The sequence below is a fragment of the Pseudomonas sp. TE3-3-F2023 genome (assembly GCF_036784815.1).
GTDB lineage: Bacteria > Pseudomonadota > Gammaproteobacteria > Pseudomonadales > Pseudomonadaceae > Aquipseudomonas > Aquipseudomonas pudica.
Genome location: NZ_CP145113.1, coordinates 3935903 through 4047932 on the forward strand (window position 1 = coordinate 3935903; position 112030 = coordinate 4047932).

The 112030-nt window shown below is 61.8% G+C and carries 109 protein-coding genes and 3 pseudogenes (2 of these 112 cut by a window edge); 57 read left to right on the plus strand and 55 right to left on the minus strand.

Going from position 1 to position 112030, the window contains the following annotated elements; genetic code table 11:
• Window positions 1-25 (minus strand): annotated as a pseudogene (locus tag V3314_RS17765) (AraC family transcriptional regulator) (its annotated part extends 206 nt beyond the left edge of the window); the annotation flags it as partial.
• Between the two features lie 121 nt (window positions 26-146).
• On the opposite strand from V3314_RS17765, the gene V3314_RS17770 reads away from it, so the two are divergent.
• The 3 genes and pseudogenes from V3314_RS17770 to V3314_RS17780 form a co-directional block, all read left to right on the plus strand.
• Window positions 147-884 (plus strand): SDR family oxidoreductase, encoded by a 738-nt coding sequence (locus V3314_RS17770; RefSeq protein ID WP_135001202.1) that lies wholly within the window; start codon window positions 147-149, stop codon window positions 882-884.
• Window positions 885-1238: 354 nt separating this feature from the next.
• Window positions 1239-1658: an organic hydroperoxide resistance protein gene (locus V3314_RS17775; protein WP_046613821.1), complete on the plus strand. Its 420-nt coding sequence runs from the start codon at window positions 1239-1241 to the stop codon at window positions 1656-1658.
• Between the two features lie 243 nt (window positions 1659-1901).
• A pseudogene (locus V3314_RS17780) lies at window positions 1902-2294 on the plus strand (redoxin domain-containing protein); the annotation flags it as partial.
• Between the two features lie 65 nt (window positions 2295-2359).
• Here the strand turns inward: V3314_RS17780 and V3314_RS17785 are convergent.
• From V3314_RS17785 to V3314_RS17795, 3 genes are all read right to left on the minus strand, one after another.
• Window positions 2360-2785: a cupin domain-containing protein gene (locus tag V3314_RS17785; protein ID WP_046613822.1), complete on the minus strand. Its 426-nt coding sequence runs from the start codon at window positions 2783-2785 to the stop codon at window positions 2360-2362.
• 212 nt (window positions 2786-2997) lie between these two features.
• Entirely contained in the window at window positions 2998-4197 is a 1200-nt protein-coding gene (locus tag V3314_RS17790) for an MFS transporter (protein WP_135001201.1), read from the minus strand.
• Window positions 4194-4331 carry a hypothetical protein gene (locus tag V3314_RS17795; protein ID WP_161797616.1) on the minus strand — a complete coding sequence of 46 codons (138 nt, stop codon included), beginning with the start codon at window positions 4329-4331 and terminating at the stop codon, window positions 4194-4196. Before V3314_RS17795 ends, V3314_RS17790 begins: the two co-directional genes overlap by 4 nt.
• 144 nt (window positions 4332-4475) lie before the next feature.
• Between V3314_RS17795 and V3314_RS17800 the strand changes: the two genes are divergently transcribed.
• Together V3314_RS17800 and V3314_RS17805 are read left to right on the plus strand one after the other, a co-directional pair.
• Window positions 4476-5567, plus strand: coding sequence for an efflux RND transporter periplasmic adaptor subunit (locus V3314_RS17800; protein ID WP_284384826.1), 1092 nt, complete (start codon window positions 4476-4478; stop codon window positions 5565-5567).
• 1 nt (window position 5568) lies between these two features.
• Window positions 5569-8694 (plus strand): efflux RND transporter permease subunit, encoded by a 3126-nt coding sequence (locus tag V3314_RS17805; protein ID WP_338459400.1) that lies wholly within the window; start codon window positions 5569-5571, stop codon window positions 8692-8694.
• 690 nt (window positions 8695-9384) lie between these two features.
• Here V3314_RS17805 and V3314_RS17810 read toward each other — a convergent pair.
• Complete coding sequence (locus V3314_RS17810) at window positions 9385-11028, minus strand: acetolactate synthase large subunit (RefSeq protein ID WP_338459401.1); 1644 nt, start codon at window positions 11026-11028, stop codon at window positions 9385-9387.
• A 194-nt stretch (window positions 11029-11222) separates the two neighbouring features.
• Between V3314_RS17810 and V3314_RS17815 the strand changes: the two genes are divergently transcribed.
• From V3314_RS17815 to V3314_RS17845, 7 genes are all read left to right on the plus strand, one after another.
• Window positions 11223-12842: a methyl-accepting chemotaxis protein gene (locus V3314_RS17815; protein ID WP_338459403.1), complete on the plus strand. Its 1620-nt coding sequence runs from the start codon at window positions 11223-11225 to the stop codon at window positions 12840-12842.
• A 171-nt stretch (window positions 12843-13013) separates the two neighbouring features.
• On the plus strand, window positions 13014-13751 hold the full coding sequence (locus V3314_RS17820; RefSeq protein ID WP_338459404.1) for a gluconate 2-dehydrogenase subunit 3 family protein: 738 nt from the start codon (window positions 13014-13016) through the stop codon (window positions 13749-13751).
• Between the two features lie 4 nt (window positions 13752-13755).
• Window positions 13756-15534, plus strand: a complete 1779-nt coding sequence (locus tag V3314_RS17825) for a GMC family oxidoreductase (protein ID WP_338459405.1) — start codon at window positions 13756-13758, stop codon at window positions 15532-15534.
• Window positions 15535-15537: 3 nt separating this feature from the next.
• On the plus strand, window positions 15538-16812 hold the full coding sequence (locus V3314_RS17830) for a cytochrome c (RefSeq protein ID WP_338459406.1): 1275 nt from the start codon (window positions 15538-15540) through the stop codon (window positions 16810-16812).
• Between the two features lie 413 nt (window positions 16813-17225).
• Window positions 17226-18539: an MFS transporter gene (locus V3314_RS17835; protein WP_338459407.1), complete on the plus strand. Its 1314-nt coding sequence runs from the start codon at window positions 17226-17228 to the stop codon at window positions 18537-18539.
• A 9-nt stretch (window positions 18540-18548) separates the two neighbouring features.
• Window positions 18549-19544, plus strand: coding sequence for an amidohydrolase family protein (locus V3314_RS17840; RefSeq protein ID WP_338459408.1), 996 nt, complete (start codon window positions 18549-18551; stop codon window positions 19542-19544).
• A gap of 55 nt (window positions 19545-19599) precedes the next feature.
• Window positions 19600-20361 carry an IclR family transcriptional regulator gene (locus V3314_RS17845; RefSeq protein WP_338459409.1) on the plus strand — a complete coding sequence of 254 codons (762 nt, stop codon included), beginning with the start codon at window positions 19600-19602 and terminating at the stop codon, window positions 20359-20361.
• Window positions 20362-20675: 314 nt separating this feature from the next.
• On the opposite strand, the gene V3314_RS17850 is transcribed toward V3314_RS17845, so the two are convergent.
• From V3314_RS17850 to V3314_RS17860, 3 genes are all read right to left on the minus strand, one after another.
• Window positions 20676-21551, minus strand: a complete 876-nt coding sequence (locus V3314_RS17850; RefSeq protein WP_338459410.1) for an isocitrate lyase/phosphoenolpyruvate mutase family protein — start codon at window positions 21549-21551, stop codon at window positions 20676-20678.
• A gap of 117 nt (window positions 21552-21668) precedes the next feature.
• Window positions 21669-22976, minus strand: a complete 1308-nt coding sequence (gene dctA / locus V3314_RS17855) for a C4-dicarboxylate transporter DctA (RefSeq protein ID WP_135002343.1) — start codon at window positions 22974-22976, stop codon at window positions 21669-21671.
• Between the two features lie 102 nt (window positions 22977-23078).
• Entirely contained in the window at window positions 23079-24248 is a 1170-nt protein-coding gene (locus V3314_RS17860) for a mandelate racemase/muconate lactonizing enzyme family protein (RefSeq protein WP_338459412.1), read from the minus strand.
• Between the two features lie 99 nt (window positions 24249-24347).
• Here V3314_RS17860 and V3314_RS17865 point away from each other — a divergent pair, with 99 nt between their 5' ends.
• The 4 genes from V3314_RS17865 (at window position 24348) to V3314_RS17880 (ending at window position 27340) form a co-directional block, all read left to right on the plus strand.
• On the plus strand, window positions 24348-25241 hold the full coding sequence (locus V3314_RS17865) for a LysR substrate-binding domain-containing protein (RefSeq protein WP_135002345.1): 894 nt from the start codon (window positions 24348-24350) through the stop codon (window positions 25239-25241).
• Window positions 25242-25465: 224 nt separating this feature from the next.
• Window positions 25466-25993: a DUF3455 domain-containing protein gene (locus tag V3314_RS17870; protein ID WP_338459413.1), complete on the plus strand. Its 528-nt coding sequence runs from the start codon at window positions 25466-25468 to the stop codon at window positions 25991-25993.
• A gap of 103 nt (window positions 25994-26096) precedes the next feature.
• Complete coding sequence (locus V3314_RS17875; protein ID WP_046613832.1) at window positions 26097-26645, plus strand: sigma-70 family RNA polymerase sigma factor; 549 nt, start codon at window positions 26097-26099, stop codon at window positions 26643-26645.
• Window positions 26642-27340, plus strand: a complete 699-nt coding sequence (locus V3314_RS17880; protein ID WP_338459414.1) for an anti-sigma factor — start codon at window positions 26642-26644, stop codon at window positions 27338-27340. Before V3314_RS17875 ends, V3314_RS17880 begins: the two co-directional genes overlap by 4 nt.
• Before the next feature lie 96 nt (window positions 27341-27436).
• On the opposite strand, the gene V3314_RS17885 is transcribed toward V3314_RS17880, so the two are convergent.
• A complete protein-coding gene (locus V3314_RS17885; protein WP_046613834.1) occupies window positions 27437-27739 on the minus strand; it encodes a hypothetical protein in 303 nt (100 codons plus the stop codon).
• Window positions 27740-28235: 496 nt separating this feature from the next.
• On the opposite strand from V3314_RS17885, the gene V3314_RS17890 reads away from it, so the two are divergent.
• The gene (locus V3314_RS17890) at window positions 28236-29336 is read left to right on the plus strand and encodes a low temperature requirement protein A (protein ID WP_338459417.1); all 1101 of its coding nucleotides are present in this window, start codon (window positions 28236-28238) and stop codon (window positions 29334-29336) included.
• Between the two features lie 207 nt (window positions 29337-29543).
• Window positions 29544-30338, plus strand: a complete 795-nt coding sequence (locus tag V3314_RS17895; RefSeq protein WP_046613836.1) for a substrate-binding domain-containing protein — start codon at window positions 29544-29546, stop codon at window positions 30336-30338.
• A gap of 397 nt (window positions 30339-30735) precedes the next feature.
• Here V3314_RS17895 and V3314_RS17900 read toward each other — a convergent pair whose 3' ends face one another.
• Complete coding sequence (locus tag V3314_RS17900; protein ID WP_046613837.1) at window positions 30736-31062, minus strand: nuclear transport factor 2 family protein; 327 nt, start codon at window positions 31060-31062, stop codon at window positions 30736-30738.
• Window positions 31063-31164: 102 nt separating this feature from the next.
• Between V3314_RS17900 and V3314_RS17905 the strand changes: the two genes are divergently transcribed.
• Window positions 31165-32124, plus strand: coding sequence for a LysR family transcriptional regulator (locus V3314_RS17905; protein ID WP_338459418.1), 960 nt, complete (start codon window positions 31165-31167; stop codon window positions 32122-32124).
• Between the two features lie 131 nt (window positions 32125-32255).
• Here V3314_RS17905 and V3314_RS17910 read toward each other — a convergent pair whose 3' ends face one another.
• The gene (locus V3314_RS17910; protein ID WP_046613839.1) at window positions 32256-33023 is read right to left on the minus strand and encodes an IclR family transcriptional regulator; all 768 of its coding nucleotides are present in this window, start codon (window positions 33021-33023) and stop codon (window positions 32256-32258) included.
• Between the two features lie 88 nt (window positions 33024-33111).
• On the opposite strand from V3314_RS17910, the gene V3314_RS17915 reads away from it, so the two are divergent.
• The gene (locus V3314_RS17915; RefSeq protein WP_046614085.1) at window positions 33112-34257 is read left to right on the plus strand and encodes an MFS transporter; all 1146 of its coding nucleotides are present in this window, start codon (window positions 33112-33114) and stop codon (window positions 34255-34257) included.
• A gap of 210 nt (window positions 34258-34467) precedes the next feature.
• Here V3314_RS17915 and V3314_RS17920 read toward each other — a convergent pair whose 3' ends face one another.
• The gene (locus V3314_RS17920; RefSeq protein ID WP_046613840.1) at window positions 34468-34986 is read right to left on the minus strand and encodes a peroxidase-related enzyme; all 519 of its coding nucleotides are present in this window, start codon (window positions 34984-34986) and stop codon (window positions 34468-34470) included.
• 129 nt (window positions 34987-35115) lie between these two features.
• On the opposite strand from V3314_RS17920, the gene V3314_RS17925 reads away from it, so the two are divergent.
• Window positions 35116-35946: an AraC family transcriptional regulator gene (locus tag V3314_RS17925; RefSeq protein ID WP_046613841.1), complete on the plus strand. Its 831-nt coding sequence runs from the start codon at window positions 35116-35118 to the stop codon at window positions 35944-35946.
• Between the two features lie 220 nt (window positions 35947-36166).
• The gene (locus V3314_RS17930) at window positions 36167-37387 is read left to right on the plus strand and encodes a zinc-dependent alcohol dehydrogenase (protein WP_046613842.1); all 1221 of its coding nucleotides are present in this window, start codon (window positions 36167-36169) and stop codon (window positions 37385-37387) included.
• Window positions 37388-37584: 197 nt separating this feature from the next.
• Here the strand turns inward: V3314_RS17930 and V3314_RS17935 are convergent, their stop codons facing one another.
• Together V3314_RS17935 and V3314_RS17940 are read right to left on the minus strand one after the other, a co-directional pair.
• Window positions 37585-37734 carry a hypothetical protein gene (locus V3314_RS17935; protein WP_173015104.1) on the minus strand — a complete coding sequence of 50 codons (150 nt, stop codon included), beginning with the start codon at window positions 37732-37734 and terminating at the stop codon, window positions 37585-37587.
• Window positions 37735-37743: 9 nt separating this feature from the next.
• Window positions 37744-37977 (minus strand): PLDc N-terminal domain-containing protein, encoded by a 234-nt coding sequence (locus V3314_RS17940; RefSeq protein WP_004376302.1) that lies wholly within the window; start codon window positions 37975-37977, stop codon window positions 37744-37746.
• A gap of 185 nt (window positions 37978-38162) precedes the next feature.
• Here V3314_RS17940 and V3314_RS17945 point away from each other — a divergent pair, with 185 nt between their 5' ends.
• From V3314_RS17945 to V3314_RS17980, 8 genes are all read left to right on the plus strand, one after another.
• Window positions 38163-38666 (plus strand): CinA family protein, encoded by a 504-nt coding sequence (locus V3314_RS17945; protein WP_046613843.1) that lies wholly within the window; start codon window positions 38163-38165, stop codon window positions 38664-38666.
• A gap of 25 nt (window positions 38667-38691) precedes the next feature.
• The gene (locus tag V3314_RS17950; RefSeq protein WP_046613844.1) at window positions 38692-39198 is read left to right on the plus strand and encodes a hypothetical protein; all 507 of its coding nucleotides are present in this window, start codon (window positions 38692-38694) and stop codon (window positions 39196-39198) included.
• A gap of 9 nt (window positions 39199-39207) precedes the next feature.
• Window positions 39208-39651, plus strand: coding sequence for a YetF domain-containing protein (locus V3314_RS17955; RefSeq protein ID WP_046613845.1), 444 nt, complete (start codon window positions 39208-39210; stop codon window positions 39649-39651).
• A 147-nt stretch (window positions 39652-39798) separates the two neighbouring features.
• Window positions 39799-40263 carry a hemerythrin domain-containing protein gene (locus V3314_RS17960; RefSeq protein ID WP_046613846.1) on the plus strand — a complete coding sequence of 155 codons (465 nt, stop codon included), beginning with the start codon at window positions 39799-39801 and terminating at the stop codon, window positions 40261-40263.
• On the plus strand, window positions 40263-40508 hold the full coding sequence (locus tag V3314_RS17965; protein WP_046613847.1) for a hypothetical protein: 246 nt from the start codon (window positions 40263-40265) through the stop codon (window positions 40506-40508). The genes V3314_RS17960 and V3314_RS17965 overlap by 1 nt, the downstream gene beginning before the upstream one ends.
• A gap of 45 nt (window positions 40509-40553) precedes the next feature.
• The gene (locus V3314_RS17970; RefSeq protein ID WP_153671047.1) at window positions 40554-40697 is read left to right on the plus strand and encodes a hypothetical protein; all 144 of its coding nucleotides are present in this window, start codon (window positions 40554-40556) and stop codon (window positions 40695-40697) included.
• An 86-nt stretch (window positions 40698-40783) separates the two neighbouring features.
• Window positions 40784-41893, plus strand: coding sequence for a mechanosensitive ion channel family protein (locus tag V3314_RS17975; protein WP_046613848.1), 1110 nt, complete (start codon window positions 40784-40786; stop codon window positions 41891-41893).
• A 107-nt stretch (window positions 41894-42000) separates the two neighbouring features.
• Entirely contained in the window at window positions 42001-42336 is a 336-nt protein-coding gene (locus V3314_RS17980) for a hypothetical protein (protein ID WP_196174532.1), read from the plus strand.
• A gap of 18 nt (window positions 42337-42354) precedes the next feature.
• Here the strand turns inward: V3314_RS17980 and xth are convergent, their stop codons facing one another.
• The 6 genes from xth to V3314_RS18010 form a co-directional block, all read right to left on the minus strand.
• The gene (xth, locus tag V3314_RS17985) at window positions 42355-43149 is read right to left on the minus strand and encodes an exodeoxyribonuclease III (protein WP_196174531.1); all 795 of its coding nucleotides are present in this window, start codon (window positions 43147-43149) and stop codon (window positions 42355-42357) included.
• Complete coding sequence (locus tag V3314_RS17990) at window positions 43146-43388, minus strand: hypothetical protein (RefSeq protein ID WP_003257678.1); 243 nt, start codon at window positions 43386-43388, stop codon at window positions 43146-43148. Before V3314_RS17990 ends, xth begins: the two co-directional genes overlap by 4 nt.
• Window positions 43389-43808: 420 nt before the next feature.
• Window positions 43809-44423 carry a hypothetical protein gene (locus V3314_RS17995; protein ID WP_046613850.1) on the minus strand — a complete coding sequence of 205 codons (615 nt, stop codon included), beginning with the start codon at window positions 44421-44423 and terminating at the stop codon, window positions 43809-43811.
• Window positions 44424-44912: 489 nt separating this feature from the next.
• Window positions 44913-46262 (minus strand): MFS transporter, encoded by a 1350-nt coding sequence (locus V3314_RS18000; RefSeq protein WP_338459421.1) that lies wholly within the window; start codon window positions 46260-46262, stop codon window positions 44913-44915.
• A gap of 53 nt (window positions 46263-46315) precedes the next feature.
• Complete coding sequence (locus V3314_RS18005; protein WP_338459423.1) at window positions 46316-47386, minus strand: C45 family peptidase; 1071 nt, start codon at window positions 47384-47386, stop codon at window positions 46316-46318.
• 116 nt (window positions 47387-47502) lie between these two features.
• On the minus strand, window positions 47503-48432 hold the full coding sequence (locus tag V3314_RS18010; RefSeq protein WP_108479831.1) for a LysR family transcriptional regulator: 930 nt from the start codon (window positions 48430-48432) through the stop codon (window positions 47503-47505).
• Between the two features lie 245 nt (window positions 48433-48677).
• Here V3314_RS18010 and V3314_RS18015 point away from each other — a divergent pair, with 245 nt between their 5' ends.
• On the plus strand, window positions 48678-50399 hold the full coding sequence (locus V3314_RS18015; protein WP_338459425.1) for an amidohydrolase: 1722 nt from the start codon (window positions 48678-48680) through the stop codon (window positions 50397-50399).
• 214 nt (window positions 50400-50613) lie between these two features.
• The gene (locus V3314_RS18020) at window positions 50614-51411 is read left to right on the plus strand and encodes a formate/nitrite transporter family protein (RefSeq protein WP_338459426.1); all 798 of its coding nucleotides are present in this window, start codon (window positions 50614-50616) and stop codon (window positions 51409-51411) included.
• A 168-nt stretch (window positions 51412-51579) separates the two neighbouring features.
• Here the strand turns inward: V3314_RS18020 and V3314_RS18025 are convergent, their stop codons facing one another.
• The 10 genes from V3314_RS18025 to pedF form a co-directional block, all read right to left on the minus strand.
• Window positions 51580-53307, minus strand: a complete 1728-nt coding sequence (locus tag V3314_RS18025) for a NahK/ErcS family hybrid sensor histidine kinase/response regulator (RefSeq protein ID WP_338459427.1) — start codon at window positions 53305-53307, stop codon at window positions 51580-51582.
• A complete protein-coding gene (ercA, locus tag V3314_RS18030; RefSeq protein WP_108479827.1) occupies window positions 53291-54454 on the minus strand; it encodes an alcohol dehydrogenase-like regulatory protein ErcA in 1164 nt (387 codons plus the stop codon). The genes V3314_RS18025 and ercA overlap by 17 nt, the downstream gene beginning before the upstream one ends.
• A gap of 89 nt (window positions 54455-54543) precedes the next feature.
• The gene (gene pqqD / locus V3314_RS18035) at window positions 54544-54816 is read right to left on the minus strand and encodes a pyrroloquinoline quinone biosynthesis peptide chaperone PqqD (RefSeq protein ID WP_046613878.1); all 273 of its coding nucleotides are present in this window, start codon (window positions 54814-54816) and stop codon (window positions 54544-54546) included.
• A gap of 52 nt (window positions 54817-54868) precedes the next feature.
• Window positions 54869-54940, minus strand: coding sequence for a pyrroloquinoline quinone precursor peptide PqqA (gene pqqA, locus V3314_RS18040; protein ID WP_003253598.1), 72 nt, complete (start codon window positions 54938-54940; stop codon window positions 54869-54871).
• A 271-nt stretch (window positions 54941-55211) separates the two neighbouring features.
• Entirely contained in the window at window positions 55212-56732 is a 1521-nt protein-coding gene (locus V3314_RS18045; protein ID WP_338459428.1) for an aldehyde dehydrogenase family protein, read from the minus strand.
• Between the two features lie 162 nt (window positions 56733-56894).
• The gene (gene pedH / locus V3314_RS18050) at window positions 56895-58679 is read right to left on the minus strand and encodes a PQQ-dependent alcohol dehydrogenase PedH (RefSeq protein WP_135002359.1); all 1785 of its coding nucleotides are present in this window, start codon (window positions 58677-58679) and stop codon (window positions 56895-56897) included.
• Between the two features lie 154 nt (window positions 58680-58833).
• On the minus strand, window positions 58834-59766 hold the full coding sequence (locus tag V3314_RS18055; protein WP_338459429.1) for a quinoprotein relay system zinc metallohydrolase 1: 933 nt from the start codon (window positions 59764-59766) through the stop codon (window positions 58834-58836).
• Window positions 59767-59806: 40 nt separating this feature from the next.
• Window positions 59807-60574 (minus strand): quinoprotein dehydrogenase-associated SoxYZ-like carrier, encoded by a 768-nt coding sequence (locus V3314_RS18060; RefSeq protein ID WP_046613882.1) that lies wholly within the window; start codon window positions 60572-60574, stop codon window positions 59807-59809.
• A gap of 145 nt (window positions 60575-60719) precedes the next feature.
• A complete protein-coding gene (locus V3314_RS18065) occupies window positions 60720-61595 on the minus strand; it encodes a transporter substrate-binding domain-containing protein (RefSeq protein ID WP_338459430.1) in 876 nt (291 codons plus the stop codon).
• 5 nt (window positions 61596-61600) lie between these two features.
• The gene (pedF, locus tag V3314_RS18070) at window positions 61601-62062 is read right to left on the minus strand and encodes a cytochrome c-550 PedF (protein ID WP_153671034.1); all 462 of its coding nucleotides are present in this window, start codon (window positions 62060-62062) and stop codon (window positions 61601-61603) included.
• 254 nt (window positions 62063-62316) lie between these two features.
• Here pedF and exaA point away from each other — a divergent pair, with 254 nt between their 5' ends.
• Together exaA and V3314_RS18080 are read left to right on the plus strand one after the other, a co-directional pair.
• Window positions 62317-64212, plus strand: coding sequence for a quinoprotein ethanol dehydrogenase (exaA, locus tag V3314_RS18075; RefSeq protein WP_108481153.1), 1896 nt, complete (start codon window positions 62317-62319; stop codon window positions 64210-64212).
• Window positions 64213-64301: 89 nt separating this feature from the next.
• Window positions 64302-64961, plus strand: a complete 660-nt coding sequence (locus V3314_RS18080; protein ID WP_046613886.1) for a pentapeptide repeat-containing protein — start codon at window positions 64302-64304, stop codon at window positions 64959-64961.
• 181 nt (window positions 64962-65142) lie between these two features.
• Here V3314_RS18080 and V3314_RS18085 read toward each other — a convergent pair whose 3' ends face one another.
• Together V3314_RS18085 and V3314_RS18090 are read right to left on the minus strand one after the other, a co-directional pair.
• The gene (locus V3314_RS18085) at window positions 65143-65781 is read right to left on the minus strand and encodes a response regulator transcription factor (protein WP_046613887.1); all 639 of its coding nucleotides are present in this window, start codon (window positions 65779-65781) and stop codon (window positions 65143-65145) included.
• Complete coding sequence (locus V3314_RS18090; RefSeq protein WP_046613888.1) at window positions 65781-67055, minus strand: histidine kinase; 1275 nt, start codon at window positions 67053-67055, stop codon at window positions 65781-65783. The genes V3314_RS18085 and V3314_RS18090 overlap by 1 nt, the downstream gene beginning before the upstream one ends.
• Before the next feature lie 151 nt (window positions 67056-67206).
• Here V3314_RS18090 and V3314_RS18095 point away from each other — a divergent pair, with 151 nt between their 5' ends.
• From V3314_RS18095 to V3314_RS18120, 6 genes are all read left to right on the plus strand, one after another.
• Window positions 67207-68400 carry an ABC transporter substrate-binding protein gene (locus V3314_RS18095; protein ID WP_046613889.1) on the plus strand — a complete coding sequence of 398 codons (1194 nt, stop codon included), beginning with the start codon at window positions 67207-67209 and terminating at the stop codon, window positions 68398-68400.
• A 30-nt stretch (window positions 68401-68430) separates the two neighbouring features.
• Window positions 68431-69420 (plus strand): YVTN family beta-propeller repeat protein, encoded by a 990-nt coding sequence (locus V3314_RS18100; RefSeq protein ID WP_338459433.1) that lies wholly within the window; start codon window positions 68431-68433, stop codon window positions 69418-69420.
• Window positions 69417-70157, plus strand: a complete 741-nt coding sequence (locus tag V3314_RS18105) for an ABC transporter ATP-binding protein (RefSeq protein ID WP_338459434.1) — start codon at window positions 69417-69419, stop codon at window positions 70155-70157. Before V3314_RS18100 ends, V3314_RS18105 begins: the two co-directional genes overlap by 4 nt.
• Window positions 70154-70945: an ABC transporter permease gene (locus V3314_RS18110; protein WP_135002050.1), complete on the plus strand. Its 792-nt coding sequence runs from the start codon at window positions 70154-70156 to the stop codon at window positions 70943-70945. The genes V3314_RS18105 and V3314_RS18110 overlap by 4 nt, the downstream gene beginning before the upstream one ends.
• Before the next feature lie 304 nt (window positions 70946-71249).
• A complete protein-coding gene (locus tag V3314_RS18115; RefSeq protein WP_085598325.1) occupies window positions 71250-71810 on the plus strand; it encodes a PQQ-dependent catabolism-associated CXXCW motif protein in 561 nt (186 codons plus the stop codon).
• A gap of 57 nt (window positions 71811-71867) precedes the next feature.
• Window positions 71868-72533: a response regulator transcription factor gene (locus V3314_RS18120; protein WP_013972165.1), complete on the plus strand. Its 666-nt coding sequence runs from the start codon at window positions 71868-71870 to the stop codon at window positions 72531-72533.
• A gap of 106 nt (window positions 72534-72639) precedes the next feature.
• Here the strand turns inward: V3314_RS18120 and V3314_RS18125 are convergent, their stop codons facing one another.
• From V3314_RS18125 to V3314_RS18140, 4 genes are all read right to left on the minus strand, one after another.
• Window positions 72640-74538, minus strand: coding sequence for a NahK/ErcS family hybrid sensor histidine kinase/response regulator (locus tag V3314_RS18125; protein WP_338459435.1), 1899 nt, complete (start codon window positions 74536-74538; stop codon window positions 72640-72642).
• Window positions 74507-75670: a nitric oxide-sensing protein NosP gene (gene nosP, locus V3314_RS18130; protein WP_338459436.1), complete on the minus strand. Its 1164-nt coding sequence runs from the start codon at window positions 75668-75670 to the stop codon at window positions 74507-74509. Before nosP ends, V3314_RS18125 begins: the two co-directional genes overlap by 32 nt.
• 274 nt (window positions 75671-75944) lie before the next feature.
• Window positions 75945-77129, minus strand: a complete 1185-nt coding sequence (locus tag V3314_RS18135) for a porin (protein ID WP_046613896.1) — start codon at window positions 77127-77129, stop codon at window positions 75945-75947.
• A gap of 217 nt (window positions 77130-77346) precedes the next feature.
• On the minus strand, window positions 77347-78234 hold the full coding sequence (locus tag V3314_RS18140; RefSeq protein WP_153671032.1) for a MerR family transcriptional regulator: 888 nt from the start codon (window positions 78232-78234) through the stop codon (window positions 77347-77349).
• A gap of 153 nt (window positions 78235-78387) precedes the next feature.
• Here V3314_RS18140 and V3314_RS18145 point away from each other — a divergent pair, with 153 nt between their 5' ends.
• The 7 genes from V3314_RS18145 to V3314_RS18175 all read left to right on the plus strand — a co-directional run bounded on the left by V3314_RS18145 (window position 78388) and on the right by V3314_RS18175 (window position 83893).
• The gene (locus V3314_RS18145) at window positions 78388-78834 is read left to right on the plus strand and encodes a PAS domain S-box protein (RefSeq protein ID WP_046613898.1); all 447 of its coding nucleotides are present in this window, start codon (window positions 78388-78390) and stop codon (window positions 78832-78834) included.
• Window positions 78835-78936: 102 nt separating this feature from the next.
• Window positions 78937-79359 carry a nuclear transport factor 2 family protein gene (locus V3314_RS18150; RefSeq protein ID WP_046613899.1) on the plus strand — a complete coding sequence of 141 codons (423 nt, stop codon included), beginning with the start codon at window positions 78937-78939 and terminating at the stop codon, window positions 79357-79359.
• Entirely contained in the window at window positions 79356-80108 is a 753-nt protein-coding gene (locus tag V3314_RS18155; RefSeq protein WP_046613900.1) for an SDR family NAD(P)-dependent oxidoreductase, read from the plus strand. The genes V3314_RS18150 and V3314_RS18155 overlap by 4 nt, the downstream gene beginning before the upstream one ends.
• Window positions 80109-80114: 6 nt before the next feature.
• Entirely contained in the window at window positions 80115-81362 is a 1248-nt protein-coding gene (locus V3314_RS18160; protein WP_046613901.1) for an FAD-dependent oxidoreductase, read from the plus strand.
• Entirely contained in the window at window positions 81359-82168 is an 810-nt protein-coding gene (locus tag V3314_RS18165; protein ID WP_108480996.1) for a DUF1365 domain-containing protein, read from the plus strand. Before V3314_RS18160 ends, V3314_RS18165 begins: the two co-directional genes overlap by 4 nt.
• Window positions 82143-83405, plus strand: a complete 1263-nt coding sequence (locus tag V3314_RS18170) for a cyclopropane-fatty-acyl-phospholipid synthase family protein (RefSeq protein WP_046613903.1) — start codon at window positions 82143-82145, stop codon at window positions 83403-83405. The genes V3314_RS18165 and V3314_RS18170 overlap by 26 nt, the downstream gene beginning before the upstream one ends.
• On the plus strand, window positions 83405-83893 hold the full coding sequence (locus V3314_RS18175) for a DUF2878 domain-containing protein (RefSeq protein WP_046613904.1): 489 nt from the start codon (window positions 83405-83407) through the stop codon (window positions 83891-83893). Before V3314_RS18170 ends, V3314_RS18175 begins: the two co-directional genes overlap by 1 nt.
• Here the strand turns inward: V3314_RS18175 and V3314_RS18180 are convergent.
• Genes V3314_RS18180 through V3314_RS18190 form a run of 3 tightly spaced genes read right to left on the minus strand, consistent with a single transcriptional unit; the run spans window position 83831 to window position 86102 of the window.
• On the minus strand, window positions 83831-84013 hold the full coding sequence (locus tag V3314_RS18180; RefSeq protein WP_075045543.1) for a DUF2256 domain-containing protein: 183 nt from the start codon (window positions 84011-84013) through the stop codon (window positions 83831-83833). The two genes, V3314_RS18175 and V3314_RS18180, sit on opposite strands and share 63 nt — an antisense overlap.
• Window positions 84010-85536, minus strand: coding sequence for a cryptochrome/photolyase family protein (locus V3314_RS18185; protein ID WP_338459439.1), 1527 nt, complete (start codon window positions 85534-85536; stop codon window positions 84010-84012). Before V3314_RS18185 ends, V3314_RS18180 begins: the two co-directional genes overlap by 4 nt.
• A 44-nt stretch (window positions 85537-85580) precedes the next feature.
• Window positions 85581-86102 carry a chalcone isomerase family protein gene (locus V3314_RS18190; RefSeq protein WP_046614092.1) on the minus strand — a complete coding sequence of 174 codons (522 nt, stop codon included), beginning with the start codon at window positions 86100-86102 and terminating at the stop codon, window positions 85581-85583.
• Between the two features lie 158 nt (window positions 86103-86260).
• Between V3314_RS18190 and V3314_RS18195 the strand changes: the two genes are divergently transcribed.
• Window positions 86261-87031, plus strand: coding sequence for an SDR family NAD(P)-dependent oxidoreductase (locus V3314_RS18195; RefSeq protein WP_046613906.1), 771 nt, complete (start codon window positions 86261-86263; stop codon window positions 87029-87031).
• A 31-nt stretch (window positions 87032-87062) separates the two neighbouring features.
• Here the strand turns inward: V3314_RS18195 and V3314_RS18200 are convergent, their stop codons facing one another.
• From V3314_RS18200 to pstS, 11 genes are all read right to left on the minus strand, one after another.
• Window positions 87063-87617: an XRE family transcriptional regulator gene (locus tag V3314_RS18200; protein ID WP_046613907.1), complete on the minus strand. Its 555-nt coding sequence runs from the start codon at window positions 87615-87617 to the stop codon at window positions 87063-87065.
• A gap of 247 nt (window positions 87618-87864) precedes the next feature.
• Entirely contained in the window at window positions 87865-89223 is a 1359-nt protein-coding gene (locus tag V3314_RS18205; RefSeq protein ID WP_046613908.1) for an aspartate aminotransferase family protein, read from the minus strand.
• 68 nt (window positions 89224-89291) lie between these two features.
• Entirely contained in the window at window positions 89292-90065 is a 774-nt protein-coding gene (locus tag V3314_RS18210) for a gamma-glutamyl-gamma-aminobutyrate hydrolase family protein (protein WP_085598301.1), read from the minus strand.
• Window positions 90066-90148: 83 nt separating this feature from the next.
• Complete coding sequence (locus V3314_RS18215; protein WP_338459440.1) at window positions 90149-91495, minus strand: glutamine synthetase family protein; 1347 nt, start codon at window positions 91493-91495, stop codon at window positions 90149-90151.
• A gap of 27 nt (window positions 91496-91522) precedes the next feature.
• Window positions 91523-92077, minus strand: a complete 555-nt coding sequence (locus V3314_RS18220; protein ID WP_338459441.1) for an XRE family transcriptional regulator — start codon at window positions 92075-92077, stop codon at window positions 91523-91525.
• A 159-nt stretch (window positions 92078-92236) separates the two neighbouring features.
• The gene (locus tag V3314_RS18225) at window positions 92237-92836 is read right to left on the minus strand and encodes a hypothetical protein (protein WP_338459442.1); all 600 of its coding nucleotides are present in this window, start codon (window positions 92834-92836) and stop codon (window positions 92237-92239) included.
• Window positions 92836-93534, minus strand: coding sequence for a hypothetical protein (locus V3314_RS18230; RefSeq protein WP_046613912.1), 699 nt, complete (start codon window positions 93532-93534; stop codon window positions 92836-92838). The genes V3314_RS18225 and V3314_RS18230 overlap by 1 nt, the downstream gene beginning before the upstream one ends.
• A 93-nt stretch (window positions 93535-93627) precedes the next feature.
• Window positions 93628-94389, minus strand: coding sequence for a phosphate ABC transporter ATP-binding protein PstB (gene pstB / locus V3314_RS18235; protein WP_031324478.1), 762 nt, complete (start codon window positions 94387-94389; stop codon window positions 93628-93630).
• A gap of 75 nt (window positions 94390-94464) precedes the next feature.
• A complete protein-coding gene (gene pstA, locus V3314_RS18240; protein WP_023661149.1) occupies window positions 94465-95358 on the minus strand; it encodes a phosphate ABC transporter permease PstA in 894 nt (297 codons plus the stop codon).
• Window positions 95358-96323 (minus strand): phosphate ABC transporter permease subunit PstC, encoded by a 966-nt coding sequence (gene pstC / locus V3314_RS18245; RefSeq protein ID WP_013972145.1) that lies wholly within the window; start codon window positions 96321-96323, stop codon window positions 95358-95360. The genes pstA and pstC overlap by 1 nt, the downstream gene beginning before the upstream one ends.
• Before the next feature lie 72 nt (window positions 96324-96395).
• Window positions 96396-97427 (minus strand): phosphate ABC transporter substrate-binding protein PstS, encoded by a 1032-nt coding sequence (gene pstS / locus V3314_RS18250; RefSeq protein ID WP_046613914.1) that lies wholly within the window; start codon window positions 97425-97427, stop codon window positions 96396-96398.
• Window positions 97428-97716: 289 nt separating this feature from the next.
• Between pstS and V3314_RS18255 the strand changes: the two genes are divergently transcribed.
• Window positions 97717-98094 (plus strand): hypothetical protein, encoded by a 378-nt coding sequence (locus V3314_RS18255; RefSeq protein WP_046613915.1) that lies wholly within the window; start codon window positions 97717-97719, stop codon window positions 98092-98094.
• Window positions 98095-98305: 211 nt separating this feature from the next.
• On the opposite strand, the gene V3314_RS18260 is transcribed toward V3314_RS18255, so the two are convergent.
• The gene (locus V3314_RS18260) at window positions 98306-98743 is read right to left on the minus strand and encodes an MAPEG family protein (RefSeq protein ID WP_080958415.1); all 438 of its coding nucleotides are present in this window, start codon (window positions 98741-98743) and stop codon (window positions 98306-98308) included.
• Window positions 98744-98781: 38 nt separating this feature from the next.
• On the opposite strand from V3314_RS18260, the gene V3314_RS18265 reads away from it, so the two are divergent.
• From V3314_RS18265 to V3314_RS18285, 5 genes are all read left to right on the plus strand, one after another.
• Complete coding sequence (locus tag V3314_RS18265; RefSeq protein ID WP_046613916.1) at window positions 98782-99657, plus strand: universal stress protein; 876 nt, start codon at window positions 98782-98784, stop codon at window positions 99655-99657.
• 277 nt (window positions 99658-99934) lie between these two features.
• On the plus strand, window positions 99935-101161 hold the full coding sequence (locus V3314_RS18270; protein ID WP_338459443.1) for an MFS transporter: 1227 nt from the start codon (window positions 99935-99937) through the stop codon (window positions 101159-101161).
• A 313-nt stretch (window positions 101162-101474) separates the two neighbouring features.
• Window positions 101475-103316, plus strand: coding sequence for a potassium transporter Kup (locus V3314_RS18275; protein WP_046613918.1), 1842 nt, complete (start codon window positions 101475-101477; stop codon window positions 103314-103316).
• A 105-nt stretch (window positions 103317-103421) separates the two neighbouring features.
• A complete protein-coding gene (locus tag V3314_RS18280; RefSeq protein WP_338459444.1) occupies window positions 103422-103889 on the plus strand; it encodes a hypothetical protein in 468 nt (155 codons plus the stop codon).
• Between the two features lie 134 nt (window positions 103890-104023).
• Window positions 104024-104344: a hypothetical protein gene (locus V3314_RS18285; RefSeq protein ID WP_015270018.1), complete on the plus strand. Its 321-nt coding sequence runs from the start codon at window positions 104024-104026 to the stop codon at window positions 104342-104344.
• Window positions 104345-104452: 108 nt separating this feature from the next.
• Here V3314_RS18285 and V3314_RS18290 read toward each other — a convergent pair whose 3' ends face one another.
• Window positions 104453-106078 carry a methyl-accepting chemotaxis protein gene (locus V3314_RS18290; RefSeq protein ID WP_338459446.1) on the minus strand — a complete coding sequence of 542 codons (1626 nt, stop codon included), beginning with the start codon at window positions 106076-106078 and terminating at the stop codon, window positions 104453-104455.
• A gap of 255 nt (window positions 106079-106333) precedes the next feature.
• Here V3314_RS18290 and V3314_RS18295 point away from each other — a divergent pair, with 255 nt between their 5' ends.
• From V3314_RS18295 to V3314_RS18305, 3 genes and pseudogenes are all read left to right on the plus strand, one after another.
• The gene (locus V3314_RS18295) at window positions 106334-106732 is read left to right on the plus strand and encodes a tetratricopeptide repeat protein (RefSeq protein ID WP_046613920.1); all 399 of its coding nucleotides are present in this window, start codon (window positions 106334-106336) and stop codon (window positions 106730-106732) included.
• A gap of 189 nt (window positions 106733-106921) precedes the next feature.
• Window positions 106922-108166: a DUF1835 domain-containing protein gene (locus V3314_RS18300; protein ID WP_338459447.1), complete on the plus strand. Its 1245-nt coding sequence runs from the start codon at window positions 106922-106924 to the stop codon at window positions 108164-108166.
• 141 nt (window positions 108167-108307) lie between these two features.
• Window positions 108308-109658, plus strand: a pseudogene (locus V3314_RS18305) (IS3 family transposase).
• Between the two features lie 72 nt (window positions 109659-109730).
• Here the strand turns inward: V3314_RS18305 and V3314_RS18310 are convergent.
• The 3 genes in view from V3314_RS18310 to V3314_RS18320 are tightly spaced (each overlapping or abutting the next) and all read right to left on the minus strand, a layout consistent with a single transcriptional unit that may run on beyond the window.
• Window positions 109731-110486 (minus strand): ABC transporter permease, encoded by a 756-nt coding sequence (locus V3314_RS18310; protein ID WP_046615465.1) that lies wholly within the window; start codon window positions 110484-110486, stop codon window positions 109731-109733.
• Window positions 110486-111691 (minus strand): ABC transporter substrate-binding protein, encoded by a 1206-nt coding sequence (locus V3314_RS18315; RefSeq protein WP_338459448.1) that lies wholly within the window; start codon window positions 111689-111691, stop codon window positions 110486-110488. The genes V3314_RS18310 and V3314_RS18315 overlap by 1 nt, the downstream gene beginning before the upstream one ends.
• Window positions 111678-112030 carry the end of an ABC transporter ATP-binding protein gene (locus V3314_RS18320; protein WP_338459449.1) on the minus strand. 469 nt of this gene lie beyond the right edge of the window, so the window shows 353 of its 822 coding nt (coding positions 470-822); the start codon falls outside the window, past its right edge — the gene reads right to left on this strand; its stop codon occupies window positions 111678-111680. The genes V3314_RS18315 and V3314_RS18320 overlap by 14 nt, the downstream gene beginning before the upstream one ends.

A 112030-nucleotide genomic window follows, 5' to 3' on the forward strand; every position in this document is an offset into this window, starting at 1 on the left:
CAATCGCCGTCTGATACACGCCGAACAAGCCATGCAGGATCGTGCATGTCGCCCGCAGGAATCGCATAACCCAATCCAGCCGAGGCTTCTTACTCTTGCTTCACCACCTGCCTATCGGCGGGGCCACCAGCAACAGGAGTTCGAAAATGCACGGCATCGAACAAAAAGTCATCGTGATCACTGGCGCCAGCAGTGGAATCGGCGAAGCAACAGCCCGTCTGCTTGCCAGTAAAGGCGCTCGCGTGGTTCTGGGCGCTCGCCGCACCGATCGCCTGGAATCACTCGCCAAGGAGATTCGTTCGGCAGGCGGTATCGCGGATGTGCTTGCGCTGGATGTCACCAGCCTGGATGACATGCAGTCCTTCATCGACTTCGCTGTCCAATTGCATGGCCGCGTCGACGTTCTTGTCAACAACGCCGGCGTCATGCCGCTTTCGAAGCTGGAAGCGCTCAAGGTCGATGAGTGGAACCGGATGATTGATGTCAACATTCGCGGCGTCCTGCACGGCATTGCCGCAACGCTGCCGCTCATGCAGCAACAGCGCGCCGGCCAGATCATCAATATTGCCTCCATTGGAGCCTACGCCGTGAGCCCGACCGCTGCTGTGTACTGCGCTACGAAATATGCCGTACGGGCCATTTCAGAGGGTTTGCGTCAAGAGGTGGGTGGTGATATCCGGGTCACCGTCATTGCGCCGGGCGTTACCGAGTCCGAGCTGGCCGATAGCATTTCGGATGAAGGCGGGCGGGCGGAGATGCGCGAGTTCCGCAAGATCGCGATTCCTGCCTCGGCCATTGCCCGGGCAATTGCCTATGCAGTAGAGCAACCTGCAGATGTGGATGTCAGCGAACTGATCGTACGCCCGACCGCAAGTCCATTCTGATCGTTGTACCGAGCGTTGATGGACAGGCCGGGATGGAGACATTCCGGCTTTTTTTCGACCTTACCGTTGAAGACCTGCTCCCAAACCGGGTCCCCTCCCCCCTACCCCTCGCTGCGCCGGAATACGCTGGTTTGTTAATCACAAGGCAAAACGGGCCGGGCCCCTCAAGGGGCACGGCCACGCTTTGTAACGCTCTGTATTACAGCGCGAAATCATACACAAGCTTACACACCGGCCGTGTCAGGACACATGCGCACTACAAGGGGATGAAAGTCTGAGCCACCTCGGGCTCACGCCATCGCCCGAGATACTCAATGAAGAGAATGGCGCAGCCCCACGAACGAGGTACACCCCATGATCAACGCTATCGAGAAGGTGCTTTACACCGGCAAGACCCACACCCGCGGAGGCCGCAACGGCGAGTCGCGCAGTTCGGATGGAAGGCTGGACATCAAGCTGTCCGTCCCCGGCTCGTCCGCCCCCGGCACAAATCCCGAGCAGCTACTGGCAGCCGGCTGGTCGGCCTGCTTCATCGGCGCCATCGGCAAGGCGGCTGCCGCGCTCAAGGTTGGCCTCCCTGACGGCCTGGCGGTGGATGCCGAAGTGGACCTGGGTACCGGAGGCACTGCCTATTTCCTGCAGGCGCGGCTCAATGTCAGCCTGCCCGGGATGGATCCGGAAGTCGCTCGAGCGCTGATCGATACCGCGCACGGCACCTGCCCGTACTCCAAGGCCACTCGCGGCAACATAGACGTCGAAATCAACCTGATCTGACCCGGCATGCGCTGCTGTCCGCGCGCCGGCGGACAGCAGCGGTCGGCATTCTCCCCCCTGCAACCGTCCGCCTTGCGCGCTCTTTCCACGAGCAGGATCTCCAACATGATCAAGCCTCTTTTCAGCCTCCTTGCGGCCTGCCTGATGACTGCCGCCTGCAGCGCAGGCGCCCAGGACGACCCTCTCAATCCACGCAGTGCGTCACCTGCCCCCCTGATTCCTGAATTCAGGGGGATCACCCACTGGATCAACAGCGGGCCCCAGACCTTGGAACAGTTGCGCGGACAGGTCGTTCTCGTCGAGTTCTGGACCTATGACTGCATCAAGTGCCTGCGCACCCTGCCAAATGTGCAGCAATGGCACGAACGCTATCGCGATCAAGGGCTGGTCGTGATTGGTGTGCACACGCCCGAGCATCCACATGAACAGGTCACGGCCAATCTCGATGAGGCGGTAGATCGACTCGGCATCACGTATCCGGTCGCCCAGGACAATGGCTACAGAACTTGGAACGCCTTCTGCAACCGCGAATGGCCGGCCCTCTACCTGATCGACCAGGGCGGTCGAATCGTCTACCAGCACTTCGGCGAAGGTGCCTATGCCGAAACCGAAACCAAGATTCGGCAACTCCTTCAGGTCACACCCTGAAGGAGGAACAGGAACCGGGCGACGGGATATGCCATCCCGTCGCCGGGCAGGGATCACTGCTCCAGCACGAGCAGCGGTGTGCCTTTCCTGACGATGTAAGTCGCCAGCTCAGAGGCCTTGCCCTCACCGACATTGGTGGCGATATGCGGCGTGCCGGCAGGGATGTAGAGGGACTCGCCGGCCTTGAGAATCACCGGTGCCCGCCCCTTGAGCCGATACTCGAAGGTGCCCTCGATCACGTAGGCGACCTCCACTCCCGGATGTGAATGATTCGGCGATGCCACTCCCGGGTCGAAATCGACCCGCGCCTGAATCACTTCGTGAACCGAGTCGCCAAGATCATCGCGAGTCAGATCCGTGCGCTGGATACCTTGTTTCCAGTTGGCGCTCCTGGCGCTTTCGGCCTGATGCTGGTCGGCCTGGGCAAGCGCGGCAAATGCGGTAAGCGTCAAGGCGGCGAGCAAATGGGGATAACGCATGGTCGTCTCCTTTCAGAGCTGTCAGAGGGAGGCGCCACTCTGACCAACCTCCGTAGCGTCGATATGTCGAAAAGGTGCAGATTTGTATGCCTGCGTATGCGCAAGGTGCCGAGATACATCAGGGTACAGTCGGCAGGTTGACCGTCTACGCGCGTACTGACCACAGCGGCCTGCGCGCTCGTAACTGTACTCGCTGAGATCTGTGCGGCCATCTAACTCGCTGATGTCACATTCGCGCTACGCGGCTTGCGGGTCATCAGATGGAACAAGCAAAAGGCGCTTATAGCGAACGCACCCTGTAGCCCTATCATCGGCGAGGCAGTGCCATCCTGCAGCGCGCTCAGCAGTAAGCCACTGCAGGTAGCACCGAGCATCTGAGAAAAACCCATGAGACCAGCAGCAAGCCCAGCACGGTGAGCATTGGGCATGACAACGCCAGCAACCGACGCAGGGATCAGCATGCCCCCGCCCAAGGTTACCAGTACCTGCGGCAGGGAGACGCCCAGCACCGACAAACCTAATACGGAGTGCACCACAACAGAGAGTGCGGCGCCGGCAGCGACCAGACTGATGCCAAACCCGACAATGCGCTGCGGCCCCAACTGCATGATCTTGCGCTGCGTGAACAGGGCACCTGCGATCAGGCCAGAAATTGTTACTCCAAACACCATTCCGTACTGCGCCGAGCTCAGTCCCAGCAAATGAATGTACACCGCGGATGAGCCTGCTATAACAGCGAACATCGCTCCGTAGGTGCCCGCAAGGGTCAAGGCCAGGGCACGACTGGAACGCTGCTTGAGCAGGTCGAAGTAGTCCCGTGCCAAGGTCGCCGGATGCCCAGCTGTGGGATCAAGGCTGAGATTGGATTCACGGTAAAACGCCAGTACCAAAAGCAACGCAGTGCTACCTATAGTCATCGACGCCAGAACGGGGGCGTGCCAGCCCCCCCATTGGGTCAGCAGACCACCGACCATCGGAGCCAGGGCAATTGCACTGAGCATACCAATGACCGTCAGCGCCAAGGCCGGCGCGGCCTGAGCCTTCCAAGCATCGCGGACAATCGCTCGCGCAAGGACCAAAGCGGCGCAGGCGCCAAGACCTTGGGCCACACGCCCAAGGACAAAGCCGGTCATGCTGTCGGCCAGAAGCATCAAGCCTGTGGCGGCCAAATACAGCGTAAGGCCGCCGATCAGAACCGGTCGCCGGCCAATCCGATCGGATAGCGGTCCGAGCAGCAACTGTCCGAGACCAAATGCCGCGACAAAACCGGACAACGCCGCAACACTGGCCCCAGGCATCGCACCGAGGCCCTGTTCGATCCTGCTCAGGGCAGGAATCAACAGCTGTGTGGAGATTTCCCCCAGCGCGGTTAGTACCATCAGGATTGCAAGCAGCAGACGGGACGGGTTCATGGCCTGGTTCCTTCTGCAGCTTTCAATGCCTGGGAAATCAGCTGCCATTGCTTGGCATTCCAGTCGTCGTTGCCAAGGGCGAGCGCCAAAACGCTTTTCGCATCGCACCGCGCCGCTTGTTGTTCATTACTCATCGATCACACCTCCACTGGTCGCTCCGTCCTCGGCAGGACGGAAAATATGATGACCATCATATATACACGAAATTATATTATGAGTATCATATTTTTGACGCATGGCACTCCGCCCCATAGCCGCCCTACCCCAAGGATCGCACTATGAAACACCTAGTCCGACTTGCCCTGATTTCTGCGCCTGCGCTGGCTTCAAGCGGCTGCGACAGCCAGGCCGACGCCTTGGCCTTCGCCGCCCAACCACGAGCAGTAATCGCAACGCATGTGCAACAGGCTTCCCAGCAGGACTCGCTCTATACCGGTGTGGTGGCCGCTCGCACGACCAGCGACCTTGGCTTTCGGGTTAGTGGTAAGGTGATTGCCCGCAAGGTGGACCCGGGTACTCGTGTCAAGCGAGGCGACGTGCTGCTGGTGCTGGATAACACCGACTTCGAACTGGCCCTGCGCACAGCACGTAACCGAGTTACCGCCACCGCAGCAGAGTTGCGCCAGGCTCGTGACGATGAAGCACGCTACCGTCGCCTGACCAGAACCGGGGCGGTCTCTCGGCAAATCTATGATCAGGCCAATACGCGTCTGCGGGTGGCAGAAGCCGAGCACGCCGCCGCCACCTCGGATGCGGCCCAGGTTGAAAATCGTAGAACCTATTCCAGCCTGAATGCCGACGGAGACGGGGTGATCACCGATGTACGGGTGGACCGCGGTCAGGTTGTCGCCGAAGGCCAGATCGTCGCCAGTCTGGCCCACGACGGTGCCCGCGAGGCGGTGATAGATATTCCGGAAACCCAGCGTACGCTAGCCGATCATCCGGCACGGGCCTATCCCTACGGCGCCTCCGGCGTCGCCCTACCTGCCTCCCTGCGAGAACTTTCCGCCGCAGCGGACACCATCACCCGGACTTTCCGCGCCCGTTACACCCTAGGGGATGAAGCTGCAACCCTGGCTATCGGATCTACCATCACCTTGCGCCTCGATAGCACGAGCGAGCAGCAGTTGATGCGTGTCCCGTTAGGTGCCCTGCATGACAGGGGTCAAGGCACTGGCGTCTGGGTCATTGGTAACGACGACAAGGTCGATCTTCGCTCCGTCAAGGTGGTGCGCCTGGAACAGGAAGAAGCAGTACTGCAAGGCGGCGTGCAGCCGGGTGAACGTATAGTCGCCCTCGGTGCCAACCTGCTCAGCCCCGGCGACAGCGTGCGTGAACTGCCAGTGCCCTCCCTGGCCGTGGAGCACTGAGATGAGCCGCTTCAATCTCTCCGCTTTCGCGGTGCGCAACCAGGCAGTCACCCTGTTCCTGATCCTCGCCACGCTGGTTGCCGGGGCCATAGCCTTTGGCAAGCTGGGGCGCGCCGAAGACCCGTCCTTCACGGTCAAGACCATGACCATCACTGCTGCCTGGCCGGGCGCTACCGCGCAAGAAATGCAGGAGCAGGTGGCCGATCGCCTGGAGAAGCGTCTGCAGGAGCTGGACTTCTATGATCGGGTGGAAACCATCGCCCAACCCGGCTTCGTCTCCATGAAACTGCAGTACCAGGACTCCACCCGCCCGGGCGACATCCAGGCACTGTTCTACCAGACCCGCAAGAAGCTCTCCGACGAGGCCAAGCGCCTGCCCCGTGGCGTCATCGGTCCGTTTTTCAATGACGAATACTCCGACGTCTATTTCGCCCTTTACGCCCTGGAAGCCGGGCAAATGCCGCACCGCCAACTGGTGCAGATGGCCGAGGATCTGCGCCAAGGCATGCTGCGCCTGCCCGGCGTAAAGAAGGTCAACATTCTCGGCGAACAGGCCCAACGCATTTTCGTCGAATTCTCCTATGAGCGTCTGGCCACCCTGGGCCTCAAGCCAGAGCAGATCTTTGAAGCCCTGGGCAAGCAGAACGGTGTGGCCCCGGCCGGCTTCGTCGAGACCAGCGGGCCGCGCGCCTACATCCGTCTGGACGGTGCCTTCGACAGCCTGAAGCTGATCGAGAATGTGCCTATCAGTGCGGGCGGCAAACTGCTGCGCATAGCCGACGTTGCAACGGTTAAGCGTGGTTACGAAGATCCACCGACCTACCGCATTCGCCACCAGGGTAAGCCCGCTCTGATGCTAGGCGTGATCATGGAGCCACACTTCAACGGCCTGGAGCTGGACAAGTCACTGCAAGCTGAAGAAGACCGCATCCATGCCGAACTGCCGCTGGGTGTGATGTTTGACAAGGTTTCCGACCAGGCCGAGAAAATCCGCATCGCAGTGAACGAGTTCATGCTCAAATTCTTCGTTGCCCTCGGCGTGGTCATGCTGATCAGCCTGCTGGCCCTGGGCTTTCGCGTGGGCCTGGTGGTGGCCGCCGCCGTGCCGCTGACCCTGGCCATCGTCTTCGTCATCATGCTGATGACTGGGCGCGAGTTCGACCGCATCACCCTTGGCGCACTGATTCTGTCCCTCGGCCTGCTGGTGGACGACGCGATCATCGCCATCGAAATGATGGTGGTGAAACTGGAAGAAGGCTTCGACCGCATCCAGGCCGCTACCTTTGCCTGGACCTCCACCGCAGCCCCCATGCTCACCGGCACCCTGGTAACCGTGATCGGCTTCCTGCCGGTGGGCTTTGCCAAATCCGGAGCTGGGGAGTATGCCGGCAACATCTTCTGGATCGTCGGCTTCGCTCTGCTCGCCTCCTGGCTAGTGGCAGTATTTTTCACGCCCTACCTTGGTGTGAAGATGCTGCCGAAGATCCAGCCGGTGGCCGGCGGTCATGACGCGATCTACGCCACGGCTCTTTATCAGCGCCTGCGCGCCCTGATTACCTGGTGCGTGAACCACCCCAAGATCGTTACCGCATTGGTGGTAGTTGCCTTCCTCGTCAGCGGCCTCGGCATGGGTGCAGTGAATAAGCAGTTTTTCCCAAACTCCGACCGTTCCGAGCTGCTGGTGGAGGTATACATGCCGCCAGGCAGCGCATTCATTGCAACTGAAAGCGTGGTCGCCCAGGTGGAGAAGGCACTGCTGGAGGAGCCCCAGACGAAACTGGTAGATGCTTACGTGGGCGGCGGCGCGCCGCGCTTCTTCCTCTCTTTGAATCCCGAGCTGCCGGACCCTTCCTTCGCCAAGATCATCGTGCAGACGGCGGACTCCAAGTCCCGCGACGCCCTGCGCGAACGCATGCAGGCACGCATCGCCGCTGGCGAGTTTCCCTCCGCGCGGGTGCGAGTCACTCAACTGGTGTTCGGCCCGCCGGTGCCCTTCCCAGTGATATTCCGCGTATCCGGCCAGAACCTGGAACAGCTTCGGCACATCACCGAAGAGGTACGCCGGGTTGTCGCCGCCAACCCCAAGACCCGCGACACCTTCGTCGACTGGGGCGAGCGGGTCAGCGCCTATCGCCTGGTGCTGGACCAGGATCGCCTGCGCCTGCTCGGCTTCACACCCGATGAGGTGAAGAGCCAGCTCAATGCCCTGCTCACCGGCAACCCAGCGACCGAAGTGCGCGAAGGCACCCGCACCGTGACGGTGATGGTGCGAGCACAGAATGCCCAGCGAGAGAATCTCGGTGGTATCGAGGGGCTGACCATCACCAACGCCGCTGGCGTTTCGATTCCGCTGGAGCAGGTGGGTCGCTTCCAGCCGGTGATGGAGGAACCGATCCTCAAACGCCGCGACCGCGACCTGACCTTTGAGGTACGAGCCGACATCATCAAAGGCACGCAGCCGCCGGATGTAGGAAAGGCCGTGTACGCCGATCTGCAGCCGCTAATCGCCAAACTGCCGGCTGGCTATCGGGTGACTATTGGCGGCCCGGTGGAAGAAAGTGCCAAGGCCAACAAGGCTCTGGCAGTCCTGTTCCCGGTGATGATCATGCTGACGCTGGTAGTGATCATGTTCCAGGTGCGCTCCTTCGCCCTGATGTTCATGGTCTTCGCCACCGCACCGCTGGGCTTGATCGGCGCGGTGCCCGTGCTCCTGCTGTTCGATCAGCCCTTCGGTTTCAACGCCATCCTGGCGCTGATCGGCATCGGCGGCATCCTGATGCGCAACACCCTGATCTTCACCGACCAGATCGAGCAAGAGCAGGCCCAAGGCCGACCTCTGCGCGAGGCGATCATCGAAGCCACGGTGCGCCGCGCCCGACCGGTGCTGCTAACTGCTCTGGCCGCCGCGCTGGCCTTCATCCCACTGACATTCTCGGTGTTCTGGTCATCCCTGGCGTTTGTGCTGATCGGCGGAATCCAGGTGGGCACAGTGCTGACGCTGCTTTATCTACCGGCACTCTGCGCCCTGGTGTTGCGTGCCAATCGCAGGCCCAACGCCAGCAAAGAGCCTGAGTGGGAAAAGCTAAGCGTGCAACAGGCGCCTCTGGATACACACCAAGGTGTGTGACACCGCACGGCCCGGGCCTGGAAGTGTGGCCGTTCATTGCTGCTAGCAGCCCTTCGATAAGGGCTGCTTTGGGTCGTTAGCGGCCTGTCACGTACGGCAGCTTTCGACCCGTAGCGGACATTCGTATCTGAGGTGATCTTTGTGGGAGCGGGTTTACCCGCGAACACGGGCGAAGCCCGTGCCATCCTCCGCGTTGCCTGCTTCGCGGGTAAACCCGCCCCCACAGGGTTTGCGCCGGCCTCGAAAAATGAGCAATAGCAGTACTTGCGCAATGGCCGCTTTGGGTCGAAAGCAGCCGTTCTCGGGTGGCTGCCATCGACCCCATGCAGACATTTAGATGTTCGGGCCGATACCGACGCTAGCGCCTTTGAGGGATGAGTTTCGATAGTTGATAACAGCCCTACATTTGATAGTGAAGTTGACCGAGTTGGCAATGAAACACTCGTGGTGAGCATCGTGTTAACAGCTAACAGCTAGATGCTGCCCCCCGAAATAGACCTCAAGCCTACGGGCTACTGGTTATGCTTCGCTGCCTGCCAAATTCCCATGGATGCTACCGGTAATGTCTGGCGAGGACGACCCAATTAAACCCGATCCCGTGGCCGCCGCAGGCATACGCCCGACAGCTTGCTTACTGAGCCGCTTCGAAGAACATGGGCTTGAGGCTTTCGGCGTACTCTGATCAGCGCTTCATACAGCCAGCGCCCGCGCCCGCAGCTCAGTATTGAGGATACGGTCGTTCTCGCTGTAGTCGACCGGGCAGTCAATCACATGCACGCCCGGGTTCGAGATGCAGTGATCCAGCAGCGGCAGCAAGGCATCTGCACTTTCCACGCGATAACCGTTGGCGCCGTAGGCTTCTGCGTATTTGACGAAGTCCGGGTTGCCGTAGTCCAGGCCGAAATCGGTGAAGCCCATGTTGGCCTGCTTCCAGCGGATCATGCCGTAGCCGTCGTCACGCAGGATCACCACGGTGATGTGCATGCCCAGGCGCACAGCCGTTTCCAGCTCCTGGCTGTTCATCATGAAGCCACCGTCGCCGCAAACCGAAATAACCGGGCGGTCCGGGTGCACCAGGTGCGCCGCCATGGCCGATGGCAGGCCGGCGCCCATGGTCGCCAGGGCGTTGTCCAGCAGCACGGTGTTCGGCTTGTGCGCCTTGTAGTTGCGGGCGAACCAGATCTTGTAGATGCCGTTGTCCAGGGCAACGATGCCTTCGGACGGCAGTACGCGACGGATGTCGGCGACCATGCGCTGCGGGTAGACCGGGAAACGGTCGTCATCGGCACCTTCGGCGATCTGCGCTTCGTTGGCTTCACGGATGGCCATCAGGCGGGTGAAGTCCCAGTGCGAGGTGTCGCCCAGTCCTTCAGCGATTTGCCAGACGGCGTTGGCAATGTCGCCGATCACTTCAACTTGCGGGAAGTACACGGCATCGACTTCGGCGGAGCGGAAGCTGATGTGAATGACTTCGGTGCCGCCACGGACCATGAAGAATGGCGGCTTCTCGATCACGTCGTGGCCGATGTTGATGATCAGGTCGGCGGCTTCGATGGCGCGGTGCACGAAGTCACCGGACGACAGCGCTGCGTTACCCAGGAAACGCGGGCTGCGCTCGTCGACCACACCCTTGCCCAGCTGAGTGGTGACGAACGGGATGCCGGTCTGGTCAATCAGCTGCTTGAGGACCTTGGCGGTCATCTTGCGGTTGGCACCGGCGCCGATCACCAGGATCGGGCTGCGTGCAGTACGCAGTTTCTCGATGGCGGCTTCGATGGCCACGTGCTCGGCCAGCGGGCGGCGGTGCAGGCTTGGCGGGATAGGCAGTGCGTCGGTCTGCTCGGCGGCGATGTCTTCTGGCAGCTCCAGGTGCACGGCACCCGGCTTTTCTTCTTCGGCCAGGCGGAAGGCTTCGCGCATGCGCGACGGGATGTTGTCGGCGGAAGCGAACTGGTGGGTGTACTTGGTGATGGGGGCCATCATGCCGCACACGTCGATGATCTGGAAACGGCCCTGCTTGGACTTCTTGATAGGCTTCTGGCCGGTGATCATCATCATCGGCATGCCGCCCAGGTAGGCGTAGGCGCTGGCGGTGACCAGGTTGGTGGCGCCAGGGCCGAGGGTCGACAGGCTGACGCCGGTCTTGCCGGTCAGGCGGCCATAGGTGGCAGCCATGAAACCTGCGGACTGCTCGTGTCGGGTCAGTACCAGCTTGATCTTCGACTTGCGCAGGGACTCCAGCAGGTCCAGGTTTTCCTCACCAGGAATGCCGAACACATACTCGACACCTTCGTTTTCCAGGCATTGCACAACAACATCGGCGGCTTTGGCCATCTTTCTTATCTCACCTACGGTCATCGGGATGCGAACGCCCTGCATGGCAGGCGTTCGAGCGCTCGAAACGCGGGCCACACAGTGCACTGCAAACCAATTTATTGCAATGGCGTTCTATTTTTTCTCAAGTTTTCTCGCTGAACGGCCGAAAGCATTTCGCCATCACTTCCCATTTCGCCGCCCAGAGGAAAGACATGCGAAATCTCTCAATCGCGATGCGCTCGACGCTCGCTTTCGGCCTGATCGCCTCGATCATCATCATCGTTGGAGTGTTTGCACTCATTCAGATGTCCCGCGTCGACCAGATCAACCGCACCATCGAAACGATCAGCACGCCGACCGCTAACGCGCTTGGCAACATGCGTGAAGCCGTACTGGGTATCCGCGTCAACTCCTTGAAGCTGGCGTTCTACCCCACCGACACCATGCGCGCTGACAGCAGCCGGCGCCTGGAATTACAACTCGACAAGCTCGCCAAGGCCCAAGCGCAATACCTGGCAAAGCTGGCAGACCCTAATGAACGTGCGCTGTACAAGGAGGTCGAGCCTTACCTCAACGCCACCGCACCCGGTATTCGCGAGCTGATCGGCTTGGCCAAACAAGGCCGGGAGAGCGAAATGGTGAGCCTGCTCAACGGACCTCTACGGGAAAATTCCGAGCAATCCTTCCCCCGCCTGTACGCCCTGAGCGATCTCAACCAGCGCAACATCAACCAGGCCTTCTCCAGCGCCAGCAGCACCTACTCCAACTCCCGGGCCAGCGTGGCCGCGCTGATGGCCGTGGCTGCATTGATCACCATCGGTGTGGCCTGGCTGGTCAGCCGCAGTATCATCCTGCCGATCAACAGGGCAGCATCGAGCGCCGAAGTCATCGCCTCGGGGGACCTCACCCAACCCATGGAAAATGAAGGCCACGATGAAGTCACGCGGCTGTTCGGCGCGCTGCAGCAAATGCAGGCGAACTTGCGCGCAGCGATTGACCAGATCGTGCAATCAGCCTCAGTGATTGCAGCCTCCTCTACGCAATTGAGCGCGGTCACGGTCGAATCGAACGAGAACCTGCAGATGCAGGCCAACGAGATCGAGCAGGCAGCGTCTGCGGTGACCGAACTCTCTGCGGCAGTGGACGAAGTGGCCCGTACCGCGGTGAACACTTCGCAGGCATCGGAGCAATCGAAAGCCGCGAGCGAGGCCGGCAATGCCCGGGTGGGAGAAACCGTAGCAGCCATCGAGCAGATGAGCCTCGACATTCAGCAGAGCGCTCAGCAAGTGGACAGCCTCGCCACCAGCGTGGCGGACATCGCCAAGGTGCTGGATGTGATCCGTAGCATTGCCGAGCAGACCAACCTGCTTGCGCTCAATGCCGCCATCGAAGCCGCACGCGCAGGCGAGGCCGGGCGCGGCTTCGCCGTGGTCGCCGATGAAGTGCGCGCGCTGGCCCATCGCACCCAGCAATCCACCCTGGAAATCGAGAGCATGGTCAGCGCGATAAGTACCGAGTCCAGCCAGGCAGTAACTGCAATGAACGACAACCGCGCCCGCGCCAGGCATACCCTGCAGGCCGCACACGAGGCGGGGCAGGCCCTGGCACAGATCATGGCGCACATCACCCGCATCAACGAACAGAACCTGGTCATTGCCAGCGCCGCCGAGGAGCAAGCCCAGGTGGCCCGCGAAGTGGACCGCAACCTGATCAACATCCGCGACTTGTCTGCGGTGTCGACCAGCCAAGCGAACCAGACCGCTTCAGCGAGCCAGGCCCTGGAACAGCTGGGCACTCAGCTCAATGCTCTGGTCACGCGGTTCCGGACTTGACCCCACGTAATTGACACAGTCGAAAATCATTATTTCGCAACGCAATTCTATTTTTGCGCATTGCGAGGCATAATGCCGCGCGCCCATGGCCGGTCACTCCCCCCCGATAAAAACAGAACAATGGTGGCCAGGACCGAAACCGAGACTGTTCCTGAACCGAGCGAGCACCTGATGTCCGACACACCCAACTCACGGCGCGAATTTCTGCGTCGTAGTGCCATCCTCATTCCAGCGGTCAGCCTGGTGGGCTATGCAGCCTATGAGGCCATCGATTCGAATTCGACGCATGCCAGCACCGCTGTCGCCCCCACGCCAAGCGGGCCTGCCGAGCCCTACCATCCAACGTACTTCACCGACAGCGAGTGGTTGTTCGTGAACGCGGCCTGCGCCGTGCTCATTCCCGAGGACGACGAAGGCCCCGGCGCAGTGACCGCCGGTGTGCCTGAGTTTCTCGACCGCCAGATGGAAACGCCTTACGCGCACGGCCGCCTGTGGTACATGCAGGCGCCATTCATCACCGACCAGCCCGCCGAACTGGGTTACCAGATGAAACTGGTACCCCGCGAGCTGTACCGCCTGGGAATTGCCGACCTCGACGCCGCTTGCCTCGAGCAGTTCGGCAAGCATTTCGCGAAACTGGACGAGAGCGTGCAGACCCAGGTGTTCAAACAGCTGGAGAGCGGCAAGCTGGAACTGGCACGCGTACCGGCCGCTACCTTCTTCGCCCTGCTGCTGAAAAACGTCAAGGAAGGTTATTTCGCCGACCCGCTTTACGGCGGCAACAAGCAAATGGCGGCGTGGACAATGCTTGGCTTCCCTGGCGCTCGCGCCGACTTCATGGACTGGATTGACCGCCCGAACGAACGTTATCCACTGGGTCCAGTTTCAATCAACGGCCAGCGGGGGTAAGGGAATGGCAGTCAAAAAACCTGAAACAGACGTAGTCATTGTCGGCCTCGGCTGGGTAGGCTCGATCATGGCCGCCGAACTGACCGAGGCGGGCTTGAACGTGGTGGCGCTGGAACGTGGCCCCGACCAGGACACGCCGACCGATGCCAACTACCCGAAGGTGATCGACGAGCTGGCCTACACCATCCGCGGCAAGCTCTTCCAGGACCTGTCCAAGGAAACCGTGACCATCCGTCACAACCCAGCGGCGGTCGCCCTGCCCTACCGTCAGCAAGGCACCTTCCTCCTGGGTAATGGTGTAGGTGGCGCAGGCTTCCACTGGAACGGCCTGACCTGGCGGCCGTTGCCCAGCGATTTGAAACTACATAGCCATTACACCGAGCGCTATGGCAGCAAGTTCATCCCCGATGGCATGACCATCCAAGACCATGGCGTGACCTACGAGGAACTCGAACCCTATTTCACCCGCTTCGAAGAAGTGGCCGGGGTATCAGGCAAGGCCGGTAATATCAAAGGCCGCCTGATCGAGGGTGGTAACAAGTTTGAAGGTGCGCGCAGCAAGGAATTCCCACTGCCGCCACTCAAGAAGGTGTATGGCGAGCAGCTATTCGACAAGGCAGCCCGCAGCTTGGGCTACTCGACCTTTTCGATCCCTGCCGGCAACGCATCCGCGCCCTATACCAACCCATATGGCGTGCGCCTGGGCCCGTGCAACTTCTGCGGCTTCTGCGAAAACTACGGCTGCTACATGTACTCCAAGGCCTCGCCGCAGACCACCATCCTGCCGGTACTGCGCAAGCGCCGTAACTTCGAACTGCGCACTCTGGCCCAGGTCACCAAGGTCAACCTCGACTCATCGGGCAAACAGGCAACCGGCGTAACCTACGTCGACGCCCAAGGCAATGAGGTTGAGCAACCCGCGCGCCTGGTCATCCTGAGCGCCTTTCAGCTTCACAATGTGCGCCTGCTGCTGCTGTCGAAAATCGGCAAGCCCTATGATCCGCATACGGGCGAAGGTGTGGTCGGCCGTAACTACGCCTACCAGATGCTGGGGTCGGTAACCGTGCAACTTCCCAAGGGCACCTACCTCAACCCATTCATCGGGACAGGTGCTGGCGGCACTGCCATCGACAACTACAACGGCGACAACTTCGACCACAGCGGCCTGGGTTTCCTGGGCGGCGCCAACATCGGCCACCATCGCACAGGCGGACGCCCGATCGGCCAGACCGCCGTGGCCAAAGGCGAGCCGAACTGGGGCAAGGGCTGGAAGAGCGCAGTCACTGACAACTACCAGCGCAGCATGAATCTGTACACCCAGGGTTCGGTGATGGCGTACCGCGACTCCTATCTGGACCTAGACCCGACCTACAAGGACGCCTTCGGCCAACCCCTGCTGCGCGTGACCTTCAACTGGCACGACAACGACATCCGCATGTCGCAGTACGTGACCAACAAGGCCGCCGAGATTGCCGTGGCGATGAACCCGTCGAGCTACACCGTGAACGCCAAGAAGATCGGAACGCCCTACGACACCCGCTTCTACCAGAGTACGCACACTACCGGCGGCGCGATCATGGGCAGCGACCCGAGAACCAGCGTGGTCAACCGCTACCTGCAGTGCTGGGATGTACCGAACGTGTTCGTCATCGGCGCTTCGGCATTCCCGCAGAACATCGGCTACAACCCTACCGGCCTGGTCGGTGCGCTGGCTTATTGGTCGGCCAATGCCATCCGTGAGCGTTACCTGAAAAACCCGGGCCGCCCGCTGGTGGAGGTGTAATCCATGAAGAACCTGACCCTCCCCGTGCTGACGGCACTGGGCCTGGCCATCAGCACCGCGGCGATGGCCGCAACCAGCGACGACGCCGTGAAGCGTGGCGAGTACCTGGCACGCGCGGGTGACTGCATGGCCTGCCACACGGCTAAAGGCGGCAAACCCTATGCTGGCGGCCTTGGCCTGGAAACGCCAATCGGTGCGGTATACGCCACCAACATTACTCCCGACAGTGAACACGGCATCGGCGGCTACTCTCTGGACGATTTCGACAAGGCAGTACGCCACGGCGTTCGCAAGGACGGCAGCACGCTCTACCCGGCGATGCCCTACCCGTCCTATGCCAAGGTGACCGACCAGGACGTTGCCGACCTGTACGCCTATTTCATGAAAGGTGTGCAGCCAGTGGCCGAGCCGAATCGTGACAGCGACATCCCATGGCCGTTGAGCATGCGCTGGCCGCTGGCATTCTGGCGCTGGACGTTCGCTCCCGAGGTCGCCACTGAAGCCGGCAGCTCGTCTGACCCACAGCTGGAGCGCGGCCGTTATCTGGTCAACGGCCTTGGCCACTGTGGTAGCTGCCACACCCCGCGCGGCATTGGCATGCAGGAAAAATCGCTGAGCGACAGCGATGGCGAACACTTTCTGGCCGGCGGTGCGCCCCTGGAAGGCTGGGTGGCGAAGAACCTGCGCGGTGACGCTCATGACGGCCTGGGCAGCTGGAACACGGATGAGCTTGCACAGTTTCTCAAGACCGGCCGAACGGAACGCACAGCGGTGTTCGGCAGCATGACCGATGTGATCCAGCACAGCATGCAGCATCTGACAGATGCCGACCGTCTGGCCATCGCCAGCTACCTGAAAAGCCTGCCTGCCGCGAACCCGCAACCAGCAGTAACCAAGGCTGCCGCCAGCAACACCACCCAGCAGTTGAGCAACATGGACGTGAGCACCCCTGGCGCACGAACCTATATCGATAACTGCATGGCCTGCCACCGCAGTGACGGCCGTGGTTACGCCGAGGTATTCCCTGCCTTGGGCGGCAACCCGGTGCTCAATGGCAAGGATGCAACTTCACTGATCCACATCGTGCTGGCTGGCGGCTATCTGCCGGGCAACCAGCACGCGCCGACCGGTTACGGCATGCCTGGCTTCGCCTGGCGGCTTTCCGATCAGGAAGTGGCGGATGTGGTGTCGTTCATTCGCGCCGGCTGGGGCAACGTTGGCGAAGCGGTGAGCGTCAGCGATGTGGCCGCTCAACGCCGGGCGCTGAGTCACCACTGACTTGGCAACCCGCGAACGGTGCCACCGATACGGCCCCGTCCGCTGGACTGGCGTCAACCTACGGCACCGATAACCGGGTGTGCTCGATGGCTTGTTGTGCAGTCGCGGCGATGCACGGGGCGTAGCGGTTGTGTCGAATGCCACTACCGACGCAGAACTTGCCGAACTGCACCAGTCTGGCGTGCGCGGTTTCCGCTTCAACCTCAGCGTCTGCAGCCAGGCACTAGATGGGCTGGGCTTCTGATCACCTGCCATACCCGCCTCGATACCAACGGATCTTGGCGGGTTGCGGCAATCCCTCGCGCTGCTGTTCCTCCTACTTGCAAAAAAATAATCCTCGGTCTTAATATCTGTAACGTTATGCGTTACCGCGTAACTCTCTACGTTACAAATACAACAAGACGGAGAGTAGGATGAAAAAATTAGGATGGTATTCAGAGCTGAACGGACGCGAGCGACGGACCTATTGGGCGTGCTTCGGTGGATTGGCACTCGACTCGATGGATTCGACGATCTTTGCGCTGGTGATGCCGGTTTTGATCGTGACGTTGGGCATTACTCATGGTGAAGCGGGCATCCTCGGATCGGTTGCACTGGTTGGCAGCGCGATCGGCGGATGGGGTGCTGGAATGCTGGCTGACCGCTACGGCCGCGTGCGCCTCTTGCAAATCACGGTGGTGTGGGTCGCGCTCTCCACGCTACTGGCAGGGGCGTGCTCCGAGTTCTGGCAGTTTTTCATCGCACGAGCCCTTCAAGGTATCGGCTACGGGGGTGAAGCCGCGGTCGGGGCTGTACTGATCAGTGAAACGGTAGCGCCCAGGCTCCGGGGCCGAGTCGCAGCCTCGGTACAAAGTGGCTACGCCGTGGGGTATGGCGCATCGGTAATCGCAATGCCGCTGGTCTTCGCAATGGCGCCCGAACACTTGGCATGGCGACTGTTCTTCGCAATCGGCGTGTTGCCCGCGCTGTTCGTCTGGATCATTCGTCGCCTTGTGGTGGAGTCCGATGTCTTCCAGGAAATACGAAATACAGCCTCCCGCAAGAATGACGCACACGATTTCAGGGCTATTTTCCGTGGCCCCCTTTTACGCGTAACCCTCACCAGCACACTGCTCGCCAGCGGCGTCCTTGGCGGTGCATATGTCATGATCACTTGGCTGCCGACCTACCTTCGAATGTCACTGGGCTTACCCCTGACATCCACTGCCGGGTACCTCGCCGTAAACATTCTTGGCTCTCTTGTAGGCCCCTTCATCTATGGCTTGCTCAGCGATCGTGTGGGTCGCGGAAGATGCTTCATGCTGTTTCTGTTTCTGCAAGCGATTAATGTCTCTGTCTACATCTTCTACCCGCTCAACCCTTCAGTGACGCTGGCCCTTGGTTTCCTGCTGGGGCTGCTGCAAGCCGGTTTGGCATCGGGCTTGACACCGTCTTTTGCCGAACTCTACCCAACTGCCATAAGGGCTAGCGGAGCAGGTTTCTGCACAAGCTTCGGTCGTGGAATTGGCTCGATCGTTCCAGCCCTGGTCGGGATTCTATCCACCAGCATGCCGCTAGGCACTGCCATGGGCATTTGCGCTATCTGCGCCTATGCCGTCGGCTTTTTCGCCGCTTCGATCTTGCCGGATGCAACGGGAATCGACATGCGCAGCACTGGCGACGCCCTCAACCCCGAAGTGGACAGAAACAGCACGGCGGATTCCACCTCAGAACCAGCAGTACAATAAGGGTTCCACATGATCATCGATATCCACGCGCACTACACCCAGGCACCTTCAAAACTGGATGCTTACCGCGGCCAGCAAATCACCCGACGCAATCGGCCGACGAAGGGGCAACTGAGCCTCAGCGACGACGAGGTCACAGCGTCATTACTGCCCAACCTGCGCCAGATGCGTGAACGCGGGATCGACCACCTGATGTTTTCACCACGCGCCTCGGGCATGGGCCATGACTTTGGTGACGAACTGATCAGCCGCTACTGGACTGAAGTCAACAATGACCTGATCGCTCAAGTATGTGGTTTGTTCCCAGAACAGTTTTCCCCTGTCTGCCAGTTGCCCCAGACGCCAGGTGTCAGCCCCATCAACTGTCTTGAGGAATTAGAGCGCTGCGTTGAAGAATTGGGTTTTGTAGGCTGCAACATCAACCCAGACGTTTCCGGCAGCATCGAGCCCTTTACTCCTGGGTTGGGCAGCGAGTGGTGGTACCCGCTGTGGGAGAAGATGGTGGACCTGGATGTTCCAGGCATGATCCACGCAAGCTCAACGCTAAACCCGGCGCTGGATGTCAACGGCTGCCATTACGTGAACATGGACACTGCTGCGGTGGTCGAGCTTTGTCGGTCTCGCGTGTTCCAGGACTTCCCGACCCTGAAGCTGATCATCCCTCATGGAGGAGGCTCGGTTCCTTATCAGTTCAGCCGACATCGCGCATTGAATATCAATTGGGGAGCGCCACCATTCGAGGAACAGATACGTCACCTGTATTTCGATTTGGCCATCTATGACCAAGACTCCATGGAGATGTTGATCCGCCGCGTAGGAGCGGAACGAGTGATGTACTCGAGCGAGATGTTCGGCACTGCCAAGTGCTGTAACACCCACACTGGCAAGCCTTTCGACGACACTCTGGGGCTGGTGCGTGCCATTGACTGGCTCAGCGACAACGAACGCGAGCTGATCCTGGGTGGCAACGCCAGACGCGTATTTGGTCGCGCGCAAATGGGGTGACGCAATGAAGGAGTGGTCTCATACTACGCGGCCACTCCATTGCTGCAGACCACCCATGAGCGAAGACACGATTCGAGCTGTGGCCCGCGCCCTCTCGATACTCCAAGCATTCAAAAGTGACGATAAAGCCGTCACGCTTTCAGAAATCGCCCGCCGTGCGGAGCTGAACAAGATGACAGCCATGCGCCTGCTTGCCACGCTCGAGCAGGCGCGATTCGTTGATCGTCTCGCTTCAGGCGGCTATCGACTCGGTAGCGCAGTAGTCGGTCTAGCGCACGTATACAATTCAGCGTTGAGCCTTGAGGAGTACGTTCTGCCCAGTCTGGAGCGACTCGCACGTCAGAGTGGGGAAAGTGCCGCGTTCTACCGGCGGGAAGCTGATCATCGTGTTTGCCTTTTCCGGATAGACTCACAGCATCGCGTCCGGGCCCAAACACAAGTTGGTGACCGGGTACCTCTTCCAAGGGGTGCGTTTGGCAGGGTACTAACCCGCTTTGAAGATACCGCTGAGCCTGGCTCTGCCGGTGTCATCATCACCTTCGCTGATAATGATCCGGATCTGGCGACGGTAGCCGCTCCAGTCTTTGATCACGGACTGCGGGCCATCGGAGCGATCGGTGTATCTGTTCCTATCTATCGGACTACTGCCGACGGCATCCACGACCTCGTATCAACTGTTATCAAAGAAGCGATTCTTCTCACTGACCAACTTGGGGGGGACCCATCCATCTTTCAGAAAGCACCGCAGGATGGCTTCATCTTCATTCGCTGCGGTATCGAAGTGAAGGGTGATCTTCAATCACTAGTGGGTAACTAGAGGATTTATTCAGGGTAATGAATTACCTGGCTTTAGCAGACACGCCACAACCCCTGATGACGGTTTGCACTCCGCGCCGAAGGGCAGCTTTCGACCCTTAGCGGACCTTCATCGTCCAGAGCTAGCGGCTGGAATTGGGTCGCGGCCTGCGCAGCTTCTGTTACAACCTGTTGTAGAGAATTACACTTGTCGCTCCAGAAACGACGGCTTGCATGCCCACTTAGAGGGCTCGGCAAGCGGCAGGCAGCTATGTGGTGGTTTCATCAATGGCCGAGCTAAGCGGGCAGCGTGCCAAAGAATCTTTGTTGGGTTTCTCAACGTGGTGAGTCGTGCCCCACCTTCAGATACGTCTTTGTCCACTCTCGATATCTCTCAACGCGTGTGTATTTCGAAATCAGTTCAGGGAGGGAGAGTTCGCAACCCTGTGAACCGCTTTGCTCACGCAGTGTTTGGTAGATCGACTTGATCGCAGAAAAATAAGGGGCATGCCCATTGACCACGATGCGCACATTGGCAGCGCTAAGTTTCTTAACATCGCTGAGCGCGGGATTATCGTAGTTGATAAGCATGATCGGCGTGGTGAGGTGTTCCGTGAGTGCTGCCAGGTGATGGAAGTCTTTGACCCCAACCAAGCAGATAACATCTGCACCCGCTTTCTCGTAGGCCGCAGTACGAGAGATAGAATCTTCCAGAGTGGTTGCGGCTACGTTCGTTCTGGCGATGATGCTGAGACTATCATCCGAGCGGGAAAATCGAGCAGCGTAGATCTTGGCTGCTGCCTCGTCCTCTGCGATCAGCACCGGCGATTGTTCTTCGTATTTGGCCGGCAGATGAGTGTCCTCCAATGTTAACGCGGCAACGCCGGCTTTCTGCAACTCACTGACTGTTCGCATAACATTCAGCGCATTTCCATACCCATGGTCGGCGTCTGCGATTACAGGTATTTGGCTCGCACGTCCAACTCTGGTGACCTGCTCGACGTATTCATCAAGCGTCAGGAGTGCAATGTCCGGTGCCCCAAGCACTTGAAGCGAGGCGACAGAGCCTCCCTGTATGCCCACCTCGAAACCGAGGTCGGATGCCATACGCACAGAGATGGGATCGAATACAGAAGCAGCAAATTTACAGACATGTCCTTGAACCAGATCACCAAACGCCTTGCGCAATTCATGATGGGATCGCTCGATCATATTCGGCTCCATTAAATACATTCAGCTGATGCAGAGCACGCTTTGCGAGGCTAAAGAAACCAGATCACGACCGATCATCGCCGACCTTCAAGCGCGATGATCGGAAGTGACGGCGAGTCACTTATGCGCCAGCAAGGCCTTTCTTGCCGCCTTTTCCTGTTTCATGGCTGCGATTTCTCGTTCACAAGCATCGACATCAAACGAGTTGTCCCATTTGGCAATCGCTATGGTGCCGATGCCATTACCGATCAGGTTGGTCACCGCCCGCGCTTCATTGAGGAATCGATCGATGCCCAGAAGCAGCACAAGACCCACCAGCGGAATGGAATGGATAGTTGTAAGCGTTGCAGCCAGCGTTACGAACCCCGCACCCGCAACGCCAGCCGAGCCTTTGGAGGTCAGCAGGAATACGGCCAGCAGAATCATTTGATCCATGAATGTCAGCGGCGTATTGGTCGCTTGAGCAATGAATATAGCAGCCATTGTGAGGTAGATGCAGGTGCCGTCCGCGTTGAAGGTGTAGCCCGTAGGCAGCACCATGCCGACCACAGACTTCTTGCAGCCAAGCTTCTCCAGTTTCACCATCATTCTCGGAAGCACGGCTTCGGTTGAGCATGTGCCGAGGGTGATGAGAATTTCATCTTTGAAGTAACGGAGGAACTGCATCAGCGGCATTCCGGACCATCTGGCCACGGCACCGAGCACGACCATGATGAATATCAGAGTGGTGATATACAGTGCGACCAGCAATTGGCCGAGTGACAGCAACGTGCCGATACCGTATTTGCCAATGGTGAATGCCATGCCGGCACCGGCGCCAATCGGAGCGAGGCGCATGACCATTGCGACGATTTTGAACAGGCCTTGAAGGAACAAGTCGACGGTATTGATCAGCGGCTTGCTGGCTTCACCCATCTGCACCAGGGCGACGCCCATCAAGACAGAAAGCAGGATCACCTGCAGCATTACGCCGTTGGAGAAAGCGCCGACGAAAGTATGCGGGATGATATTGAGGAAGAATTCGATCGTGCCGCCTTGTTCGCTCGCGGCTTGGCTGTATTTGCTGATGGCACTGCCATCGAGGGCGTTGGCATTGATGTTCATACCGTCGCCGGGTTTAACGATGTTGACCACAATGAGGCCAACGACCAAGGCAATGGTCGACAGTATCTCGAAGTAGATAAGTGCCTTAACGCCAATTCGACCAACCTCTTTGATGCTGCCCATCTTTGCGATACCAACAACGACAGTACCAAAGATGATCGGTGCCAAGAGCATCTTGATCAGTTTGATGAAGCCATCGGCGAAGGGTTGGAGCTTGGCGCCGATGTCGGGTAAGAAGTAACCGATTGCCGCGCCGATCACGATGCCGATCAGCACTTGAACATACAGCTGGCTGTACCAGCGGGATTTGGAAATTTCCACGAAAGCACCTCATTTTATTCTTGTGATGGGCATGTGGTTTGGCGGCGCTGCGCGCCGCCTGGTACTGAGGGCTCTTCTTCAGAGACCGCACACCGAGGATGATCAGCCCTCGCCCAGCTCACGCATCACTGCGTACAAGGCGGATTTGGCTTCAAAGCCCACACCTGGGATGTCGGGCAGACCGACGTAGCCGTTTTCAACCTTGATGCCGTCCGCGAAGCCGCCGAACGGCTGGAACACATCCGGGTACGACTCGTTACCACCGAGGTGCAGGCCTGCGGCAATGTTGAGCGACATCTGGTGGCCACCGTGGGGTACAACGCGGCGGGAAGACCAACCCATTTCTTCCATCACCTTGAGGGTACGCATGTATTCGACAAGGCCGTAAGACAGCGCGCAGTCGAACTGCAGATAGTCACGATCTGGTCGCATGCCGCCGTGGCGCAGCAGGTTGCGGGCGTCCTGATGAGAGAACAGATTTTCGCCAGTGGCCATAGGCAGTTCATAATGATTTGCCAGCTCAGCCTGCAGCGCATAGTCGAGCGGATCACCGATCTCTTCGTACCAGAACAGGTTGTATTTCTTGATGGCTTCGGCGTAAGCGATGCCGGTCTGCAGATCGAAGCGCCCATTGGCATCGACGGCCAGGCGGCGGCCGTCGCCAACCACCTCAAGCACTGCTTCGATACGGCGGATGTCTTCGTCCAGTGGGACCGCGCCGATCTTCATTTTCACGACATCGTAGCCGCGGTTGAGATAGCTCTGCATCTCGGCTTTGAGCTTGGATTGGTCTTTGCCAGGGTAGTAGTAGCCGCCGGCTGCGTACACCCAGACTTTGTCATCGGCAACGCCGTTGCGGTAACGGTCAGCGAGCAAGCGGTACAGCGGTTTACCTTCGATTTTTGCTACGGCATCCCAGACCGCCATATCGATAGTACCCACGGCGACGGAGCGCTCACCGTGACCTCCTGGTTTCTCGTTGGTCATCAGGGTTTTCCAGATGGCGAACGGGTCCAAGTTGTTGTTTTCGTGGTCGATGAGAGTCTCTGGGTCTGCTTCAGTGATACGTGCCAAGAAACGGTCACGCATTAATGCGCCTTGGCCATAGCGACCGTTGGAGTTGAAGCCATAGCCAATGACCGGCTTACCGTCGCGAATCACATCCGTGACCACAGCGACAACCGAGCAGGTCATCTTGGAAAAATCGATATAGGCGTTGGCAATTGGAGAGGCAATGGAAACGGTTTTTTCACGGATGTCGACGATGCGCATGACGGGTTCCTCTTGTTGTATGTGACCCCACGTTATGCGTTGAGGTAGCGCTCGCCCAATGCTATTAATGCCGGACCCTATGCACAGGAGGCATGGCCCTTGGAACTTGTTTGGCTAGAAGATCTTTCAGCGCTGGCGGAGTACGGAAGCTTCGTGCGGGCTGCCGAAGCGCGACACGTAACCCAGCCGGCCTTCAGCCGCAGAGTCCGCTCTCTCGAGAATTGGATGGGAGTTGAGCTGTTCGTGCGCTCACCACATGGAGCCACGCTCACCGAGGCTGGCAGGCACATCTTGCCCAGTGCCCAGGAAGCGGCCCGATCCTTGTACCGACTACGCAGCGAAGCTCAAGAGGTCGCAGGGGTAGCGGCCAGGTCACTACAATTCGCAGCGACACACTCCCTCTCGTTTACATTCTTCCCGAAGTGGCTCCGGAGTTCCGAAAGTGGTGCGCCAATCGAAGCAGTTCAACTGCACTCAGATAGCATGGCCGCTTGTGAGCAAATGCTGATTCATGGCCAGGTTCAGTTTTTGCTATGCCACCGCCACCCCGACGTACCGCCGCTCTTGGCACCCGAACAGTTCACCAGCAAGAAGGTAGGCGAAGACACTCTTGTTCCGCTTGCCAGTGCCCGCGCTGACTTCGGTACTTCTCCTGCGGCATTACCTTACCTCGCCTACACTCATGAATCCGGACTGGGCCGTATCGTCGCGCACAGACTGCGGGGCAAAGAAGATTACCTTCAACTCAAGCCCCTGTTCACCAGCCACCTTGCAGCGGTGTTGATGTCCATGGCCTTGGAAAGCAAGGGCGTGGCGTGGTTACCCAAGAGCCTTACGGAGCAGGAGATACTGGACGGGCGTTTGATCCGGGCCCTCGATGAAAGCTGGGACATTCCCCTGGAAATTCATTTGACCCGGCCAAAAGCAACCCTCAGTGAGTCTGCAGAAACGTTCTGGGCCAGGGCGGGAATTGAATCGGCCCTAGTTTCGTAGACACATCCGAACGGCTGCTTCTGGTCGTAAGGGCCCGGACTCGACCGGCAGCTTGTGGCCGTTAGCTGTCCTCCACGAAGGGCAGCTATGGGTCGTTAGCTGCCGGTCCTTATGGGCGAAACCATTTTTTTGTCCATTCAGTGCATCCAGTCCGGCGGCTGGCGGGTATTGCTTATGGGCGGCCTGTGACTGCCCAGCCAAATGACCTGTCAGGAGCACTATCCATGAGCCTCAAACCCTCCGCTTGCCTGCTCGCCGGCTGCCTAACCTTGGCGCTGCCACCCGCTCACGCCCAATCCGCACTCCCAGATGCGGTCAAGGTCCCCGACGGCCATCGCGTCTTGCTCGAGACCGTCGGCATCGGCGAGATCACCTACGAGTGCCGCGACAAGGCCAACACACCCGGCCAGACCGAATGGACCTTCGTCGGCCCAAAGGCCGTGCTCAATGACCGTGCAGGCAAACAGGTCGGCGACTACTTCGGCCCACCCGCCACCTGGCAGGCCAAGGACGGATCGAAGATCACCGGCACCCAGCTGGCGGTGGCACCTGCAGACAAGGACGCCATACCCTATCAACTGATCAAGGCCAACCCGGCCGAAGGCAAAGGCGCGATGCAGGGAGTCAGCTATATCCAGCGCCTGGCCACCCGCGGCGGTGTGGCGCCGACAAGCGGCTGCACGGCGCAGAACAAAGGTACCAAGCAGGTCGTTCAGTACCAGGCCGACTATGTTTTCTGGACAGCCAAGTAAGGCGTACTTGAGCAGACACCTTGCAATCGTTCATCTACGCTCGTTGGCAAGCCCCCGGCTGAATAGCTGGGGTAACTTGCATGACCCAAGGAAGTTGCACACGTTGAACTCGCCTGTCGCCCCCTTCGATTTCCACCGCTGCCTGGAGGCCTGCGCACAGGGCGACCGGCGCGCTCTACAGGCGCTTTACGACCACGAAGGCGCACGCCTGCTAGGGGTTGCCAGGCGTATCACGCGTGACGACGCTAGCGCAGAAGACATCGTCCACGATGCGTTTATCCGCATCTGGACCCGCGCCGCCAGCTTCGATCCGACGCGCGGCTCGGCTCGCGGCTGGATCTACAGCATCACCCGCCACCTGGCACTGAATTCGATCCGCGATTCGCGCCGTGAAACTGTACTGGACGAAGCCGATATGGATACGACGCCCGCATTGCACGGGGGATTCGATGAAATCGCCCCCTGGTCAGGGTCGGCGAAGATCTACCGTTGCCTCGAAAAACTGCAGCCTGCACCGCAGCGTTGCATCCTGCACGCCTACGTGGACGGCTGCAGCCATGCCGAAATCGCCGGGCTGCTTGGGGCGCCATTGGGCACCGTCAAAGCCTGGATCAAGCGCAGCCTGAAGGCATTGCGGGAGTGCCTGGAATGAAGCCGGGCATTGCCGAGGAATTGGACAGCCTCGCCGGCGAGTTTGTGCTGGGAACCCTGTCTACACAGCAACACGCCACAGTGACCAAGCGCCTGGGCAGTGATCCGGCTTTGCGCGCCGCAGTGGATGCCTGGGAGGCACGTTTGCTGGAGCTGACCGCGCTGGCTGCGCCGCAGCCACCGAGTGCCCGCCTGTGGGGCCGTATCCAGCGCAGCCTGAATGAACTGGGCGCACCCACCGCACAACGGCGAGTCAAATGGTGGCGACGCCTCGGCCCGTGGCAAGGGCTGAGTGCTGCGGGGCTGGCTGCAAGCGCGGTCCTGGCGTTTACATTGCTTACTGCCCCCCCGCCCACCACCCAATTCGTTGTGGTATTGGTGGCGCCGACTAACCAGACCGCCGGCTGGGTGGTGCAGACCAGCGACAGCCGCATGATCGAGCTGATTCCGCTTGGCCAGGATACTGTTCCCGAAGGCATGGCTCTTCAGTTCTGGACCAAGGGCGAAAAGTGGCAAGCACCGGTTTCACTGGGCCTGGTCAAACCCGGAGAGCCCTATCGTGTTCCGCTACAGAGCCTGCCACCGCTCGAGGCCAACCAGTTGTTCGAGCTGACATTGGAGAAATCCGGAGGTTCGCCTACCGGCCTGCCCACGGGGCCGGTGAAGTTCATTGGCCGCGCGGTGAAGGTGATTTGACCCAAAAGAACTGCAACCACTGACCATGATGGATCGAGTGTCGTCAATGGCTACCGGCTGCTTTCGCCCCATAGCCATTGTTCGCAGAAAGAGGGGTTAGCCAGGCAGCTTGGCAGCAAGGACGTCTACCGTCTCGATTGCAGGCGGTTCGGCAAGCAGCTCGGCAGCCTTTGCCACAAGCGCCGCTGCGACCTTGCCCGAAAGATGAGCCTGCCGGCCGGCTTCATCCGGGAAGGCGTCAAAGATGCCAAAGGTGGACGGCCCCAGGCGGATAGCGAACCAAGCCGTTGTGGCTGGCTCCTCCTCAACCAAGGTAAGGCCGCCCAGGAGAAAGCTTTCTACCGCCTTCTCTTTCCCGGGTTTTGCTTCCAGACGAACGAACAACGCTACTTTGACCATGACGTGTCTCCTTTTGTAAGGACTGCATCATCATGCGCCATGCTTTCCAGCACGCCCAATACGATATTCGTCAATTTGCCACCTCGATCCAGCGTGGCGGTAATGAAGGGTAGCGCCCAATTATTTTCGCCGTCATGAGAAAACGGGGCAGCAAGATAAGCGCGCGATGCGTCGCTTGTACCGAAAATTCGTTCAGCGGCCAGGGTAAGCGCCAATATCGACTATAATCATCGGGAGTCGGAGCGAATCCAACCGTTTCCTTGCCAGCCGGGCCTCAATCCAATTCCGCGAATACACGGCGGATCTCCTTGTGTTCCCTGATGCGGAACGTGAACGTCTCACTCCCAAAACAACTCAGCCACAGCTTGAGAGAGACAGCATTGCCTTTTTTAATCCTTGATGGTGGATGGAGTATCCCCAGGCACGTCGTTTCTCCATGAGCACGCCCCAACAACCCACCTATCCCATGAAAAGGTGCACACGGAGCGAGCAGCGAATGAAACCTTTGAAGTATTATGAAAAAAACCGACACGCGACATGGCTGGAGTTGTTTTTTGACCTGATTTTTGTTGTTGCAATCGGCAAGGTTACGCATACGCTCGAACATGTTCATCAAGGCCACTTTGAACACGAGCAATTATGGACTTTCTTACTGCTTTTTGTTCCATTATGGTGGATCTGGTCCAGCCACACGATTTACTCCAACAGGTATGACACAGACAGCAATCTTCACCGCTTGGCAACACTATTCATAATGCTGCTGCTCATTGTACTTTCCGCACGAATCGGGGAAGACCTGAAAACAAACTACCCGCTTGTTATTACTTGCTATTTTGGAATGCGCGCCATCATCAGCATGATGTACATCTTGCCCATAAGCAAACTCGACTCCCGTAGCGAATCCTCCTCCAGGCTTGGCTTGGCACTATTAGTCAGCGCAACTGTTAGCCTTTCATCCATTCTTTTTGATCCCCCCATGCGTTACCTGGTCGCTTACATTGGAATTTTTCTCGACATTCTGTTCCCTGTATTTTCCTGGGGAACAATAAAGCCGTTGCCAGCACATACAGAGCACTTGACTGAACGATTAGGCTTACTCACACTCATTTTATTGGGCGAGTCCGTATTCAGCCTTTCAGGAGGATTATCCAGCATTCAATGGGATCATTACAACGTGACGACAGCAATCATCGGATTTATCATGATTTGTAGTATCTGGTGGATCTATTTTGATAGTTTTTACCTGCTGAAAGAAAATGATAGCAGCATAAGCGGGCATTCGCTGATCTACTCGCACCTTTTTCTGTTTATAGGGTTGGCACTCCTGGCAAACCTGATCAGGCATGCGATCCTGAAAGACATTGCGATAGTTGATTTCCGGATCATGTCATTCATCGGCATGGCCTTATTCTTCCTGGGCAAGCAGTATGGCTATTTCATAGCCGTATCCAAAATAAGGAAGTACATAATACAGAACACCTTGATCGTGCTATCCCTATCTGGACTGGTCATATTCCTGCCCCGAGTCGATTACATATTGTACGGCCTAACAGCAACCATGATCTGCTATGTTGTCCTCAATTTCAGATATCGCTGAATCTTTATTGTGCAGATACAGGGCAACTGACGATACGAATGGATCGGCAATTGAACGATAGCGGCGCAAGACTGCTCCCCCCACCGAGGCAACTCAGCACGTGCCACTTGCGAACCTAAATGTAAAACATTCTTAACCAATGATTAATCTCGAGCTTGCTACTCGCCCGGTAAAATCTCGCGCTTTTACAGGTGGAGAAAGCCCCCAATGCTTCGAATGCTGTTTTGCGCTGCCCTCTTGACCACTTCATTCGTCTGCTCGGCTGCTGACGTTGCACAAGGAGGCGAGCAAACCCTTACCGTTCTGAGTTCCGGCGGCATCATGGGCGCTATCCGGAACGTGGCGCCAGTTTATGAAAAGAAATATGGCGTGAAGCTGGATATCCTGGCCGCCCCGTCGATGGGGGGGACCCCTGAGGCCGTCCCGAACAGGCTCGCCCGCGGTGAGCAGGCGGATGTCGTATTGATGGTAGGTTCGGCGCTCAACAACTTGGTTGCCAGCGGTCAAGCCGACAAGACCAGCCGAACAGATCTAGGAAAATCTTTCATCGCCATGGCCGTACGCAAAGGCGAACCGAAGCCGGACATTGGCACCCTGCAAGCCTTGCGCACAGTGTTGCAAAACAGTAGCTCTGTCGCCTACTCAGACAGTGCAAGCGGCGTTTATCTCTCCAGGACTCTGTTCCCTCGCATGCAGCTCGGTGACCAATTCGACGCCAAGGCTCACATGATACCTGGCGAGCCCGTCGGCGCAGTGATCGCTCGAGGCCAAGCGCAGATCGGCTTCCAACAGCTAAGCGAGCTCAAGCCAGTGAAAGGCATCGACATAGTTGGTCTGATCCCAGCTGAAGTGCAGAAAATGACCATGTATTCAGGCGCGGTTGTCAGCAAGAGCCAGCATCATGCCGCAGCCAAGGCGCTCCTCGACTATCTCGCATCACCAGAAGCCGACGCAGCAATCAAAGAGAGTGGATTGACGCCACTACCCCATGCAGCGGGTTGACCGCGAGTGCCTGCATCGATAGTGGGGAAGCGGCAAGCCGTGAGCGCTTGCCGGCGTCCAGTTGATTGCGGCTTCGACTACAGCGTTGAGATGGTACCGCCGTCGATACGGTGCTCGGATCCTGAGATCGAGGCTGCACGGGGGGACGCGAGGAAGAGGATTAATCACGATATCGCCCCCCCAGCGATGGAGCACAGTCTGCGCGACGTGAGCCACGCCTTGCGCCGTCGTCAGATCGGCACCGATACAGGTGACGCCATCCACAGATCGAACTGACACGTTGCGCGCCGATGCTACCCGCGCGCTGGCCTCCACAGAGTCTGCACGACTGCAGCGCCAAGGCCCATCGTGCCGCCGGTGACGACTGTGCGCAGACCATCGAGGTGAAGGTCGAAGCTCATGCCGTGATCTCCAGCGATGCGATCAGGCCGCGTTCAAGACGAAAGCGGTAGGACAGAACGATCGGGCTGCCAGGGAAGTTGCCGGTAACGTTGGCGCGGACGACTTCGAATCCGTCCTCTCGCTCAATGGCAAAGGGCACACTCGTCGCGCTGTACTTGACCGATGCCTCGGCCATGAAGGCCTTGATGGCGTTGATACCCGTGTAGATGTGACCGTCGTCCCTCATGACGGCTTGCGCGGTAAAGCAATGTGGCAAGGCCTCAACGTTGTGTTCGGCAGCGAAGTACGCAGCAATTGGTTCAGGTAGGGTCAGGGTATGCATGTTGGTGGCTCCATGGGGTCAGTGACAGCCTTAGGATGCGTACCGGACAAAATTAATTGAATGCTCTAGAATCTTGATGGACTGTGTAGAAAGTAAGCCATAATGCGCGGATCCGAATTTGCTGAGCTAAAAGCCTTTGTGGCCGTCGTGGAGCGTCAGAGCTTCGCGCGGGCCGCCGATCATCTGGGCTTGTCACCGTCTGCACTCAGCCAGACCATTCGACAGCTAGAACGTCGAATTGGCGCACGGCTACTCAATCGCACGACCCGCAGCGTCGCGCCATCCACGAGTGGCGAGCGGCTCTACAGGCGTATCGCCCCCTTGTTTCGAGAGATGGCTTCTGCCGTCGCCGAAGCCAGTGATGCCACAGGGCAGATAAGCGGCACACTGCGTATCAATACGCTGGGGATCGCCGCGAGAACCCTCATTGCGCCCCGGTTGGCACGCTTCCATCAGGCATACCCGGACGTGGTGCTCGACATCGTGGTCGACGACGCATTGGCCGATATCGTTCTTGGCCGTTTTGATGCGGGCATCCGTGTGGGTGGCCGGCTTGAGAAAGACATGGTGGCCGTCCGCCTCACTCCAGACCTGAACATGGTCGCTGTGGCATCTCCAGATTATCTCGCACGTAGAGGCATCCCCCAGTCACCTGCTGAGTTGCAGGATCATGAATGCATCAACTGGCGGCTGCAGATGGACGGTCGGCCCTATCGCTGGGAATTCCAGGAACGAGGGCAACCGCTGGAAGTGGCGGTTGACGGCCCCATCGTCACCAATCACCCTGACATCGGCATTGCTGCCGCTCTAGATGGGCTCGGCATTGCCTATCATTTCGAGAAAGAAGGCGTGGGTGAACTCTTGGCCCAGGGGCGGCTGATCCCAGTCCTTGCTGACTGGTCGATTTCGCGTCCAGGGCTGTTCCTCTATTACCCGAACAGGCAACACCGGCCAGCCGCCCTGGGTGCGTTCATAGACTGCCTATTGGATCGCCCCCCGTTCGATCAGCCCATTTCGAAACCCATCGAAGATAAGCAAAGGGCAAGGGGTAGCGAGAAATAAGCTTGATTTGCCACGTCGGCCCTTGAAATGACCGACTGCTCATGCCCATGGCTGCCATTCGCGAAGGGCCGCAATAGGTCATAAGCGAGCGACCGCAGGCGGCTGCTCTCAACGGGCCCATCATGGGATGTTCACACTCCAATCACTGCTTCAACTTCTGCCTTGCATTGAAGTAACGCCGCCTTCAGCGCTTCCAGATTGTCGTGGAAGCGTAGTGCCGGGACTGCCAACGAGATCGCGTAGTGCTCCGATAACCCACTGCGGATATTCACGCCGATACCGCAAACACCTTGAGCGTGCTCTTCCTGATCAATGGCCCACCCTTGCTCTCTGACGACACTCACTTCCTCAATCAGAGTATTGAGAGAGACGATGGTCGAGCCTGTGCGACGTTCAAGGGGTGCCGTCAGCATCTGAGTCAAGAGCGCTTCCGAGAACGTGCTCAGCAACGCTTTGCCGTGCGCGGTGCAATGGATGGGAAAAGCTGTCCCCACCGGGGAAACAACGCGCAGTTCCTGATCCGAGGGATATTGATCCACCGAAATGGCATGAAGCCCTTTGTAAACGGATACATCGACAGTCTCACGGGTACGCCGCCCGAGGCTCTCGACATAAGGCCGGGCAATCGCCACCAGATCTGTGTGGGCAGACGCCGCAAGCCGAACAAGTGCGGGCCCCAGGCGAATTCCCGAGCCTCCGGTAATCACCATCTGCTGAGCCTCCAGCGCCGTCACGATGCGATGCACTGTCGTGCGCGGCAACCCGGACGCCTTGGCAACCTGGCTCAGGCTCAATCCATCGCGCTGATTTTCCAGCGTTTTCAACACCGCAGCGGCACGCGCGATGACCTGCTTTCCAGCACCCTCTGTTTCAGATGTCACTTCATCCCCCTTTGCCATTCGTCGCTCCTCTCGTTGACATCGACAGGATAACCCAACATGCTTTGTTCCGTTATTCGGATAAGTGTTCCATTAGTCGGTCAACCCTATGAATCCACCACTTTCTCGATCAGGATCTCTCGTACTACTGGCAGTTGCGTCGCTGACCATCATGGTCGGGTGCGTCATCGTACCGGGACTGCGCACCATTGCTCACAAACTGGGCGTCGGTAACGCTGCCAGTTGGCTGGTTACCGTACCGTCGCTGGGGGTCATCGTCTTTGGGCCAATGGTGGGCAAACTCATCGACCGAATCGGGCTGTACAAGAGCTTGTGCTTTGGCCTGTTCGTCTATGGGCTATTAGGCATCGTTGGTTTTCTGCTTCACGGCCCAGTGATATTTGTAGACCGACTCCTTCTGGGAGGGTCGACGGCCATGATCATGGCCGCCGGAACCGGGCTGATCTCGGAGTTCTACGAAGGTAATGCCAGGTTGAACATGATTGCCAGGCAAGGCATGTCGATCGAGCTGGGCGGCGTGATCTTTCTCTTTGCTGCCGGTCTTCTGGCAAACGTTGGATGGCAATGGCCATTCGCGCTGTACCTGTGCGCGTGGGGGCTGGTTGCGCTGGTGCTGATATGCGTACCTCAGCCTTCCGTAACCAGGCACTCGACGGAGGCAGGCGAGATCACCCGCTTTCCCTCGGCTGCTCTGAGGCTTGTGTATGCGTTAGCCACGCTGTCCATGATCGTATTCTTCACCGCCATCATCATGCTGCCACTGCGGCAGCATCACATTGGTCTCAATGAAGCCCAAGTCGGGTATTTTCTGTCTTATGTGTCACTGGTTGCGGTGGGGGCAGCGGCCATCATGCCCATTGCGGCCCGCAAGATAGGCGAACACGGAACACTGTTTTGTGGTTTTGCTTTTTACGCGCTGGCGCACCTGGCGTTTGTGACCGCAGATGGCCTGACGTTGATGATCGAGGGCGGACTTTGCCTTGGCCTAGGATTTGGGCTCACCGTGCCATTGCTCAACCACATGACCATCGAGCTGAGTCATGCTGCCCAGCGGGGACGCCATCTGGCCTGGCTTTCTGTAGCAATCTTCGGCGGGCAGTTCCTCTCTTCGTTCATGGAGTTCGTACCAGGGGGTCAATCCTATGGATTCCTGTGTGCAGCAGGCGTGGCGTTGATCGCGTGTGGAATAGTGGCAGGGAGTGCCAGCTGGCGCAGACTCAGACCCACTCCTTGACGAGCTTGTAACTCAGAGGGCTGGCCGTTTTGAATCGAACGCAGCTCCTTGGCGGCTCTTCCCAACGAGCCACTGCGGGCAATCGCCAGGAAGATCCGCATGTCAGGCTGCGCCACGGGCCGGTGAACTCTGGATGGGCAGAACATCCTTGTCCTTGAAGGGCAGTGCCGGGTGGTTCAGCTTGTCACTTGGCTCATTGCGGTTCCCCTACTAGTTTGCCGACGGCGGGAAGTCGATATCGGTAGTGGCGATATTGTTCAGGTAGTTGGTCAGGGTCAACAGCGTGACCTGTGCCACGATCTCCACGATCTTGCCATCGGTAAGACCAGCCTCGCGTGCTGCAGCGACCTGATCGTCTTTCAACTGGCCGCGGCTTTCGGTGATCTGATGCGCCAACGCTGCGACCGCGCTGAGCGTGCCACTACGCGCCTGGCTAATGTCCTCATCGCTCAAGCCGGCTTTGGCGCCAAAGAAACTGTGTGCAGCCAGGCAATAGTCGCAACCGTTGATTTCCGAGGTGGCAAGCGCAACCACTTCACGCTCTGCGGCGCTCAGTGAGCTCTTGCCCAGGGCCTGGGCGAGGCCAAGGTATCCATTGAGAGCGGCTGGGGAGTGAGCCAGGGTCTTGAAGGCGTTGGGTATGAAACCAAGGCCTTTCTGAATGCCTTCGAGAGCAGTGCGCGAGCCAGCAGGGGCCTGGTCAAGCGAGAGAGCAGCGATACGAGTCATGGCAGTTTCTCCAGTAGGGTGATTACCAGCTTGTCGATCAAGCCTGAAGTCAATACTAGGGAAGACGACTATCCTTTCGGCTTCAGATCGTCGAATCTATGCAACCGATCGTCCAAACCTGAGCGCCCCATGGACCGACTATCGACACTGCTCAAGCACTTCAACCTGCATGCGTCCACCTTCCACCAAGGTGGTTTTTGTGGAACGACCCGCTTTCATGGGCAGCAAAGTTCCGGCCACGCGCACCTGCTTCGCTCGGGTCGCCTGACCTTCAGTGACAAACGTGGCCAGCTCATGGAACTGGCGGAGCCAAGCCTGATACTGGCGGTACGTCCGCAGGAGCATCAGTTGCTGGCGATCGAAGCAGACGAAGCGGAGTTGGTGTGCGCCACCTTGCAGTTCGATGGTGGCGCCAACAATCCGCTGACCCTGGCCTTGCCGGATTTCATCATCAAGCCGTTGCGCGAATTGCAGGGCCTCGATGGCACCCTCGACTGGCTATTCGAAGAAGCCTTCGGCGACGAATGTGGCCGGGACATCATCCTGAATCGATTGTTCGAGCTGTTGGTGATTCAGCTACTTCGCCATCTCATCGCCAGCCGCAGTATCGCCTCGGGGATGATGGCCGGGTTGGCCAATGCACAGCTATCCCGTGCACTGGTGGGTATCCACAGCGAGCCACAGCGTAATTGGTCAGTGGGGGAGTTGGCTGAGCGCTCAGGCATGTCGCGCGCGAGCTTTGCTGCGCACTTTCGTCAAACCGTGGGTGTCACCCCAGCGGATTATCTGACGAACTGGCGAATCAGCCTGACACAGAAACGGTTGCGCGAAGGCCGCCCCATCGCCCTGATTGCCGATGAAGTCGGCTACGAAAGTCCGTCTGCATTGGCCCGTACCTTTCGCCGCAAGGTGGGCGCAAGCCCAAGGGAGTGGCTACAGCAGAACACGCATGATGCCTAGCCCAGATACAGCCCGGTTGCACACCCTGCCCCGTCACCAGGTCGAATGACTATGGATGGGCTGGTTTCAGCTGATGCCATGTCTGCCCAACGACTTGGTGACGTTGGCTGGGGGCAGTAACACTGAAACTTGCCACTGGACGATTCCACCTGAACTTTCCCTGTCTCCTTGGCTTCCCCTGCATAGACCATCCGGACCCGCCTCTGCAGGAGATGAACCAATGAGAGCACTGACATACCACGGCACCCAGGACGTCAGGGTCGACAATGTCCCCGACCCGCTCATCCAGGACGAAGACGACATCATCCTTCGGGTCACCGCTACCGCCATCTGCGGCTCCGACCTGCACCTCTATCATGGCAAGATTCCACAGACAGAGCCGGGCGATATCTTCGGCCACGAGTTCATGGGCATCGTCGAAGAGACCGGCCGCGGGGTGACCAACCTGCAGGTCGGTGACCGCGTGGTAATTCCCTTCGTGATCGCCTGCGGCAGCTGCTTCTTCTGCCAACTCGACCAGTTCGCCGCTTGCGAAACCACCAACACCGGCCGCGGTGCAATCATCAACAAGAAAAGCATCCCACCCGGCGCCGCACTGTTCGGCTATAGCCATCTTTATGGCGGCGTGCCCGGCGGCCAGGCGGATTTCGTGCGGGTGCCCAAGGCCAACGTCGGCCCGTTCAAGGTGCCTACCGCCCTGCCGGACGACAAGGTTCTGTTCCTCTCGGATATCCTGCCCACGGCCTGGCAGGCCGTTACCAATGCGCAGGTCGGCCCAGGCTCGACTGTGGCCATCTATGGCGCCGGGCCGGTCGGCCTGCTGAGCGCAGCCTGCGCGCGCATGCTGGGCGCCCAGACGATCTTCATGGTCGACGACAATGACTACCGCCTGGCGTTCGCTCGCGACGCCTACGGCGTGGTGCCGATCAACTTCGAGCAGGATGATGACCCGGCCGACAGCATCATCCGCCTGACCCCAGGCATGCGCGGTGTGGACGCAGTTATCGATGCGGTCGGTTTCGAGGCCAAGGGCAGTACCACCGAAACAGTATTGACCACACTGAAGATCGAGGGCAGCAGCGGCAAGGCGCTGCGCCAGAGCATCGCCGCGGTGCGCAGGGGCGGCGTGGTCAGCGTGCCTGGGGTCTATGCGGGTTTTATCCACGCCTTCATGTTTGGCGATGCCTTCGACAAGGGGCTGACGTTCAAGATGGGCCAGACCCATGTGCAGAAATTCCTTCCCGAACTGCTCGAACATATCGAGGCCGGGCGCCTGCAACCGGAACTTATCGTCACCCACCGCCTGGCCCTGGAAGAAGCGGCCCTGGGTTACAAGTTGTTCGACCAGAAGCAGGACGACTGCCGCAAGGTCATCCTCGTGCCGGGCGCTGCCGCCGGTACATTGGGGCCTGACCATACATTCGGTGGGATACAGCGATGATCGGCGCTGCACCCGGGGTTACCCGCTCTCCTGGAACGGCCCATAACTCATTGAGTTAGCAGGGACCCTGTGGGAGCGGCTTTAGCCGCGAACACCGCGCAGCCGGTGACATGCACCGCGTTGGATTGTTCGCGGCTAAAGCCGCTCCCACAGGATACGCGGACCGCTTGCGAATTCATTTCTTAAAGCCGGCCCGCTCAACGCTTGCGTTGCGTTTCATCACGAGCTGCTTTCTGTGCAGTGGAATCATGGGACGTGCCGGTTGACCCATCAGGACGCTGCGCATCATTGTCCCGTTCCTCTTCACCTTGGGTTCCGCTGCGAGGTGCATCCGATTCTTTCTTCATCTCCCCCTCCTACCCCTTGCTGTGTTCAGGCGAAGACGGCCCGGTACCGCGTTTGATTCCACGCGGCCCAAGCACGCCCCAGATAGCCAGGCCGACAATGGGCAGCGCCAACAGCAACAGTGCCCACATCGCTTTCGTCACATCGCTCTTGTCACTGCGGAAAACACTGACGATGGCCCACAGATCGAGCAACACAATGATCGCCGCCACAGCGATCCAGAAATACGTCACAGGCTCGGTCATGATCGCTTCTCCTCTGCTTGTTCCAGCAGCAGCGCGTGGTCCGCGCCACCACCTCCTACCAAGAGGAAGCCAGCAAGCGGAACAAAGTTCAGGAAGCTTTACCCGCCGTTGATGGGTGGTACACACGCAATGAACCAATCCCGCAGGAAACACGTCCACCACAAAACAACGCACGAGTGACCGCCATGGCGACCGACCCCGTACTCGAGGCCCTTGATTACCTCAAGGTCCACAAACTGGTGCTGACCACGGCAGAGTCCTGCACTGCCGGTGCCATGGTTGCGCTGCTGGCAGCAGTGCCGGGAACCGGCGAGGTACTGGAAAGCGGCTACGTGGTGTACTCGCCAAGTGCCAAAAAGCGCCTGCTCGGCGTCAGCCCACAAACTATCGAACGCTACGGCCTGACCAGTGAGGCGGTAGCCTGGGAGATGGCGCTCGGCGCATTGAAAGACAGCGATGCCACCGTTGCCATTGCAAGCACGGGTGTCGCCGGGCCGGAGCCGCAGGATGCCATCGCCCCAGGCACCGTGTGCTTTGCCTGGGCGTTCGCCGGCGAGCCCTTGGCGGTGTTCACGCGTAGCCAGCGCTTTTTCGGCGAACGCGCGGAGGTAATCCGCCAGGGCGCGCTCTACGGGTTGTCGCACCTGGCGCATTACCACCAACGCTGGCTGCGTGGTGAGCGCGCCTGAGGGGTTACCTGAGGGGGCTACGGGCATGGACGAAGAGGAGTTGGTTTCAAGGCGCCACCCCGTCGAGGAAGACATGCGGATGCAGCAGCGGGTCTGGCGTTTCGAACGGGTGGGATGGTATGCCCTGGTGCTGGTCGTGCTGCTGGCCCTGGCCGGGGTGTTCGGCAATGGTCCGCTCAGTGACGCGCAGGTCACGAGCGAGGACGGCCGGGTGCATGTGGAGTATCAGCGCCTCAGCCGCACAGGCACCACCGACAACCTGCGCATTACGGTTCGCGGTACTGCCGGGGAGCCTGTGATGCTGCTGCTCGGGGGGACCCTCCTTCGCGAAGCCAGTATCGAAACGCTGCAGCCAGAGCCGCAAGTGTCGCGTTCCCATGGCAGGTCGCTGCTGCTCCAGCTCGGCACCAGCAAAGAGGGCATCGCAACCCTCTACCTGACCCTGCGCAGCGAATACGTCGGTACTCTCGACGGTGTTGTCAGCGCGGGCCCGGACAGCACAGTGCACTTCTCGACCTTCCTCTACCCGTAGGAGCGCGCCATGGACTCCATTCTTCGTGCGACAGGCATGTACATCGCGCTGATGCTGCTGTTTCGCGTGGCTGGCAGGCGCTCGCTGGCAGACCTCACCACCTTCGACTTCGTCCTGCTGCTGATCATCGGCGAAGCAACCCAGCAGGCATTGCTCGGCGAGGACTTCTCGTTCACCAACGCCATGCTGGTGATCGCCACGCTGATCGTCCTGGATGTCGGCCTGTCGCTGGCCAAGCTCAATTCCAGGCGCCTGGCCCGGCTGGTCGATGGCCACGCGACACTGGTCGTGGATCGAGGTCGCTTTCTCCACCACCGAATGCGGCGGGCGCGGCTGACCGAGGACGACATTCTCGAATCGGCTCGGGACAGCCAGGGAATCGAAAGCGTCGAGCAGATCAAGTTCGCCATCGTCGAGCGCAACGGCAAGATCTCGATCATTGCGCAGGAATGACCCTGCCCGGCCGGTGCAACCTGCGCGGGACCTCGTGCGGCTGGCCTCCCACACACCGGTACGTTGATCATCCGCTTTGAACCTTGGCGCCCGCCCCCTACTCCATCGAAGGCAATCGTGATTTTTCCAACCCCGAAGAGGTGTTGCATGAACGCTATCGAATTGTTGATCCAGGACCATGAGCTGGTGAAGAAGCTGCTGGAGGAACTCTCCTCCACCACCGAGCGCGCGGTGAAGAAACGCGCCGAGTTGCTTGAACGCATCAAGCAGGAAGTGACAATCCACACCGCTCTGGAAGAAGAAATCCTGTATCCGGCCATCAAGCAGGCCGGCGGCAAGGAAGAAGCGAAGATGTATTACGAAGCCAAGGAAGAGCACCGCACCGTAGATTCGCTGGTGCTGCCGGACCTGCTGCAAACCGAGACCGGCACCGTCGAGTTTGCCGGGCGGGTCAAGGTGATGAAGGAGCTGCTGGAACACCATATCGAGGAAGAAGAAAGCGAGCTGTTCCCGACTGCCCGCAAGCTGCTGGGCAAGCAGCAGCTGGATGAGCTCGGCCAGGCCATGGAGGCGCAGAAGAAACTGCTCAAAGGCGAACAGCGTGCCGCGTGATGGAGGCCTGGATCGACTTTCTTGAATGGCCCGCCATGGCCCTGACGGTACTTGCCGCCTGGTGCATCGGCTCACGGCGCCCAGGCCGGCGCAAGCTGGGCTTCTGCTGCTTCATTGGCAGCAATGTACTGTGGGCCGTGTGGGGGTGGCAGGCGCAGGCCTGGGCGCTGATCATCCTGCAGGGTTGCCTGTGCGCCATGAACCTGCGGGGCTGGAAGAAAAACACCGCAGTGGAATCCGGCTGAACGCCTGAACACATGCCTGATAGCCCGACAGCGAGGAACCAGACCATGATCGAACCCAACCACCCCGACCCTTACGTGGACGACGTACCACACAACCCAGGCGAGCCCGTGCCTGAACAGGAGCAGGAGCAGGAAGCACCCGACTGGCCCGAAGGCCAGGTGCCGCCAGAGGAGCAGTCCGACGGCTGAGGCTCACCGATCCAGCGGCATTGCCTGCTTCACCGGCAATGCCGCTCCCCCAGTCACCCGGTCCCACGCAAGGAGGCAAATGTCTCATGAGTGATCGCATCATCGCCTTGTTCACCGATACCACACTGTTTGGAGTTTCCGTTCTCAACCTGTTGCTGGCGCTGACGGTAGCCGTGCTGACATTCCTCGTGGCGCGGGCGGCCATCAGTTTCATGCTGCATCGGGTCAGGCGCTGGTCCGAGCACGACGGCGCGCTCAGCCACGTACTGGCCAAGGTGCTTGCCGGAACCAGCAACTTTCTGCTGTTCCTTGCCTCGCTGCTGGTGGGCCTGAGCATGCTCGACCTGCCCGAGCGCTGGCTGACCCGGGTTGGTAGCCTGTGGTTCGTGGTCGCGGCATTGCAGATAGGGCTATGGGCCAACCGCGCCATCGGCCTTGGCCTGAGTCGCTACTTCGCCCGGCATCGCACCGACGGGTTGAACCAGGGCAGCGCGCTGGCCACGCTGTCGGCATGGGGCGCGCGCGTATTGTTGTGGTCAGTGGTGCTGCTGGCGATGCTCTCCAACCTGGGCGTGAACATCACCGCCTTCGTCGCCAGTCTGGGGGTAGGCGGTATCGCTGTTGCACTGGCCGTGCAGAACATCCTCGGCGACCTGTTCGCCTCGCTATCCATCGCCGTGGACAAGCCGTTCGAGGTGGGCGACTTCATCGTCATCGGCCCCCTGGCCGGCACGGTGGAACACGTGGGGCTGAAGACCACACGCATCCGCAGCCTGGGCGGCGAGCAGATCGTCATGGCCAACGCCAGCATGATCAGCAGCACCATCCAGAACTACAAGCGCCTGCAGGAACGACGAATCGTGTTCGAGTTCGGCCTGTCCTACGACACGCCAACCGAGGCCGTGAAGAAAGCACCCGCTATCGTCGAGGAAGCGATCAAGGCACAGCAGCAGGTGCGCTTCGACCGTGCCCACCTGCGCGGCTTCGGCAAGGAAGCGCTGGAATTCGAGTGCGTGTACATCGTCAAGGACCCCGGCTACAACCTGTACATGGACATCCAGCAAGCGATCAATTTCCACCTGCTCGAGCGCTTCTCGAAGGTTGGTGCCAAGTTCGCCGTACCGGTACGCGCGATCAAGGTCACGGCCTTGCCAGAGGAATCGAAGCGAGGGCCTCAAAGCATTCACGTGGGATAACCCACCGCGGTGCATTTCAGCGCCCCATGCATTCCGTCGAATAAACGGCACGGTCGCGGACGATGCTGGCCGAACAGAAGGTGACCCATCTGCAAAGGAGCATCGCCATGAAGATATTGAAGCCTCATTCGTTACTGCTCGCACTGTGCCTGGGGGCCAGCGCACCTGTGGTGTTTGCAGCCACCGACCTGAACGATCAGCGTGCCCCTGGCACGCAACCGCATGACAGCGGGCATATGAACGGCCAAGGTGGAGCGACTGGTTCCGGCACGCCTGCGGATGCCATGGGCACGGGCTCTGGCGGCACCGATAGCAATGATACTGACAATACCGGTGGCGATGGCACTACCGACCGATCGGGTAGTGACAGCAATGGATCGGAACGCGGCAACGGGACCGGAGGCTCCGGTGGTTCGGGCTCCAGCGGTAGTTCCGGTAGTTGAAGGTTCGCTCGAACTGCCCTACGGCCGACGACGCGTGCTCAGCTCGATCCACACTGGTGCATGGTCGCTGGCCTTGGGTTCGTTACGCACCCAGGCATCGACGCCTGCTTGCTTCAGGTAAGGCGCGAGTTCGGGGTTGAGCAGCAGGTGGTCGATACGTAACCCGGCATTGCGGGCCCAGTGGTTGCGGAAGTAATCCCAAAAGGTATAGATGCGTTCGTCCGGATACAGATGGCGGATGGCGTCGACCCAACCTTGCTGAAGCAGTTTCTGGTAGCACGCGCGTGATTCGGGCTGCAGCAGCGCGTCCTTCATCCAGGAGCGCGTGTTGTAGATATCCATGTCGGTAGGCACCACATTGAAATCACCCGCCAGCAGCGTGGGATGGTCACTGTCATGCAGCCCTTTCACATGGGCGATCAGGCTTTCGAACCAGCGGAGCTTGTAATCGAATTTCGGCCCCGGTTGCGGGTTGCCGTTCGGCAGATACAGGCATGCAACCAGCACTCCCTGCACCGCTGCCTCGAGGTAGCGGCTCTGGTTGTCGTCCTCCATGCCGGGCAGGCCACGACGTACTTCCAGCGGTTCGCTGCCCCGCGCCAGAATGGCCACGCCGTTCCACGAAGGCTGCCCTTGGTAGAGGCAACCATAACCCGCCGCTTCGAGCGCCTGGCGAGGAAACTGCTGATCCGCCGCCTTGAGCTCCTGCAGGCAGGCAATGTCGGGCTTCTCCCGCTCCAGCCAGGCCAGCAGTGCCGGCAGCCGGCTACGAATGCCGTTGATGTTGAACGTGGCAATCTTCAGCGCTTTCATGCGTCGGGGTCGCTGACATGGGCCTGCACGGCATCTTCCAGGGCGCGCACATGGGCGTCATCAGCCAATGCCTTGAGTGCCAGCCAGTCGTCCCAATCGATCGCGCCATCGTCACGCAGGGCCTCGGCGGTGCGCAGCAGTTCATGGTGGTAGGCATCCGGCGACTCACGGCGGTAACTGATGTCGTCGTACTGGGCGTACCAGGCCTCGAGCTCGGGGATGCTGCGTTCAATGCTCATAAGGGAGCCCTCACAATGTCCTTTGCATTTAAGAGCCCTCCCCAGGCGCGACGTTCAAATTCAACGACACGGGCCTGCCATGTATGGCCATTGTTGAACTCCTGAAATTTCTCGACTGCCTGTTCCGGCCCTTTCGCGGGTAAGCCCGCTCCCACAGGGCATGTGCAAGTCTTGAGTACTGTGAAGATTTCGGGTGGGTGTACTACTGTCGCGCAGAGCAACAGATATCGCTCGTTTGGCGCGTCCTGGAGATCACCCAGCCCTTCCTCACTGCGCTGTCGAGCAGTGAACTCCGCCCGCAAGCCCGCCGCATTCGGTGTGGGAGCCGCCAGGCGAACCGCCCGGACGCTGCGCATGAAACGAGCTCGCCGCGAACCACGTTTCCCGGTTCGCGGCGCAATTGAAGCGTAATTCAGGCAATCAGGTAGGAATGCCTGCCAATCGCCAGACAGGCGCCGGGACCGGTTCGGCCTGGCTACGGTTGCGTGCCCACTGGGTCAGGGCAGCCATCATGACAAAGCCAAGCAGGATCAGTACCGGATAGGCCAGCAGCAACTCGGTCAGCGAGTATTTCCAGGCCAGTGGCCGGCCAACGCCCAGCATCGCCGCATACAGCCAGGACACACCCGACAGTGCGCCGGAGAAAAGCGCGAACATCCGCACGCCAAAATTAAGGTCCAGCAAGTTGCCCGCCTTGAGCAAGGCAGGCAATACATAACGATGCAACAACATGCCGTTGAAGGTCAGTAGCATGACAATAATGACCTTCGCTTGAAGTTTCGGATTGGCAAAATAGTTCATACCTTTATCAAGGTAGTCAATTCCAATCACTGCGGCGCCCGTGAGCCACAAGAATATCAGGGCATTGGCCACGGACTTCTGCAAGCTCGTCATATGCTTACTGTCATGCCCGGCCTCTTTATGACCTTTCAACAAGTTCCTGACCATCTCGGCGTCACTGGCGAACACCAGGCCGATGGCAATGCAACACGCCAGCAAATGAACGTAAATCACCGACAACCGCACCAGCTCCATGGATTCTTTCTGCCCGAACAGGCTAATAATTGTATTAATCTCCACGACGTTTTCTCCACGTAATGCGTTAGCGCTAGATGACTTTGCAATAGGCGTGCGAACGATTTAATCGCAGCGGCAAAGCCAAATTCGAATCGTTAAATGAAAAAGCAGATTGTTATTCAATACACACAGTGGCTCACCCGAAGAGCCTCGGTTGGTCATGGCATTGCTCCACTATTCGAAAAAAAAAGCCCCATGAGCATCCCTGCGATGCCGATGAGGTTGAACGTCCATAAGTTCTGGGGAAAGGCGCGAGGTGCGATCACATTGAAGGCACCTGCTGGCAAATAGGAGTCAGCGTCGCCCAAATCGTTCATTTCTCGAGCAAAACGACCGACAGGCGGTACACTAAATAAAGTTAGTTAGTTTGCTAAGTTATTGCAACTTGACCGAATGGAAAGTTTTACCAACAACTGGATCCAAACTTAGTAGATGTCTTTGAATGCTCTATCCCGCTGTTTCGCAGTTATCGCGTTGCAGGACACCACGCGCCCCGGCCGGCCCCTCCTCATCGATCTGCGCCATGCTCAACCGCGATGTCTCGCGCAGCATGAGCGAACACACCGCAACCAGTGCCAGGGCTCCCGCGCCATACAGCGCCACGCCCAGTGGGTCCTGGTTGGTGAGGATCAGGATTGCCGTAGCGATGCTCGACGCGGTACCTCCGCCCAGCGCGGCGCCGATCTGGTAGCTGGCCGAGATACCCGAATAGCGCATGCTGCGCGGGAACTGCTCGCCTAGGAAGGCTGGGATAGGCCCTTGGGTCGCGCCCATCAGCAGGCCAGTCAGGCTGTAGGCGCACAAGGCGATGGCGAAGCTCTCCATGCCCACCAGAGAAAAGAACACGAACAGCCCCAGAGCCATGGCCACTGCGCCGAACCCCATTACCGTACGCCGCCCCAAACGGTCCGACAGGTAGCCGAACAACGGCGCCGACAGCACGATAGCGACCGAAAGCGCCAAATCGAACATCAACGCCTCGGTACTGCCGAAGCCCACCTGCGTGGCGTAAGTCAGGAAGAAGGTGCTGCCGATGTAGGCGATGGTGCAGTAACCGAAGGCGATCCCGGTGCACAGCATCAGCTGCCGCGGACGTTGGCGCAGGGCCGCGGCCAACGGCGCATGTACTGGTTTGGTAACGGGCGTGGTGGCCGCTGCCGGTGCCTTCAGGCGCGCGTACAGGCCGATCAGCACCAGGGTGCCGCCCAGCCAGAACGGGATGCGCCAGGCGAAATCGACCAGGTTGTCGTCGAAGGCCGCGCTGACGATGGCGAACACCCCAGCCCCGAGGATGCCACCCACCCCGATGCCCATGCTTGTGAAACTACCCCACAGCCCGCGCCGCCCCGGTGGCGCAGACTCGATGCCGAACAGCGCGGCGCCGCCCCATTCCCCGCCTGCCGCAAAGCCTTGGACCAGGCGCAGCAGCACCAGCAGGATCGGCGCGGCCACGCCGACGCTGGCATGCCCGGGCAGGCAGCCGATGAGGAAGGTGCTCATGCCCATCAGCAGCAAGGTGGCAACCAGTACCTTCTGCCGGCCGATGCGGTCGCCGAAGTGGCCGAACACCAGACCACCCAACGGTCGGGCAAGAAAGCCCGCACCGAAAGCGCTGAAGGCCACCAGCGTGGCTGTCAGGTGGTCCATCTGCGGGAAGAACACCTGGGGAAACACCAGTGCGGCGGCAGTGCCGTAGATGATGAAGTCGTAGAATTCCAGCGCCGTCCCCAGTCCGGAGACGCAGAAGGTTCGCAAGGCGGAACGGGATGACGCAGGGCGGAAATGTTGCGCATGCATTGTTGTTGTTCTCGTTCAGCGGCGCCGCCTTGAGCTGGCAGCACCGGGTTGGCTCAGAAAGTGTCGAAGCCGGCCTTGGCCAGTTGCACGGGCGTGCCGGCCACGTATTGCAGGGCACAGCGTTCGGTGTCGATGCCGACGCTGAGCAAGGTTTCCCAGCGTTCGGTATCGGGCATGGCCATGTCCGGGTGGAAGCAGATCGGCGCCTTGTCGCCCTCGGCGCCGCACATGGCCTCGGCCCGGGCACGCAGGTCAGGGCTGGCCATCTGGCCGACCACCTGCTCGAGGTGGCCCAGGCGGCATTGGGTATCGGCATGGTCGGCGACCTGCTCGCCCAGGCTCAGCTGTGGGTCGAGGAAGTGATTGGTGTGCAGCAGCCAGCCGTCTTCCCGTGGCAGGACCAAGGCAGTGCGCGCGGGGCTCAATTCGATGCTGGCCGCACGCGGGCTGCGGTCCTGGCGGGAGAACACTGTCAACACGGTAGAGGCACTGACCCGCGCCGAACGGGCAAGCTCGATGGCCTCTTCGACACTGCTGGCCTCCTCCAGCAGGCGCCGGGCGATGGCGTGCACCGGCACACCACCACTGTCGTTGTCACTGGCGTGGTGGAGGATATTGAAGTGCAGGCCGAGGCCCGCGCTGTTCACACCAAGCTTGGCGAGCATGCCGAACTCGCAGAACAGCTTGACGTTCATGCCGCGCTCGGTGTGCAGCGCCAACATCAGGCCATGGGGGCACAGGCTGTCATGCCAATCCCAGGTCTGCAGGGTCTGCGGCGCACGCGCGCCACGGGGTGCATGCACGGTGGTCGAGCATTCGCTGTGGCGGGTTCGGGCCGCCAGTACTTCTGTGCGGGCGTTCAGGCTCGCCAGCTGCCACAGCGGCAGCTCGGCACCGCTGGCCATGCCGGCCACTTCAGCGGCCAGGCCCGGGCTCCAGGCTTCCAGGGCTGCCAAGCTGTTTTCGCCGATACGCTGTGCCTCACTCAAGGGCACGCCAACCCGCGGAAAAAAGCCCAGATACAGTGCAGTTATGGTACGGATCTGCTCGGCGAAGCGCGCACCAATCTGATGGCCACGCTCGAGGGGGTTGCGGATGTCGCTGACATGGGTGTGGATCTTCAAGGCGGGGAACTCCTGGTACAGGCCGCGGTGGTAGGCAAGCACCGCTAGCCTAACGAGGCATCCCCCAATCGATCATCGCCACAACCCGCACAACTTTTGTGCCCCGATGGAAAAACTCAGCCCCGTGCCAGCCTCTGCGCGCCCTGCCCGTGCAGGTGTTCATGCAGCAAGGCAATGAACGCCTGCACCTTGCGGGTATTGCGCCGGTGCGGCAAGTACAGCACGTGCACCCAGGGGCCGAACGCGCTCAGCGCCCGCCAGTAGTCGGGCATCACCTCCACCAGTTGCCCGCTGGCCAGGTAGGGGGCGGCACACCAGGTGGGTACGAATTGCAAGCCCTGCCCATCGAGCAGGCAGGCCAGCAGGAAGTCGAAGTTGTCGCTCACCAGCCGAGGGGTGGGCTGACGCACTCGCAGCGTCTGGCCGCCTTGTTCGATCCACCAGAAGCTGCGGTTGAGCAGCGGGTGGCGCAACAGCAGCCAGTCGTGCCGGGCATAGTTCTCCAGAGTGATCGCCTCGCCGTGACGGGCCAGGTAGGCAGGGCTGGCGCAAAGGATCACGCGGTTCTCGATCAGCGGCTGGGCGATCAGCTCCGGCTGGTCGGTGGGGCCGTCGCGCAGCGACAGGTCGTAGCCGCCATCGATCAGGTCTTCGTTGGCATCGTTGAGGTTGACCTCCAGGCGCACTTGCGGGTGCTCGCGCATGAAACGGCAACATACCTGGTTGAGAAACGCGGGGCCGAACGACGGCGGCGCGGTGATACGCAGGGTACCGCGCAGCGCGTGCTGCAATTGCTCCACCTCTTCGGTCACCCGCTGCAGGTGCATCAACGCTTGGCGCGCGCCTTCCAGGTACAAGGTGCCGGCCTCGGTCAGCGCCATGCGCCGGGTGGTACGTTCGAACAGGCGCACGCCCAGTTCGCTCTCCAGGTGCGCAACAGCCTTGGTGATGGCAGACGGCGTCTTGCCCAGTTGCTCGGCCGCACGGCTGAAGCTGCCGTGTTCGGCTGCAGCGACGAAGATGGTCAGGGCCATCATCTTGTCCATGGTTTCTTCCTGTTCGGCACAAACAGTGTGGATGATGCGAGGGTGGCGAGTATCTGCCCCTCCTATCAAACCCGCAAATGCCGGCGACTTGAATAGGCACGGCAAGGTCCCGCTGCTTGCATTCTGGCAAATACGGGCGCCGGATTCTTTCCCCATCACGAAAGAAGTTGTGCCTGCCCTCGCCTTTATCCGCACTTGCCCCCTGGCTAGTCTGCGGCGTCATCACGACAAGAACGAGGCACAGCATGAAGCAGCTCCTGAAGATGGCAATCAGCGCCGGCCTGGCCTGCACCTGCATGCCAGGTTTCGCGGCCGTGGACCTGATCCTGCACAACGCAAAGGTCTACACCGCCGAGCCCGGCCAACCCTTGCAGCAGGCCGTGGCCGTCGAAGGCGAGAAAATCGTCGCGGTAGGCTCCAACCAGGCCGTGCTACGCCTGAGGGCCGAAGGCACCCGGGTCATCGACCTGGGCGGCAAGGTACTGATGCCAGGCATGCTCGACGCCCACTCGCATGCCATCAAGGGTGGCCTGCAACTGGTGCTGGCCGACCTCGCTGGTGAGCAGGTTGCCCTGGACGAACTGGAACGGCGCCTGCGCCAGTGGCGCAGCGATGGCAAGGCCGTGCGCGGCGAGTTCCTTGTCGTCGGTGGTGTACCGGGCACCTACTGGAACGACATTCCGGCGCTGGAACAGCGCTTCAACCACGGCCAATGGGCCGCACAACCGATCCTGTTCGCCGCCAACGACATGCATACCGGCTGGGCCAACCAGGCCATGCTCAAGCGTGCCGCAATCGATGCCGATACCATCGCAGCCCTGCCTGCCGAGGCACGCAACACCATCGGCCAACACCCGGACGGGACACCGAACGGTTTCCTCGCCGATGCCAGCTACTACCCGGTGACCGACCTGCTGCCCGCGCTGCCCCATGCCACCCTGCTGAGCGCGGGGCGCATGGCCCTTGACCATTACAAGCAGCTGGGCATCACCGGCTGGATGGACCCGCTGGCCAACGAGCTACCGGGGGCCGATGTGAACAACCATTCGCTGGGCGTGTTGCCGGTATACAAGGACCTCTCCGCGCGCGGCGAGCTGACCGCCCACGTCGCCGCCCTGCTGATGGCCGATTCCAGGGCCCGCCCGGCCGACCTGGACGAACTGGACAAGGTACGTCGGCAATTTCTCGGCGTACACAACCTAACCCTGCCGGGCATAAAGGTGTTTGCCGACGGCGTTGCCGAAGCGCCAGCGCAAACGGCGGCGATGCTCGAGCCCTACAGCAACTCCGGCAAGCACGGTGAACTGCTGCTGGACCCGAAGCACTTTGGCGAGCTGGTCAGTGCCGCCGACGCCCGTGGCTGGCTGGTGCACGTGCACGCCATCGGCGACCGCGCCGTGCGCGAGGCGCTCAACGGCATCGAGCAGGCACGGCGTGATCGCCACAGCGGCATCCCCCACTCCATCACCCACTTGCAGATGGTCAACCCCACGGAATACGCCCGTTTCAAGCAGCTCGACGTGATTGCAGCAATGCAGCTGTACTGGGCCAGCGCCGACCAATCGAACATGGAGCTGGTCAAGCCGTACGTGAACGCCATGGCCTTCATGCACACGTTCCCGGCCCGTTCGCTGCTCAAGCATGGCGCCACCCTTGCTGGCGCCAGCGACTGGCCGATCACCACACCGGACCCTTGGCAGGCGATCTACCAGGCCATCAGCCGCAAGGGGCCTAAAGGTGTGCTCAACGCTGCTGAAGCCATCGACCGCCAGGTAATGTTCCAGGCCTATACCCTCAACGCCGCCCGCGCCATGCGCCTGGAGCAGCAGATCGGTTCGCTCAAGGTTGGCAAGCAAGCCGACATGATCGTGGTTGACCGCGACGTGCTCGACGTCGATGCCGAAACGCTGCGCGATACCCAGGTGCTGCAGACCTGGTTTGCCGGGAAGCTGATCTATGCGCGCTGACCTGCGGGCCTCATCGACGCGGTCTATCAGCTCATCCATTCCATCGATTTGACCGCGTCAAATTGCCTCATGTAGCTTGCCGCCCTCTTCGCCGCTGGCCCGAAGCTGGGTGTCACACCTTTCGCGCAAGCGGCGCAGCCTACCCCGTACTGATCAAGCCCCACCACGGCGTGCATGCCAGTTGCATCGCCGTCACTGTGTTCGAGTTTCCGAAATGTCCGTCAACAGCCCCACCCGTATCACCGAGCTCGTCATCGAGAGCGGCGTCAAAAAAGCCCATCTATCCACCCATGCGACGCTGGTCCTGGGGTTTCTCGCAGGTGCATTCATTTCGCTGGGGTTTCTCCTGGCTATCCACGTCAGCACCATGATCCCGGTACAGTGGGCCTCGTTCGGCACACTGCTGGGCGCCGCGGTATTTCCCATCGGCCTGATCCTGGTGATCCTGGCCGGTGGCGAACTGCTCACCGGCAACATGATGAGCTTGCCCTTGGCGATGTTCGCCCGGCGCATCGGCCCAGGCGCCGTGGCGCGCAACTGGCTGCTGGTGACCCTCGCCAACCTGTTCGGTGCACTGTTCGTTGCCGGGTGCTTCGGTCACCTGCTGGGCCTGACCGAGGGGGCCTACCTGAACAAGATGTTGGCGGCTGCGACCAGCAAGACCAACGCCGACTTCCTCCACGCTTTCGTGTCCGGAATCGGCTGCAACTGGCTGGTGTGCCTGGCAGTGTGGCTGTCGTATGCCAGCCGTGAAATGAGCGGCAAGATTCTCGGCATCTGGTTCCCGATCATGGCGTTCGTCGCCATCGGTTTCCAGCACGTGGTGGCCAACATGTTCCTGATTCCGGCAGCGATCTTTGCCGGGTACTTGAGCTGGGGGCAGTTGGTGGAGAACCTGGTGGCCGTGTTCCTTGGGAATGCGGTGGGTGGGGCGATCTTCGTGGGGTTGGCGTATTACGTGTCCTACGGTGTGCCATCGCAGGAAGCGTGCGAGGTGCAGCGCGCGCAGTAGAGCTCCCATTTCGGGAACAGCCACCTGGCATTGCGCGCCCCCCCTGTAGGAGCAGCCTTGTGCTGCGAAGAGGCCCGTACTGATTATGCATATCTGTTGCCTGTACCGGCCTCTTCGCAGCACAAAGCTGCTCCTGCAAAGGCCCGCGCAAGACCATGGGATCAAGCTTCAGCCCAGCAACTGGCTCAACACCGCTCGCAACTTCCCCGGTTTGACGGGCTTGTTCAGCAACGGCGCACCGAGCTTGTTCAAGGAGCGTCGGCACTGATCGCTGCGGTCGGCGGTGATGATCACCGCGGGTATGGCGGCGCCGAAATGTTCACGCAAGTGCCTGACCACCTCGCAGCCGACAACACCGTGGTCCAGGTGAAAGTCCGCCAGGATCAATTCCGGTGCCCGCCCCTGCAATGCCAGCAGGGCGCCAACCTGGTCGGTCGCGGTAACCACTTCGCAGCCCCACTGCCCGAGCAGAGCGCCCATGCTCTCGAGGATGCTCACTTCGTTGTCCAGTACCAGCAGGCGGCGGCCTGGCAACGGGTTGCCTGCGCCAAACTGCGGCGCGGCCTGATGGATAGGCAGCGGCATGGCTTCGCCGATCGGCACATCGATGCTGAACATCGAGCCACGCCCCGGCCACGAACGCACCCCGACGCGGTAGCCTAGAATCTTGGCGATCCGCTCGACGATCGCCAGCCCCAGGCCCACACCCTTGCGGTCGGCGGCGCGGCCTACGTCCAGTTGGTTGAACTCGAGAAATATGGCCTGCAGCCGATCCGCCGCGATGCCCCGCCCGGTATCCCACACCTCCAGGCGCAAGTGATCGCCGCGGCGCCGGGCCCCCAGCAGGATCCTGCCCTCGTCGGTATAACGGCAGGCGTTGCTGAGAAAGTTGCGCAGGATACGCGTCATCAGCCGCAGGTCGGTACTGATGGCGTAGTCGCCAATGCGCGCGCGCAGCTTCAGGCCTGCAGCATCGGCCACCGTGCGAAACTCCGAGACCAGCGGCCCGAACAGTTCGTCGAGGCGGTACAGCGCCACGTCCGGCTTGACCGCCGCCTGGTCGAGCCGGGAAATGTCCAGCAGGTCGGTCAGCAGGTCTTCGGCGCCCTCCAGGGCCTGGTGGGTACGCTCCACCAGCACCTTTTCCGCGTCTGGCAGTGGCCTTTCGCGCAAGGTCGAAATCAGCAGCCGCGCGGCATTCAGCGGTTGCAGCAGGTCATGGCTGGCGGCAGCGAGGTACTTGTCCTTGCTGCGGTTGGCGGTTTCCGCGGCGTCGCGGGCATCGCGCAGGGCGCGGGCGATCTGTTTGCGCTCGGCGATCTGTTGTTGCAGGTTGCGGTTGGCCTCAAGCAGTTCATCGGTGCGGGCGGCCACCCGTTGCTCAAGTTCGTCATTCAGTTGCTGCAGGCGCTGCTGGGCCAGCTTGCGTTCGGTGATGTCGGCGACAAACCCTTCCACCAGCCCTTCCTGGCCGGGCTTGAGCAACAGGTTCATCAGCACATCGAGGTGGCTGCCATCCTTGCGCCGCAAGCGGGTTTCATAGCCGTGCAGGCTGCGTTCACGGGCGAGGGTCGCGGTGATGGCGTGCAGCTCCTCGGCCCCGCCGACAAACAGGTTGGCGGCAAGGTCCGTCAGCGGAAACAGCAACGCTTGCGGGTTGTCGTAACCGAGCATGCGTGCCAACGCCGGGTTGGCGGCACGCATGCCGTCTTGCAGGCTGGCCTGGAAAATCCCGTGCACGGCGTTTTCGAACAGCCATTTGTAGCGGTTGCGTTCGGCCTCCAGTTCGTCCAGGCGTGCCGCCAGCTCCGGGTAATGGCTCTTGCGTGCCGAGTGGTCGCCCAGCCCCAGCAACCCGGCCAGCGCCCGTTGCTGCTCGTCAGAGGGCCTCGCCATAGACCACCTCGACATCACGCTGGCTCGACGCACGCGGGTTGGTGAGGATGCACGGGTCATCCATCGCATGTTGCGACAGGAACGGGATATCGGCCGTGCGTACCCCGTGCAGGCCCAGGGTTTCGTGGAAGCCGATGGCATGCTTCAGGGCGATCAGGTGCTCCACCAGGCGCGCGCAGATCTGCTTGTGGTTGAGGCCACGGCAGTCGATACCCAGCACTTCGGCAATCACCTTGAAACGCTCCGGTGCCGAGCTGTAGTTGAACGCCACCACGTGCTCCACCAGCACCGCATTGCACAAACCATGCGGCAGGTCGAGGAACCCGCCCAGGCTGTGCGACATGGCGTGGACCGCCCCCAGGATCGCATTGGAAAACGCCAGCCCCGCCTGCATGCTGCCCAGCATGATCTTCTCGCGCAGGGCGATATCGGTGGGGTTGGCGATCATTTCCACCAGGTTGCCGTTGATCAGGCGCATGGCCTCCAGCGCATGGGGGTCGGTCAGCGGGCCGTGGCCGGTGGAAACGAAGGCTTCGATGGCATGCACCAGCGCATCGATACCGGTGCAGGCCGACAGGAACGGGTCCATGCTCAGGGTGGTTTGCGGGTCGATCAGCGACACGTCCGGCACCACCGCCTTGCTGACGATGGAGAACTTCATGCGCTCCTGCTGGTTGGAAATGATCACGAACTGCGACACGTCCGCCGAGGTGCCAGCCGTGGTCGGGATCAGGATCAGCGGCGGGCTGGGCACGCGGATCATGTCCACGCCTTCGAATTCGAGGATGCTGCGCCCGTGGGCGACCACGATGCCGATGGCCTTGCCGCAATCCATCGGGCTGCCGCCGCCGACTGCGACAATCACATCACAGTGGTTCTGCCGGTAGATCTCGGCACCGAGCATCACCTCTTCGACCCGCGGGTTGGGCGATACGGCGCTGTACAGACAGTAGTCGATACCCTGGGCCTGCAGGCTGGCCTCCACGTCCGCCACCCAACCGGCGGCGATCACACCGGGGTCGCTGACCACCAGCACCTTGCGCGCACCGAAGGTCTTGGCGTAATTGGCGACATTGTGCCGGCAGCCGGCACCAAAGATGATCTCGGGCGAAACGAACTTGCGAAGCGGGCTGAAACTCTGGCTCATCGGGAAGCCTGTTCTTATTGTTCTGGAAGGTAACCGCCAGCGTAAAGCATCCCGTAGCGAAAGCAACCAGACCAAAGCGTGACCACGGCTCATTCGATCCAGTACTTGGCACGGGCCACCTCCAGGAACGCCAGGATGTCCTCGTCGAGCCCCGGCACACCGGGGAAACGCTGTGCCAGGCGGTCGATGACAGCCGCCACGCTGCGCTGGCCGTCCAGCAACTCGAGCACCCAACCGGCACTGGCGTTGAGCTCGATGATGCCCTCGGGGTACAGCAGCACATGGCACGCCTGGCGCGACTCCCAGCGCAGGCGAAAGCCCTTGCGCAAGGCCAGGGCTTGTTCGCGATCGATCAGGTTCACAACGGGCTTGCGCAATGAAGACCCGGCCATCGCGATGATGGCCGGACAGGCATCAACGATTGGCGAAGTACATCGTCACTTCGAAGCCGATGCGCAGGTCGGTAAAGGCGGGTTTAGTCCACATGGGGCATTCCTCTTCTTGGTGCCGGGCGATTCCGGTAGAGGCATTAATGCACGAGGGGCGACGGGGCCGAATGCTACTTTGGGACAGGTTTGCGGGGTGCGTTGGTAGGAAGGCAGGGAAAAGCCGAGGATTGATGTGTTGCTGTGCTGGCCTTATCGCCGGCAAGCCAGCTCCCACAGGTACTGCATGGGCCTTGAACCTTGTGCAGTACCTGTGGGAGCTGGCTTGCCTGCGATGGGCTGCAAGGCAGCCCCCGAGGCCCTCCCAGGCTTTAGAAGAAGCCCAGCGGGTTGATGTCGTAGCTCACCAGCAGGTTCTTGGTCTGCTGGTAATGATCGAGCATCATCTTGTGCGTCTCGCGGCCCACACCGGACTTCTTGTAGCCACCGAACGCGGCATGCGCCGGGTACAGATGGTAGCAGTTGGTCCACACGCGCCCGGCCTTGATCCCACGCCCCATGCGATAGGCACGGTTGATGTCACGGGTCCACAGCCCCGCGCCCAGGCCAAACTCGCTGTCGTTGGCGATCGCCAGGGCTTCGGCTTCGTCCTTGAAGGTGGTCACGCCCACCACCGGGCCGAAGATCTCCTCCTGGAACACCCGCATCTTGTTGTTGCCCTTGAGCAAGGTCGGCTGGATGTAGTAACCGCTGGCCAGGTCGCCGTCGAGCCGCTCGGCAGCGCCACCGGTGAGCAGCTGCGCGCCCTCCTCCCGGGCAACCTGCAGGTAGGAAAGGATCTTGTCGTATTGCTGCTCCGAGGCCTGGGCACCGACCATGGTCGCGGTGTCCAGCGGGTTGCCACGGGTAATCCTGGCGATCTTTTTCATCACCTCGGCCATGAACGACTCGTAGATCGACTCCTGGATCAGCGCCCGCGACGGGCAGGTGCACACTTCGCCCTGGTTGAAGAACGCCAGCACCAGGCCTTCGGCTGCCTTTTCGATGAACGCGGGCTCGGCCTGCATGATGTCTTCGAAGAAGATGTTCGGCGACTTGCCGCCCAGTTCGACGGTGGACGGGATGATGTTCTCGGCCGCGCACTTCATGATGTGCGAGCCCACCGGGGTGGAACCGGTGAAGGCGATCTTGGCGATGCGCTTGCTGGTGGCCAGGGCCTCGCCGGCTTCGCGGCCAAAGCCCTGGACGATGTTCAGCACGCCTGCCGGCAGCAGGTCGGCGATCAGCTCGGCGAAAATCGTGATCGACAGTGGCGTCTGCTCTGCCGGCTTGAGCACCACGCAGTTGCCGGCGGCCAGGGCCGGGGCGAGTTTCCAGGCGGCCATCAGCAGCGGGAAGTTCCACGGGATGATCTGCCCGACCACGCCCAGCGGCTCGTGGATATGGTAGGCCACGGTGCCTTCGTTGATCTCGGCTGCGCCGCCTTCCTGGGCACGGATGCAGCCGGCGAAGTAACGGAAGTGGTCCGCCGCCAATGGCACGTCGGCGTTGAGGGTTTCGCGCACGGCCTTGCCATTGTCCCAGCTTTCGGTAACGGCCAGTACTTCGAGGTTCTGTTCGATGCGGTCGGCAATCTTCAGCAGTACCAGGGCACGGTCCTGCACCGAAGTCTTGCCCCAGGCCTCGGCAGCAGCATGCGCGGCGTCCAGGGCCTGCTCGACGTCCTGGGCGCCGGAGCGCGGGAATTCGGCAATCGGCTGGCCGTTGACCGGCGAGCTGTTGGTGAAGTACTGGCCGCCCAGCGGCGGCACGAATTCACCGTTGATGAAGTTGCCGTAGCGTGGCTTGAAGGACACGATGGCGCCTGGGGTTCCGGGTTGTGCGTAGATCATGCTGAGCCTCTGCGGGTCGATGCCTGTCCGGCGACAGGCGATGGGCCGATGGTAAAAAGCCCCGCCTGCCGGGCGAATGCATCGTTGGCAGCGGGGCTCTCGTCATTTGGTAGTAGGGCCGCTTGCCGCAGGGTCTCCTGCAGCAAGCGGCAGGTTGTCGGCTTAGCGACTGGCGCTTGCCGTTTGCAGCTGCTTGGGCAGCTTGAAGGTCCAGAGCATGCCGCCCTGGTTGAAGTCCTTGACCCGCTTGGCCACTTCGCCGCCCCACAGCGGCACCGCACCACCCCAACCGGAAACCACCGAAACGTACTGTTCGCCGTCCATTTCCCAGGTTACTGGCGAGCCGAGCACGCCGGAGCCGGTCTGGAACTCCCAGACCTTGTCGCCGGTCTTGGCGTTGAACGCCTGCAGGAAGCCCTCCGGCGTGCCAGTGAATACCAGGTTGCCCTTGGTGGTCAGCACCCCGCCCCACAGCGGCGCGAAGTTCTTGTGGCGCCATACTTCCTTGCCACTGACCGGGTCGATGGCGCGCAGCACGCCGATGTAGTCTTCGTTGAGCGGCTTGATGGTGAAGCCGGCACCAAGGAACGCCGCGCCCTTCTTGTAGGCGATGCCTTCGTTCCAGATGTCCATGCCCCACTCGTTGGACGGCACGTAGAACAGCCCGGTGTCCTGGTTGTAGGCCATCGGCATCCAGTTCTTGGCACCGAGGAATGCCGGCGCGACGAACACCGAGCTGCCCTTGGCCTCGCTACCCGGCGCCCCCGGCCGGCTGGCCTCGTTGTAGATCGGCCGGCCGTCCTTGTCCAGGCCGGTGGCCCAGGTGATCTTGTCGACGAAGGGGAAGCCACGGATGAACTTGCCGTTGGTGCGGTCCAGCACGTAGAAGAAGCCGTTGCGGTCAGCGGTGGCGGCGGCCTTGACCTCCTTGCCGCCGTCCTTGTAGTTGAACGAGATCAGCTCGTTGACGCCGTCGAAGTCCCAGCCGTCATGGGGCGTGCTCTGGAAGTGCCACTTAATGGTGCCATCGTCGGGGTTCAGGGCCAGGCGCGACGAGGAATACAGGTTGTCGCCCGGGCGCAGGTGCGAGTTCCACGGTGCCGGGTTGCCGGTGCCGAACAGGATCAGGTTGGTTTCCGGGTCGTAGTAGCCGCCCAGCCAAGGCGCCGCACCACCGGTCTTCCACAGGTCGCCGGGCCAGGTCTTGCCCGCCTCGCCGCCGGAAATGCCATTCTCGATCGCCTTGCCGTCCTTGTACACGTAGCCCATGTGCCCTTCCACGGTCGGGCGCATCCACAGCAGCTCGCCGTTTTCCGGGTTGTAGGCCTGGATCTTGCCCACCACGCCAAACTCGCCGCCGGCAACGCCGGTGATCAGCTTGCCGTTGACGATCATCGGCGCGGCGCTGATGGAGTAGCCCTCCTTGTGGTCGGCCACCTTCTTGCTCCATACCACCTTGCCAGTGTCCTTGTTCAATGCCACCAGCTTGGCATCGAGGGTGCCGAAGAACACCAGGTTGCCGTACAGCGCAACGCCACGGTTGATCACGTCGCAGCACGGGCGAATGTCATCGGGCAGGCGCGCATCGTATTGCCACAGCTTCTTGCCGGTACGGGCGTCCACGGCGAACACCCGCGAGTAGGAGCCGGTCAGGTACATCACCCCGTCCTTGACCAGCGGCTGGGCCTGCTGGCCGCGCTGCTTCTCACCACCGAAGGAAAACGCCCAGACCGGCCGCAGGTCCTTGACGTTGTCGGTATTGAGCAGGTTCAGCGGGCTGTAGCGCTGGCCCTGCACGCCCAGGCCATTGGTCACGATCTGCTGCGGGTTCTTCGGGTCCTGGAGAATTTCTTCATTGCTGACAGCGGCGTGGGCTGCACCGGCAAGCAGCATGGCGCTGAGCAGCAGGCTCAAGGCGAACACGGGACGACGTGTGGATCGGGTCATGACGGCTACCTTTGGTTTTTTTGTTGTATCCGGGAAAACTTCCCGGTGTGTCGGGAATTCTTGGTCCCGACCTGCTTGCCAACAATTGCCCGCAGTGCTGAGTTTTCTAGTTCCTTGGTATCAGTGAACCTACGCGGCCCTCCGGGGGGCCGTGTCAGCCCTTGCTGTCCACGCGCCGCAGCTGCTGGCGTTCGTAGCGGGGGTACAGGTGGCTGACACTGCGAATCAGCTCGTATCGAGTCAGGCTGATACCAGCAAACCGCTCGGGTATCGGGCTGCGGATCATCTCGGCCATGTCATCGCCGCGCGCCGCGCCGTCACGCATCAACCCATCCAGCCAGCCCAGGTAATCACGCATCTGCGCAAACGGTCGGGCATCGCTGGCCAGCGGCCCGTGACCAGGTACCAGCTGCTTCCAGGGCAGCGCTTGCAAGGTGTCCAGGTCCTTCAGCCACACCTCCAGCCCCGGGGTGTTGGGCGTGGTCAGCGCGCGCTCGTGAAACACCAGGTCGCCGGCGAACAGCACACCGGTGCTTTCATCCAGAATCGCCAGGTCGGCACCGGTATGCCCGCCCAGCGCCAGCAGCCGCAGGCGGTGCCCACCCACCTCGTGAATACCCGGCTCCAGCACCCGGGTCGGCAGCACCACCTCGGTACCGCGCATCCAGTCGCCGACCAGGCGGTACATGTTCTCGGCCATGGCCTCGCCCTGCTGGCGCAACAGCTCGCCGGTACCGGCCAGGGCGCCGATGGGCACATCGGCAAAGGCCTGGTTGCCCAGCACATGGTCGGGGTGATGATGGGTCAGCAGCACTTCGACCACCGGCTTGTCGGTGGTGGCGGCAATGGCCTGGCGCAAGGCATCGCCGTAGCGTTTCGACGGCCCGCTGTCGATCACCACCACCCCGCTGTCGGTGACGATGAACGCGGTGTTGACGATATTGCCGCCGTTGTCCTTGGCAAAATTGTCGGTGCTGCCCTCCAGCAGCCAGGTGCCCTTGGCGATCTGCCGAGGCTTCAGGCGATAGTCCAGGTCTGCCCAGGCCGGCAGGCCCAGGCACAGCAGCAACAGCAGAATGCAACGCATGACGGGCGCCTCTGGTCAGGGATGGAGTCGGGCAACGCGTTCAGGGCACTGCCGCCTCGAACTGGTTGCCGCTGTTGTCCTGCAACACCAACCGGGTCGGCCCGGGGCCCTGGATGTCGAAGCCCAGGTTGGGGTTTTCGCTAACCGCCGGGTACAGTTCCAGGCTGGCCAGGCGCTGGCCGTCCGCGCCTTGCAGCTCGGCATGGTTGAGGAAAAATTCGGGAATGCCGCTGACCAGGCCGTTGTCCATCGGGTGGGCCACCTGCAGGCGCAAGCGGCTGCTGTCGCCGCGCGGGTAGCGCCCGCCCAGGACTTCACCGAGGTGCTCCTCCCAACCGGGCTGGGTGCGTACCACGCTGGGCGCGGTACAACCGCCGCCAGCGGCGTCGATCAAGGCCGAGCCGACATGCCACAGGCCGTCGCGCGTCAGCACCGCAGCGCGCAGCGGTGTGGCCTGCTCGATGCGGATACGGATCGACAACCAGGGCAGCACGCGCTCGCCGGGCTGGAAGTCGACAATGCGCGGCAGCGGGTTGAGTTCGGCCCAGGCGAGAATCCGCACCACCTCGCCGCTGAACGCCCGGGCGTCGATCTCCAGCGGCACCTGGCGGGCGTCTTCGGCAAACGGCGGCGCCAGCAGCTTGACCCGGTCATCGAACACGAACGCGGCCTGGCCCAGCAACTGCTTGTGGTAGAAGTCCCACATCACCGACGGCACCGGGTCCTTTTGGTTACTCGGCTCGCTGGCCAGGGCCTGTGCGGCCCAGGGCATCCAGCAGGCCAGCAGGAAAGTTGCTCGCCAGTTCATCGCCCACTCCTTGATGAAACAGTTGTCCATTGAGCCAGGGCCGCCCCTGTGGGAGCGGGCGTGCCCGCGAACACGGGCGAAGCCCGTGCCATCCTCCGCGGAGCCTGCTTCGCGGGCATGCCCGCTCCCACAGGATACGCATGCGCTACTGATACATTTCCGGGACTTGATAGCGCAGGCCGTAATGGGCATAAATCGCCTTCATCCGCCCATCACGAATCAACGCCTCAAGCGCCTCCTCCACCGCATAGGCCAGCTGCCGGTTGCTTTCATGCACCGCCATGCCGATCTCCCAGGCCTGCTTGCCAAGGTTCGGGTAGGCGTTCTCCGCCAGTGCCAGTTGCGGGTCGGCGGCCTGGTGCAGTTGCCAGTCAACCTCGCCGCGCATCGCCATCACCGCGTCTACCTGGCCGGCCTGCATGGCACCGAAGGCCTGCTGCACATTGGGGTAATGATGGGTCCTGGCGCTGAGCATGCCGTTGAACACGGAAGTCAGGTAGAACGACGGCACGCTGTCCACCTCGACCCCGATCGGGTGCTGCCGGAACACCGCGACACTGGCCACCGAGGCCAGGCGGCGGCGATCGTAGGCGACCTGCCAGCGCTCCTCCTGATAGGGGCCGAACATCACCACCTGGGCGTTTTCCAGCTCGCCCACCTCGTTGCGCCGCTGCGCGTAGGCATGGTCGTACGGCACCCGCATCATCAGGTCGGCCAGTTGCTGGTGACGCAGCGGGCTGCCACGCCAGATGTAGTCGCGCAGATCGTCGTCGAGCTTTTCTCCGGGTGGCGCCCAGATCAGTTGCAAGCGCACTCCCAACGCCGTGGCCAGGGCCTGCGCCAGTTCCACGTCGACACCACGCGGCTGGCCGTGGTCCTCGAAGCTGTAGGGCGCAAAGTCCTTGTACACCGCCACCTTCAGTTCGCCGGCGGCGATGATCGCGTCGTAGCTGCGCACCTGCGCCTGCGCCGCTGCGCAGCACAGCAGCAAGCCACTGAACAGCACCGCCAACAGACGCATGGCCGTCATTCCTCGACGTGTACGCTGTCCAGGTAGGTGCGCACCGCCCACAGGGCCTCCTGGCTCAGGTAGTCGGCCATCTTCGGCATGTACACCCGGCCGTCGCGGACCGCACCGTGGCGTACCCGCTCGACGAACCACTCATCCCCGGCCTCGCCGGCATCGAGCATGCGCAGATCCGGGGCGATACCCCCCGACTTGGCCTCCAGGCCATGGCAGGCGGCGCAGTTCTGGTTGTAGGCCGAGGCACCGATCTCCACGGCCTTGTCGTGCTCGGGAGAGCTGCGGTACGGGTTAACCGATGCCCAGCCATCGCCGTCCAGGGTTACGCCAGCGTCCTTGATGGGGGTCAGGCCCTTGGTTTCCACGGCCTGGGGCACCACATTGCCATGTGCCCAGGCCGTGCCGGTCAGCACTGCACTGGCAAGCAGCCCGGCAGCCAGCAAGACGTTGCGTTTTGTTGTCATTTTTATGCCCTCACGATTGCACGCAAGGCCTCAACCACAGAGGCCGTGTCGCCATCTTAGAAACAGCCCGCAAGCGGCCGAATGCTGCTTTGGTGGCCGCGCCTTACTCCCTTGGTAGTAGGGCTTGTGGCGAAGGGCCAAATGAGGTGCCCTGCGGGAATTATTCCCGGCAAGGGCGGGACATTTTCCGTATCCGGCGACGCCCGTGCCGTCCCACCCTGTGCAGGCCAAAACCTCCACTGGGAACTGCAACCATGACAACAAGAACGCTACCCGCCCTTTCCCCTCTGGCCCTGAGCGTGCGGGCCTTGCTGCTGGCCGGTAGCCTGGCCCTGAGCAACGCGGCCATAGCCGCCACCGCCCCAGCCGCACCTGCCGGCAGGAACGTGACCTGGGAAGACATCGCCAACGACCACCTGACCACCCAGGACGTGCTGCAGTACGGCATGGGCACCAACGCCCAGCGCTGGAGCCCGCTGGCCCAGGTCAATGACCAGAACGTGTTCAAGCTGACCCCGGCCTGGTCCTATTCCTTCGGCGACGAGAAGCAGCGCGGCCAGGAATCCCAGGCCATCGTCAGTGACGGCGTGGTCTACGTCACCGGCTCCTATTCGCGGGTGTTCGCCCTCGATGCCAAGACCGGCAAGCGCCTGTGGACCTACAACCACCGCCTGCCGGACAACATTCGCCCCTGCTGCGATGTGGTCAACCGCGGCGCGGCGATCTATGGCGACAAGATCTACTTCGGCACCCTCGACGCGCGGGTCATCGCCCTCGACAAGCGCACCGGCAAAGTGGTGTGGAACAAGAAGTTCGGCGACCACGCCGCCGGCTACACCATGACCGGCGCCCCGGTGCTGATCAAGGACAAGACCAGCGGCAAGGTACTGCTGATCCACGGCAGCTCCGGCGATGAATTCGGCGTGGTCGGCCAACTGTTCGCCCGCGATCCGGACACCGGCGAAGAGGTGTGGATGCGGCCCTTCGTCGAGGGCCACATGGGCCGCCTGAACGGCAAGGACAGCACGCCGACCGGTGACGTCAAGGCACCGTCCTGGCCGGACGACCCCACCACCGAAACCGGCAAGGTCGAAGCCTGGAGCCACGGCGGTGGCGCGCCTTGGCAAAGCGCCAGCTTCGACCCCGAGACCAACACCATCATCGTCGGTGCTGGCAACCCCGGCCCCTGGAATACCTGGGCGCGCACCTCGAAGGATGGCAACCCGCAAGACTTCGACAGCCTGTATACCTCAGGGCAGGTCGGCGTCGACCCCAGTACCGGTGAGGTGAAGTGGTTCTACCAGCACACACCCAACGATGCCTGGGATTTCTCCGGCAACAACGAACTGGTGCTGTTCGATTACAAAGGCAAGGACGGCAAGCTGGTCAAGGCCACTGGCCACGCCGACCGCAACGGTTTCTTCTATGTGGTGGACCGCAACAACGGCAAACTGCAGAACGCCTTCCCCTTCGTGGACAACATCACCTGGGCCAGCCACATCGACCTCAAGACCGGGCGCCCGGTGGAAAACCCAGGGCAGCGCCCGGCCAAGCCGCTGCCGGGCGAAACCAAGGGCAAGCCGGTGGAGGTCTCGCCACCCTTCCTTGGCGGCAAGAACTGGAACCCCATGGCCTACAGCCAGGACACCGGCCTGTTCTACATCCCCGGCAACCAGTGGAAGGAGGAGTACTGGACCGAGGAAGTGAACTACAAGAAGGGCTCGGCCTACCTGGGCATGGGTTTCCGCATCAAGCGCATGTACGACGACCACGTCGGCACCCTTCGCGCCATGGACCCGACCACCGGCAAGCTGGTCTGGGAGCACAAGGAGCACCTGCCGCTGTGGGCTGGCGTGCTGGCGACCAAGGGCAACCTGGTGTTCACCGGCACCGGCGACGGCTTCTTCAAGGCCTTCGACGCCAAGACGGGCAAGGAGCTGTGGAAGTTCCAGACCGGCAGCGGCATCGTCTCGCCGCCGATCACCTGGGAACAGGACGGCGAGCAGTACATCGGCGTGACCGTGGGCTACGGCGGCGCGGTGCCGCTATGGGGCGGCGATATGGCCGAACTGACCAAGCCGGTGGCCCAGGGTGGTTCGTTCTGGGTGTTCAAGATCCCCAGCTGGGACAACAAGACTGCACAGCGTTGACTGCATGAGTTGACGCATCACTGGGGCTGCGAAGGGCCGCAAAGCGGCCCCAGGGTGCATACCCGACTTCACATTGAGAGCCTTTCGCCATGAACTACCTGCCACTTGCCTTGCTGATCGTGCTGGCCCCTGCCATGGCCGAGAATGCCGACGACGTTGGCAACGATCCCCCCCTGACCATCAACGGCTGCGTGATTGCCGAAGCCAGCCAGTGCCCGGGGGCCGACCTGCGGGGCGCCAACCTGGCCAACCAGGACCTGCGCAAGATGAACCTGGCCGGCGCCGACCTGCGCGATGCCGACCTGCGCCATGCCCGGCTGGACCTGGCCAACCTGGAAAGGGCCAGCCTGCAAGGCGCCAACCTGACTCGCGCCAGCCTGCAGCAGAGCAACCTGCGCCTGGCCAACCTGAGCCATGGCCGGCTCGTGGCCGTTCAGGGTTGGGGCCTGTTTGCCCAGGGCGCGCAATTTGCCAAGGCCGACCTCAGCGCTGCGTACCTGCAGTTCGCCAGGTTGTCAGGGGCAAAGATGCAGCAGGCCAACCTGCGGGCGGCGGACCTGGAAATGGCCTGGCTGAGCAAGGCTGACCTACAAGAGGCCGACCTTGGCGATGCCAACCTGCAGGAGGCCAAGTTTGGCCAGAGCAACCTGGCCCGCGCCGACTTGCGCGGGGCGCGCCAGCACTACGGGAATTTTCAGGAGGCCAACATGGAGGGGTGCAAGGGGTGCCCCGAGACCTGGGACAATTGAGCCCGATATTCCTGCGTTACGCAGGCCCCCCTGTAGGAGCGGCCTTGTGTCGCGATGGGCTGCAAAGCAGCCCCGACGATTGCTGCGTTGACGCTGAAGCCCCTGGGGGCCGCTTTGCGGCCCATCGCGACACAAGGCCGCTCCTACAAGGCTCTGCGCAAAGTCCAGATAGCAGAATGCCTCACCCCGCCACCCGCACCACCCCCAGATCAATCCCCAGATGCACCAGCTCGGCATGGGAGCTGACCTGCAACTTGCTCTTGAGCAAAGTAAGGTGGTTGGACACGGTCTTGGCGCTGATGCACAGCTGCTCGGCAATCCCCCGTACCGGTGTGCCCTTGGCCAACATCACGAAAATCTCCAGCTCACGCTGGGTCATGCGCTGCAGGCGCGGGTCGCTGGCATTGTGCTGTGAGGTGCAGGCCAGCTGGGTGGCCAGGGGCTGTTCGATATAGGCATGCCCGGCCAACACCCGTTGCACCGCCTCGATCAGCACTTCGGGCGCCGAGTTCTTGGTCAGGTATCCCGAAGCCCCGGCATCCAGCGCCTGGCGTACCAACGGCAGTTCGTCATGCATGCTGAAGAACAGCACCCGCAGTTGCGGCAGGCGCTGACGCAGGCGCCGGGTGGTTTCCAGGCCGCTGATACCTGGCAGGCCGAAATCCATGATCACCAGGTTGGGCACTTGCTCCTGAACCCGGGCCAGCGCCTCTTCGCCACTGGCAGCCTCACGCACCTGTACTGTCGGCAGCACCGCACGCAACAGGCTGGCATAGCCCTGGCGGACCACGGCGTGGTCATCGACCAACACGATATTCATCACACCTCCATGGGAATGTTCAGGTCCAGCGCCCAGCCGGCACCCGGGCGGCTGAGAATGCGCAGTTCGCCGCCAAGGCTGCGGGCGCGCTCGGCCATCGAATGCAGGCCTACACCGGGGCGCTGAGGCTGGCTCGCACCGCAACCGTTGTCGCGAACCAACAGGCGCAAGCCCTTGGCGCTGCGTTGCAGGCGCACCCGTACCTGGCTGGCGCCAGCGTGCCGGGCGACGTTGGTCAATGCCTCCTGCAGCAAGCGATACAGATGCGTGCGGCTCGGCCCGGGCAACGCCGGCAGCCGCTCGCCGACCCTCAGGCGGCAATCGATACCCTGGCTGGCCTGCCATTGGCTAACCAGCAGGCCAAAGGCTTCGGCCAGTGGCATGTGCTGCAGCGCCAGCGGGTACAGGTTGTGTACCAGGGCGCGGAAACCTTGCTGCAGGCGTTCGCAATCGAGCTCCAGGGTGCGGGTCGTCTGCGCCACCGCGGTTGGCTGGTCGGCCACCATGCGCAGCAGGCAGAGCTGGGCCCGAATACCCGCCAGGTATTGTCCGAGGTCGTCGTGCAGGGTCTGCGCCAGCTGGGTGCGCTCCTGCTCCTGCACCGCCAGCAGGGCCTGGGTAAGTTGGGTATTGTCGCAGCGGGCCTGCTCCAGAGACGCGGTCATGCGGTTGAAGTGCTCCGCCAGTTGGCGCGCCTCTGGCAGGCCGGCCTCGCGCAGGCGTGTGGTCAATTGCCCACCCGAGACCTGGCGCAAGGCCTGCAGCAGATCGTCCAGCAAGCCCATGCCCCGCCGCACCGCCCAACGGATGGTCAACAAGCTCAGCAGCAACGCCAGACCGCACAGGATCAACAACTGCTGCAGGGAATCACGCACCTCGTCTATCTCATCCCGTGCATCCACGGTGATCATTACCCGGCGGCCATCCCCCAGCTCCAGCAGCCGGCTGCTGTCGTGGCGCTGGCCAAGCAGTTGGCGGCCCAGCCAGGCATCCAGGCCGGTTTCTTGCGGCAGCCGCGCAGGTTCATCCGCCGCCAGCCAGTGCACCCGCACATGGCGCAGGCTTTGCGTCAGCCGTGGTTGCAGGCTCTGCGGGTCGCGCTCGGCAGTGTCGCCGAGGTATGCCACCACGGCTTGCGCCGACTGCAACTCCCGCTCCACATCAGCCACCGCCTGGTGCAACAGCACCCCGGCACAGGCCAGCGTCAACATCGCGAAGCAACAAGTGACCCAGAGGTTGATCCGCCACAGGGCCGAAAGGTTGACAAGGCGCATTGGCAGTTCTCCTCGGGGTTGCTGCGGCCATCGTAAAACCCGCGCCCATGTGGTGAATTACTACCTTGGTACCGGGCGAGCGCTACTTTCTGCATATTTCCCGCTCCCGGCGGGCTTCCTATGCTGGCGCCATCTGCCGTGGAGTTGCCTTATGCGCCTGCCTGCCCACCTTGCCATGACCTGCCTGCTGGCCCTGGCCGCGACGCTTGCTGCAAGCCCGGCTCCCGCCGCGCAGGCCCAAGGCGGGGAACCGTTGCAGGTGCGCATCGGCTATCTCGGCTATCGCCCCGATCCCGGCCCGCTGCTGTCCAACATCATTCCCGAACCCACCGATGCCGGGCTGCAGGGCGCCGAACTGGCGATTGTCGACAGCAACAGCAGCGGGCGTTTTCTCAAACAGGAATTCCACCTGGCCAATGCCACCGTCGAAAGCCCCGAAGCCCTGCTGCAAGCTGCCAAGGCCCAGCATGACCAGGGCCTGCGGCTGTTCGTGGTAAATGCCCCCGCCGCCAGCTTGCGCGCGCTGTCTGACGCCCTGCCCGACAGCCTGCTGTTCAACGCCGGCAGCCCGGACGACAGCCTGCGCAGCAACCAGTGCCTGGGCAATGTGCTGCACAGCCTGCCAAGCCGTGCCATGCTGGCCGATGCCCTGGCGCAATTCCTGGTGCTGCGCAAATGGCAGCGGGCGCTGTTGGTCGTCGGCCAGACCGACGACGACCGCGCCTACGCCTCGGCCCTGCGCCGGTCCATGAAGCGCTTCGGCATGCAGCTGGTCGCGGAGAAAGCCTGGACATTCGACAACGACCAGCGCCGCAGCGCCCAGGCCGACATGCCGCTGTTCACCCAAACCGCCGAGTACGACGTGGTGCTGGTGGCCGACGAGCGCGGCGACTTCGGCGAGTACCTGCCCTACCAGACCTGGTACCCGCGCCCGGTGGCCGGCACCCAGGGCCTGACCCCTACCGGCTGGCACAGGACCGTGGAAACCTTCGGCGCGGCGCAGTTGCAAAAGCGCTTCGAAGCCCAGGCCGGGCGCTGGATGAACGACCGCGACTTCGCCGCCTGGATGGCCGTGCGCAGCATCGCCAGCGCAGCAAGCAAACTGCGCCAGGCCGAGCCCCGCGCCCTGCAGCAACTGCTGCTCAGCGAGCAGTTGCCGCTGGACGGTTTCAAGGGCCGCAAGCTCAGCTACCGCCCGTGGAACGGCGAGCTGCGCCAGCCGATCCCGCTGGTGCAGCCGCGGGCCCTGGTCAGCACTTCGCCGCAGGAGGGCTTCCTGCACCCGTTCAACGAAATGGACAGCCTGGGCTACGACAAGCCCGAAGTGACCTGCGGCTACCCCTGACCCGATAACCACAACAAAAAGGATTTCGCCATGCGTCGCTCCCCGTTTCACCGGGCACTGCTTTACCCCAGCCTGCTGTCGGGCGCCCTGGCGCTTGCCAGCGGGCATGCGGTGGCCGCCACCGCCTGGGTGTCGAACGAGAAGGACAACAGCCTCAGCCTGATCGACATGCAGACCCTGCAAGTCACCCAGACCCTGCCGGTGGGCCAGCGTCCGCGCGGCCTGCTGCTGTCCCACGACAACAGGCTGCTGTACATCTGCGCCAGCGATTCGGACCGGGTGCAGGTGATGGACGTGGCCACCCGCAAGATCATCAAGGAACTGCCCTCCGGCAAGGACCCGGAGCAGTTCGCCCTGCACCCCAACGACCGCTGGTTGTACGTGTCCAACGAAGACGACGCACTGGTGACAGTGATCGACACCCAGACCGACAAAGTGCTCGGGCAGATCGACGTCGGCATCGAGCCCGAAGGCATGGCGGTGAGCCCGGATGGCAAGTGGGCGGTCAATACCAGCGAAACCACCAACATGCTGCACTGGATCGATACCAGCACCCAGACCCTGGCGGACAGTACCCCGGTGGACCAGCGACCACGCTTCGTCGAGTTCACCCAGGACGGCTCGCGGCTGTGGGCCTCGGCGGAAATCGGCGGCACGGTGACCATCCTCGACGTGGCCAGCCGCCAGGTGCTGAAAACCCTGAACTTCCAGATCAAGGGCGTGCACCCGGACAAAGTCCAGCCAGTGGGCATCAAGCTCAGCGCCGACGGCAAGTACGCGTTCGTCGCCCTGGGCCCGGCCAACCATGTGGCGGTAGTCGATGCCAAGACCTATGAAGTACTCGACTACCTGCTGGTGGGCCGGCGGGTCTGGCAGCTGGCGTTCACCCCGGACCAGAGCCAGTTGCTGGCCACCAACGGGGTCAGCGGTGACGTTTCGGTGATCGATGCCAAAAACCTCAAGGTGCTCAAGTCGGTGAAGGTCGGGCGCTACCCCTGGGGCGTGGTGGTGACGCCATGAATACCCTCGATGTCAGTGACGTGAGCTTTGCCTACGGCCAGCGCGAGGCGCTCAGGCAGGTCGGCTTCAGCCTGGCGCCCGGACGTTTCGCCGCCTTGCTTGGCCCCAACGGCGCAGGCAAGTCGACCTTGATCGCCCTGCTCACCCGGTTGTACGACCTGCAGCATGGCGACATCCACGTATGCGGCTGCTCGCTGCGCAACGCGGCGCGCCCGGCCTTGCGCCAGCTGGGCGTGGTGTTCCAGCAAAGCACCCTGGACCTGGACCTGAGCGTGGAGCAGAACCTGCGCTACCACGCCTCGCTGCATGGCCTGTCGCGGCGCCAGGGCAATATTCGGGTCGATGCCGAGCTGGCCCGCCAAGGCCTCGATGAACGGCGGCGTGAGCCGGTCCGGGCGCTGAACATCGGCCATCGGCGCCGGGTGGAAATTGCCCGCGCGCTGCTGCATGAACCGCGCTTGCTGTTGCTCGACGAGGCCAGTGTCGGCCTTGACCCGGCCAGCCGCCTGGCGCTCAACCAGCACCTGCGGCTGCTGTGTCGCGAGCAGCGCCTCAGTGTGCTGTGGACCACCCATCTGCTGGACGAAGTGCAGCCCAGCGATGACCTGCTGATCCTGCATCAAGGGCGCCTGGTGGCCAGCGGCACGGCCGACGCCCTGAGCCTGGAGCACGGCGGTGACCTCGACCATGCCTTTGCCCGTCTGACCAGCGCCCCCACAGGAGCCAATGCCCGATGAACGCTTACTGGCAGTGCTTCAGCGGCATTCTCCTGCGCGAATGCCTGCGTTTCGTCCTGCAGCGCACCCGTTTCCTCAGCGCCCTGGTGCGCCCGCTGCTGTGGCTGCTGGTGTTCGCTGCCGGCTTTCGCGCGGCCCTGGGCATTGCGATCATCGAGCCCTACGACACTTACATCCCCTACGAGGTGTACATCATTCCGGGCCTTGCCTGCATGATCCTGCTGTTCAACGGCATGCAGGGCTCGCTGTCGATGGTTTATGACCGGGAGATGGGCAGCATGCGCGTATTGCTGACCAGCCCGTTGCCGCGGCCCTTCCTGCTCGGCAGCAAGCTGCTGGCAACCTCGTTGATTTCCCTGCTGCAGGTGTACGCCTTCCTTGCCATCGCCTGGTTGTATGGCGTGCGGCCACCGGCTGCGGGCCTGTTGCTGGCGCTGCCCGCGTTGCTGCTGGTGGCGCTGATGCTCAGCGCCCTGGGGCTGTTGCTGTCGAATGCGATCCGCCAGCTGGAGAACTTTGCCGGGGTGATGAACTTCGTGATATTCCCGCTGTTCTTCCTGTCCTCGGCGCTGTACCCGTTGTGGAAAATGCGCGAGGCCAGCCAGTGGCTGTACTGGCTGTGTGCAGTGAACCCGTTCACCCATGCCGTGGAGCTGGTGCGCTTTGCCTTGTATGAGCGCTTCAACCCGCTGGCACTGGCGGTATGCCTGGGGCTGACCGTGCTGTTCACCCTGCTGGCGATCCTTACCTTCAACCCCCAGCATGCGGCGCTGCGCAAGCCGCGCTGAGCGGCAGCGATCCATCGCTTAGCGCGAACCCTGTGGGAGCGGGCGCGCCCGCGAAACAGGCGACGCGGTGTATGGCACCGGCTTCGCCGGTGTTCGCGGGCACGCCCGCTCCCACAAGGGAAGGTGACACGCTCTCGAACATTGTTCCCTGTGCGACAGCGTAGCCCAAAGGGTTGGGCAATCTCCCACAGGTTTGCGCGCCCGGCTTTCTACTACTTTGGTACTGCCTTTGCTGTCTGATCGTCGCATTCACAATGCACCGCCACTGGCATGTAATGGGTCCATAACAAAAAGGATAAACCCCATGCCACGTGCCCTGCCCCGGCTGCCACGCCCATTGCTGGCGGCGCTTTCCCTGAGCCTGACGCTGGGCATCGCCCAGGCCGACACCACGCCGCTATTCTCCGCCGACGGCTATCGCACCACCCTCTACCGCAGCCCGACCCCACAACAGGTCGAGGGCGGCCAGGTCATCGACACTGCCACCCTGCAAGCCCTGCTGGGGCACACCCCAAGGCCGGTACTGATCGACGTCTACCGCCGCCAATGGCTGCAAGGCCGCTTCATCGAAGATGAACCCCACGCCAACATTCCCGGCAGCCGCTGGCTGGCCAACACCGGCGACGGCGAGCTGAGCCCGGCGTGGCACGATTACTTCGTGCGCAACCTGCAACAAGCCACCGCCGGGCGCCCGGAGCAACCGCTGGTCTTTTACTGCCGCTCCGATTGCTGGTTAAGCTGGAACGCGGTAAAACGCGCGAAAGCCCTGGGCTATAAGAACCTGTATTGGTACCGCGATGGCCTGGACGCCTGGCAGCAGGCCAACCTGCCGCTGCAGCCAGCGCAGCCAGAACCCTTCCCCTGAGTTCATCGCCTGCAAACGCGTGCCCGCTCCATCCAATAAAAACGAGGTGAAAAGGCCATGTACAAAATTCTGATTGCCGACGATCACCCCCTGTTTCGCGAAGCCATCCACAACGTTATCAGCGATGGCTTCCAGGGCAGCGAAGTCATGGAAACCGCTGACCTGGACAGCGCCTTGGCGCTGACGCACGAGCACGACGACCTCGACCTGATCCTGCTCGACCTGAACATGCCCGGCATGCATGGCCTCAATGGCCTGATCACCCTGCGCAACGAGGCACCGACCACACCGGTGGTGATCGTCTCGGCCGAGCAGGAAAAGCAGATCGTGCTGCAGGCCATCACTTATGGTGCGGTGGGCTTCATCACCAAGTCCTCGCCACGCTCACAGATGATCGAAGCGATCGAGCAGATCCTCAACGGCAACGTCTACCTGCCGCCCGACATCATCCGAGCCCAGAAAAGCAGCACCAGCCGGCGCCTGAACGATGCCCCGAGCTTCCCGCCGGAGATGCTCCAGGCCTTGACCCGCAAGCAGCTGCTGGTACTCGAACGCATGACCAAGGGCGAGTCGAACAAACAGATCGCCTACACCCTGGATATCGCCGAGACCACGGTCAAGGCCCACGTTTCGGCGATCCTGCGCAAACTCAACGTGCACAACCGGGTGCAGGCCATCCTCAGTGCCGGTGATATCGATTTCGGTGATTACCTGCGGCGTTGACCTGTTCCGGCCTCTTCGCGGGCTTGCCCGCTCCCACAGGTATTGCGCAACACTGAAACCTGCGGGAATCCTGTGGGAGCGGGCAAGCCCGCGAAGAGGCCGGCGGCTATGCCACGCTGCTGCCCAGCAAATGGCTCATCGCCGCCTTCAGCTTCATCGGCCGCACCGGTTTGTGCATCAGGGTGTGGCCCAGCTCGCGGATCTGTTGCTTGAGCTCGTTGCTGTAGTTGGCGGTGATCATCATCGCCGGTAGCGGCTGGGCGCGGCGGGCATTTATCCGCGCCACGGCGTCGACGCCATTGCAGTCGTTGTCCAGATGGTAGTCGGCGATCAGCAGGTCGGCCTCGGCATGGTAGTTGTCCACCTGGCGCGCCAGGTCCTCCTCTGACAGCGCGGTGACCACCCGGCAGCCCCAACCCTCCAGCAGGGTGCGCATGCCGGCGCAAATAGCCGCGTCGTTATCCAGCACCCACACCCGCGCCCCGCGCAGGCGCTCGAGCATCGGCTCGCTGATCGCCAGGCTGGGCTGGGCCTTCGGCGCGGTGGCGCTCAGCGGCACTTCGACCGCGAATACCGAGCCTTTGCCAAGCCATGAACGCACCCGAATCCGGTGGCCGAGGATGCCGGCGATCTTTTCCACGATCGCCAGGCCCAGGCCCAAACCGCGGTCCTGGTCCGGGCGCTGCACATCACCGCGCCTGAACTCCTGGAACATTTCTTCCAGGTGCTCCTCGGCAATGCCGATCCCGCTGTCCCATACCTCGATCCGCAAGCCGCCACGCAGGCGCCGGCAGCCCAGCACCACACGGCCACTGCGGGTGTAGCGGATGGCATTGCTGAGCAGGTTGCGCAGGATCCGCGCCAGCAGCTGGATATCACTGCGCACCACGGCGGAACAGCCCACGAAATGCAGCTCAAGCCCTTCGCTGCGTGCCACCTGGGCGTATTCGGCAGCGAGGTTGTCCATCAGTTCGCGCAGGGCGAACGGGGCGACATCGGCCTTGATCACCCCGGCATCGAGCTTGGAAATGTCCACCAGGGTACCTAGCAGGTTCTCCACATCCTCCAGCGAATTGCTGACATTACGCACCAGGTGAGCACTGTTGTGCGGCTCGCGGTGTTCGAGCAAGGCACTGGTGAACAGCCGCGCCGCGTTCAGTGGCTGCAGCAGGTCATGGCTGACGGCGGCCAGGAACTTGGTTTTCGACAGGTTGGCCTGTTCGGCCTCGCGCTTGGCCTCGCGCAGGCGCGATTCCACCCGGCTGCGCTCCTCGATTTCGCGCAGCAGCTGCTCGTTGAGGCTGGTCAGCTCGGCAGTGCGCTCGCGTACCCGTTGCTCAAGGTGCTGATACGCCTGGTGCAGCGCCTGCGCGGTATTGCGCCGCTCGGTGATGTCGCGGATCAACACGAAGATGCCCACCACTTCGCCATTGGCCAGGCGGTTCGGCACGTAGGAGCGCAGCATGTAGCGTTCCTGGCCGTTGATGTTGGTTTCGGCAAACTCGAAGGTTACGCTCTCCCCCGCCAGCGCCCGCGCCACGTAGGCCTCCAGGCGCTGGTAATGCTGTTCGCTGTGGGCATCGCGCAGGCTCTGGCCCAGCATCACGCCGCGAGGCCAGCAGTACCATTCTTCATAGACCTTGTTGGTGAATTCGTAGACCAGGTCGGCATTCAGGTAGGCGATCAGCGCCGGCACATGGTCGGTGATCAGGCGAATCTGGTGCTGGTGTGCCGTCTCGGCCCGCTGCCGGGCCTCGCTGAGCAGGTGGTTGACGGCCTTGAGCTCGGCCATGGCCTGGTTCAGCGCTTCTGTGCGTTCGCGCACCTGCTCGGCCAGCACCACCGAATGCTGGAATGCGGCATAAGGGTCGTTGCCACGCGTTACGCCAGACTCGATACGCTCGATCAGCGCACCGTTGATACGCTGCAGCTTGTGGTTCTGGTGCTGCAGCCGGGCGACCTCGGCCTGCAGTTCAGCGACCGACACGAGGCCGGTTGCGGGCAATGGCGACCCCGGTGAAGGTCTGGTTGATGTGCATGCCATTGAACTGTTCTCCGTAGGTGTTGAAGCCGATCACCCGCTGCTCGCGCAGGAACGCGCCAATCGGTTCCAGGCCGTGCCGGGCTTCCAGCTCCAGCCGCCGCAGGAAGCAATCGCAACCGATGGTCAGCAGCAGCTGGCCGAGGCGCTGCTGCAAGCCGTCGAACAACTGGTGCAGGTTCGGCAACAGCGGGCCTGGGGTCATCGCGGTGAGCACGATGCCGTTTTCCACGGCGCAGTAGAAACTCAGGCTCAGGTCCGGGTGCACTTGCTGGATTGCCCGCACGTAATACTGGTCATGGATACGCACGGCCAGCGGATGGGCGGCGAACACTTGATGATCGAGCTCGGCCACCGGCACGCCGATGTGCCGGGCGTATTCCTCGGCAGCAGGCTCGGCATTCAGTTCGTATACCCGGCGCTGGGCACTGTCGGCGCCGGTAACCACCAGCTTTTCCTGGCGCGGCAGGATGTGGTGGGTGGTGAACACTTCGAAGTCGAGCCAGGTGTTGACCAGCACCACCACGGCCGCGCCGTGGTGGAACGCGCCACCGAAATACACGTGGGTGCGGGTCAGGTAGTTGTCGTCGCCAGCCGAACCGCCGAAATGCGGGATATCGCCCAGGGCCGCACTGAGGGCGGCGAGCACCATCTCCTCGCGGCTGGACAAGCCGTCGAGCAAGGTCAGGGCGAAGCTGTGGCCCTTGATCGGCGCCAGGGTATTGCTGCGGCAGGTGCCGACCAGGCGCTCGACCATCTGCTGGGCGTCGATCAGGCTGAAGCGCTCCATTTCATCGATCAGCTCGGTGGCGATGGAAAAGTGCCGATGATCGAACCCGACTGCCGTTATGCAATTGCGGCCGTAGCCCAGCGGGGTGATTTCGCCGGCGCTGGTGCAGCCGACCAGGCGGATGCCGCCAAAACCCTGCTCCAGGGCTTCGCCCAAGGCTTGCAGGTCGTATTCGGCGGAGCAGAAGAACAGCACGAAACCCAGGTGCGGGTGCAGCAACTGCGCCGCCAGCTCCTCGGCTGCCTGCCGGGCGTCGGTTGCCTGGGACATGGCGCTGACCACACCGTCGTTGTGAGCCTGCTGCATCGTGGTCTCCGGCGCGGGGTGGCTGAGTGATGAGTGTACGAAGGCGATCATCGAGGACGAATGCTACTTGGGTAGCGGGTGGGCAGTTCCATGGTTGTAATAGCCTTTCCTGAAGATTGCCGGGGCCGCTGCGCGGCCCTTTCGCGACGCAAGGCCGCTCCCACATCGACCGCGCAAGCCCAATTCACGAACCCTGCGCGGACATTGTGGGAGCGGCCTTGCGTCGCGAAAGGGCTGCACAGCAGCCCCAGCAATCTTGAGCCGAGGCCGAGGGCTACCAGGTGAGCACCGCCCCCACCGCAAAGGTATCGGTGTCTTCGTTCTGGTCACTGGTTTCATGCCCATCGATGGAGAACTGGTTGTACTCGGCAACCAGCTTGAGGTTGTCGTTGACGTCATGGAACAGCGCCACGCCACGAGTCTCGTAATCCGCACCGCTGCCCACCGCGCCGTTACCATCGTCCTTGGTCTTGCCATAGGACAGCGCCACCCGGTTCTTGCCGACCTTGTAGGAGCCCTGCAGCAAGTAGCCATCGCTGTCGACATTGCGCAAGGTCGGTTCGCCAGCATTGTTGGTGAAGAACGGGTTGATACCCTTGGCCTGGAACCCCGAGCCGGTCAGCGACAGCCCTCCCATCTTCGCCTGCACACCGTAGCCGACCCCTTTGGAGGTGACCGACTGCACCGCCGGGTCGGTGTTGTCGGAGGTCTGGTAGCTGCCGTTGACCCAACTGTAGATCTGCGCCCCACCCAGGTCGAACTGGTAGGTGATCTCGCTCTCGGTACGCGGGTTTTCCTGGTAGGCCTTGCCGGTCGGGCTGCTGTCGTTGGTGTCCACCGGGTCCATGATGCCCACCGCCACCCGCAGGCCGTCCATCACTGGCGTGCGGTAGGTGATCTGCGATGTGGGGAACGGGTACGGGTAGCCGCTACCGATGTTGCCGAACGATACCCCGCCGCCGTCCACCAGCCCCAGGGTGTCGCTGACCTGGCCATAACCGGCCAGCAGTTCGTCGAGCAGGATGTTGGAACGGGCGAACAACCCGAAGTCCTTGCCGATCAGCACCTCGCCCCACTCGGGGTTGGCCACGGTACCGTAGAACTGGCGCACATCGATGGCGGTGTCGGTACCGTTGGTTTCGCTGTCGTTGATGGTCACCCAGAACGAGGCACGCGCGCCGAGCTTCAGGTCATCCACCTGCTTGCCCATGTTGAAGCCCAGGTAGTTGGGCAGAAAGCCCATTTTCACCCGAGACTGGCGGCGATCGAACTGCTCGCCCTGCCGGTCGACATCGCTGTTGACGTAGAAGGCGTTGATATAGCCGTCGGTGGAAAACGTCGTCTGGTCCTTGTCGTACAGCATGATCTCGGCCTTGGCTAAGCTGCTCAGGCAAAGGGTCGACAGGCTGACGGTAACAGCCGCCAGCAAGCGTGGGGACAGTTTCTTATTGTTGTACATGGCGCGCTCCGAAACGGGGACGGGATGTCGGAGGCGATTATCAGAAGCAGGCAAACAGCCAGAAACGCTGCCTTGGAATGGGCTGCCAGGTGCTTTGGGCCAGCGCATGGGGCGTGATGATTCCGGCCCAGGACCGGGTTACACCCAGAGCCAAGACTTCTGGCGTAACCCACAGGAGCAGGCGAGGATCAATACGGCAGACTGGAGCGGGCCCCGGTCAAAGGTCCAGGGCACCACTGAGCAACGCGCCTAGCGTGCTTGAGGCATCAGCCCGTTGCTCGTCCAGCAGACACAACGGCAGGCCTTGCCAGGCGGGTGGCGAATCGGCCAGCCCCTCGCCAATCAAGGCCAGCGGACAAGCGATCTGCATTTGCAGCGAACGCAGGCGCCTGGCCAAGGCAGGGTCCACCGGCACCTGAACCTTGATCACCAGTGCCGCAGGCTGCATCGCCGCACATAGCATGGGGATTTCTTCCAGCGGCTGCCCGCACCCGAGTACTTCGATGCGTTGCTGCTCGCCGCTCAACAACAGCCCGGTACACAATACCTGCAGTTCGGCTTGCCCCTCGGTGCCTGCCAGCAGCACGCGCGGCGCATCGGCCTGGTTCATCTGCAGACGCAGCAGCAGGCGGGCGCGCAGGAACATGTCCAGAAACAGCCATTGGCTACGCTGGCCCGGCGCAATGCCTGAAGCCAGGCCATGCCAGACCGGCATAAGCACTTCGCGCAGCACGCTGGCCTTGGGCAGGATGGTGAACAACTGCCCGTGGATGGCTTCCAGCGCTTGTGTATCGAATGCCTTGGTGGCGCGCTCCACGGCGACGCGCCAGTCGTCGAAGCCCGAGTGCTGCTGCACCGGCGCATCTGGCTGACCTGCGAGGATGTCGCCTACCTTGCTGATGGGCACGCCATTGCCGGTCCAGTGCAAGATGTCGCGTATGCGCTGGACATCCCGGGCCGTGTACAGGCGATGGCCACCCTCGGTGCGCTGCGGGCTTATCAACCCATGGCGCCGCTCCCAGGCCCGCAAGGTCACCGGATTGATGCCGGTCAGGCTGACCACATCGCGCATGGGTAACAAATCGGCTGGGGTGGCGTCAGTCATGATGAGGGTTTATCTGGGGGGTGGCACATTCTAAACCCATATGCACCTTCTGCGGCGAGCCTCGTTGGTTCATCATGCAACAAACGGCGCCGAGGCCTTCTGCACGCAGGCCAGGCTGCGCACTTCGCATACAAATGCCTGTAGGTGGGCCCCATGATCAACGCGAAACTCCTGCAACTGATGGTCGAGCATTCCAACGATGGCATCGTCGTCGCAGAGCAAGAAGGCGACGACAGCATCCTTATCTACGTCAACCCCGCCTTCGAGCGCCTGACCGGCTATCGCGCCGAGGAAATCCTGTATCAGGACTGCCGTTTTCTGCAGGGCGAAGATCATGACCAGGCGGGCCTCGACAGCATCCGCGAGGCAATCCGTGGAGGCCTCCCGTGCTGCCAGGTGCTGCGCAATTACCGCAAGGACGGGAGCCTGTTCTGGAACGAGTTGTCCATCACGCCCGTGCACAACGAAGCGGACCAGTTGACGTACTACATCGGCATCCAGCGCGACGTTACAGCGCAGGTTTTCGCCGAGGAAAAGCTGCGCGAGCTGGAGGCCGAGGTAGCTGAATTGCGCCGGCAACTGGGCCAGGCGGAGCGCTGACCAAAACCTATACAAGGTCGTTGACTTGTATAGATTTACGCTTAGACTTCAGCTATACCTGTACAGCAAGCCATTTCTGTACAGGATTTCCTGGAGCCCAGCATGTCAGCGTATCTGCAGCAATTCGCCGAGCATTTCACCCGCCTCGACGGGGGCAACCTCGGCACCCTTGAAAAGCTGTACAGCGACGATGTCACCTTTCGCGATCCGTTGCATCAGATCCAGGGGCTGCCGGCTCTGCGGGCCTATTTCGCGCAGTTGTACGCCAACGCTCACGATATCCGCTATGCCTTTTCCAGCATCGACGAAGTGACGCCCGGGCAAGGTTACCTGCGCTGGACCCTGCAGTTCCGCCATCCACGCCTGGCCGGTGGTGAGCAGATCACCTTGCAGGGATGCAGCTACCTGCAATGGCATGAACGGGTCCATTTCCACCAGGACTATTTCGACGCAGCAGCCCTGCTCTACGAACACGTTCCGGTCATGGGCAGTGCGATTCGATGGCTCAAAGGCAGGGTCGCATGAGCCGTTGCTGGCTGACTGGCGCAAGCAGCGGTATCGGTGCCGCACTTGCACGATGCCTGCTGGAGCAAGGCCACCAGGTTGCCTTGGGCGGACGCAATGCGGATCGTCTCGCGCCGTTGGCTGAACACTTTCCCGGGCAGGTGCTGCTGGCCATTGGCGACCTCGACGACCCTGTACAGGTATCCGGGATCGCAACCCGTATCGAGCAGGCCTGGGGAGCGCTGGACCGGGTGATCCTCAATGCCGGCACCTGCGAGTACCTGGAGCCGGGCCATTTCGACCCAGCCCTTGTCGAGCGCGTGGTGCGTACCAATTTCCTTGCCGTCAGCTACTGCCTGGCTGCGGCCCTGCCCTTGCTTCGCGCCGGTCAGCACCCTCACCTGGTAGTGATGGGCAGTTCGGTAACCTGGCTGGCCCTGCCCCGCGCCGGTGCCTATGGCGCGTCCAAGGCAGCCGTGCGCTATCTGGTGGAATCGCAGCGCATCGACCTGGCCCGCGAAGGCATCGCCGTCACCCTCGTCAGCCCTGGCTTTGTAGATACGCCATTGACCCGTCGCAACGATTTCCCCATGCCCCAGCTATGGTCGGCACAGCGCGCAGCCAGCCATATCGCCAGACGCCTTCCCGAGCGCCCGCTGGAAATCAACTTCCCCCTGCTTTTCACCCTGGTATTGCGACTGCTCGGCGCACTGCCCGCACGCCTGCGCCTGGCGCTAGGGCAACACCTTGCCCGTCATGAACAGGAATGATGATCCATGCGTATAGCAATCATCGGCAGCGGCATCGCAGGGCTATCCTGCGCTCATCTGCTGTCACGCAGGCATGAGGTTACGGTTTTCGAAGCCGAGCAATGGATCGGGGGCCACACGCATACCCTCGATGTGATCTGGCAGGGTGAACGCCATGCAATAGATACCGGCTTCATCGTATTCAATGACTGGACCTATCCGCACTTCATCCGCTTGCTCGATCACCTGAAAGTCGCCTCGCAGCCGACCGAAATGAGTTTCTCCGTGCATGATCCGGCCACCGGCCTGGAATACAACGGGCACGACCTGAACACCTTGTTTGCCCAACGCCGCAACCTGGTGTCCCCGGGGTTCTGGGGGATGCTAAGGGACATTCTGCGTTTCAACCGTCAGGCGCTCGCCGACCTGGATAACCAGCGTATCGATGCCAACGCTACCCTGGGCGCCTACCTCCAAATGCAGCGGTATGGGCAGCGCTTCATCGATCATTACATCGTACCGATGGGCTCGGCGATATGGTCGATGTCCCGCGCGGACATGCTCGGCTTCCCGCTTGCGTTCTTTGTGCGGTTCTGTCGCAACCACGGCTTGTTGTCGGTCAACCAACGCCCACAGTGGCGCGTGATCGAAGGGGGCTCGCGCAGCTATGTCGGTCCGCTGTGCCGACCGTTTGCCGGGCGCATCCGCCTCGGCTGCAAGGTTTACCGGGTCAGCCGCGACGAAGGTGGCGTCACCTTGATGAGCGCTGCCGGTACCGAACGTTACGACAATGTGGTGTTTGCCTGCCACAGCGACCAGGCCCTGGCGCTGCTGGAAGCGCCGAGCGTGCAGGAGCGGGAAGTGCTCGGCGCCATCGGCTATGCCAGCAACGATGTGGTGCTGCACACCGATACCCGTCTGCTACCCCGCCGCAAACGCGCCTGGGCCAGCTGGAACTACCGGCTCGGCGGGCCACAGCAGGCGCCTGCCGCGCTGACTTACAACATGAACATTCTGCAAGGCATCCAGGCACCGACGACGTTCTGCGTGAGCCTCAACCAGACCGCGCTGGTGGATCCGGCGCAGATCATTGCCCGCTTCCAGTACGACCATCCGCAGTACAGCCTTGCGGCGTGCGCCGCGCAGGCGCGCCAGGAACAGCTGCAGGGCTATCGCCACAGTTACTTCTGCGGCGCCTACTGGGGCAACGGTTTTCACGAGGATGGCGTGGTCAGTGCCTTGAAGGTGGCCGCGCTTTTCGGAGAGCACCTGTGAACAGCAGCCTTTGCGTGGGTTGGGTCAGCCACCGGCGCCTGGCGCCGCGCCCCCACGCCTTCCGCTACAGGATCGGCATGTTCTACCTGGACCTGGACGAGCAAGCCTGGCTGACAGGCCTGTCACGTTGGCTGTGGCGCTGGCGTCTGGCGCCGCTCAGCTGGCACCCGGCAGATTACCTGCCAGCTCGGACCCGCCGCGGCGAGACGCTGGCCCAGGCTGCACGTTCGCTGGTGCACAACGCGACGGGAGAGATGCCTGAGGGGCCGGTGCACCTGCTCACGCAATTGCGTTGCTGGGGGCTGTCGTTCAACCCGGTCAGTTTCTATTTCTGCCATGACCGCGACGGACGACTGACGGCAATCCTGCTGGAAGTGCGAAACACGCCATGGCGCGAACGCTTCCATTACGTGCTGCCGGTCAGGGAAAACCTTGCCAGGCCCTTCACTGTCACCAAGGCCTTTCATGTGTCGCCTTTCATGCCACTGCACATGGACTATCGCTTGCACTTTGCCCTGGACCCAGAGCGTGTGCGCATCCACATGGAGAACTGGCAAGCCGATCGCAAGGTCTTCGAGGCCGACCTGGCCCTGCAGCGCCAGCCGCTGGATAAAGCCGCCGTGCACCGATACGTACTGGCCTTCCCCTGGATGAGCCTGCGCACCGTCGCGGCCATCTACTGGCAGGCACTGCGCCTGTTGTTCAAACGCACGCCCATCCATGACCACACGCCCAGCCAGAGTGACCTGGCGCTCGGCCATTCCTGCGAGGACCCTGATGATGTCGAACCCCACCCTGAGCGTTAGCAAGTTCGCCGGCCTCGGGCCGTTGTTCGGTGGCCTGGCACGAAACGCCGTGCTCGCCCGCCTGGGCAGTCTGCGCCATGGCCATTTGCGCCTGCTCAGCCACGGGCAGCAATGGAGCTTCGGTGACGCCGACAGCCCGCTGCAGGCCGAGGTGGAAATCCTTGATGACATCACCTGGAGCCTGATAGCCGGCAATGGCTCGATCGGTGCTGGCGAAGCCTACATCCACGGCTATTGGCGAAGTCCCGACCTGGCGCTGGTGACTCGCCTGTTTGTCGCAAACCTTGAGGTACTTGACACCCTCGAGGGCGGCCTGGCCCGCTTCGGCCGCCCTGCCCTGCGGTTGCAGCACAAACTCAACCGCAACAGCCGGCGCGGTGCCCGCCGCAATATCCTGGCGCACTACGATCTGGGCAATGCCCTGTTCGAGCGGCTGCTGGACCCCACCATGATGTATTCGGCAGCCCAGTTCGAACACCCTGAACAAACGCTGGAACAAGCTCAGTTGCACAAGCTGGAGCGCATCTGCCAGAAGCTGGAACTGTGCCCTGACGACCACCTGCTGGAAATCGGCTGCGGGTGGGGCAGCCTGGCGATCCACGCCGCCACCCGATATGGCTGCAAGGTGACCACGACGACGCTCTCCGAGGCGCAATACAGCCACACCCTGCAGCGCGTTCAGGCGCTGGGGCTGGAGCAGCGCGTGAAAGTGCTTCGCGAAGACTACCGCGACCTTCAAGGCACCTTCGACAAACTGGTCTCCATCGAAATGATCGAAGCCGTGGGCCATCGTTACCTGCCGGTGTATTTCCGCCAGTGTGCCTCGCTACTCAAGCCCGACGGGCTGATGCTGTTGCAGGCGATCACCATCCGCGATCAGCGCTATGCACAGGCGCGGCGGTCGGTCGATTTCATCCAGCGCTACATCTTCCCCGGTGGCGCACTGCCTTCGTTGAGCGTGTTGCTGGATACTGCCAGCCGGCACACCGCACTCAACCTCTTGCACATGGAAGACTTCGGTCAGGACTATGCCCGCACCCTGCGGCACTGGCGAGAAAACCTGCGCCAGGCACGCGCTGCGTTGACGGACCTGGGCTATGACGACATGTTTCAGCGCCTGTGGGAATTCTACCTGTGTTACTGCCAAGGCGGTTTCGAGGAGCGCGCCATCGGTGTCGCGCATCTGCTCTGGGCAGCGCCCCAGGCACGGCGCGCGCCCTTGCCTGGCAGTGCCTGATGAGCCGTCGCTGGCTGCTCGCCAATGCCTTGTGGCTACAGGCTGGCTGGTGGCTGTGCGTATTGGGGGCCGAAAAACCCTTCCTGTCATTGCTTGTGATTCCTGGCCTGGCCGTGCACCTGAGCCTGTGTCCGGACGTCCACGCAGAGGTCAAGGCGCTGTTGCGCGTAACGCCGGTGGGATGTGTGCTGGACAGCGTGCTGGGCGCGCTGGGCGTGTTCGGTTTCGACACCTGGCCACTGCCGCTGTGGCTTGCGCTGCTGTGGCTGGTGCTGGCCAGCGGCATGCGCCACAGCCTGGCATGGGCCGACAGGCACTGGCGGCTCGGTGCGCTGGTGGGTGCAGTTGGCGGCCCTCTGGCCTATCTGAGCGGTGCGAGGTTGGCAAATGTCGACTTGCCCATGGGCACGCTGGAAACCGGCCTGTTACTGGTGCCGATATGGGCCGCTACCCTGCCCCTGCTCGCGCGCCTCGCGGTGCGGTGCTGATTTGCGGCATCGTTCGGAGCAGTAGCGCACCTGCGCCCAGCAACGCGCCCAGCGCTTGCGCCAGTTGAACGGCCGCCCACACACCACGCAGATCTTGCTGGGCAAAAGACCCTTTTTCATATCGGCTGCGCCGCATCGAGTTGTGCCAGCAGTGACTGGCCACGCTGCCACACGGCATCGCGACGGTCAGCCGCCATGCCATCCAGGCTTCGATAGACCAGCGCCAGACGCGGGTTAGCCGAAAGTTCGGAGCGATGGCGAATCAGAAAATGCCAATACAAGGCATTGAACGGGCAGCCATCCTCCTCGGTCACGTGGTCAACCCTGTAACTGCACGCCTTGCAATGGTCGGACATGCGCTGGATATAACGACCACTGGCGCAGTAAGGCTTGGACCCCAGGTAGCCGCCGTCGGCGTACATCACCATACCAAGCGTGTTGGGCAGCTCGACCCAGTCGAAGGCATCCATGTAGACCGCCAGGTACCACTCACAAATCGCGGCTGGGGCGATACCGGCCAGCAAGGCGAAGTTGCCGGTGACCATGAGCCGCTGGATATGGTGAGCGTAGCCCAGGCGAAGGGTCTGGCCGATGGCCTGCTGCATGCAGCGCATGCGGGTGCGCCCGGTCCAGTAGAATTCCGGCAACGCTCGCTCGTTGCCCAGGTAGTTGAGCGCCGCATACTCCGGCATGCGCAGCCAGTAGATGCCGCGCACGTACTCGCGCCAGCCGATCAACTGGCGGATGAAGCCCTCTGCTGCATTGAGCGGTACTCGCCCCTCGCGCCAGGCCTTGTCGACCTCGTCGCACAGGCAACGTACGTCCAGAAGCCCGATGTTCAGCGCCGCACTGATGCGCGCATGGAACAGGTACGGCTCGCCCTCGGCCATTGCGTCCTGGTAGTCACCGAACGCCGCCAGGCCGAACTCCAGAAAGTGTTGCCAGAGCTGCAGCGCCTCGGCATGGGTCACGGGGTAGTCGAAACCGTCGATGGCTCCGTAGTGGTCGCTGAAGCGTTGGCGTACCAGGGCTATTACCGCGGCCGTGATCTGGTCCTGCTCGAAATGCGCGGCGAAGGGGCCACGCAGCTGTCGGGGCAAGGCCTTGCGATTGTCGCCATCGAGATTCCAGGTTCCACCTGCCGGGCTACCGTCAGGCTCCAGCAGCAGGCCGGTACGCTTGCGCATGCCACGGTAGAAGTGCTCCATGCGCAGTTTGCCGCGCTCCCGCGCCCAGCGCGCGAAGGCTTCGCGAGAACAGAAAAATCGCGTGTCGCGATGCCACACAAGTGGCAGTGCGGCATCGCGCAACGCCTGCTCCAGGCGCCACTCACCGCATTCGGTCAGGTGAATGTGCGTGGCTCCCAGGGCTTGCTGCCAGCGCCGCAACTCGCCAACGATGCTACCGCTGTTGCCGTCATCGTCGAGTTGCACATAATGCACTTGCCAACCGCGCTCACGCAGCGCCTGGGCGAAGTGCCGCATGGCGCTGAAGATCAGGACGATCTTCAATGGATGATGCGGCACATACCTGGCTTCCCCTTCCACTTCTGCCATCAGCACAGCATCGCGGTCAGGATCGAGGGCTTTCAGGCTTGCCAGGTCGAACGAAAGCTGGTCACCCAGTACCAGGCCCAGGCGCATCGTTCAGGTTACCCCAGGCTGGTGAACGTTACCGCTACGCAGATTCATGGCACCCCCTCCAGCAGACGCTGACGCAGTTGTTGATCCCTGGCCCGTGGATCGAGCCAGATGGCGAAGAACGCCCGGGCAAAGTCCGGGTCGGCGATCACCCGGCTGAGTTTGCCATCGACGTAGAAACGGCAGCCCTGCCCCGGCATGTACAAGCCGGTGATACGCATCCCAGGGCGTACATCCACGAACGCCTGCTGCATGGCCTGGGACCACGCCGCGCGCCGCTGCGGCGTCAGGCTATCAGGATCCAGGCGGTACATTTCCTCGAGGCTGGCCTTCACCAGCACGTCTCTGGACAGCCTTCGGTGATAGGCGAGTTCAAGGGCAAAAGGCCGGTTCCAGTCCTGAACCGGCCCTGCTGCCCATAGCTGTGCGGTGTAAAGACGCAGGCCAAACCAGGTGAACTCACCGGAGCCCAGCCGTTGCGCCGCCGGGAGCTCCGCTCGCCAGTCCGCCGCCTCGGACAGGCCTGTCAGTAGCAGGCAAAGCCAGGTCCAACGAGCAGTGCGCCCCATGGTGACCTCGAGCACTCCAAAATACCTGTACAATATTGGCAATTATGTACAGCTTTTACCCGTATTGTACAATTTTACGTGCCGACCCCGTAGCGACATGTCGGCGCAAGTTGTGAACAGGCGGACATACGGTGGTGCCAGGAAAAGGAGGCAGTTCAGTGAGCCTTGTCAATGACCTTCACTCTCCCGCCAACGTACTGGTCTGCGGAGCCAGCCAGGGGATTGGCCTTGCACTGTGCACGCAGTTGCTGGGGCGCGCCGACATCGGGCGGGTGTTTGCCGTCTCGCGACATGCCACCAGCAGCCCCGCGCTGGCAGCCTTGTTCGCCGAGCACCCGCGACAGTTGGTTCGCATCGATTGCGACGCCTGTTCCGAAGCGGAACTGCAAACGCTGGCGGCGCGGGTGGGCGCCTGCTGCGACCAGCTGAACCTTGTACTGTGCACGCTTGGCGTGCTGCAAGAGGCACCCGCACGGGCCGAAAAAGCGCTGACACAGGTGGACATGGCTGGGCTGCTGGCCAGCTTCACGACCAACTGTTTCGCCCCTGTCCTGCTGCTCAGGCACTTGCTGCCCTTGTTGCGACAGCAACCGATGACCTATGTGACACTGTCGGCGCGGGTCGGGTCGATCAGCGACAACCATCTTGGCGGGTGGTACAGCTATCGCGCCAGCAAGGCCGCGCTCAACCAGCTTCTGCACACTGCGAGCATCGAACTCAAGCGACTGAACCCTGCTTCCACGGTACTATTGCTGCATCCCGGGACCACCGACACCCGCCTTTCCCAGCCCTTTCAGGGCAATGTACCGCCGGGAAAACTGTTCTCACCGGCATTTGCAGCGACATGCATCCTGGCGCTGGTGAGCCGACACGGTCCCGACCAGAGCGGTACATTCTGGGCGTGGGACGGCACACCGATTGCCTGGTGACGCCAGAGCCAGCATGGCTTGGCTTCTCTTGTCAGCTGAACACCCAGAGCACGCGGGTGGGCTTGTCGGTGAGGTTGGCGTAACGAAAGCTTGCGTGGGGTTGCAGCTGAAAACTGTCACTGGCGTGCAGCGTTACAGGCTCGCCGCCATCCAGCCAGACGGTCAGTTCGCCTTCGAGCACGAAGCAGCCCTGCTCCGAGCTGTCATCCAGGTACTCCTCGCCACTGCTGGCCCCCGGCTCCAGGTGGCTGTCGAGCATGGAGAACGCGCCCGTTATGGTCGGGGATGCCAGCACATCGGTGATGCCACCGGCCAGGTGAAGGGTACGGCGCTCGTGAGGGCGGGTGACCCAGTCGAGCTCGCGTGGCTTGTCCAGCTTGTAGAAATAGGCCGTGGAAACACCGAGCTCTTCGCTGATTGCCGTGAGGTCGGCCACGGTTGGGCGGGATACGCCCCGTTCGACCTGGGAAAGAAAGCCCACCGAACGGCCGATGCGCTGGGCCAGTTCGCCCAGTGTCAGGCCTTTGAACTTGCGCAGGTCGCGAATCAGTACGGCCAGGCTTTCGATCTCTTCGTGCACTTTCATGGTTGAATCGCGACTTTCGGATGGGAAAATTGATGCCCTGAAAAGTACATGATTCAACTCACAAAGCAAGATTCTTCATCGCGATATTGGGGCTGCTTTGCAGCCCTTCGCGGGCACGCCCGCTCCCACAGGGATCTCGCTTCTCCTGAACCCGGCGCCGCACCTGTGGGAGCGGGCGTGCCCGCGAAGGGTCGCAAAGCGACCCAAAACCATTCAACTGACTGGCACCAGCCACAGGGCTCTTCCCTTACCGAACAGCCTCGTACGTCAGGTCCAGGCACTTGCGGGCCTTTGCCACCAGTTCGTCGATCTCCTCGATGCTGATCACCAGCGGCGGCGCGATGATCATGGTGTCGCCCACGGCACGCATGATCAGCCCGTTGTCGAAGCAGTACTGGCGACAGATCATGCCGACACCTTTGCCTTCATGACGCGCGCGGGTGGCCTTGTCCTTCACCAGTTCGATCGCGCCGAGCATGCCCAGGCCACGTACCTCACCTACCAGCGGGTGGTCGGCCAGCTCGCGCAGGCGTTGTTGCAGGTAAGGAGCGGTCTTGTCGTGTACCTGCTCGATGACCTGTTCGTCACGCAGGATCCGCAGGTTCTCCAGGCCCACCGCAGCCGCCACCGGGTGGCCGGAATAGGTGAAACCGTGGTTGAAGTCACCGCCTTCGCTGATGACCTTGGCCACTTCATCTCGCACGATCACGCCGCCCATGGGGATATAGCCGGAGGTAAGGCCCTTGGCGATGGTCATCAGGTCGGGCTTGAGGTCGTAGTAGTCGCTACCGAACCACTCACCGGTACGGCCGAAACCGCAGATCACTTCGTCGGCGACGAAGAGGATGTCGTACCTGGCCAGGATCTCCTTCACCTTCGGCCAGTAGGTCTGCGGTGGAATGATCACCCCGCCAGCGCCCTGGATCGGTTCGGCGATGAAAGCGGCAACGTTGTCCACGCCGACTTCGAGGATCTTCTTCTCCAGCTGTTCGGCCGCCCACACGCCGAAGTCGGCCTCGGTCATGTCGCCGCCTTCGCCATACCAGTATGGCTGCGGAATGTGCACGATATCCGGGATCAGCCCGCCCTGCTGGTGCATGCCGCTCATGCCGCCCAGGCCCGCGCCGGCCACGGTTGAGCCGTGGTAGCCGTTGATGCGGCCGATGATGACCTTCTTGTTCTTCTGGCCCTTGAGCGCCCAGTAATGGCGGACCATGCGCAGCACGGTGTCGTTGCCTTCGGAACCGGAGCCGGTGAAGAACACATGGTTCATGCCTTGCGGGGCCACATCGGCGATCGCCTTGGCCAGTTCCAGCGCGGGCGGGTGCGCGGTCTGGAAGAACAGGTTGTAGTACGGCAACTGCTTCATCTGCTGGCTGGCGACGTCGGCCAGCTCATCGCGGCCATAGCCCACCGCCACGCACCACAGGCCTGCCATGCCATCGAGAATCTTGTGGCCTTCGCTGTCCCAGAGGTACACGCCCTTGGCCGAGGTGATGATGCGCGGGCCTTTCTCGGCCAGTTGCCGAACATCGCTGAACGGGGCCAGGTGGTGGTCGCGGCTCATGGTTTGCCAGGCAAGGGTCTGCGAATTCTGCTCACTCATTGACTTCACTCCATCAGGTTGCGCAGCCGTGCTGCGCAGGTACTTTTTTGTAATTGGTAAAGATGCTGTCAGGCGGACTTCAAGAGCATCTGGCGCAATACCGAGCGATGCCGGCAAGCCTTGCCAAAGGACTGGAAGATGGTCAGGTAGTGCGGGTTGTCCATGACCTGGTATTCGGGGTGCCATTGCACGGCCAGGGCAAAACCTTTGCTGTTCTCGACCGAAATCGCTTCCACCAGGCCATCGGGTGCCAGCGCCTCCACCCTCAACCCGGGGGCCAGTACATCGATGCCCTGGCCGTGGATGGAATTGACATCGATGACCGCCGGCAAGCCCATGCGGTCGAGCATGCCGCCGGGCTCTATATGCAGGGCGTGACGCGGGCCATATTGCTTTTCGATGGGCTCACCCTTGCTTTCGCGGTGGTCCATGAACCTGCCGGTCTCATGCACCTTCTGGTGCAGGGTGCCGCCCAGCGCCACGTTCATTTCCTGGAAACCACGGCAGATGCCGAGCACCGGCACACCGGCGGCGATGGCCGCACGCATCAGCGGCAAGGTAGTGGCATCACGCAGCGGGTCGTGATGGGTGCCCGCTGCACTGGCCGGGCCGTTGTAGTGCAACGGTTCGATGTTGGACGGCGAACCGGTGAAGATCAGCCCATCCACCACGTCGAGAATATCGGCGCTGTCCATCAGGTCTGCGAGGCTGGGTATCACGATGGGCAGCCCACACGCTGCCTGGGCCGCCGCGCGCGCGTACTTCTCGCTGATGGTCTGGGTTGCATGCAGCTCGATCATGCTGGTGCATGCGGTAATGCCGATAACGGGCACACGTGGCATATCTTCCTCCGGCAAATCCATATTGCGCGTTGTATTGAAACGGTAGAAAGGCAGGGGGCAGCGGGGCTGCCCCAACCTCGCACCTACAGGAACCAGCGGTATTCGCGGGCATCGATGTGGCGCATGAAGTCCAGTTGCTCCTGGTATTTGTTTTCGCAGTAGACCATCACGAATTCACTGCCCAGGCCCTCGTTCACCACCGGGTGGTGACGCATGGCGGCCAGGGCACTGAAGGCATCCTTGGGGAACTCGATGCCGCTCTGGCGGTTGTCGTTCAGCGGGGCGATGGGCTCGACGCCACGTTCCAGGCCATGCTCCATCCCGGTCAGGATGGCCGCCAGCACCAGGTACGGGTTGGCGTCGGCACCGGCGAGGCGGTGTTCGATGCGCAGGTTGCGCGGGTCGGACTCAGGGATGCGAATACACGCATCGCGGTCTTCGAAACCCCAGCTGGCCTTGCTCGCCGCGTTGACCATGGCGCCGTAACGGCGGTAGGCATTGTGGTTGGGGGCGAAGATCGGCATGCAGTGCGGCAGCAGCTCCAGGCACCCTGCCACCGCATGGCGCAGCTTGCGCTGGTCATCGCCGGCCAGGATGTTGTTGCCGGCGTTGTCGTACAGGCTGACGTGCACATGCATGCCGCTGCCCGGCGCGTCGAGGTACGGCTTGCTCATGAAGCTGGCTCGGTAGCCGTGCTTCATCGCGATACCGCGGGTGCTGCGGCAGAACAGCGCCGACCAGTCCGCCGCGCTCATGGCATCGTCGCTGTGCGAGAAGTTGATCTCGAACTGGCCCGGGCCCAGCTCCGCGGTGATCACGTTCGCCGGCACGCCCTGCTCGTTGGCGCCATCGACCATCTCGTGCAGCACCGCTGCGAAGCGCGACAGCCGCTCGATGTGCATGTTCGGCTGGTCGTCGTGGTCGTCGGTCGCCTTGTCGCGAGGGTACTGTGGCAGCCCGTTATCGAGCTTGCGGTCGAACAGGTAGAACTCCAGCTCGAAGGCCACCACCGGGCGAATGCCGCGCCTGGCCAGGCGCTGGATCACCCGGGCCAGCACTTCACGGGGCTCGAACTCGATGGGCTTGGCGGTGCCGTCAGAGGTGATGAGCATCTGCGCGATCGGTTCCTTTTCCCAGCGCACCGGCTTGAGGGTACCCGGCACCAGGCGGCGGGCGGCATCCGGGTCGCCATCGGCGAAGCAGTAGTCACCGATCGGGTAGAGGCCACCTTGGGTGCCGAGCAGCACGCAGTTCTGCGGCAACTTCAGTGGCGCGCCGGCTGCGACTTTTTCCAGCATGTCCATGGGGTAGCGCTTGCCGTAGAAGTGCCCGGGGATATCCAGCGCAATCAGGTCGACATAGCGTATTTCTGGGTGCTGCGCTCGGAACGAGCGCACTTCAGTCAGCAGATCCGGAAAGACGACACTCATCTTCTTGTCCTTGTGAGGTGAACGAATTCAGTTGAAGACCCAGAGCACGCGGGTGGCTTTTTCCGTCAGGTTGGCGTAACGGAACTGCGCGTGGGGGTGCAGCTGGAAGCAGTCATTGGCCTGCAGGGTCACGGCGTCACCGTGGTCCAGCCAGACCGTGAGTTCGCCTTCGAGCACGAAACAACCCTGCTCGGAACGGTCAGTCAGGTAAAGCTCGCCACTGCTGGCGCCTGGTTCGAGATGGCTGTCGAGCATGGAGAACGCGCCGCCGATGGTGGGCGAGGCCAGCACATCGGTGATACCCGACTCGAGGTACAGCGTGCGCCGCTCGTGGGGGCGCGTGACCCAACTGACGCTGCGTGGCTTGCTCAGGTTGTAGAAGTACGCGGTGGAAACGCCGAGCGCTTCGCTGATGGCGGTAAGGTCCGCCACGGTAGGGCGCGATACACCGCGCTCGACCTGGGACATGAAGCCGACCGAGCGGTTGATGCGCTCGGCGAGTTCGCCCTGGGTCAGGTTCTTGAATTTGCGCAGGTCGTGAATAAGGATCGCGAGGGCTTCAACCTCTTCGTGCATCTTCATCGTTTGAGACTGCCGTGAAATTTTTAGAGTTATTTTTCATGAAAAATTACATGAAAAATTTCACGAGTCAAGCCGAAGCTGAAAATGGGAAGCCGCGAATGGAGATGTGGGGGGCAACTAGCAGCGAAGAGGCGTAACGAGAAAAGTACCTTGAAGCCCTCAGGAAGCGAGGGCCTGCGAACGCGGCCGTACTGGCATTTCATAGCGGTGCGGTTGCTGCCAGGCCAGCTGTGCCTGGACATCGACCGCCGCATCCATCACTTTCTGCGCCCAGTTCTCATCCTTGGGGCACACCACCACCACGCGAAAACCGTGGTCGACGCCTTCCAGCCGCACGCCTTCGGAATCATCGACATGCAGGTCGATATCGAAGGCCGACGGCAACTTCGAGGGCGCATTCTCAAGCCCGTTCACGGCAAGGATATGCTGGTGCCGGTCACTGTTGACCACGCCATCGACACGGATGCCGTAGAGCATCAGCCAACGGCGGATATAGGCCGGGGTGCGCCCCGACGAGGTGTAGATCCAGATGCTGCAGCCCTGGCGGCGCAGGTCGCGGATCAGCGCACGCGTGCCAATGCGCAGGGGTTCACCCAACCAGCGGTGGACAAACGCCGGCAGCTTGCTGTCCTCGGCGGCGGCGTGGTCGGCCTGGCAGGCGAGCGTGTCGTCGATATCGAACGAAATGCGTACCTGCGGGCGATTGAACGCGCGCTCGAAGGCTTGCCGCCCGCGCTGGAACAGAGAAGGGCTTTGCATCAGCGGCACCTCTCGCGCGCAGGCATGGATGTGCCGCCGAGGAAGAACTTGCCGGGCTCGGGCGCGTGCGCCTCAAGGAAAGCTGCATACTTTTTCTTGATCTTGGGTAGTTCGTACAAAGCCTTTACACCATGCTTGGCGGAGTTGCGTATGACCGAGGACGGGTTGAAGTAACCCTCGGCGTTGTCCAGCGACAGCACGAATGGCGGTAGCCCCGCGCGCATCAGCAAGTAGCTGACAATGAGCGACCCGGTGCGGTTGTTGCCTTCGATGAACAGCTGCGGCTTGCTCAGAATTCGAACGTAGACACCCGCCGCGCGCTTCCAGATCGAATCGCTGCCATACGAGCAATACCAGTTGTAGAGGTCCTTGATGCCGCCCTCCACATTATTGAAAAAGTGCGCCTCGGTCGCCGCCAGGTGCGGGGCGAACTCCAGCCGGCGTGCCGGGTCGCTGCCGCACAGCACGGTGGCATTGATCTCCAGCATCAGGTTCAGTTGCTGAAGGTCGAAAAGGTCGACACCCCGGGCGACATAGTCGTCAATCAGGGCATAGCCTTCAACCACATTCAGCAGCACCTCGTCGGTGAATGGATCCCGCGATTCGGTGAAATGCTGGCTGAGTTCGGCGAAGCGGGCCTGCACCTCACGCAGTGCGCGCTCTACCGCTGGCAGATCAAGACGACGCGTCGCTGGCATTGGAAATCCCTGGTAACACTTGACGGAAGGTAACGCGGCCGGGTGTTGCAGCCTCCCTGACTGCAACACCCGGCCACCTTGGCAGGTACGGCCTCAGCTGAACTTGCCGCTGATGTAGTCGGCGGTCAGCTGCTCACGCGGGTTCTGGAAAATCTGCGTGGTCGGGCCCATTTCGACCAAGTAACCGGTACGAGTGCCTTTGGAGATGTCGACCGAGAAGAACGCGGTGGTGTCGGCCACACGAATCGCCTGCTGCATGTTGTGGGTCACCAGGGCGATGGTGTAGTCCTTTTTCAACTCGACCATCAGCTCCTCCACCCGGCGGGTGGCAATCGGGTCGAGTGCCGAGCAGGGTTCGTCCAGCAACAACACTTCCGGCTCGGTGGCGATGGCGCGGGCGATGCACAGACGCTGTTGCTGGCCGCCGGACAGGGCCAGGCCGCTGACCTTGAGCTTGTCCTTCACCTCGTCCCACAGCGCGGCGCCCTGCAGCGCGTGCTTGACGCGGTCGCCGATGTCGCCCTTGTAGCGGTTCAGGCGCAGACCGAAGGCGACGTTGTCGAAGATGCTCATGGAGAACGGGTTGGGCTGCTGGAACACCATGCCGATGTAGCGGCGCACCACCACAGGGTCGACGCCCTTGCCGTAGACATCCTGGCCCAGGAAGTGCACATGGCCTTCGAAGCGGAAGCCCTTCACCAGGTCGTTCATGCGGTTGAGGCTACGCAGCACGGTGCTCTTGCCGCAGCCGGACGGCCCGATGAAACCGGTGATCTCGTTCTTGCGAATCGGCACATGGCTGTCGCGAACGGCCATGAAATTGCCGTAGAAGATCTTGTCCAGCTTGCAGTCCATGACGATGGGGGCTTCGCTGACCACGGGAGCGGCTTTTGGCGCAGTGGATACGTTCAAGGTCGGATGCTCCCTTTCTCAATACTTGGGCTTGCCGAATACTCGGCTCAGAATGTTGATTACCAGCACGATCATCACCAGTACCAGCGAGGCCGCCCAGGCGAGCTCGAGCTGGTTGTCGAATGGCATGCCGGAGAAGTTGTAGATCAGTACGGCCAGTGAAGCCGTCGGGTTCATGACCGCCAGGTCGCCGTCATGCAGGATCCAGTAGTTGCTGAACAGCGCGGTGAACAGCAGCGGCGCGGTCTCGCCGGCAGCACGGGCCACGGCCAGCATGACACCGGTGAGGATGGCCGGCAGGCCGGTGGGCAGAACGATTTTCCAGATCACCTGGGCACGGGTGCAGCCCATGCCGTAGGCGGCATCCTTCATGATCTTGGGCACCATCTTCATCGACTCTTCAGCGGTCAGCACGACGATGGGCAGCATCAGCACCGCCAGGGCCACACCACCTGCCGGCGCGGAGTAGGTGCCGGTGGTCATCACCACCAGGGCGTAGGCGAACACGCCGGCCAGGATCGACGGCAGGCCGGTTAGCATCTTGGCGGCGAAGCGCGCGGCGTTGGCCAGCTTGCTGTCCGGGCCGAGTTCGGCCAGGAACACCGCGGCAAGGATACCGACCGGCACGGCGATGGCGGCAGCGATGCCGACCATGACGAAAGTACCGGCCATGGCGTTGCCAAAGCCCCCGCCCATCTCGAAGCCGGTGGGTGGCAGCTCGGTGAACACCTCCAGGTTGAGGCGTGCGCCGCCGCGAGTGATCAGCATGTACAGCACGGAAATCAGCGGCACGCTGGCCACCAGTGCCGCGAACCATGCCAGCGTGGTCAACAACAGGCTGCGCAGGGAACGGCCTTCAAGCTTGCGCTGCAGGCTGGGCAACGCGTTTGCAGGGGTGGTGAGGTTGGTCATCATTTGTTACCCCGCTGGGCGTAGAGCATGATCATCGAGCCGAGCACGTTCACCAGCAGGGTGATGAACATCAGTACCAGTGCGGCGTACATCAGCACCTCGACCTCGTTCGGGCCGGCCTCCGGGAAGTTCAGGGCCAGCAAGGCCGCCAGCGTGTTGGCCGGGGCGAACAAGGACAGGGAAATGTTGTTGGCATTGCCCACCAGCATGGCCAGCGCCATGGTTTCACCCAGCGCACGGCCCAGGCCGAGCACCAGCGAACCGAAGATGCCGGTGGCTGCCGATGGCACCATTACCTTGAGGATGGCCTCCCAATGGGTGGCGCCCAGGCCGTAGGCGGCCTGCTTGGTCTTCATCGGCACGCTGGTCAGGGCGTCCTGCGAAACGGCGGCGATGGTCGGCAGGATCATGATCGCCAGCACCAGCGCGGCAGGCAGCAGCCCGGGGCCGCTCAGGGAAGTGCCGAAAAAGGGAATCCAGCCCAGCTCGCTGTTCAGCCAGGTGGTCAGCGGGCGAATGGCCGGGATGACCACATAGATCCCCCACAGGCCGTAGACGACGCTGGGGATGGCTGCGAGCAGCTCGACGATGGTGCGGAACACCGCCGCCAGCCTGGCCGGGAGGAAGTCCTGGGTCAGGAAGATGGCCATGCTGACGCCGAAGAAACCGGCGATCAACAGGGCGATCAGGGCGCTGTAGAGCGTGCCCCAGATCGCTGGCAAAATTCCGTACTTACCTTGGTTGACGTCCCAGACACTACCGAACAGCACGTCAAAGCCGTGCTTCTCGATGCCAGGCAGTGCCTTGCGGCCCACTTCGTAGACCAGCGCGAAGACCAGCGCCAGCACCAGCACCACACCGATGCGTGCAAGCGCACGGAAGGTGCGATCAACCAGGAAGTCTTTCGCAGACGGTGGCTGGCACGCGGAGTCGGGATTGGCCGGGATGGCGAAAGGAGTGTTCATTGGCAAGTTCCGGGACAGAGGGCAAACACACCCGGTATGGCCACCAGACCACACCGGGAGCGCCTGGGCGTGTTACTGGATGTTTGCGGACGCTTTGCGTACCTGATCGACAACCGACGGTGGCAGCGGGATGTAGCCCATCGAGTCGGCGATCTTCTGGCCTTCGGTCAGGCTGTATTCGACCATTTCGCGCATGGCCTTGGCCTTGGCCGGGTTACCGTTGTCCTTGCGGAAGATCATCCAGGTGTAGGAGGTGATCGGGTAGGACTTGGCACCGTCCGGGTCAGGCAGCCAGGCCACCAGGTTTTCCGGCATCTTCACCGCCGCCAGAGCCTCGGCACCGCTCTCGGCGTTCGGCACGACGTATTGGCCGGCCTTGTTCTGCAGCTGGGCGAAGTCGACCTTGGCCAGCTTGGCGAAGCCGTATTCGATGTAGCCGATGGCACCTGGGGTCTGGCGGACGGTGGCGGTTACACCGTCGTTTTTCGGCGACTTGATGAACTTGTCGCTGGCCGGCCAGTTGACGGTATTGCCTTCACCCAGCGCTTGCTTGAAGTCAGCGTTGATGGCCGACAGGTGCTTGGTGAATACCGCAGTGGTACCGCTGGAGTCGGCACGCACGACCACGGTGATCGGGGTAGCTGGCAGTTTCAGCTCAGGGTTGGCCGCGACGATCTGCGGGTCGTTCCACTGGGTGATCTTGCCGAGGAAGATGTTGGAGTACACATCACGTGGCAGCTTCAACCCTTTAGGGTTGCCTGGCAGGTTGTAAGCCAGGACGATTTCACCGGCGGTCATCGGCAGCAACTGCACGCCCTCGCCGACCTTGGCGATTTCTTCGGCTTTCATGGCCGAGTCGCTGGCGGCGAAGTCGACGGTCTTGTTCAGAAAGTCCTGGACACCCGCCCCGCTCCCCTTGGACTGGTAGTCAACGGTGACACCGTCGGTTTCCTTGCTGAAGGCCTTGAACCAGGTCAGGTAGATCGGTGCCGGGAAGCTGGCGCCGGAACCGGTCAGGCGGACGTTCTCTGCGGCGAAGGATGCCGAGGTGGCGCAAACAGAAACGGCAACGGCGAGTGCAGCAGACTTCATCAGGCGTATCATCGAAAAGTGCTCCGTGTGATGGCCGGCACACTTTGCAGCAGCAATGTTACAGCTTTGTGACCAATGAATGGCAGGCCGCACGGTAGAGCCGTCTGGCGGCGCCATCACGGCAACATCAGTAACCAGAGCCCTGGACGGGTTCCTGTCTCAACCCTAAGGCCTCGATGTGTCGGTTGAATGACTGTTTGCAGTGGGCAACCGGTTTCCGGGCACCGCTGGTCGGATATCGGGCACTCGGGCGTCGCTGCGGCATTCAACCGGTCATGCAAACCAGACGGGAGCGAATGCCATGCCACGCGGCGACAAGGACAAATACACCGACAAGCAGAAGCGCAAAGCCGAACATATCGAAGAAAGCTACGAGCACAAAGGCGTACCGAAAGACCAGGCTGAAGCGCGCGCCTGGGCCACCGTAAACAAACAGTCCGGGGGTGGTGAGAAGAAAGGCGGCTCGGGCAAGGCCACCTCTTCCAGCGAGAAGAAGACTGCCCGCTCGGACTCGGCCAAACGGGCGGCGAAGTCACGTCACGGTCATTCCCGCACATCGGACAGTTCCCTGGAAACCCAGAGCAAGCAAAGCCTGATGAAGGAAGCGCGCAGCAAAGACATCAAGGGGCGCTCCACCATGACCAAGGCACAATTGGTGGAAGCGCTCAAGCACGCATGACGCAAGCCTTTGGGCACCCGCGCAATAGCGCCGCCTGGGCCAAGCGCGACCTTGTGGGAGCGGGCGTGCCCGCGAGAATGCAACGCGGTGCATGGCACCGGCTACGCCGGTGTTCGGGGGTGAACCCGCTCCCAAAGGGACCGAGCACGCCTGAAAAAATCGACTCATGCAGACAGGTAGATGCCACTACGAGCCCGGCAGCAGAACTGCCTCAGAGGGTAAAAATACTCACTACCCTTGCTGTGACAACCACGCAAAAACCCAGCAAGCAGATCACCCCGATGCCATAAAGCACGGTACGCAACGGCTGCACCCTCGCCAGGTAGGCCCACGTGTGCAAGACCCTGGCCGCAGTGAACACGATGCTCAACCAGACGTTGGGCCCCGCCGCTGTCTCGAGGGCAATGGCGAGCCCGCAGAGCGCGAAGAATACCGGGATATTTTCCATGTCGTTAGCCCACACCCTGGCGGCCTGGGGGACCATTTGGCCAATGCAGAGGAGAATGCTGGTGGCGAGTGGTGAGCTCGAGATCGGTGCCCCACTCCATTGATGCAAATCAAGCCGCCGGCCCCGGTTCGCGCGACGATTGCTGTCAGCAAGGAACGAATCGACAACCGCCATGCGCATCGTGCTCAAGGTCATCGCCATCGATCACCGCGCGCGGCTTTGGACAAGGAGCCCCCCACATGAGCCCGCTGGACCACATACTGGTAGCCACCGACCTGTCTACCTCCGCCCGCAACGCGGCAGAGCGCGCTGCGCACCTGAGCAAGGAGCAGCAGGCAGCGCTGGACCTGCTGTACGTTGCCAATCCGGCCCCCTTCGAGCGCCTGAAGCAGTTGGTGGCACCGGGTGACGATCTGCTGAAGCGCGTACTGGATACCGCTGGCGAAAAAATTCGCGCGCTGGCTGCAATGCTGTTCCAGCGCCATGACATCGCCGCTGGCGTGCAGGTCGCGCATGGTTCGGTGACCACAGAGATCACCCGTGTAGTGCAGGACAAGCGCAGCGACCTGCTGGTGTGTGGGGCGAAGGGCCAGAGCGTGGCGCGGCGCCTGCTGCTGGGCTCCACTGTACAGAAGATGCTGAACTGCATGCCCTGCCCTTTGCTGGTGGTCAAGCAGGCGCCTCGCGATACCTACCGGACCTTGCTGGTTGCAGTTGATTTTTCGCCTTCGTCACTGCGCTCCATCGAACTGGCAAGGGCCGTTGCTCCACAGGCCGAGATCATTCTGTTGCATGTGTACGAGGCACCGTTCGAAGGCAGCATGCGCTTCGCCCACATCGACCATGACACGCTTACGCACTACCGCAATGTCATCCGCAAGGATGCGCTGAAGCAGCTCGCGGCCTTGAGCGAAACCGCCGGAGTGGCAGATGCTCGGCAAATCGTGGTGCATGGCGACCCAGGCTGGCGGATTGCCGAGCAGGAACAACAGCTGGAATGCGACCTGATCGTGGTCGGCAAGCAAGGGGAAAGCGCGCTTGAAGAGCTGCTGATAGGCAGCGTCACCAAGCATGTGCTGAACGAATCCCAGTGCGATGTGCTGGTGTCGCCATAGGATGCAGGTGATGTGGAGGACGCTTGCGTGTCCTTCGCGGACAACACATGACTCATTGGTTCAGTGAGGTTTTGCAGGAGTAGCCTTGTACTGCTCCTGCAAGAAGCTTCGAGCGGCGATGGGCGCTCTGCACAAGGCGTTTCATCGATTACGCTGATGATTACTATCGAGCGACCCGCATGTTGGCCAGGCGAAAGCGCCCCCTATAATCGCCAGCAAATTTCCCCCGCTCCTTGCGCCTGCTTCAGGCGACATCCCTCTCTTGGAATCCAATACCATGCCAAGTGCCAACCAGGCCCCTAGCGGCCTCCCCGAACATGATCAACAAAGCATCAGCCAGCAGTGGCTGGCAATCCTTTCGGTCGCCGTCGGCGCCTTCGCCCTGGTGACCAGCGAGTTCCTGCCGGTTGGCGTACTCAACGATGTCGCCAGCGACCTGGGCATCAGTGCAGGCCACGCCGGCCTGATGGTCACCCTGCCCGGCATCATGGCCGCCCTCGCCGCCCCACTGCTGTCAGTGGGGATTGGCGCTCTGGACCGTCGCTATCTGCTGATCGGGCTGACACTGATCATGATCATCGCCAACGCGGTAGTGGCGTACGCCAGTGACTTCAACCTGCTGCTGTTCGGCCGCGTGCTGCTGGGCGTGAGTATCGGCGGTTTCTGGGCGACAGCCATTGCCCTCAGCGGTCGCCTGGCGCCCAGGGGCGTGGGCGTAGCCCAGGCCACCTCCATCATCATGGTCGGCGTAACCCTGGCCACCGTGCTGGGCGTGCCGGTAGGCACCTGGTTGAGCGGCCTGCTGGGCTGGCGCATGACCTTCCTGGTAACCGCGCTACTGGGCGTACCGGTGCTGCTGGCGCAGATCCTGTTGCTACCGCGGCTCAACCCGGACAAGGCCATTCGCATCAGCGACCTGCCAGCCCTGTTCATCAACCCACAGGCGCGGGTTGGCCTGATCGCCGTGTTGCTGATCGGTCTGGCGCACTTTGCCGCGTACACCTATGTCGCCCCTTTCTTCAAACAAAGCTCCGGCTTCGATGGGCCGACCATTGGCTCGTTGCTGCTGCTTTATGGCGTGGCCGGGGTATTCGGCAATATCTTCGCCGGGTTCGCCGCCAACCGCAGCGTACGTCACACCCTGCTGCTGGTAGCGTTGATGATTGGCAGCAGCACCGCCCTGTTCCCTCACTTCGCTACCGGCATGACCGGTGCGGCGATGCTGATCGGGTTGTGGGGCTTCGCCTTCGGCGCATTCCCGGCCTGCGCCAGTATCTGGATGTTCGTCGTCGCGCCCAAGGATGTCGAACGTGGCATGCCGCTGTTCGTTGCAATGTTCCAGGTGATCATTGCGCTGGGCTCGTTCTTCGGCGGGCGGATCGTCGACCAGCTGGGCAGCTCGGTGCTGTTGAGCCTGGCCACGGCCCTGGTGGGCTGCGGTTTCGCTACGGTGCTGGTGTTGGGCCGTAATGTCAGCAACAGCCTGGCGGCGCAACCTGGCTGAGTAACCCATCGCCGGCAAGCCAGCTCCCACAGGGCCCGCGTAACTCTTGAAGTCTGCGCTGTACCTGTGGGAGCTGGCTTGCCGACGATGGGCGGCAAAGCGGTTCCCGAATTGCTTGACTGACAGGTATTGGGGCGCTGGCTGATTTTTTTACGCTCTTTTTACGGCTGAGCCAACACGCAGAAGGAATACTGGGCGCGCGATGCTCAGGGATGGCATGCATTTTCTACCCGCCAGTCCAGAGAAGCCCTTCGTGAGCCAGTCCACCGTCATCGCAAATCAGTCTCTTCCCGGCAAGTCCAACCCCATCGGCATGCTCGTCGCCGCTGTCGGCGTAGTGTATGGCGACATCGGCACCAGCCCGCTGTACACCCTCAAGGAAGTGTTCGCCGGACACTACGGTGTGCAGGCCAACACTGCCGGTGTACTCGGCGTACTGTCACTGGTGTTCTGGTCGTTGCTCTGGGTGGTATCGCTCAAGTACGTACTGTTCATCCTGCGCGCCGACAACCAGGGCGAAGGTGGCATCATGGCCCTGACTGCCCTGGCGCATCGCGCAGCGGCTCCCTACCAGCGACTGGGCAGGATACTGGTGCTGCTCGGCCTGTTCGGCGCTGCGCTGTTCTACGGTGACAGCATGATCACGCCGGCGATTTCCGTGCTATCGGCCGTGGAGGGGCTGCAATTGGCCTTCGACGGTATCGAACATTGGGTCGTTCCTCTTTCGGTGGTGGTGCTGGTGGCGCTGTTCCTGATCCAGAAGCACGGCACCGCGCGCATCGGCATTCTATTCGGGCCGATCATGGTGCTGTGGTTCGTCGTGCTGGGTGCGCTTGGCCTGCACGGCATCGTCCAGCGGCCGGAGGTGCTGCAGGCACTCAACCCGCTCTGGGCGGTAAAGTTCTTCGTGCTGCACCCAGGCATGGGGGTGGCGATTCTGGGCGCGGTGGTGCTGGCGTTGACCGGCGCCGAAGCACTCTATGCAGACATGGGTCACTTCGGCCGCAAACCCATCGCCCGGGCCTGGTTCCTGCTGGTGCTGCCCGGCTTGGTGCTGAACTACTTCGGCCAGGGCGCGCTGATCCTCGGCGACCCGCAGGCAGTGCGCAACCCGTTTTACCTGCTGGCGCCCGAATGGGCCCTGCTGCCCATGGTCGGGCTGGCCACGCTGGCCACCATCATCGCCTCCCAGGCCGTGATCTCCGGTGCGTTCTCGTTGACGCGCCAAGCCATCCAGCTGGGTTACGTACCGCGCATGTTCATCCAGCACACCTCCAGCGAGGAACAAGGGCAGATCTACATCGGCATGGTGAACTGGGCGCTGATGGTTGGCGTGGTGCTGCTGGTGGTCGGCTTCGAGTCATCCGGGGCGCTTGCGGCAGCCTACGGCGTAGCCGTGACCGGGACCATGCTGATCACCACGCTGCTGGCCTCGGCGGTGGTGCTGTTGCTGTGGAAGGCACCACGCTGGCTGGCGGTGCCGATGCTGCTGGCGTTCCTGCTGGTCGACAGCCTGTATTTCGCCGCCAATGCGCCGAAGATTCTACAGGGCGGTGCATTTCCGGTGATCGCGGGCCTGGCGCTGTTCACCCTGATGACTACCTGGAAGCGCGGGCGGCGGATGATCGTCGAACGGCTGGACGAAAGCTCGCTACCGCTGGAGCTGTTCATTACCAGCCTCAAAGCCCAGCCGCCTCACCGCGTGGGCGGCACTGCCGTGTTCCTGTCCGCCAGGCCCGAGGCGGTGCCTCACGCCTTGCTGCATAACCTGCTGCATAACCAGGTACTGCATGAACAAGTGGTGCTGTTGACTGTCGTGTTCGAGGACGAGCCACGGGTCAGCGCTGGCAAGCGCTTTGAGGTCGAGGCTTTTGGGGACGGTTTCTTCCGCGTGAACCTGCATTTCGGTTTCATGGAGGAGCCCGATGTGCCGTTGGCGTTAAGCCGCTGCCAACGTGCCGACCTTGAGTTCGGCCCCATGCGCACCACTTATTTCCTCAGCCGCGAAACGGTCATTGCAGGCAGGCAGATGGGCATGGCTCGCTGGCGGGAGCACCTGTTTGCCTTCTTGCTGAAGAATGCCAACAGCAACCTGAAGTACTTCAAGCTGCCACTGAACCGGGTGATCGAGCTTGGCACGCAGGTCGAGATATGAGCAGTCAGGAGCCACGGTCCTTCTGTCAGGGCGGCAGAACTTCCAAGGCCGCCGCATGTCTTACCAGCACCTGAGCTCTACCCGCGCCGTTGGAGGCGAAACAACATGAGAAAAACCCTGGTGGCCGTCTTTGCGTGTGCTCTGGCATTCGGCGCAACGGCATTGTTACCTGCCGATATCTCGCCGATGGGGTCTGCGTATGCCAAGGGCGGTGGTGGCGGTGGCGGTGGCGGTGGCGGTGGCGGTGGCGGCCATGGTGGTGGTGGCCACGGCGGCGGCAATGGCGGTGGACATGGCGCCGGCATGGGTGGGCACAATGGCACTGGCAATGGTGCGGGCCTCGCGGGTGATCACGCCGGCAAGGCTACGCGCGATCATGGTGTGAGCGGCAATCATTATGGAAGCTCACGTAACCAGGACAACGGCCATGGGACTACCACCTCAGGTATTGCCCAGTCCAAGGATACTCGCGGCTTGACGAAATCTACCGCTATCTCGGGGACTACGCCCGGTGATCATAATGCCAAGGGGCTGAGCGGCGCGGTACAAAACTCCTCCAAGAATGATCGATGAACTGAAGGCTGCCAGGTACTGAATGGGCCTGGCAGCCGCTTCGTCGAACGGCTGCGCACCGCGGAACTTAAAAGGCAACCTTATGTCGTATCCGCACTCAAGCTCCCCCTGCGCCTTCTGGAGGCGAAACAAACATGAAAAAAACCCTGGTAGCCGTCTTTACTTGTGCCCTGGCGCTCGGCGCAACTGCATTGTTGCCTGCCGATGTCTCGCCGATTGGTTCCGCATATGCCAAAGGTAATGGCAATGGCGGCGGCAAAGGTGGGTTCAATGGTAATGGCGCCGGCTACGAGAGTGATCATGCCGGCAAGGCCACCCGCAACCATGGCGAGAGCGGCAATCACTATGGCAGCCTGCGCAATGATGACAACGGCCGTGGCACTACCCGGTCCGGTATTGCCCATTCCAAGGAACACAACAAGGCCGGGCGCTCCTCTTCGAAGCATGATCGATAACTGAAAGCGCACATGGCGTGCCCGCGAACCGGGCGGTGCGGTTGATGGCACCGGCTGCGCCGGTGTTCGGGGGCTCGCCCGCGCCTGCAGTCTGGTGCCCGCCAGACCTCAGACCCTGAACCGCCCTACCAACGCCGTCATCTCCCCCACCAACCCCGACAACGCCTTGCTCGCCTCACTGGTCTGCTGCGCCCCCGCTGCCGAGGATGTCGACAGCTCGCGAATGTTCAGCAGGTTGCGGTCCACCTCTCGCGCCACCTGGGCCTGCTCTTCGGCTGCGCTGGCAATCACCAGGTTACGCTCGTTGATCTCGCCGATCGCACTGTAGATACCCTCCAGCACCTGCCCCGAAGCCAGGGTCACGTCCAGTGTCGACTGGGCGCGGCTGGTACTGGCCTGCATCGAGGCCACGGCCGCTTCGGTACCCGCCTGCACGCGCCCGATCATCTGCTCGATTTCCTGGGTCGACTGTTGCGTGCGGTACGCCAACGTACGCACTTCATCGGCCACCACCGCAAAGCCGCGCCCGGCTTCGCCCGCACGGGCGGCCTCGATGGCGGCATTGAGCGCCAGAAGGTTGGTTTGCTCGGACACCGAGCGAATCACTTCCAGCACCTTGCCGATATCCCGCACCTGCCCGACCAGTTGCTCCAGATGAGCGCTGCTGGCCTGGATTTCCCGAGTCATGGCCTCGGTGCCGTCGATGTTGTCGCTGACTTGCCGCCGGCTTTGCGCTGCCAGCTGGTTGGATTCGCTGGTGGTCTGCGAGGTGGTGATGGCATTGCGCGCGACCTCCTCCACGGCCGTGGTCATTTCGGTGACGGCGGTGGCGGCCTGCTCAAGCTCCTGGCCCTGCTGGCGCAGGTTGTTGGCACTTTCCTCGGTGACGGTATTCAGCGCCGCGGCAGCTGCGTCCAGTTGCCTGGCACAGCTGCTGATCTGCCCCAGGGTGTCGCGCTGGCTCTGCTGCATGCGTTCAAGTTCATGGAACAGCTGGCCGATCTCGTTACCGCCCTGCCCCTGCACCGGCACGCTCAGGTCGCCACCGGCAATGCGCTGGAAGTGCCGCCCTGCTTCGCGCAGCGGGTGCAGCACGCGCTGGGCAACAAAGGCCCAGCACAGCACCGCCAACAACAGCGTCACGCCCAACAGCCCCAGGCTCAGCAATTGCGCGCGCGCCAGGCGCCGCTCGGATTCCAGCATGATCTGCTGACCGCGCTCACTCAATGCCCCTACCAGTTGCTGGCGCAAAGCCTGCAGCCGGCCCATGGCGTTACCGGCGTCGGTATTGACCTTGAAATACTGCTCGAGCGAACGTTGACGGGTTGCCTCACGCTGCCCCGCGACCGCCTTGGCATACTCTCCATAGGTGGCCTGCAGGGCGGTTGCCAGTGCGTGCAGCCCAGGCTCGCGGGCGTTTTCGACAAACTCGTCCACCAGCTTCTGGCTCTTGTCGTTCAGCTCGACCGACATCGCCATGCGCTTGCTGGCACTTTCCTCATGGCCACCCAGCTGCTCGATGAAGCCTGAAGATACATTGGCGCTGGCGCGAATCGCCATCAGCAACGCATTGTTCAACCGGTCCGACTGGTGCGCGGTCTGGTCCAGTTCGGTGATCTGCTGGTCGCTACCCACTGCAGCCCGCCAGGCACTGACGGTGGAAAAAAGCAGGGTCACGCTGAACAGCGACAGCACCCAGAACATTCCGGTGCGGATCTTCAGGTTGGCAAGCATGCGGGCAGTACTCCTTGTTGGCACCACTTCTGGTCGATGATTCGACGGTGGGTGTGCTGCTATCGGAGGTACTGCCCCAGGCTTGAGGCGCCGGAGTGCGGTTTTGGGCGGTAACCGAACAGATGTTGTCGAGGCAAAGACCGGGCTACAGGCAACAAATCGACCAGGCGGGAACTTCAACGCTCGGACTCGGTCGATAACATCCCCTCGCCCTCAAGCCAAGGGCTTGCCCAAGCCCTGCCGAGTCTGCCGCCGATGCCCAGCACACCTGTTCTGTCGACCTTGCTCCTGTTGTTCAGCACAATCACGGCACAGGGCGCATTGGCTGGTGAACGCTACGCGCCCGCACGCAGCAACAATGCCTCGACCGTGCTGATCGAAACCGCCTCGCAACAGTATGCCGACGGCCAACTGGACAAGGCGGCGGCCACCCTGGAGCGCGCGCTGCACATTCAGCCGAACAACCCGGCAACGCTGCACTACCTTGGCGTTTTGCGCCTGCAGCAAGGGCAGTATGAACAGGCCGAAACGCTGGCGCTGCGCTCCAACCTGCGGGTTGGCAACAATCACGCCCTGCGCAGCCGCAACCTGCAGTTGATAGAAGCCGCGCACAAGGCCCAAGGCTCCGGCATGCTGCCGACGGCTGCACACTGACGGTGATCAGACGCTGCGCGTCAGGCCACCATCGACCTGCTTTGCACCCACGCGCATTACCCGGTAAAGTCGGCGCCAGGGCGCTGGCTGCGCCTGCGGTCCGCGCCAAGGGGTTTCCCGAGCCATGCGTCATCATATTTCCATACCAGCTCCCGGCTTGTCGGCGGACCGAGCCCCAAAGGAGTTGGCATGCCCGCCACCAATGCATCCCGCCACCATGGCCTGCTCGACCTGCCCGCCTTGCGCAAACGTGCCAAACGCTTGCTCACCGCCCTGAAAAACGACGAGGCCGACGACACCGGCGAGCAGCTGCGCGCGCTCGGCCTGTCCGGCCCTGACTACCGGCTTGCCGATACCCAATGGCTGGTGGCCCGCCAGGCCGGCTTTGCCAGCTGGCCCAAGCTCAAGGCCCATGCCGATGCCGTCGCTTTCGCGGCACGCCACCCTGGCTTTACCGCCGATGACGAAGCAGCCGTGCAGCATTGGCGCTGCGGCAACGACATCGCCCACAGCTTGCGCACGGCCGGTTTTGCCGGTGCGTTCCAGATGTTCGACGACCCCATGGTCATGGGGCCCGTCTGCGCACTGCCCGAGGAACAGTATTGGCAGGTTCGGGCCGCTTACATACAGCAGGCGTTCAACCTGAGCATCCAGGACGTCGAGCAACGCCTAGCGGCGCAACGCACCGCCCTGGCCGGATTGAACAGCGACAGCAAGATCGTGCTGTGGTGCGAGGGTGACGCTTACGACCAGCTGTTCCTGATCCGCGTACTCGCCAGCCTGCCCAGCCTGCCGCGCCGCTTGGAGCTGATCGAAATCACCCAAGTACCTGGCGTCGAGCGCTTCATTGGTATCGGCCAGCTGGCCCCGGACCTGCTCGCCTGGCTATGGCCACAACGTCGCGCGCTGGGTGAGGACGTGCTGGCCCTGGCCCGGCAGACATGGGCGGCCTATACCGCACCGGACCCAAGGGCCTGGGCTGCCCTGGCAGACATCCAGCATACCGCCTTGCCGTTGCTGGGCCGGGCCCTTGCGCGGCAACTTCAGGAGCTGCCGGGGGCGAACGACGGTTTGAGCCTCACCGAGCGCCTGCTATTACGCGTTCTGGAGTCACACGGCGAGCTGCCGGCCGGACGTGTGTTTGCCCAGTTGATGATGCGGGATGAACCGCTGCCTTACCTGGGCGACATGATGTTCCATGTTTTGCTGCAGCCCCTGATCCATGCACCGCACCCGCTGCTGCTGGAAGGCCCGGGCGAGTCTTGGGCACAACGGCCGTTGCGGCTGACTGCTCTTGCCGAGCAGCTGCTCGCGGGGCAGGCGCATTGGCTTGACCACAACCCTGCGCAGCGATGGGTGGGTGGAGTGCTTATCAATGCCGCGGACAGGCCCTGGGTGGTCAGCGAACAGGGCGAAGTATGGCAGCGCAAATAGCCCGCTCGAGCCTGATCAGGTAAAGCGGTGGATGGCACCGGCAAGTCAGCTCTCATGGAACTGCCCATAACTCATCGCATTAGCAGGGATCCTGGACTGCCCCCAAGAAGTTGGACACCAATCCAACCCTTTGGGGGATCTATGGGTAAATACACAGAGCAGTTCAAGCTCACGGCTATCACCGCTTACCTAGAGGGCAACCGGGGCTTTCGCAAGGTGGCACAACACTTTGGCATCGATTTCAGCCTACTTCGGCGCTGGGTTGCTGGCTACCAAGTCGATGCCAGCCTCAGCCCTCGCTCGCATGGTCGCCGCTACACCGAGGAATTCAAGCGACGGGTGCTCAAGTACATGCTTGAGCATCGTCTGTCCTTGCGCCAAACAGCGGCGCACTTTGGCCTTGGACAGTCCTCACAGATAGGCATTTGGCTGCGGCAGCACTACAGTGGCAGTCCTGTAGCCACTCTCGCCAAACAAAGAAAATCAGCCGTGCCGAAGAAAATTAAGCCCATTAAGCCGACAGACACCAATGACGCAGAGAAATCTCGTGAGCAGTTGTTGAGCGAGCTCGAGTATCTGCGCATGGAGAATGATGTCCTAAAGGAGTTAAAGGCTCTGCGAGAGGAGAAGGAGCGAACACGGACGAAAAAGCCCTGATCGTCTGCAAATTCAGACATAAATATCCGCTGCTTGACCTCTTGCAGATGGTGGGGTTGGCACGCAGTACCTTTTATTACCAGGTCAAGTGCCAGCAAAAGCCGGACAGGCACGCTTCGCTCAAGGAGTTGGTGCAGCGTGTCTATCACGAGGAGAAAGGGCTGTATGGCTACCGCCGAATTGCCCTTGCCATCAGGAACCAGGGAACTTGGTCAACAAGAAGGTCATTGAACGGTTGATGGCTGAGCTTGGTTTGCAGTCCGTTGTACGCCCGAAGAAGTATCGATCCTATCGCGGCATTGTCGGCAAGGTGGCCATGAATTTGCTGGAGCGTAATTTCGTCGCGCAACGCCCCAACCAGAAGTGGGTGACCGATGTCACTGAGTTCAAAGTGGCCCAGCAAAAGCTCTACCTGTCGCCCATGATGGACTTGTACAACGGTGAGATCATCGCCTATGAAACAGCTTGCCGGCCGACCTATGGCTTGGTCGGGAACATGCTGGAAAAGGCGCTCGATGGGTTGGGTGAAAAGCCCAAGCTAGTGATCCACTCAGATCAAGGATGGCATTACCAGCAGCCCCAATACCGCCATAAGCTCGCAGCGCGCGGTGTGAAGCAGAGCATGTCTCGCAAGGGTAATTGTCTGGATAATGCGGCGATGGAAAGCTTCTTCAGCACACTGAAGTCAGAGTTCTTCTACCTGAAGCGCTTTGAAAGCGTCGAAGAGCTGAAGGCTGGCCTGGAGGAGTACATCCATTATTACAACCATGATCGCATCAGGCTGAAACTCAATGGCCTGAGCCCTGTCAGCTACAGGACTCAGGCTACTGGCTAAAACTGTCCAACTTTTCGGGGGCAGTCCAAACTGTGGGAGCGGGCAAGCCCGCGAAGAAGCCCCACCGGCCCTTCAGCCATGCACCCAACGCCGATGCAGCCCACGCGCCAGGGCATCCAGCACAAACCCCAGCACCCCGATCAGCAGCACCATCGCCATCAGCTCGGAATACGCCAGCCGGTCGCGGGTATCGAGAATGAAATACCCAAGCCCCGCACTCACCCCGAGCATTTCGCACGGCACCAGCACGATCCACAGGATGCCGATGGCCAGGCGCACGCCAGTCAGCACATGGCCGATCACGCCGGGCACAATCACCTTGCACAAGGTCTCCCAGCGCGTGGCACTCAAACTGCGGCTCAACTGCAACCAGCGTGGGTCCAGCTGCCTTACCCCGGCCGCCGTGTTCAACAGGATCGGCCACAACGCGGCAAACGCCAGCAGGAAGTAGATAGGCTGGTCCCCCACGCCCATCAGCATCACCACCACCGGCATCCACGACAGCGGCGAGATCATGCGCAGGAACTGGAACGCCGGCGTGGTCGCAGCCTCCAGGTGCCGGTAGCTGCCCACCAGCAAGCCCAGCGGCACGCCGATCAGCAGCGCCAGCAGCAGCCCTACCAGGATACGTTTGAGGCTGACCCAGATATGCCCGTACACCTCGCCCTGCCCCAGCAACTCGACCAGGCTGGCCAGGGTCGCTGCCGGCGAAAAGCGCGCCGACAGGCCATCGGCCTGGCCAAACAACGCGATACCGGCCCACCACAACAGCAACAAACCCAGCAACCCGGCCAGCCCCAGGCCGGCATGAACGAAATGCGTGCGCATCAGACCGCGAACTCCTCGCTACGCTCGAAGTTATCGCCGATGCCGAACACCGACGGCCCGCCAACGCTGGCGATGGCGTTGCGCACGAAGCGGTCGTCGACCAGGTCGCGGGCGGTCAGTGCCGGGTCCAGGCCGGCCAGGAACGCGCTGTCACCCTCGATCAGGGTGGTTTTCAGGCGCTTGACCAGCTCTTCGGTGTAGCTGGGGAACGGGTAAGGCTGGAAATCGATGCGCTTTTCGTCCCACTGCTGGTGGCGAATGGCGCCACTGGCAATGTAACCGGCACGGTCCTCGGCGGCCGGTGCCAGCACTTTGCCGAGCACCGCAGGTTCATGCGGGGTGTACTTGTTGGGGCCGGCCTTGGACAACAATGCGGCGGCCTCGGCGCGGTGATCACGGGTCCATTGCTGCGCCTTGACGATGGCGTTGACCACCTTCTGCGACCACTCCGGGCGGTTGTTCAGGTCGTGCTCGTGCATGAACACCACGCAGCAGGCGTGGTTGCGCCACACATCGCCGGTAAAGCGTTGCACGCGGCCAACCTTGAGGTTCTCGGCCAGGGCGTTGAATGGCTCGGCGACGATATAGCCAGCAATGCGCTTGCTGGCCAGCGCTGGTGGCATGTCGGACGGCGGCAATACCAGCAGGTTGACTTCATTGCCAGCCAGCGGCGCATTGGCAGGCTTCGACACCGGGGTCAGGCCATTGTCGTTGAGCATCTGTTGCAGCACCACGTTGTGGATCGAGTACCAGAACGGGATGGCCACGGTCTTGCCACCGAGCTGTTTCATGTCGCTGATGTCCGGGGCCACGGTCAGGCCTGAACCGCCCACGTGGTTCCAGGCCACCACCTTGGCCGGCACCTTGCTGCCGTAGCGGGCCCATACGGTCATCGGCGACAGCAAGTGGATGACGTTGACCTGGCCAGAGATGAACGCCTCGATCACCTGCGCCCAGCTGCGCAGCAGCACCGGGCGCTCGGCCTTGATGCCTTCGGCCTCGAACAGGCCGTTGTTGTGCGCCACCAGCAGCGGCGTGGCGTCAGTGATCGGCAGGTAGCCGATACGCACCGGCGCGTCCGGCTCGGTGGCGGCACGGGCTTGCAGGCTCGACAGCAGCGGCAGCGCACCGGCAGCCGTGAGCATGGCGCCGAGCTTGAGGAAATCGCGACGCGAAGAAGAGGAACAGCAGTCATCCATGCACATGGACAGCCTCCGAGGGCAACGGGGTTGGGGTAGGTTCGACTGTGCGGCTTGCCCGCCGAAGGGTTTTGAGGATTTCGATGCGCAAGGCGCCCAGTTCCTCGACCCGCTGCGTCCGTGGTTGCGGCAGGTCGATGTGCCACTGCCCGAGGGTGTGCGCTGGGTGGTTGCCCAGTAGCAGAACGCGGTCGGACAGCAGCAGGGCTTCGTCGATATCGTGGGTGATCAGCACCGCCGCCGTGTTGTGGTTGGCGATCAGTTGCAGCAGCAGCAGCTGCATGTCGGCCCGGGTCACTTCATCCAGCGCGCCGAACGGCTCGTCGAGCAACAGCACTTCGGGCT

What these genes read in the sequence shown, in the direction of transcription:
- V3314_RS17955 (WP_046613845.1), top strand. Translation starts at nt 39,208, where the DNA reads ATGGACTCCATTCTTCGTGCGACAGGCATGTACATCGCGCTGATGCTG.
- V3314_RS17960 (WP_046613846.1), top strand. Translation starts at nt 39,799, where the DNA reads ATGAACGCTATCGAATTGTTGATCCAGGACCATGAGCTGGTGAAGAAG.
- V3314_RS18145 (WP_046613898.1), top strand. Translation starts at nt 78,388, where the DNA reads ATGATCAACGCGAAACTCCTGCAACTGATGGTCGAGCATTCCAACGAT.
- V3314_RS17840 (WP_338459408.1), top strand. Translation starts at nt 18,549, where the DNA reads ATGATCATCGATATCCACGCGCACTACACCCAGGCACCTTCAAAACTG.
- V3314_RS17880 (WP_338459414.1), top strand. Translation starts at nt 26,642, where the DNA reads ATGAAGCCGGGCATTGCCGAGGAATTGGACAGCCTCGCCGGCGAGTTT.
- V3314_RS17885 (WP_046613834.1), bottom strand. Translation starts at nt 27,739, where the DNA reads ATGGTCAAAGTAGCGTTGTTCGTTCGTCTGGAAGCAAAACCCGGGAAA.
- V3314_RS17860 (WP_338459412.1), bottom strand. Translation starts at nt 24,248, where the DNA reads ATGCGCATCGTCGACATCCGTGAAAAAACCGTTTCCATTGCCTCTCCA.
- V3314_RS17935 (WP_173015104.1), bottom strand. Translation starts at nt 37,734, where the DNA reads ATGAAGAAAGAATCGGATGCACCTCGCAGCGGAACCCAAGGTGAAGAG.
- V3314_RS18255 (WP_046613915.1), top strand. Translation starts at nt 97,717, where the DNA reads ATGCCACGCGGCGACAAGGACAAATACACCGACAAGCAGAAGCGCAAA.
- V3314_RS18175 (WP_046613904.1), top strand. Translation starts at nt 83,405, where the DNA reads ATGAGCCGTCGCTGGCTGCTCGCCAATGCCTTGTGGCTACAGGCTGGC.
- V3314_RS18055 (WP_338459429.1), bottom strand. Translation starts at nt 59,766, where the DNA reads ATGCGTTGCATTCTGCTGTTGCTGCTGTGCCTGGGCCTGCCGGCCTGG.
- V3314_RS17980 (WP_196174532.1), top strand. Translation starts at nt 42,001, where the DNA reads ATGAAGATATTGAAGCCTCATTCGTTACTGCTCGCACTGTGCCTGGGG.
- V3314_RS18225 (WP_338459442.1), bottom strand. Translation starts at nt 92,836, where the DNA reads ATGCAAAGCCCTTCTCTGTTCCAGCGCGGGCGGCAAGCCTTCGAGCGC.
- V3314_RS18315 (WP_338459448.1), bottom strand. Translation starts at nt 111,691, where the DNA reads ATGTGCATGGATGACTGCTGTTCCTCTTCTTCGCGTCGCGATTTCCTC.
- V3314_RS17930 (WP_046613842.1), top strand. Translation starts at nt 36,167, where the DNA reads ATGAGAGCACTGACATACCACGGCACCCAGGACGTCAGGGTCGACAAT.
- V3314_RS18290 (WP_338459446.1), bottom strand. Translation starts at nt 106,078, where the DNA reads ATGCTTGCCAACCTGAAGATCCGCACCGGAATGTTCTGGGTGCTGTCG.
- V3314_RS18065 (WP_338459430.1), bottom strand. Translation starts at nt 61,595, where the DNA reads ATGCGTCTGTTGGCGGTGCTGTTCAGTGGCTTGCTGCTGTGCTGCGCA.
- V3314_RS18140 (WP_153671032.1), bottom strand. Translation starts at nt 78,234, where the DNA reads ATGACTGACGCCACCCCAGCCGATTTGTTACCCATGCGCGATGTGGTC.
- V3314_RS17845 (WP_338459409.1), top strand. Translation starts at nt 19,600, where the DNA reads ATGAGCGAAGACACGATTCGAGCTGTGGCCCGCGCCCTCTCGATACTC.
- V3314_RS17770 (WP_135001202.1), top strand. Translation starts at nt 147, where the DNA reads ATGCACGGCATCGAACAAAAAGTCATCGTGATCACTGGCGCCAGCAGT.
- pstC (WP_013972145.1), bottom strand. Translation starts at nt 96,323, where the DNA reads ATGAACACTCCTTTCGCCATCCCGGCCAATCCCGACTCCGCGTGCCAG.
- V3314_RS17835 (WP_338459407.1), top strand. Translation starts at nt 17,226, where the DNA reads ATGAAAAAATTAGGATGGTATTCAGAGCTGAACGGACGCGAGCGACGG.
- V3314_RS18270 (WP_338459443.1), top strand. Translation starts at nt 99,935, where the DNA reads ATGCCAAGTGCCAACCAGGCCCCTAGCGGCCTCCCCGAACATGATCAA.
- V3314_RS18185 (WP_338459439.1), bottom strand. Translation starts at nt 85,536, where the DNA reads ATGCGCCTGGGCCTGGTACTGGGTGACCAGCTTTCGTTCGACCTGGCA.
- V3314_RS18085 (WP_046613887.1), bottom strand. Translation starts at nt 65,781, where the DNA reads ATGAATATCGTGTTGGTCGATGACCACGCCGTGGTCCGCCAGGGCTAT.
- V3314_RS17790 (WP_135001201.1), bottom strand. Translation starts at nt 4,197, where the DNA reads ATGAACCCGTCCCGTCTGCTGCTTGCAATCCTGATGGTACTAACCGCG.
- V3314_RS18080 (WP_046613886.1), top strand. Translation starts at nt 64,302, where the DNA reads ATGAACTACCTGCCACTTGCCTTGCTGATCGTGCTGGCCCCTGCCATG.
- V3314_RS18205 (WP_046613908.1), bottom strand. Translation starts at nt 89,223, where the DNA reads ATGAGTGAGCAGAATTCGCAGACCCTTGCCTGGCAAACCATGAGCCGC.
- V3314_RS18170 (WP_046613903.1), top strand. Translation starts at nt 82,143, where the DNA reads ATGTCGAACCCCACCCTGAGCGTTAGCAAGTTCGCCGGCCTCGGGCCG.
- V3314_RS18210 (WP_085598301.1), bottom strand. Translation starts at nt 90,065, where the DNA reads ATGCCACGTGTGCCCGTTATCGGCATTACCGCATGCACCAGCATGATC.
- V3314_RS18285 (WP_015270018.1), top strand. Translation starts at nt 104,024, where the DNA reads ATGAAAAAAACCCTGGTAGCCGTCTTTACTTGTGCCCTGGCGCTCGGC.
- V3314_RS18220 (WP_338459441.1), bottom strand. Translation starts at nt 92,077, where the DNA reads ATGAAGATGCACGAAGAGGTTGAAGCCCTCGCGATCCTTATTCACGAC.
- V3314_RS17965 (WP_046613847.1), top strand. Translation starts at nt 40,263, where the DNA reads ATGGAGGCCTGGATCGACTTTCTTGAATGGCCCGCCATGGCCCTGACG.
- V3314_RS17925 (WP_046613841.1), top strand. Translation starts at nt 35,116, where the DNA reads ATGGACCGACTATCGACACTGCTCAAGCACTTCAACCTGCATGCGTCC.
- V3314_RS18215 (WP_338459440.1), bottom strand. Translation starts at nt 91,495, where the DNA reads ATGAGTGTCGTCTTTCCGGATCTGCTGACTGAAGTGCGCTCGTTCCGA.
- V3314_RS18045 (WP_338459428.1), bottom strand. Translation starts at nt 56,732, where the DNA reads ATGATCTACGCACAACCCGGAACCCCAGGCGCCATCGTGTCCTTCAAG.
- V3314_RS18110 (WP_135002050.1), top strand. Translation starts at nt 70,154, where the DNA reads ATGAACGCTTACTGGCAGTGCTTCAGCGGCATTCTCCTGCGCGAATGC.
- V3314_RS18115 (WP_085598325.1), top strand. Translation starts at nt 71,250, where the DNA reads ATGCCACGTGCCCTGCCCCGGCTGCCACGCCCATTGCTGGCGGCGCTT.
- V3314_RS18100 (WP_338459433.1), top strand. Translation starts at nt 68,431, where the DNA reads ATGCGTCGCTCCCCGTTTCACCGGGCACTGCTTTACCCCAGCCTGCTG.
- V3314_RS17805 (WP_338459400.1), top strand. Translation starts at nt 5,569, where the DNA reads ATGAGCCGCTTCAATCTCTCCGCTTTCGCGGTGCGCAACCAGGCAGTC.
- V3314_RS17905 (WP_338459418.1), top strand. Translation starts at nt 31,165, where the DNA reads ATGCGCGGATCCGAATTTGCTGAGCTAAAAGCCTTTGTGGCCGTCGTG.
- V3314_RS17995 (WP_046613850.1), bottom strand. Translation starts at nt 44,423, where the DNA reads ATGGAGCTGGTGCGGTTGTCGGTGATTTACGTTCATTTGCTGGCGTGT.
- V3314_RS17810 (WP_338459401.1), bottom strand. Translation starts at nt 11,028, where the DNA reads ATGGCCAAAGCCGCCGATGTTGTTGTGCAATGCCTGGAAAACGAAGGT.
- V3314_RS18095 (WP_046613889.1), top strand. Translation starts at nt 67,207, where the DNA reads ATGCGCCTGCCTGCCCACCTTGCCATGACCTGCCTGCTGGCCCTGGCC.
- V3314_RS17825 (WP_338459405.1), top strand. Translation starts at nt 13,756, where the DNA reads ATGGCAGTCAAAAAACCTGAAACAGACGTAGTCATTGTCGGCCTCGGC.
- pedF (WP_153671034.1), bottom strand. Translation starts at nt 62,062, where the DNA reads ATGACAACAAAACGCAACGTCTTGCTGGCTGCCGGGCTGCTTGCCAGT.
- V3314_RS18150 (WP_046613899.1), top strand. Translation starts at nt 78,937, where the DNA reads ATGTCAGCGTATCTGCAGCAATTCGCCGAGCATTTCACCCGCCTCGAC.
- V3314_RS17775 (WP_046613821.1), top strand. Translation starts at nt 1,239, where the DNA reads ATGATCAACGCTATCGAGAAGGTGCTTTACACCGGCAAGACCCACACC.
- V3314_RS17895 (WP_046613836.1), top strand. Translation starts at nt 29,544, where the DNA reads ATGCTTCGAATGCTGTTTTGCGCTGCCCTCTTGACCACTTCATTCGTC.
- V3314_RS18155 (WP_046613900.1), top strand. Translation starts at nt 79,356, where the DNA reads ATGAGCCGTTGCTGGCTGACTGGCGCAAGCAGCGGTATCGGTGCCGCA.
- V3314_RS18275 (WP_046613918.1), top strand. Translation starts at nt 101,475, where the DNA reads ATGCTCGTCGCCGCTGTCGGCGTAGTGTATGGCGACATCGGCACCAGC.
- V3314_RS18190 (WP_046614092.1), bottom strand. Translation starts at nt 86,102, where the DNA reads ATGGGGCGCACTGCTCGTTGGACCTGGCTTTGCCTGCTACTGACAGGC.
- V3314_RS18025 (WP_338459427.1), bottom strand. Translation starts at nt 53,307, where the DNA reads ATGGCGAGGCCCTCTGACGAGCAGCAACGGGCGCTGGCCGGGTTGCTG.
- pedH (WP_135002359.1), bottom strand. Translation starts at nt 58,679, where the DNA reads ATGACCCGATCCACACGTCGTCCCGTGTTCGCCTTGAGCCTGCTGCTC.
- V3314_RS18280 (WP_338459444.1), top strand. Translation starts at nt 103,422, where the DNA reads ATGAGAAAAACCCTGGTGGCCGTCTTTGCGTGTGCTCTGGCATTCGGC.
- xth (WP_196174531.1), bottom strand. Translation starts at nt 43,149, where the DNA reads ATGAAAGCGCTGAAGATTGCCACGTTCAACATCAACGGCATTCGTAGC.
- ercA (WP_108479827.1), bottom strand. Translation starts at nt 54,454, where the DNA reads ATGAGCCAGAGTTTCAGCCCGCTTCGCAAGTTCGTTTCGCCCGAGATC.
- V3314_RS17970 (WP_153671047.1), top strand. Translation starts at nt 40,554, where the DNA reads ATGATCGAACCCAACCACCCCGACCCTTACGTGGACGACGTACCACAC.
- V3314_RS18295 (WP_046613920.1), top strand. Translation starts at nt 106,334, where the DNA reads ATGCCCAGCACACCTGTTCTGTCGACCTTGCTCCTGTTGTTCAGCACA.
- V3314_RS17800 (WP_284384826.1), top strand. Translation starts at nt 4,476, where the DNA reads ATGAAACACCTAGTCCGACTTGCCCTGATTTCTGCGCCTGCGCTGGCT.
- V3314_RS17795 (WP_161797616.1), bottom strand. Translation starts at nt 4,331, where the DNA reads ATGAGTAATGAACAACAAGCGGCGCGGTGCGATGCGAAAAGCGTTTTG.
- pstB (WP_031324478.1), bottom strand. Translation starts at nt 94,389, where the DNA reads ATGGACTGCAAGCTGGACAAGATCTTCTACGGCAATTTCATGGCCGTT.
- V3314_RS18015 (WP_338459425.1), top strand. Translation starts at nt 48,678, where the DNA reads ATGAAGCAGCTCCTGAAGATGGCAATCAGCGCCGGCCTGGCCTGCACC.
- V3314_RS17975 (WP_046613848.1), top strand. Translation starts at nt 40,784, where the DNA reads ATGAGTGATCGCATCATCGCCTTGTTCACCGATACCACACTGTTTGGA.
- V3314_RS18265 (WP_046613916.1), top strand. Translation starts at nt 98,782, where the DNA reads ATGAGCCCGCTGGACCACATACTGGTAGCCACCGACCTGTCTACCTCC.
- V3314_RS17820 (WP_338459404.1), top strand. Translation starts at nt 13,014, where the DNA reads ATGTCCGACACACCCAACTCACGGCGCGAATTTCTGCGTCGTAGTGCC.
- V3314_RS17815 (WP_338459403.1), top strand. Translation starts at nt 11,223, where the DNA reads ATGCGAAATCTCTCAATCGCGATGCGCTCGACGCTCGCTTTCGGCCTG.
- V3314_RS18180 (WP_075045543.1), bottom strand. Translation starts at nt 84,013, where the DNA reads ATGAAAAAGGGTCTTTTGCCCAGCAAGATCTGCGTGGTGTGTGGGCGG.
- V3314_RS17990 (WP_003257678.1), bottom strand. Translation starts at nt 43,388, where the DNA reads ATGAGCATTGAACGCAGCATCCCCGAGCTCGAGGCCTGGTACGCCCAG.
- V3314_RS18090 (WP_046613888.1), bottom strand. Translation starts at nt 67,055, where the DNA reads ATGCGCCTTGTCAACCTTTCGGCCCTGTGGCGGATCAACCTCTGGGTC.
- V3314_RS17910 (WP_046613839.1), bottom strand. Translation starts at nt 33,023, where the DNA reads ATGGCAAAGGGGGATGAAGTGACATCTGAAACAGAGGGTGCTGGAAAG.
- V3314_RS17940 (WP_004376302.1), bottom strand. Translation starts at nt 37,977, where the DNA reads ATGACCGAGCCTGTGACGTATTTCTGGATCGCTGTGGCGGCGATCATT.
- V3314_RS18010 (WP_108479831.1), bottom strand. Translation starts at nt 48,432, where the DNA reads ATGGACAAGATGATGGCCCTGACCATCTTCGTCGCTGCAGCCGAACAC.
- V3314_RS18160 (WP_046613901.1), top strand. Translation starts at nt 80,115, where the DNA reads ATGCGTATAGCAATCATCGGCAGCGGCATCGCAGGGCTATCCTGCGCT.
- exaA (WP_108481153.1), top strand. Translation starts at nt 62,317, where the DNA reads ATGACAACAAGAACGCTACCCGCCCTTTCCCCTCTGGCCCTGAGCGTG.
- V3314_RS17830 (WP_338459406.1), top strand. Translation starts at nt 15,538, where the DNA reads ATGAAGAACCTGACCCTCCCCGTGCTGACGGCACTGGGCCTGGCCATC.
- pstS (WP_046613914.1), bottom strand. Translation starts at nt 97,427, where the DNA reads ATGATACGCCTGATGAAGTCTGCTGCACTCGCCGTTGCCGTTTCTGTT.
- V3314_RS17785 (WP_046613822.1), bottom strand. Translation starts at nt 2,785, where the DNA reads ATGCGTTATCCCCATTTGCTCGCCGCCTTGACGCTTACCGCATTTGCC.
- V3314_RS17890 (WP_338459417.1), top strand. Translation starts at nt 28,236, where the DNA reads ATGAAACCTTTGAAGTATTATGAAAAAAACCGACACGCGACATGGCTG.
- V3314_RS18105 (WP_338459434.1), top strand. Translation starts at nt 69,417, where the DNA reads ATGAATACCCTCGATGTCAGTGACGTGAGCTTTGCCTACGGCCAGCGC.
- V3314_RS18020 (WP_338459426.1), top strand. Translation starts at nt 50,614, where the DNA reads ATGTCCGTCAACAGCCCCACCCGTATCACCGAGCTCGTCATCGAGAGC.
- V3314_RS18000 (WP_338459421.1), bottom strand. Translation starts at nt 46,262, where the DNA reads ATGCATGCGCAACATTTCCGCCCTGCGTCATCCCGTTCCGCCTTGCGA.
- V3314_RS17850 (WP_338459410.1), bottom strand. Translation starts at nt 21,551, where the DNA reads ATGATCGAGCGATCCCATCATGAATTGCGCAAGGCGTTTGGTGATCTG.
- V3314_RS17945 (WP_046613843.1), top strand. Translation starts at nt 38,163, where the DNA reads ATGGCGACCGACCCCGTACTCGAGGCCCTTGATTACCTCAAGGTCCAC.
- V3314_RS18260 (WP_080958415.1), bottom strand. Translation starts at nt 98,743, where the DNA reads ATGGCGATGACCTTGAGCACGATGCGCATGGCGGTTGTCGATTCGTTC.
- V3314_RS18310 (WP_046615465.1), bottom strand. Translation starts at nt 110,486, where the DNA reads ATGCGCACGCATTTCGTTCATGCCGGCCTGGGGCTGGCCGGGTTGCTG.
- V3314_RS18060 (WP_046613882.1), bottom strand. Translation starts at nt 60,574, where the DNA reads ATGAACTGGCGAGCAACTTTCCTGCTGGCCTGCTGGATGCCCTGGGCC.
- V3314_RS17920 (WP_046613840.1), bottom strand. Translation starts at nt 34,986, where the DNA reads ATGACTCGTATCGCTGCTCTCTCGCTTGACCAGGCCCCTGCTGGCTCG.
- V3314_RS17915 (WP_046614085.1), top strand. Translation starts at nt 33,112, where the DNA reads ATGAATCCACCACTTTCTCGATCAGGATCTCTCGTACTACTGGCAGTT.
- V3314_RS18120 (WP_013972165.1), top strand. Translation starts at nt 71,868, where the DNA reads ATGTACAAAATTCTGATTGCCGACGATCACCCCCTGTTTCGCGAAGCC.
- V3314_RS18135 (WP_046613896.1), bottom strand. Translation starts at nt 77,129, where the DNA reads ATGTACAACAATAAGAAACTGTCCCCACGCTTGCTGGCGGCTGTTACC.
- V3314_RS18300 (WP_338459447.1), top strand. Translation starts at nt 106,922, where the DNA reads ATGCCCGCCACCAATGCATCCCGCCACCATGGCCTGCTCGACCTGCCC.
- nosP (WP_338459436.1), bottom strand. Translation starts at nt 75,670, where the DNA reads ATGCAGCAGGCTCACAACGACGGTGTGGTCAGCGCCATGTCCCAGGCA.
- V3314_RS18230 (WP_046613912.1), bottom strand. Translation starts at nt 93,534, where the DNA reads ATGCCAGCGACGCGTCGTCTTGATCTGCCAGCGGTAGAGCGCGCACTG.
- V3314_RS17950 (WP_046613844.1), top strand. Translation starts at nt 38,692, where the DNA reads ATGGACGAAGAGGAGTTGGTTTCAAGGCGCCACCCCGTCGAGGAAGAC.
- V3314_RS18200 (WP_046613907.1), bottom strand. Translation starts at nt 87,617, where the DNA reads ATGAAAGTGCACGAAGAGATCGAAAGCCTGGCCGTACTGATTCGCGAC.
- V3314_RS17870 (WP_338459413.1), top strand. Translation starts at nt 25,466, where the DNA reads ATGAGCCTCAAACCCTCCGCTTGCCTGCTCGCCGGCTGCCTAACCTTG.
- pstA (WP_023661149.1), bottom strand. Translation starts at nt 95,358, where the DNA reads ATGACCAACCTCACCACCCCTGCAAACGCGTTGCCCAGCCTGCAGCGC.
- V3314_RS17900 (WP_046613837.1), bottom strand. Translation starts at nt 31,062, where the DNA reads ATGCATACCCTGACCCTACCTGAACCAATTGCTGCGTACTTCGCTGCC.